Source organism: Proteus sp. G3927, assembly GCF_963894685.1.
In the GTDB taxonomy this organism is placed as follows: Bacteria; Pseudomonadota; Gammaproteobacteria; order Enterobacterales; family Enterobacteriaceae; genus Proteus; species Proteus mirabilis.
The window spans coordinates 115,343-230,685 of record NZ_CAWQGX010000027.1; the positions used below are offsets into that span (position 1 = coordinate 115,343).

General features: G+C 38.4%; 99 protein-coding genes and 8 tRNA genes (2 of these 107 running past the window's edge). 36 read left to right on the top strand and 71 right to left on the bottom strand.

The features are described 5' to 3' along the window. The 15 genes from cheZ to cspE all read right to left on the bottom strand — a co-directional run. A protein-coding gene (gene cheZ / locus AACV00_RS10020) for a protein phosphatase CheZ (protein ID WP_004250768.1) crosses the window boundary here: on the bottom strand, positions 1 to 415 show its 5' portion. Its footprint begins 242 nt before the window's first position; only the first 415 of its 657 coding nucleotides appear in the window; the start codon lies at positions 413 to 415; the stop codon falls past the left edge of the window. Positions 416 to 424: 9 nt separating this feature from the next. Beyond that, a complete protein-coding gene (gene cheY, locus AACV00_RS10025; protein ID WP_004243551.1) occupies positions 425 to 814 on the bottom strand; it encodes a chemotaxis response regulator CheY in 390 nt (129 codons plus the stop codon). Between the two features lie 59 nt (positions 815 to 873). Further along, positions 874 to 1,926, bottom strand: a complete 1,053-nt coding sequence (locus AACV00_RS10030; RefSeq protein ID WP_004243552.1) for a protein-glutamate methylesterase/protein-glutamine glutaminase — start codon at positions 1,924 to 1,926, stop codon at positions 874 to 876. After that, on the bottom strand, positions 1,919 to 2,809 hold the full coding sequence (cheR, locus tag AACV00_RS10035; protein WP_004243555.1) for a protein-glutamate O-methyltransferase CheR: 891 nt from the start codon (positions 2,807 to 2,809) through the stop codon (positions 1,919 to 1,921). The genes AACV00_RS10030 and cheR overlap by 8 nt, the downstream gene beginning before the upstream one ends. Before the next feature lie 6 nt (positions 2,810 to 2,815). After that, the gene (locus AACV00_RS10040; RefSeq protein WP_004248349.1) at positions 2,816 to 4,462 is read right to left on the bottom strand and encodes a methyl-accepting chemotaxis protein; all 1,647 of its coding nucleotides are present in this window, start codon (positions 4,460 to 4,462) and stop codon (positions 2,816 to 2,818) included. Positions 4,463 to 4,521: 59 nt separating this feature from the next. Next, positions 4,522 to 6,228 (bottom strand): methyl-accepting chemotaxis protein, encoded by a 1,707-nt coding sequence (locus AACV00_RS10045; protein ID WP_004243557.1) that lies wholly within the window; start codon positions 6,226 to 6,228, stop codon positions 4,522 to 4,524. A 347-nt stretch (positions 6,229 to 6,575) separates the two neighbouring features. Beyond that, positions 6,576 to 7,076: a chemotaxis protein CheW gene (gene cheW, locus AACV00_RS10050; RefSeq protein WP_004243558.1), complete on the bottom strand. Its 501-nt coding sequence runs from the start codon at positions 7,074 to 7,076 to the stop codon at positions 6,576 to 6,578. 21 nt (positions 7,077 to 7,097) lie between these two features. Beyond that, positions 7,098 to 9,317 (bottom strand): chemotaxis protein CheA, encoded by a 2,220-nt coding sequence (gene cheA, locus AACV00_RS10055; protein WP_004248350.1) that lies wholly within the window; start codon positions 9,315 to 9,317, stop codon positions 7,098 to 7,100. 35 nt (positions 9,318 to 9,352) lie between these two features. Next, the gene (motB, locus tag AACV00_RS10060) at positions 9,353 to 10,402 is read right to left on the bottom strand and encodes a flagellar motor protein MotB (protein WP_004243565.1); all 1,050 of its coding nucleotides are present in this window, start codon (positions 10,400 to 10,402) and stop codon (positions 9,353 to 9,355) included. Positions 10,403 to 10,404: 2 nt separating this feature from the next. Beyond that, a complete protein-coding gene (gene motA, locus AACV00_RS10065; RefSeq protein ID WP_004243566.1) occupies positions 10,405 to 11,298 on the bottom strand; it encodes a flagellar motor stator protein MotA in 894 nt (297 codons plus the stop codon). Positions 11,299 to 11,432: 134 nt separating this feature from the next. Continuing rightward, positions 11,433 to 12,014: a flagellar transcriptional regulator FlhC gene (flhC, locus tag AACV00_RS10070; RefSeq protein WP_004243567.1), complete on the bottom strand. Its 582-nt coding sequence runs from the start codon at positions 12,012 to 12,014 to the stop codon at positions 11,433 to 11,435. A 2-nt stretch (positions 12,015 to 12,016) separates the two neighbouring features. Further along, on the bottom strand, positions 12,017 to 12,367 hold the full coding sequence (gene flhD, locus AACV00_RS10075) for a flagellar transcriptional regulator FlhD (RefSeq protein ID WP_004243568.1): 351 nt from the start codon (positions 12,365 to 12,367) through the stop codon (positions 12,017 to 12,019). Positions 12,368 to 15,680: 3,313 nt separating this feature from the next. Further along, on the bottom strand, positions 15,681 to 16,379 hold the full coding sequence (locus tag AACV00_RS10080) for an MgtC family protein (protein ID WP_004248352.1): 699 nt from the start codon (positions 16,377 to 16,379) through the stop codon (positions 15,681 to 15,683). Positions 16,380 to 16,744: 365 nt separating this feature from the next. Beyond that, positions 16,745 to 16,939, bottom strand: coding sequence for a protein DsrB (gene dsrB / locus AACV00_RS10085; RefSeq protein ID WP_004243572.1), 195 nt, complete (start codon positions 16,937 to 16,939; stop codon positions 16,745 to 16,747). A 108-nt stretch (positions 16,940 to 17,047) separates the two neighbouring features. Continuing rightward, positions 17,048 to 17,260, bottom strand: coding sequence for a transcription antiterminator/RNA stability regulator CspE (gene cspE, locus AACV00_RS10090; protein WP_004243573.1), 213 nt, complete (start codon positions 17,258 to 17,260; stop codon positions 17,048 to 17,050). A gap of 455 nt (positions 17,261 to 17,715) precedes the next feature. Here cspE and AACV00_RS10095 point away from each other — a divergent pair, with 455 nt between their 5' ends. The 8 genes from AACV00_RS10095 (at position 17,716) to AACV00_RS10130 (ending at position 22,131) form a co-directional block, all read left to right on the top strand. After that, positions 17,716 to 18,222 (top strand): YlaC family protein, encoded by a 507-nt coding sequence (locus AACV00_RS10095; RefSeq protein WP_004243574.1) that lies wholly within the window; start codon positions 17,716 to 17,718, stop codon positions 18,220 to 18,222. Between the two features lie 165 nt (positions 18,223 to 18,387). Next, positions 18,388 to 18,463, top strand: a tRNA-Asn gene (locus AACV00_RS10100). Positions 18,464 to 18,697: 234 nt separating this feature from the next. After that, positions 18,698 to 18,773: transfer RNA gene (locus AACV00_RS10105), tRNA-Asn, on the top strand. Positions 18,774 to 19,108: 335 nt separating this feature from the next. Continuing rightward, positions 19,109 to 19,184, top strand: a tRNA-Asn gene (locus AACV00_RS10110). A gap of 248 nt (positions 19,185 to 19,432) precedes the next feature. Then, a tRNA-Asn gene (locus tag AACV00_RS10115) sits at positions 19,433 to 19,508 on the top strand. A 186-nt stretch (positions 19,509 to 19,694) separates the two neighbouring features. Continuing rightward, positions 19,695 to 20,747, top strand: a complete 1,053-nt coding sequence (gene pyrC, locus AACV00_RS10120; protein WP_104459758.1) for a dihydroorotase — start codon at positions 19,695 to 19,697, stop codon at positions 20,745 to 20,747. Positions 20,748 to 20,959: 212 nt separating this feature from the next. Beyond that, complete coding sequence (bssS, locus tag AACV00_RS10125) at positions 20,960 to 21,214, top strand: biofilm formation regulator BssS (protein ID WP_004248355.1); 255 nt, start codon at positions 20,960 to 20,962, stop codon at positions 21,212 to 21,214. Between the two features lie 314 nt (positions 21,215 to 21,528). Then, positions 21,529 to 22,131 (top strand): response regulator transcription factor, encoded by a 603-nt coding sequence (locus AACV00_RS10130; RefSeq protein ID WP_004243578.1) that lies wholly within the window; start codon positions 21,529 to 21,531, stop codon positions 22,129 to 22,131. A 339-nt stretch (positions 22,132 to 22,470) separates the two neighbouring features. On the opposite strand, the gene ttrA is transcribed toward AACV00_RS10130, so the two are convergent. The 3 genes from ttrA to ttrB are packed head-to-tail and all read right to left on the bottom strand — an operon-like array spanning position 22,471 to position 27,309. After that, on the bottom strand, positions 22,471 to 25,551 hold the full coding sequence (ttrA, locus tag AACV00_RS10135) for a tetrathionate reductase subunit TtrA (protein WP_110706594.1): 3,081 nt from the start codon (positions 25,549 to 25,551) through the stop codon (positions 22,471 to 22,473). After that, the gene (gene ttrC / locus AACV00_RS10140) at positions 25,544 to 26,572 is read right to left on the bottom strand and encodes a tetrathionate reductase subunit TtrC (protein WP_004243580.1); all 1,029 of its coding nucleotides are present in this window, start codon (positions 26,570 to 26,572) and stop codon (positions 25,544 to 25,546) included. Before ttrC ends, ttrA begins: the two co-directional genes overlap by 8 nt. Next, the gene (gene ttrB / locus AACV00_RS10145; protein WP_004243581.1) at positions 26,569 to 27,309 is read right to left on the bottom strand and encodes a tetrathionate reductase subunit TtrB; all 741 of its coding nucleotides are present in this window, start codon (positions 27,307 to 27,309) and stop codon (positions 26,569 to 26,571) included. Before ttrB ends, ttrC begins: the two co-directional genes overlap by 4 nt. Before the next feature lie 163 nt (positions 27,310 to 27,472). Between ttrB and ttrS the strand changes: the two genes are divergently transcribed. The 7 genes from ttrS (at position 27,473) to AACV00_RS10180 (ending at position 36,423) form a co-directional block, all read left to right on the top strand. Continuing rightward, positions 27,473 to 29,236, top strand: a complete 1,764-nt coding sequence (ttrS, locus tag AACV00_RS10150; RefSeq protein WP_017628017.1) for a tetrathionate respiration histidine kinase TtrS — start codon at positions 27,473 to 27,475, stop codon at positions 29,234 to 29,236. A gap of 10 nt (positions 29,237 to 29,246) precedes the next feature. Continuing rightward, a complete protein-coding gene (gene ttrR, locus AACV00_RS10155) occupies positions 29,247 to 29,849 on the top strand; it encodes a tetrathionate respiration response regulator TtrR (RefSeq protein WP_012368070.1) in 603 nt (200 codons plus the stop codon). A 74-nt stretch (positions 29,850 to 29,923) separates the two neighbouring features. Further along, on the top strand, positions 29,924 to 30,865 hold the full coding sequence (locus AACV00_RS10160) for a Kdo(2)-lipid IV(A) acyltransferase (protein WP_004243585.1): 942 nt from the start codon (positions 29,924 to 29,926) through the stop codon (positions 30,863 to 30,865). A 284-nt stretch (positions 30,866 to 31,149) separates the two neighbouring features. Beyond that, positions 31,150 to 32,358: a multidrug efflux MFS transporter MdtG gene (gene mdtG, locus AACV00_RS10165; protein ID WP_004243586.1), complete on the top strand. Its 1,209-nt coding sequence runs from the start codon at positions 31,150 to 31,152 to the stop codon at positions 32,356 to 32,358. A 420-nt stretch (positions 32,359 to 32,778) separates the two neighbouring features. After that, positions 32,779 to 34,314, top strand: a complete 1,536-nt coding sequence (locus AACV00_RS10170; protein ID WP_004250754.1) for a peptide MFS transporter — start codon at positions 32,779 to 32,781, stop codon at positions 34,312 to 34,314. 806 nt (positions 34,315 to 35,120) lie between these two features. Continuing rightward, a complete protein-coding gene (locus AACV00_RS10175; protein ID WP_036895248.1) occupies positions 35,121 to 35,900 on the top strand; it encodes a PhzF family phenazine biosynthesis protein in 780 nt (259 codons plus the stop codon). A gap of 100 nt (positions 35,901 to 36,000) precedes the next feature. After that, a complete protein-coding gene (locus tag AACV00_RS10180) occupies positions 36,001 to 36,423 on the top strand; it encodes an acyl-CoA thioesterase (RefSeq protein WP_004243592.1) in 423 nt (140 codons plus the stop codon). 229 nt (positions 36,424 to 36,652) lie between these two features. Here the strand turns inward: AACV00_RS10180 and AACV00_RS10185 are convergent, their stop codons facing one another. The 4 genes from AACV00_RS10185 to AACV00_RS10200 all read right to left on the bottom strand — a co-directional run bounded on the left by AACV00_RS10185 (position 36,653) and on the right by AACV00_RS10200 (position 39,657). Beyond that, on the bottom strand, positions 36,653 to 36,970 hold the full coding sequence (locus AACV00_RS10185; RefSeq protein WP_064505728.1) for a hypothetical protein: 318 nt from the start codon (positions 36,968 to 36,970) through the stop codon (positions 36,653 to 36,655). Positions 36,971 to 37,123: 153 nt separating this feature from the next. Next, positions 37,124 to 37,762 (bottom strand): CatB-related O-acetyltransferase, encoded by a 639-nt coding sequence (locus AACV00_RS10190; RefSeq protein WP_063108403.1) that lies wholly within the window; start codon positions 37,760 to 37,762, stop codon positions 37,124 to 37,126. A gap of 268 nt (positions 37,763 to 38,030) precedes the next feature. Further along, the gene (locus AACV00_RS10195; RefSeq protein ID WP_012368075.1) at positions 38,031 to 39,122 is read right to left on the bottom strand and encodes an NADH:flavin oxidoreductase/NADH oxidase; all 1,092 of its coding nucleotides are present in this window, start codon (positions 39,120 to 39,122) and stop codon (positions 38,031 to 38,033) included. 268 nt (positions 39,123 to 39,390) lie between these two features. Then, the gene (locus AACV00_RS10200; RefSeq protein WP_012368076.1) at positions 39,391 to 39,657 is read right to left on the bottom strand and encodes a DUF2798 domain-containing protein; all 267 of its coding nucleotides are present in this window, start codon (positions 39,655 to 39,657) and stop codon (positions 39,391 to 39,393) included. Positions 39,658 to 40,639: 982 nt separating this feature from the next. On the opposite strand from AACV00_RS10200, the gene AACV00_RS10205 reads away from it, so the two are divergent. Then, positions 40,640 to 41,305: a response regulator gene (locus AACV00_RS10205; protein WP_020945900.1), complete on the top strand. Its 666-nt coding sequence runs from the start codon at positions 40,640 to 40,642 to the stop codon at positions 41,303 to 41,305. Further along, positions 41,306 to 42,709, top strand: coding sequence for an ATP-binding protein (locus AACV00_RS10210; RefSeq protein ID WP_020945901.1), 1,404 nt, complete (start codon positions 41,306 to 41,308; stop codon positions 42,707 to 42,709). 57 nt (positions 42,710 to 42,766) lie between these two features. On the opposite strand, the gene AACV00_RS10215 is transcribed toward AACV00_RS10210, so the two are convergent. After that, positions 42,767 to 43,096 carry an AzlD domain-containing protein gene (locus AACV00_RS10215; RefSeq protein WP_004250741.1) on the bottom strand — a complete coding sequence of 110 codons (330 nt, stop codon included), beginning with the start codon at positions 43,094 to 43,096 and terminating at the stop codon, positions 42,767 to 42,769. Further along, complete coding sequence (locus AACV00_RS10220) at positions 43,093 to 43,755, bottom strand: AzlC family ABC transporter permease (protein ID WP_012368078.1); 663 nt, start codon at positions 43,753 to 43,755, stop codon at positions 43,093 to 43,095. Before AACV00_RS10220 ends, AACV00_RS10215 begins: the two co-directional genes overlap by 4 nt. An 85-nt stretch (positions 43,756 to 43,840) precedes the next feature. Here AACV00_RS10220 and AACV00_RS10225 point away from each other — a divergent pair, with 85 nt between their 5' ends. Further along, positions 43,841 to 44,401, top strand: coding sequence for a helix-turn-helix domain-containing protein (locus tag AACV00_RS10225; protein ID WP_004250737.1), 561 nt, complete (start codon positions 43,841 to 43,843; stop codon positions 44,399 to 44,401). A gap of 62 nt (positions 44,402 to 44,463) precedes the next feature. Here AACV00_RS10225 and AACV00_RS10230 read toward each other — a convergent pair whose 3' ends face one another. Continuing rightward, positions 44,464 to 45,321: a D-amino-acid transaminase gene (locus AACV00_RS10230; RefSeq protein ID WP_036971140.1), complete on the bottom strand. Its 858-nt coding sequence runs from the start codon at positions 45,319 to 45,321 to the stop codon at positions 44,464 to 44,466. Between the two features lie 186 nt (positions 45,322 to 45,507). On the opposite strand from AACV00_RS10230, the gene AACV00_RS10235 reads away from it, so the two are divergent. The 5 genes from AACV00_RS10235 (at position 45,508) to AACV00_RS10255 (ending at position 52,256) form a co-directional block, all read left to right on the top strand. Further along, positions 45,508 to 46,086, top strand: a complete 579-nt coding sequence (locus AACV00_RS10235) for an HdeD family acid-resistance protein (protein ID WP_004243604.1) — start codon at positions 45,508 to 45,510, stop codon at positions 46,084 to 46,086. A 712-nt stretch (positions 46,087 to 46,798) separates the two neighbouring features. Next, a complete protein-coding gene (locus tag AACV00_RS10240; protein WP_004250735.1) occupies positions 46,799 to 48,055 on the top strand; it encodes a mechanosensitive ion channel family protein in 1,257 nt (418 codons plus the stop codon). Between the two features lie 353 nt (positions 48,056 to 48,408). Then, positions 48,409 to 50,847 (top strand): DMSO/selenate family reductase complex A subunit, encoded by a 2,439-nt coding sequence (locus tag AACV00_RS10245; protein ID WP_161680435.1) that lies wholly within the window; start codon positions 48,409 to 48,411, stop codon positions 50,845 to 50,847. An 11-nt stretch (positions 50,848 to 50,858) separates the two neighbouring features. Next, positions 50,859 to 51,476, top strand: coding sequence for a DMSO/selenate family reductase complex B subunit (locus AACV00_RS10250; RefSeq protein ID WP_004243609.1), 618 nt, complete (start codon positions 50,859 to 50,861; stop codon positions 51,474 to 51,476). A gap of 3 nt (positions 51,477 to 51,479) precedes the next feature. Beyond that, entirely contained in the window at positions 51,480 to 52,256 is a 777-nt protein-coding gene (locus AACV00_RS10255; protein WP_004243611.1) for a dimethyl sulfoxide reductase anchor subunit family protein, read from the top strand. A 115-nt stretch (positions 52,257 to 52,371) separates the two neighbouring features. On the opposite strand, the gene AACV00_RS10260 is transcribed toward AACV00_RS10255, so the two are convergent. After that, positions 52,372 to 52,914, bottom strand: coding sequence for a DUF924 family protein (locus AACV00_RS10260; RefSeq protein ID WP_004250729.1), 543 nt, complete (start codon positions 52,912 to 52,914; stop codon positions 52,372 to 52,374). Positions 52,915 to 53,482: 568 nt separating this feature from the next. Between AACV00_RS10260 and AACV00_RS10265 the strand changes: the two genes are divergently transcribed. Beyond that, entirely contained in the window at positions 53,483 to 53,662 is a 180-nt protein-coding gene (locus tag AACV00_RS10265) for a GhoT/OrtT family toxin (RefSeq protein WP_017628013.1), read from the top strand. Between the two features lie 192 nt (positions 53,663 to 53,854). Here the strand turns inward: AACV00_RS10265 and AACV00_RS10270 are convergent, their stop codons facing one another. The 17 genes from AACV00_RS10270 to AACV00_RS10350 all read right to left on the bottom strand — a co-directional run bounded on the left by AACV00_RS10270 (position 53,855) and on the right by AACV00_RS10350 (position 67,354). Then, on the bottom strand, positions 53,855 to 55,114 hold the full coding sequence (locus tag AACV00_RS10270; RefSeq protein ID WP_237584969.1) for a hypothetical protein: 1,260 nt from the start codon (positions 55,112 to 55,114) through the stop codon (positions 53,855 to 53,857). 5 nt (positions 55,115 to 55,119) lie between these two features. After that, entirely contained in the window at positions 55,120 to 55,776 is a 657-nt protein-coding gene (locus AACV00_RS10275) for a DUF2612 domain-containing protein (RefSeq protein ID WP_004243615.1), read from the bottom strand. Next, positions 55,773 to 56,960 carry a baseplate J/gp47 family protein gene (locus AACV00_RS10280; RefSeq protein WP_017628010.1) on the bottom strand — a complete coding sequence of 396 codons (1,188 nt, stop codon included), beginning with the start codon at positions 56,958 to 56,960 and terminating at the stop codon, positions 55,773 to 55,775. Before AACV00_RS10280 ends, AACV00_RS10275 begins: the two co-directional genes overlap by 4 nt. Beyond that, complete coding sequence (locus AACV00_RS10285) at positions 56,953 to 57,297, bottom strand: hypothetical protein (protein WP_004243617.1); 345 nt, start codon at positions 57,295 to 57,297, stop codon at positions 56,953 to 56,955. The genes AACV00_RS10280 and AACV00_RS10285 overlap by 8 nt, the downstream gene beginning before the upstream one ends. Beyond that, positions 57,294 to 57,986, bottom strand: coding sequence for a Gp138 family membrane-puncturing spike protein (locus tag AACV00_RS10290; RefSeq protein ID WP_036918584.1), 693 nt, complete (start codon positions 57,984 to 57,986; stop codon positions 57,294 to 57,296). Before AACV00_RS10290 ends, AACV00_RS10285 begins: the two co-directional genes overlap by 4 nt. A 2-nt stretch (positions 57,987 to 57,988) precedes the next feature. Beyond that, complete coding sequence (locus tag AACV00_RS10295; protein WP_004243622.1) at positions 57,989 to 58,801, bottom strand: baseplate hub protein; 813 nt, start codon at positions 58,799 to 58,801, stop codon at positions 57,989 to 57,991. Then, complete coding sequence (locus AACV00_RS10300; RefSeq protein ID WP_036918587.1) at positions 58,770 to 59,090, bottom strand: phage baseplate plug family protein; 321 nt, start codon at positions 59,088 to 59,090, stop codon at positions 58,770 to 58,772. The genes AACV00_RS10295 and AACV00_RS10300 overlap by 32 nt, the downstream gene beginning before the upstream one ends. 12 nt (positions 59,091 to 59,102) lie before the next feature. Further along, positions 59,103 to 59,591 carry a phage baseplate protein gene (locus AACV00_RS10305; RefSeq protein ID WP_004243624.1) on the bottom strand — a complete coding sequence of 163 codons (489 nt, stop codon included), beginning with the start codon at positions 59,589 to 59,591 and terminating at the stop codon, positions 59,103 to 59,105. Positions 59,592 to 59,593: 2 nt separating this feature from the next. After that, positions 59,594 to 61,897 (bottom strand): hypothetical protein, encoded by a 2,304-nt coding sequence (locus AACV00_RS10310; protein ID WP_036918590.1) that lies wholly within the window; start codon positions 61,895 to 61,897, stop codon positions 59,594 to 59,596. 82 nt (positions 61,898 to 61,979) lie between these two features. Then, complete coding sequence (locus AACV00_RS10315; RefSeq protein WP_004243627.1) at positions 61,980 to 62,438, bottom strand: hypothetical protein; 459 nt, start codon at positions 62,436 to 62,438, stop codon at positions 61,980 to 61,982. A 59-nt stretch (positions 62,439 to 62,497) separates the two neighbouring features. After that, on the bottom strand, positions 62,498 to 62,950 hold the full coding sequence (locus tag AACV00_RS10320; RefSeq protein ID WP_004243628.1) for a phage tail fiber protein: 453 nt from the start codon (positions 62,948 to 62,950) through the stop codon (positions 62,498 to 62,500). Between the two features lie 10 nt (positions 62,951 to 62,960). Next, positions 62,961 to 64,448 (bottom strand): DUF3383 domain-containing protein, encoded by a 1,488-nt coding sequence (locus tag AACV00_RS10325; RefSeq protein ID WP_161680433.1) that lies wholly within the window; start codon positions 64,446 to 64,448, stop codon positions 62,961 to 62,963. Between the two features lie 8 nt (positions 64,449 to 64,456). After that, positions 64,457 to 64,969 carry a phage gateway protein gene (locus AACV00_RS10330; protein ID WP_004248364.1) on the bottom strand — a complete coding sequence of 171 codons (513 nt, stop codon included), beginning with the start codon at positions 64,967 to 64,969 and terminating at the stop codon, positions 64,457 to 64,459. Between the two features lie 36 nt (positions 64,970 to 65,005). Next, the gene (locus tag AACV00_RS10335; protein WP_036918597.1) at positions 65,006 to 65,455 is read right to left on the bottom strand and encodes a lysis system i-spanin subunit Rz; all 450 of its coding nucleotides are present in this window, start codon (positions 65,453 to 65,455) and stop codon (positions 65,006 to 65,008) included. Beyond that, the gene (locus AACV00_RS10340; protein ID WP_017628006.1) at positions 65,452 to 65,856 is read right to left on the bottom strand and encodes a hypothetical protein; all 405 of its coding nucleotides are present in this window, start codon (positions 65,854 to 65,856) and stop codon (positions 65,452 to 65,454) included. Before AACV00_RS10340 ends, AACV00_RS10335 begins: the two co-directional genes overlap by 4 nt. Positions 65,857 to 65,858: 2 nt before the next feature. Continuing rightward, positions 65,859 to 66,158: a phage holin, lambda family gene (locus AACV00_RS10345; protein ID WP_004248367.1), complete on the bottom strand. Its 300-nt coding sequence runs from the start codon at positions 66,156 to 66,158 to the stop codon at positions 65,859 to 65,861. A 380-nt stretch (positions 66,159 to 66,538) separates the two neighbouring features. Then, positions 66,539 to 67,354 carry an antitermination protein Q gene (locus AACV00_RS10350; RefSeq protein WP_036918599.1) on the bottom strand — a complete coding sequence of 272 codons (816 nt, stop codon included), beginning with the start codon at positions 67,352 to 67,354 and terminating at the stop codon, positions 66,539 to 66,541. Positions 67,355 to 67,603: 249 nt separating this feature from the next. Here AACV00_RS10350 and AACV00_RS10355 point away from each other — a divergent pair, with 249 nt between their 5' ends. Next, a complete protein-coding gene (locus AACV00_RS10355; protein ID WP_036918602.1) occupies positions 67,604 to 68,341 on the top strand; it encodes a LexA family transcriptional regulator in 738 nt (245 codons plus the stop codon). Positions 68,342 to 68,440: 99 nt separating this feature from the next. On the opposite strand, the gene trpS is transcribed toward AACV00_RS10355, so the two are convergent. From trpS to AACV00_RS10380, 5 genes are all read right to left on the bottom strand, one after another. Next, complete coding sequence (gene trpS, locus AACV00_RS10360) at positions 68,441 to 69,460, bottom strand: tryptophan--tRNA ligase (protein ID WP_012368094.1); 1,020 nt, start codon at positions 69,458 to 69,460, stop codon at positions 68,441 to 68,443. A gap of 316 nt (positions 69,461 to 69,776) precedes the next feature. Beyond that, positions 69,777 to 69,852 (bottom strand) — tRNA-Thr (locus AACV00_RS10365). A 6-nt stretch (positions 69,853 to 69,858) separates the two neighbouring features. After that, a tRNA-Ser gene (locus AACV00_RS10370) sits at positions 69,859 to 69,946 on the bottom strand. A gap of 249 nt (positions 69,947 to 70,195) precedes the next feature. Then, positions 70,196 to 70,271: transfer RNA gene (locus AACV00_RS10375), tRNA-Thr, on the bottom strand. Between the two features lie 6 nt (positions 70,272 to 70,277). After that, positions 70,278 to 70,365 (bottom strand) — tRNA-Ser (locus AACV00_RS10380). A 204-nt stretch (positions 70,366 to 70,569) separates the two neighbouring features. Between AACV00_RS10380 and rcsD the strand changes: the two genes are divergently transcribed. Both rcsD and rcsB read left to right on the top strand, forming a co-directional pair. Beyond that, entirely contained in the window at positions 70,570 to 73,263 is a 2,694-nt protein-coding gene (gene rcsD, locus AACV00_RS10385; RefSeq protein WP_004243645.1) for a phosphotransferase RcsD, read from the top strand. Positions 73,264 to 73,280: 17 nt separating this feature from the next. Beyond that, positions 73,281 to 73,937, top strand: a complete 657-nt coding sequence (gene rcsB / locus AACV00_RS10390) for a response regulator transcription factor RcsB (protein WP_004243646.1) — start codon at positions 73,281 to 73,283, stop codon at positions 73,935 to 73,937. 247 nt (positions 73,938 to 74,184) lie between these two features. Here rcsB and rcsC read toward each other — a convergent pair whose 3' ends face one another. Next, positions 74,185 to 77,013, bottom strand: a complete 2,829-nt coding sequence (gene rcsC / locus AACV00_RS10395; RefSeq protein ID WP_017628005.1) for a two-component system sensor histidine kinase RcsC — start codon at positions 77,011 to 77,013, stop codon at positions 74,185 to 74,187. A gap of 200 nt (positions 77,014 to 77,213) precedes the next feature. Then, positions 77,214 to 79,844 (bottom strand): DNA topoisomerase (ATP-hydrolyzing) subunit A, encoded by a 2,631-nt coding sequence (gene gyrA / locus AACV00_RS10400; RefSeq protein WP_070487166.1) that lies wholly within the window; start codon positions 79,842 to 79,844, stop codon positions 77,214 to 77,216. Between the two features lie 184 nt (positions 79,845 to 80,028). On the opposite strand from gyrA, the gene ubiG reads away from it, so the two are divergent. The 6 genes from ubiG to tyrP all read left to right on the top strand — a co-directional run bounded on the left by ubiG (position 80,029) and on the right by tyrP (position 86,607). Then, a complete protein-coding gene (ubiG, locus tag AACV00_RS10405) occupies positions 80,029 to 80,766 on the top strand; it encodes a bifunctional 2-polyprenyl-6-hydroxyphenol methylase/3-demethylubiquinol 3-O-methyltransferase UbiG (protein WP_004243650.1) in 738 nt (245 codons plus the stop codon). A gap of 361 nt (positions 80,767 to 81,127) precedes the next feature. Continuing rightward, entirely contained in the window at positions 81,128 to 83,419 is a 2,292-nt protein-coding gene (gene nrdA / locus AACV00_RS10410) for a class 1a ribonucleoside-diphosphate reductase subunit alpha (RefSeq protein ID WP_004243653.1), read from the top strand. Positions 83,420 to 83,430: 11 nt separating this feature from the next. Beyond that, on the top strand, positions 83,431 to 84,561 hold the full coding sequence (nrdB, locus tag AACV00_RS10415; protein WP_004248376.1) for a class Ia ribonucleoside-diphosphate reductase subunit beta: 1,131 nt from the start codon (positions 83,431 to 83,433) through the stop codon (positions 84,559 to 84,561). 24 nt (positions 84,562 to 84,585) lie between these two features. Next, on the top strand, positions 84,586 to 84,864 hold the full coding sequence (yfaE, locus tag AACV00_RS10420) for a class I ribonucleotide reductase maintenance protein YfaE (protein ID WP_004248377.1): 279 nt from the start codon (positions 84,586 to 84,588) through the stop codon (positions 84,862 to 84,864). Positions 84,865 to 84,971: 107 nt separating this feature from the next. Further along, positions 84,972 to 85,205 carry a YgdI/YgdR family lipoprotein gene (locus AACV00_RS10425; protein ID WP_004243656.1) on the top strand — a complete coding sequence of 78 codons (234 nt, stop codon included), beginning with the start codon at positions 84,972 to 84,974 and terminating at the stop codon, positions 85,203 to 85,205. A 190-nt stretch (positions 85,206 to 85,395) separates the two neighbouring features. Next, positions 85,396 to 86,607: a tyrosine transporter TyrP gene (tyrP, locus tag AACV00_RS10430; protein WP_036918615.1), complete on the top strand. Its 1,212-nt coding sequence runs from the start codon at positions 85,396 to 85,398 to the stop codon at positions 86,605 to 86,607. Between the two features lie 104 nt (positions 86,608 to 86,711). On the opposite strand, the gene AACV00_RS10435 is transcribed toward tyrP, so the two are convergent. Beyond that, on the bottom strand, positions 86,712 to 87,254 hold the full coding sequence (locus AACV00_RS10435; protein ID WP_004248380.1) for a YfaZ family outer membrane protein: 543 nt from the start codon (positions 87,252 to 87,254) through the stop codon (positions 86,712 to 86,714). Positions 87,255 to 87,536: 282 nt separating this feature from the next. Between AACV00_RS10435 and AACV00_RS10440 the strand changes: the two genes are divergently transcribed. After that, complete coding sequence (locus AACV00_RS10440) at positions 87,537 to 88,991, top strand: catalase (protein ID WP_004248382.1); 1,455 nt, start codon at positions 87,537 to 87,539, stop codon at positions 88,989 to 88,991. A gap of 95 nt (positions 88,992 to 89,086) precedes the next feature. Here the strand turns inward: AACV00_RS10440 and menE are convergent, their stop codons facing one another. The 6 genes from menE to AACV00_RS10470 all read right to left on the bottom strand — a co-directional run bounded on the left by menE (position 89,087) and on the right by AACV00_RS10470 (position 96,446). Continuing rightward, positions 89,087 to 90,511 (bottom strand): o-succinylbenzoate--CoA ligase, encoded by a 1,425-nt coding sequence (menE, locus tag AACV00_RS10445; RefSeq protein ID WP_143475562.1) that lies wholly within the window; start codon positions 90,509 to 90,511, stop codon positions 89,087 to 89,089. After that, positions 90,499 to 91,470, bottom strand: a complete 972-nt coding sequence (gene menC / locus AACV00_RS10450) for an o-succinylbenzoate synthase (protein WP_004243667.1) — start codon at positions 91,468 to 91,470, stop codon at positions 90,499 to 90,501. Before menC ends, menE begins: the two co-directional genes overlap by 13 nt. Beyond that, entirely contained in the window at positions 91,470 to 92,327 is an 858-nt protein-coding gene (menB, locus tag AACV00_RS10455; protein WP_004243669.1) for a 1,4-dihydroxy-2-naphthoyl-CoA synthase, read from the bottom strand. The genes menC and menB overlap by 1 nt, the downstream gene beginning before the upstream one ends. A 12-nt stretch (positions 92,328 to 92,339) precedes the next feature. After that, complete coding sequence (gene menH, locus AACV00_RS10460; RefSeq protein WP_049199307.1) at positions 92,340 to 93,107, bottom strand: 2-succinyl-6-hydroxy-2,4-cyclohexadiene-1-carboxylate synthase; 768 nt, start codon at positions 93,105 to 93,107, stop codon at positions 92,340 to 92,342. Further along, complete coding sequence (menD, locus tag AACV00_RS10465; protein WP_108716893.1) at positions 93,091 to 94,776, bottom strand: 2-succinyl-5-enolpyruvyl-6-hydroxy-3-cyclohexene-1-carboxylic-acid synthase; 1,686 nt, start codon at positions 94,774 to 94,776, stop codon at positions 93,091 to 93,093. Before menD ends, menH begins: the two co-directional genes overlap by 17 nt. 341 nt (positions 94,777 to 95,117) lie before the next feature. After that, positions 95,118 to 96,446, bottom strand: coding sequence for an isochorismate synthase (locus AACV00_RS10470; RefSeq protein WP_004243673.1), 1,329 nt, complete (start codon positions 96,444 to 96,446; stop codon positions 95,118 to 95,120). A gap of 211 nt (positions 96,447 to 96,657) precedes the next feature. On the opposite strand from AACV00_RS10470, the gene AACV00_RS10475 reads away from it, so the two are divergent. Next, the gene (locus AACV00_RS10475) at positions 96,658 to 97,869 is read left to right on the top strand and encodes an alpha-xenorhabdolysin family binary toxin subunit A (RefSeq protein ID WP_004243675.1); all 1,212 of its coding nucleotides are present in this window, start codon (positions 96,658 to 96,660) and stop codon (positions 97,867 to 97,869) included. 14 nt (positions 97,870 to 97,883) lie between these two features. Further along, positions 97,884 to 98,891, top strand: a complete 1,008-nt coding sequence (locus AACV00_RS10480; RefSeq protein ID WP_004243678.1) for an alpha-xenorhabdolysin family binary toxin subunit B — start codon at positions 97,884 to 97,886, stop codon at positions 98,889 to 98,891. Between the two features lie 363 nt (positions 98,892 to 99,254). On the opposite strand, the gene nuoN is transcribed toward AACV00_RS10480, so the two are convergent. The 14 genes from nuoN to hexA form a co-directional block, all read right to left on the bottom strand. Further along, the gene (gene nuoN / locus AACV00_RS10485) at positions 99,255 to 100,724 is read right to left on the bottom strand and encodes an NADH-quinone oxidoreductase subunit NuoN (protein ID WP_004243680.1); all 1,470 of its coding nucleotides are present in this window, start codon (positions 100,722 to 100,724) and stop codon (positions 99,255 to 99,257) included. A 6-nt stretch (positions 100,725 to 100,730) separates the two neighbouring features. Continuing rightward, positions 100,731 to 102,260 (bottom strand): NADH-quinone oxidoreductase subunit M, encoded by a 1,530-nt coding sequence (gene nuoM, locus AACV00_RS10490; RefSeq protein WP_004243685.1) that lies wholly within the window; start codon positions 102,258 to 102,260, stop codon positions 100,731 to 100,733. A 19-nt stretch (positions 102,261 to 102,279) separates the two neighbouring features. After that, positions 102,280 to 104,115: an NADH-quinone oxidoreductase subunit L gene (gene nuoL, locus AACV00_RS10495; RefSeq protein ID WP_004248388.1), complete on the bottom strand. Its 1,836-nt coding sequence runs from the start codon at positions 104,113 to 104,115 to the stop codon at positions 102,280 to 102,282. Continuing rightward, a complete protein-coding gene (gene nuoK, locus AACV00_RS10500; RefSeq protein ID WP_004243687.1) occupies positions 104,112 to 104,414 on the bottom strand; it encodes an NADH-quinone oxidoreductase subunit NuoK in 303 nt (100 codons plus the stop codon). Before nuoK ends, nuoL begins: the two co-directional genes overlap by 4 nt. Next, on the bottom strand, positions 104,411 to 104,944 hold the full coding sequence (gene nuoJ / locus AACV00_RS10505) for an NADH-quinone oxidoreductase subunit J (RefSeq protein WP_004243688.1): 534 nt from the start codon (positions 104,942 to 104,944) through the stop codon (positions 104,411 to 104,413). The genes nuoK and nuoJ overlap by 4 nt, the downstream gene beginning before the upstream one ends. Positions 104,945 to 104,956: 12 nt before the next feature. After that, positions 104,957 to 105,499, bottom strand: coding sequence for an NADH-quinone oxidoreductase subunit NuoI (nuoI, locus tag AACV00_RS10510; RefSeq protein WP_004243689.1), 543 nt, complete (start codon positions 105,497 to 105,499; stop codon positions 104,957 to 104,959). A gap of 14 nt (positions 105,500 to 105,513) precedes the next feature. Next, on the bottom strand, positions 105,514 to 106,491 hold the full coding sequence (nuoH, locus tag AACV00_RS10515) for an NADH-quinone oxidoreductase subunit NuoH (protein WP_004243690.1): 978 nt from the start codon (positions 106,489 to 106,491) through the stop codon (positions 105,514 to 105,516). Then, on the bottom strand, positions 106,491 to 109,214 hold the full coding sequence (nuoG, locus tag AACV00_RS10520) for an NADH-quinone oxidoreductase subunit NuoG (RefSeq protein ID WP_175270702.1): 2,724 nt from the start codon (positions 109,212 to 109,214) through the stop codon (positions 106,491 to 106,493). Before nuoG ends, nuoH begins: the two co-directional genes overlap by 1 nt. A gap of 62 nt (positions 109,215 to 109,276) precedes the next feature. After that, positions 109,277 to 110,641, bottom strand: a complete 1,365-nt coding sequence (nuoF, locus tag AACV00_RS10525) for an NADH-quinone oxidoreductase subunit NuoF (protein ID WP_004243692.1) — start codon at positions 110,639 to 110,641, stop codon at positions 109,277 to 109,279. Further along, complete coding sequence (nuoE, locus tag AACV00_RS10530; RefSeq protein ID WP_004243693.1) at positions 110,638 to 111,183, bottom strand: NADH-quinone oxidoreductase subunit NuoE; 546 nt, start codon at positions 111,181 to 111,183, stop codon at positions 110,638 to 110,640. Before nuoE ends, nuoF begins: the two co-directional genes overlap by 4 nt. 2 nt (positions 111,184 to 111,185) lie before the next feature. Continuing rightward, positions 111,186 to 112,982: an NADH-quinone oxidoreductase subunit C/D gene (gene nuoC, locus AACV00_RS10535; protein WP_004243696.1), complete on the bottom strand. Its 1,797-nt coding sequence runs from the start codon at positions 112,980 to 112,982 to the stop codon at positions 111,186 to 111,188. 76 nt (positions 112,983 to 113,058) lie between these two features. Continuing rightward, complete coding sequence (locus AACV00_RS10540; protein WP_004243697.1) at positions 113,059 to 113,733, bottom strand: NuoB/complex I 20 kDa subunit family protein; 675 nt, start codon at positions 113,731 to 113,733, stop codon at positions 113,059 to 113,061. A 17-nt stretch (positions 113,734 to 113,750) separates the two neighbouring features. Next, positions 113,751 to 114,203 carry an NADH-quinone oxidoreductase subunit A gene (locus tag AACV00_RS10545; RefSeq protein WP_004243698.1) on the bottom strand — a complete coding sequence of 151 codons (453 nt, stop codon included), beginning with the start codon at positions 114,201 to 114,203 and terminating at the stop codon, positions 113,751 to 113,753. A 795-nt stretch (positions 114,204 to 114,998) separates the two neighbouring features. Then, positions 114,999 to 115,343 carry the end of a transcriptional regulator HexA gene (gene hexA, locus AACV00_RS10550; RefSeq protein ID WP_004243703.1) on the bottom strand. The gene runs 573 nt beyond the window's last position, so 345 of the gene's 918 nt are visible here — the last part of the coding sequence; its start codon lies beyond the right edge, outside the window; the stop codon is at positions 114,999 to 115,001.

A 115,343-nucleotide genomic window follows, 5' to 3' on the forward strand; every position in this document is an offset into this window, starting at 1 on the left:
CCATCATAATTTCAAGTAATTGGCTATTTGTAAAAGCCGCACTTTCAGGGATATCCCGCAAATAATTGCGGGTATCCGTTACAAGAGAGCGTACATCTTTGAGATCTTCTGGATGCTCAAACCATTGATCCCAGCGTTCAGTTAACTTAGTTGCATGACTACTTAACTCATCCTGTTTTGGTTGCGCAGCTTCCACACAATTTAATGTACGCTCAGCTGCCTGAGCGGTCATTTGAGCAACATAGTCCAATCTTTCCCTTGCATCAGGAATGGCTTCTGCTGCTTCTGCTATTGCTTTATCCAATCCTAATTCTCGCAAACTGTCGCGTAACATACGCGTCAATTGTCCGATCCGACTGATAATATCTGACGTTATTTCGACATTATCTTTCGGCATAATTGGATCCCCACTCATTGCGACTCCTTAGATGCCCAGTTTTTCAAAAATTTTATTGAGTTTTTCTTCAAGAATGGCTGCAGTAAAAGGTTTAACAACATATCCACTTGCTCCTGATTGCGCAGCAGCAATAATATTTTCTTTTTTCGCTTCGGCGGTCACCATCAGAACGGGAAGCGTTGCAAGCCCTGCGTCACTACGAATATTCTTCAGCAACTCTAACCCATCCATATTGGGCATATTCCAATCGGTGATAACAAAATCATATGCCGAACTCTGTAACTTGGCTAACGCGTCAGCACCATCTTCTGCTTCTTCTACGTTCATAAATCCTAACTCCTTTAGTAAATTACGAACGATGCGGCGCATTGTTGAAAAATCATCAACCACTAAAAATCTCAGATCCTTACTTGCCATTGAAAACTCCTTCAAAATATATTGGCAAATTACTGTGTTGCTGTTTAAACTGAACTTAATCAGATACGCAATGATTGTGTTGTGCTGATTTTCATCAGCACGGCTTTACTCATTGAGCTTATACTTTTTACCTCATCTACGGCTCCCAATTCGACCGCGGAACGAGGCATCCCAAAGACGACGCAACTTGCTTCATCTTGTGCAAATGTGTAGCTACCTGCACGACGCATTGCTAATAAACCTGTAGCACCATCACTGCCCATCCCTGTTAAAATGACACCAATAGCATTACGTCCCGCATATTTAGCAACCGAATTAAATAGCACATCAACAGAAGGTCGATGCCGATTTACCGCAGGATCTTTATTTATATGGATCTGGTAATTAGCACCATTACGACGAAGCTCCATATGATAATCACCCGGTGCGATGTAGGCGTGTCCAGGTAAAACCCGTTCTCCATCTTCAGCTTCTTTCACACTGATTTGGCATAAACGGTTTAACCGCTCTGCAAATGAATGAGTAAACCCCGCCGGCATATGTTGGGTTATTAATACTGCAGGGCTGGTAATAGGTAATGGCTCTAAAAAATGACGAATGGCCTCCGTGCCCCCTGTTGAAGCACCAACAGCGATTAACTTTTCACTCGAAATCATGGGAGTAAATGATAACGACTTAGACGGTAATGTTTTCGTTTCATGACGACTAATTCTTGCCTGAGCCGCTGCTCGGATTTTTTCTGCAATAAGTTCACTGTAGGCCAACATTCCTTCACGTAGACCTAACTGAGGTTTAGTGACAAAATCAACCGCCCCCAGTTCTAATGCTTTTAATGTCACTTCTGAACCTTTGGCTGTGAGTGATGAAACCATCACCACTGGCATAGGGCGTAAGCGCATTAATTTTTCCAAAAAATCAATACCATCCATGCGTGGCATTTCAACATCTAACGTCAATACCTGTGGATTAAACTTTTTTATTAAGTCACGAGCGACTATCGGATCTGGCGCACAATCAACGACCTCCATATCATGGTGACTATTAATTATTTCTCGCATGATCTGGCGCATTAACGCCGAATCATCAACACAGAGTACCGTTATTTTATTCATAACCTCTCCTTGCTGGTGTCAGCCCGTAAACCGTATGCCCCTGCAAGTAAAAATCCTTGCTTAGTTGGCTCACATTTTCAGAATGCCCTACAAACAGCATTCCATCGGGTTTAAGCAATGGTATAAATCGATGAAGTAAGCTTTGCTGTGTCGTTTTATCAAAATAAATCATGACATTACGACAAAAAATCGCATCAAATGGCCCTTCTAATTTCCACTGCTTGTCGAGTAAATTCAAATACTGAAAAGTGACCATTTCACTTACTTGTGGTCTAATTTTCACGTATCCGGCAAAATCACCAACACCTTTGAGAAAATATTTTTTCAAATATTCTTCGTTTAACGTTTTTAACTCTTCCAGTCGATAAACACCTTTACGGGCTTTTTCCAACACATTAGTGTCGATATCGCTGGCAATAATTTTTGTTTTATAGGGGTTATCCCCAAAAACATCGCGCAAAGTCATCGCTATTGAATAAGGCTCTTCTCCAGTAGATGCGGCAGCACACCATACTCGGTAAACTCCTCCTGCCCTGTTTTTGGCGTGTTTAGCCAAAATAGGAAAGTGATGTGCTTCCCTAAAAAATGCAGTTAAGTTTGTGGTTAACGCATTAATAAACTCTTGCCATTCAGGGTTGCATACATCACTTTTTAGAAACGCAAGATAGTCACCAAAGTTATTCATCCGTAATTCACGTAACCTCCTCGTGAGACGGTTATAAACCATTTCCCGTTTGTTGTTAGTCAGCACAATACCTGCTTTTTGATAAATCAATTGGCAGATTGATTGAAACTGATCATCGGACAACATAAACCGTTCAGAAAAAAAATCTAACGGTTGAGCAGCGATATCTGGCAATTCTTCAGTAACATTACGTTTCATTATTTTTTAATGGGTCTTTTTAAAAAATGATTTTTTATCTGCTTTCTTCAACCCATTACCTTCTAAGGAGTGAGAAGATCCGTCTTCATCCGTGTCAGGCAATTCGAATGCCGATACAGCATTAACCAGGTTGTTAGCCTGATCTTCTAATGCTGTGGCAGCAGATGCTGATTGCTCCACCAAAGCAGCGTTTTGTTGTGTCACCTGATCCATCTGACTAACAGCATCAGCAACTTGGTGAATACCTCTACTTTGTTCGTCTGAAGCCGAGGCAATTTCGGCCATTAACTCAGTGACTTTATTTACAGATGTGACAAGCTCCTCCATCGTTTGCCCCGCATCATTTACTAATCGAGATCCCTGAGAGACTCGAGACACAGACTCGTCAATAAGTGTTTTAATTTCTTTAGCCGCTTCAGCACTACGCTGAGCAAGATTACGCACCTCTCCTGCAACAACTGAGAAACCGCGTCCTTGTTCACCCGCTCGCGCCGCTTCTACCGCAGCATTAAGCGCTAAGATATTGGTTTGAAAGGCAATACCATCAATGACACTAATAATAGCGCCTATCTTTTGAGAACTTTGAGTAATAGCATCCATCATTTCGACCACACTGTGAGTAATTTCACCGCCTCGTAGTGCAGTTTCAGATGCAGATTCCGCCAACTTACTCGCTTGTAATGCGTTATCCGCATTTTGTTTAACTGTCGCCGTTAATTGCTCCATACTCGCAGCCGTCTCTTCCAAAGAAGCAGCTTGTTGTTCTGTGCGCGAGGATAAATCGGTATTACCTTTGGAAATTTCTTGAATACCCGAATACATCGCCTGACTGTTATCACGAACAATACGAATAGAGCGCGCCAACTCGCCACGCATCTCACGTAACCGTCTAAAAATGTCACCTATTTCGTCATCAGTAAAAACCAGAATTTCACGATTTAATTTGCCTGTTGCGACATCATTAAAGTAACGGCTTAAACTTGCGAAAGGTTTAATAATATTAAAACTTAACCAGCGATGAGAGGCGATTGACACCACAATTACCATGGTGATTGCGCCAATAAACATTAAAATAGCGATAGTATAAAAATGATGTCCTTGTTCTATCGAATCAGCCACTTCGTGTTGAACGTAATTCATATAGGTATTAAATGAATTTTCCATTGCAGTTTGATAGCGTTCCGTTGGTTGATCTAAAAACCCTTGAAAATCGCCTTTTTTTAACATGCCATGTAATTCAATTAGTGCACTATAAAGAACGTGATAATCATTTTTTACGGTATTAAAAATCTCTTTTTCTTCTTGTGGAATAACCTCTTGATTAATATCTGTAAGGAAATTTTGAAAATGAGTATTTGCTGTTTCCAAACGTGATAATGCGATTGATTCAATAGATTGGATATAATCTGTTGACTGTTCAGTTTTCATTCCTATCGCAACGCGATTTATTGCATTACGTGCTTGTACTAAAGATACCCAACTTAATCCTAATTCATCTCGCTTAGCAGTATCTAAATCAATTCTAGTGATCTGATTGTTGTTTAAATGAATAATTCCCAGTGAGATCCCACTGGAAATAACTTGCATCACACAAAACATCATCAGTAATAAATAGAGACTGGTGGATATCTTTAATTTACGAAACCTAAACATGCCTTCACCTCGTTATAAGCGGTAGCAAATCACTACCGCTTGTCAGCCACTTGTTGTTGTTAGAAAGTTTCCCAGTTAGCGGGATCTTCAACACTGCTGCTCTTTTTCTTTTCTGAGGTTCCTGGTTTTATAAGTGGAGCAGCGGCTTGTACTACAGGGAGTGCATCCAATTCCTTTTTCTCTAATGCTTTTTCTTCCTGACCCGGTAATTTGAAGATGGAAACTAAGCGGGTTAATGCAACTGCTTGATCTTCAAGACCCGCAGCAGCGGCGGCAGATTGTTCTACTAAAGAGGCATTTTGCTGAGTAACACGATCCATTTCAGAAACCGCAAGACCCACTTGTGAAATTCCTCGACTTTGTTCATCCGATGCCGAGGCAATTTCCCCCATAATATCGGTAACACGTGTCACAGATTCGACAATACGAGTCATGGTTTCCCCTGCACTTTCAACTAATACCGATCCGGTTTCAGTGCGACTAACAGAGTCTTCAATCAACGTTTTTATTTCTTTAGCAGCTTCTGCACTTCTCTGTGCAAGATTACGGACTTCGCCGGCAACTACCGCAAATCCGCGACCATGCTCACCGGCTCTCGCAGCTTCAACAGCCGCATTCAACGCCAAAATATTGGTTTGAAATGCGATACCATCAATCACTGCTGTAATATCGGTGATTTTTTGAGAACTTCCGGCTATGTCGTGCATCGTTTGCACCACATTAGCCACAACTTTTCCACCTTGGCGGGCAATATCTGAGGCATCATTGGCAAGGTTACTTGCTTGGCGTGCGTTATCAGCATTTTGTTTTACTGTCGCCGTTAACTGCTCCATACTCGCAGCAGTCTCTTCTAATGAAGCAACTTGCTCCTCAGTACGTGAGGATAAATCATTATTACCTGCGGCAATTTCACTGGTGCTGTTATAGATATTCTCAGTACTTTGATAAACACCACGAACAGTATGTATAAGCTCTTGTTGCATGTGCTTTAAGCCACTTGCTAATAAGCTCATTTCATTACGTCCATGCACCTCGATATCGGGACGTAGATCCCCTTCAGAAAATGCTTTAATATTTAATAACAATGAATTAAGTGGTCGAATTAATGCATTGCGTAGTGCAAACCAACAAATGATGAGTGCTGTAACAACAATAATGGCTAATATCACCATCGTGATAATAGAACGCTGATGAGAAGCTTCTAATGCACTATTTAATTGATTATTAAACTTCTCATTACGCATAACATAAGCAAGATACTCTTTATAAAAACCATCTTGATAAGAAGTCGTTGGTTGTTCGAAAAAATCTTTTAAGTTTTTATCTTGCAGTAAAATTTCTAACTGATTTAATGCAGAAAAATACTCAATAAAACGCCCTTTTAAATTGCGTATTTCTTCTTCTGAATGAATTTGATAAGCATTTATATGCTGTTCAAACTCTTTAAATTTATCATCGGCCCGAGACATATTTTTACGTGCCAGACCAGTTAAATATTCTACAGACAACGAGCTATCAACATTCAGATCTTTATCCTGTAACAGATAGCTTATAGCTGCACGATTGATATTGTTACGCGCTTGCAATAAGTTTGCCCAGCTTTCATCTAAACGTTCACGCTGTTTTTGTATTGTGAGAGTTTTATCCAGATCTTGTCTTGTTTCACTGAGATTTGAGTAAAAAACACCCCCGGAGATAAACTGCAAAACACCAAACAACAGAAGAATGGATAACAACCCAGTCACTATTTTCATTCGGCTAAACATGAGTTTCCCTTTTTATAATAGATGGTATGACCAAGTTATCGGCAGACTTAAGAGAAACTTTATAGGTTTTATCCTATATAGATACTATTTTCTATTTACAATAAATAAATTAAATATCAATAAGTTATATTTTAAATTCTCATTTTAAAAACCTGCTAGGCATAATGCACATTCATTTTTTAGTTAATACATTTAAAAAAAATAACTTAACTAAAATTAAAAGTACTCTTTCTGATTTAATTTCACTTAATTAATATTAAAGCCCCAAGAAATAACAAATAATTGAAAAAACTATTCCGGCAAGATAGCCGGAACAGTATTAAAGAATAAGATTAATAGGCTAAACTTTATTTAGCCATAATTGTTGCGCTATCAACTAATTCCATTTCTTCGCTATTGAGTAATTTTTCAATATCAACCAGAATTAACATTCTTTCATCTAAAGTACCCAATCCTGTTAAATATTCTGTTGACATTGTTACCGCAAATTCAGGAGCAGGACAGATTTGTTCAGGTTTTAAGGTTAATACATCAGAAACACCATCAACAACAATGCCGACAATACGGTTGAGTAAATTAACCACGATCACCACTGTGTTGTCATTATAGGTAACATTTTCTTGTGAAAACTTAATTCGTAGATCAACGATAGGTACAATAACCCCCCGTAAATTGGTCACACCTTTAATAAAACTAGGTGCATTCGCAATACGAGTGACTTGGTCATAGCCCCGAATTTCTTGTACTTTTAGAATATCAATGCCATATTCTTCGTTGCCCAACGTAAAAATTAGAAATCCTTGTCCAACAGTTTCACCGGATAATTTCTCGAAATGTTCCGCAGCCATAATCTTATTTTATCCTCACTATTAAATAACTGTATGCGCAGTTGTATTCTTTTTCTTTTCTGTCATTTGAGAATGACTTAAACGTTGTAATTCTGGAACATCAAGAATTAAAGCAACACTACCATCGCCCATGATTGTGGCAGCAGAAATACCCGGTACTTTTCGGTAATTGCTTTCTATATTTTTAACAACCACTTGATGTTGACCAACTAACTTATCGACCAATAAAGCATAACGGCGCCCTGCACTTTGTACGATAACCGCAATCGCTTGAGTAATATCGGTTTGCGCACCTTCAATATTAAAAGTACGGTGTAATTCAATAAGCGGTAAATATTCACCTCTTACTTGCAATAATTTTTCATCTCCTGCTAAAGGATAAATATCTTCCTCTTCAGGTTGTAATGAGCTAACCACTGTTCCTAATGGTAAAATAAATACTTCATCATTCACTTTTACTGACATGCCATCTAAAATGGCCAATGTGAGTGGCAGCAAGATGCGAATGCGTGTGCCTTTTCCAACTTCAAAACTAATTTGAATTTGCCCACCCATTTCTTGGATATTTCGTTTTACAACATCCATACCCACACCACGTCCAGAAACATCGGTGACAACCTCAGCGGTAGAGAAACCTGGCGCAAATATCAACATCGCAACTTCTTCATTGCTCATATTTTCAGAAACAGCTAAGCCCGATGATATCGCCTTTTTCAAAATACGCTCACGATTTAATCCAGCACCATCATCTGTCACTTCAATACAAATATTGCCACCTTGATGCTCTGCTGAAAGCGTTAATTGACCCGCCTCTGGTTTGCCCGCGGCAATGCGATCGGCAGGCATTTCAATACCATGATCAAGACTATTACGGACTAAGTGAGTTAAAGGATCGATGATTTTCTCAATTAAACTTTTATCAAGTTCAGTTGAACTACCAATCATATTTAACTCAACTTTTTTATGCATTTTGCCAGCTAAATCACGAACGACCCGCGGAAAACGACTAAAAACATATTCCATCGGCATCATACGGATAGACATCACTGACTCTTGCAGATCACGAGAGTTACGCTGTAGCTGTGCAATACAACTGAGTAGATCACTATGAATAGATGGCTCAAGCGTGTCACTATGTTGCGCTAACATAGACTGAGTGATCACCAATTCCCCGACCAAGTTAATCAGTTGGTCCACCTTTTCAACCGCAACGCGAATACTGGTTGATTCCGTTTTGGCCTGAGCAACAACAGGTTTTCGCGCAGGCGCTGGTGTCGCAGTTGGTGGCAAGGTTGTGGCAACTTTAGTCACTTCATCTGCTTGACTATTTTTATTCAACTCAGCAACGTTTTTTTCTATCGTAGCTGGCTGCTCTGTTTGAGCAGCAGGCTGGATACTTTCTGTCACAGATGAGGGTGAGTGTTCGGCTTGCTCTTGCGTTTTATCTGTAGACTTTACCTTTTCCTCAGTAGCAGCAACGTTAGCAAAGGAAATCTGTTCTGGTTCAATCACAAAACATAATACCGCACTGATATCTTCTTGAGTTGCTGTGGTTTTTAATACCGCTTCCAACCCATGGTGCTGTTTTTCAACCTGACTGACTTCACCCAGATGCTTTAATTCATCTAGCATTAAATCAATATCGGTTTCTTTTAAATCAGATAAAATAATATGATGCTGATAAAGACCGTCAGTATTTGGTGTATTAGCCGTTGCTAGTGGTTGATTTTCTTTACTAAGCTCATCGTCAGTATGATGTACTGCAGAAACAGGAGTGATGTTCTCCGTTGGGGCATTACTTTCAGCTAAAGATACTGAGTCATTCCCCTCACCTAATTGAGTTGATTGTTCCTCTTTGACTTCTAGAGCTAACTGACGCAACTTCTCACAAATATAGTTAAATGTTTCCTCGTCTGGCTCTTGTGAGTTTTTATGTGCATCCAATTGCTGTTGCATAATATCTTTCGCTTCCAGAAACAGGTTAATAATGTCATCGGTAAGTACCATTTCATGGCGTCTTGCACTATCGAGCAAGTTTTCCAGCACATGAGTGGTCTGCTGAAGTTTAACGAAGCCAAATGTTGCGGCCCCTCCTTTTATGGAGTGCGCACTACGAAAAATAGCATTTAACTGCTCTTGATCTGGATTTTGCGGATCAAGTAACAGTAAATGCTGTTCCATATCAGCTAACAACTCATCTGCTTCATCAAAAAATGTTTGATAAAACTCGGTAATATCCATCGTTACTCATTCACCTTTACGCGATTACATACAAACTAAGGAGTTGTTTCCTGTTTTGTCGTAATATTTGTCGATTGTGATGGCAAACTTTCCCCAGAAACTCCTGTTTCAACATTTTCCTTTTTTGATTCGGGAAGCTTAGATGTAGAAGAAGACACAGACGAATTCGTCTGTGTATTTTCTCCGTTTTCTTGTGGGGTTTCTTGCCCTGAAAGCAGAGGTTTAATTTCTGATGCCTCTTTTATTGCTGGTGCAACCCGCTCATTTTCATGTACGATTTTCTTTTCTTCCTGCTTAGTTAAAACTAATATACTGATCCTTCTATTCGCCGGAGCAAAACCATCCTCTTTTACTAAGTGAACAGTTGATGCCATACCTACAACCCGTAGTACTTTCCATTCTGCAAGCCCTGCACCAATAAGTTCTCGACGAGATGCATTGGCTCGATCCGTTGATAACTCCCAGTTACTGTATTTGAGTGCACCACTCGCATAAGGAATATCATCGGTATGACCTGATAAACTGATTTTATAAGGCGAGTCATTTAGTATTGGCGCTATCGCAGTTAAAATATCTTTCATATAAGGTTCAACAGTGGCACTACCAACTTTAAACATTGGCCGGCTTTCTTTATCTATAATTTGGATACGTAAGCCTTCGTCCATCATGTCGATTAATAAATGAGGTTTTAAATCTTTTAAGCGAGGATCTTGTAAAATAACTTGCTCTAAATTCTCTTTCAGTTTACGGAATTGCTGTTTTTCATTGAGCTGTTTATCTTCGACACCTTTTGGCAGTACATCACCTTCGTTATACACAGGATCACGTCCTCCCCCTGGTATCGGGTTTGTCACGTCTCCACTAACGCGGCCTTTTTCAATGGCAACTTTTAGAGGTGTGCGAAAATATTCAGCAACACGAGTTAACTCTTGAGGACTAGCGATAGAAAGTAACCACATCACCAGAAAGAAAGCCATCATGGCAGTCATAAAGTCAGCGTAAGCTATCTTCCACGCACCATGTTGTGCGTTGTGCTGTTTTTTCCCTCGCTTTTTAACTCTGATTATCTGTGAATTACTTTTCATAATTACTCTTCTTTCATTGCATCAGGATTTGCCTGCATCGGTGTCCGTACCTGACGTACATGTTCTTCCAATTCAATAAATGAAGGTCTGTCTGCCAGAAAGAGGGTCTTACGACCAAACTCAACCGCTATCTGTGGTGCATATCCATTCATGCTAGATAACAGGGTGGTCTTAATGCACTCCATCATTTTCATTTGTTGACTAGAGCGTTGTCTGATACGAGAAGCTAATGGTGAAACAAAGCCATAAGCTAATAAAATACCTAAGAAAGTACCTACCATTGCGTGACCAATAAGTGCCCCCATTTCCCCAGCAGGTCTATCGGCAGCACCTAGCGCATTAACCACCCCCATAACCGCGGCCACAATACCAAATGCGGGTAATGAATCGCCCATCGTAGAGAGCCCCGCCGCAGGTACTTCACTTTCTTCTTCAAAAGTGGCAATTTCTTCGTCCATTAGTGCTTCAATTTCATAAGGATTCATATTCCCCGTCACCATCAAACGCATATAATCAGTAATAAAACTGAGCATATAAACGTCTTTCATAATGCGAGGATATTGGGAAAAAATGTCACTTTGTTGTGGATTTTCAATATCTCTCTCTAATGCCAACATGCCGTTTTGGCGCGCTTTAGACAGCAAACGAAACATTAATGCCATTAGATCCATATACATCGCTTTATTGTAGTTAGTGTTACGAAGTAATTTCGGTAGGATTTTTACCGTTGATACGATCGCACGACCATTATTACCTACAACAAAAGCACCGATACCGGCACCAAAAATAATTAAAAATTCAGCGGGTTGATATAATGCGCCTAGATGTCCACCTACGAGGGTAAACCCTCCGAGGACAGCACAAATCACCACGATATATCCTAAGAGTACTAACACGCGATATCCCTTTAGCTAATTTCGTTATAGAGAGAATGGCGAACATAACCGCAAGGAGATAGGAGGGGAAGAGGAAACAACTCAGGTTATAGAGTCTTTAATCTATAACCTGATATTTAACTTTCAATCTCGAATCACATTGCAAACTGTTCAAGACCATCCAACAGTTGTAAGTTAATATCGGCAGGATTGGCGGAAAGTTTACGTTTTTTTATTGCCCGAGATGGAGGCTGACAAAGACTACAAACATAATTACTTGCAGGCTGATGTGCGTGTGTAATAAATGAACCATTACATTTGGTACATACAGAAAGTTGTAACATACCACTTTCAACAAAACGAACTAATGTCCATGCTCGTGTTAGTGCTAAAATAGGTTCTTGATCTTTAACGGGTGGACATTGTTCTAAATATAAACGATAGGCTTTTACAACAGCTTCAACACCTACGCTCCCCCCGCTTTTTAATAAAAAGCGGTAAGCATTATAAAACATTGAAGAATGGATATTTTGTTCCCATGTCATAAACCAATCTGTTGAAAAAGGTAGCATACCTTTAGGAGGAGGGCTTCCTCTTAATTCTTTGTATAATTTAATTAAACGCCCTCGACTTAATTGCGTTTCGCTTTCAAGCATTTGTAAGCGAGCACCTAAGGTGATTAATTCCATTGCTAGGCGAATATCTTTCGCCTCTCGGACGATACTTTTCTCACTCATTGTTATGCCCGTTTCTTTGTAGCAGAGGTATCATGTTCCGATAGTTGACGGAACAAGTTAGAAGAAAGAAGGATACCAGTATGAATTTGTTGCAAATCATCCACTCTGGATTCTTTAGTGAGTTGTTCTATTGTTTCGCTGTCTTCAAACCGGAAATTACAGATTAGTTGGTTTGTTTCAGCCAACTTAACCAATTGAGGCAATGTTAGCTCTTTTAGTGCATCAGCCATAGAATCGCTGATACCCAGTCTAAACATTGCGGAAGCCTTTTCTTGGTTAATTAACCTCTGCGCCAAAAGCAAATACGATAAATTTATGTCATAAATATGCTTAAGCAATTCAACCGTACTCATCTCTTTACATCCCGTCCGATTATATTGAACAAAGAGGATCTTGTTTAAAGTAAGATCCCGAGGAAATTAATATAAATGTATATTGAATTTCCAGGCCCCATTTTATGAATATGACTCGTAGTAACACTACCTTGTATTACTTGATTACGATCATTTCAAAAAGTAGCGAGAAAAACATTTAAATTAAAAAGGATTTTAAATGCTCGCCAATATATCATGTTAAGAATAATCCTAACGAGATAACTTTACTCCTTAATGATTAAGTTATTCAACGGATAAAGTAGTCTAATTTAAATACTATGTGAGTTACATCACAAAAAGATAATCATTATTATGGAATTAGTTCATTAACTATTCAAGTAATATTAGTAATAAAACTTGCTGAGAATTAATAAGCGAATCTACCCAAATTAAAATATTAATGATAATTTTTTATTTTATACGATCTATTAAACTTATAAACCTAAAAATACAGCATAAAAAATTGACAAATCTAAAATTGAAGTTTTTTTCGATCACAGTAACATATATTGCCATAGCTCCTCCTCATCTTTGTCTGAACAAAGCACTTGTGTTTAATAAATATTTCTATAGATATAGTTTTTTTAGTCATTTACCGAAAACACCATAAATGATCACTTTTTATTTACAATTGGTATAAAAAACAACCAATCATAATTAATTTGAGTTATCTAATTTTATAAATTAATTAAATAAAAAAAATTACACTTAAAATTCATAAAGATAAAACATAACACTCTTACATTAGCAGGATAAGTTATACAAAATTAAATTCCTAGTTATGCATCTTACCTTATAAATTATTGAATATTTATTTCTATCACATAAAAGTTTTATTAATAAATAATTAAAAATTACTAATCAATAACTAAAAGTGCAAAATAATAAAGCTATATAACTCTTTATGCGTGTTTTACCGAACAAAGATTAATCAATATAAAAAAACATGACAATACAGGTAAGATTTATTTATGGTTTTTACGTAACAATCAAATCACTTACCAACTTTTTTTAGAAAAATAAATATAAATCCATAGGAGAAAAAACCTCATTTAAAAATATAAAGTAGCAATAATAACTTTATTTACCCAATTAAATTCGATAAAAAAAATATATAATATTTGACTTATACTTAATATAAACAAAAATAATTTATTTTTTATATTTCAGCCATTACATTTATATAAAAAAATAAAAACACATATAAATAAAAAAAACAGGCTATTATTTAAATAACATAGTATCAATAAGTAAAAAAAACAGATTGATTTTATTAAAATAATAAATAATTAATTTATTATAAATAATCAGTGTGATTTTTTTATTTCTTATCCGTTATTCTGATAAAAATAGACTACAAATGAAATAACTATTTCATTTTCAGCAAAAAAGTTTTACCGATCTCTTCTTTCAAAATGATTGAGACATAGAAAATTTAGAATGGAAATTCCAACTTACTCATTTGCAATTTGATCAATCCCTATCCTGCTTTAACGCTCACCACCTAAATATTAACATTTGTATAAATCATTTATCCAATGTCAATATTAACAACTATTTTTGATCAAAATAACCGCTTATCGCATACTCAATCATCATCATTAATAAACTGTAAAATAGCAAATGTTACTTTTTTTATATATGACAGATAAGATAGCTTAATTTACGACCAAAAATAATACGTTTTTTATTTTTATTTGTCTTTTTTTTAAGCATGTTTTCCGATGGTTTGAGAAGAGTAGCCTTAGCCATTTCTTAGCGCTAATCAGCTAATATCAATGCTTAACAAAAGAGAAGATGGGTTCTTCTAAGAAAGGTATTGATAAAAAGACTGCTTTTTTAAACAAAAAAGCAAACTTATTTTTATCATTTTTATTTATTGTGATATTGATTATCATCAACATTACTCAAATAAAGAGTAGAATTAGTGGGAAATAACTTTTTGACAGACAACACACAATAAGCAGATTGATATAACAAATTTATTCAAAATAGTTATTTATCACTATTTTTTATCATAAAAACAAATAACCTCAGTTACGCAACTCATTACTCAACGATCTCATTTTTATGTAACAAATAAGATAAAAATATTGTTAGCCATCTTTCTGTCACCATCAACTATAATTATTTACGTAACAACGCCCAATAACATGAGCAATAGTTTAGAAGTCGATTAGCCTTTTATCGACCATGTTCTTTTTGATTCTCGCTAACCTTTAGTATTTTCTTTTCCCCGTACTTTTACTTAATCTTTTTAATCATTTTTGTATCATGATATAATACGAAAAATAAGCCTCTAATTATTTCCAATAGAAATTACAATGGTGCATTTATTTCGTTATTCGATGATTTTTTTCTTCTATAAGTCAGACTCATCTTCTTGATAAAGATATAAATAATGTAATATTGAAATAGATATTTTATACAATAAATAGATTAGTATGTTTTTTCAACCAGTATAATAAGACTACTTATTGGTAGCATTTCCCCTACAGCTTGTTTACAAAAAAGAATTTATATCCTAATGATATGTATCAACAATCAACACTTCCCCCTATTCATCAGCTTTACTGTAGCCCCCTGCGGTGTCATCTACACAACTTTTCTCCTCCCCTGACTTGCTTTAAGTGCACTTTTATCAAAAATATTTCTCAAAAAGCAGTAGGTTAACGATCGTCAAATAAAGAATAATGATAAATAATTCATCGAATATATTGAAATTGTTTGAGAATATCATCGAGTGATATGTACGACACCAAAGTTTTCAATAGAGGCATGTAAGTAAATGCATCTTGTCTTAAGCCCTTTAGTAACGATTTTGTGTGCTAGGACAATTAATAGACTCATCAAATGGGTTTTTAGTAGGAAAGCCTACCCGCCTTAACATAATTTTAAAATGCGTTTTTTGATTTAAAATAAGTTTTCATTGATAAATGGTTTTTTATTATAGATAACTTTATTCTTTCATCTAAACAAAGATTGATGATACATGTTATCGATCTTATTCAGCCATAAACATAGTTTCACAATGAATAATTACACATATGAAATAGGTTATCTTTAACCACCAGTATTAATACTTAGTTAATTTTCTATTATTTATAATGCTAAACTGTATTAAATAGCGTTTAAAATAAGCTAAATTCCCTCGTTTTCAGTTATTGTTTTATATTCTACTTTTGTTGATATTATCCCCACTATTCTTATAAAACACATTAACAAGCTCTATTGCTGTGGGGATAACCTCTATTTATACTCACAAAGTATTATATTTTATATCCATAAAGTATTAAGCAGGATGCTCAGAAGCAATTTTCCAATTAATTGCACTGACACTTTTTTCTAAACTTATCCTGCAAACAATGGCTTCTATCTCTTTTTGCTCAGCTGGGGTAGCCAACACTTCAGCACAAACTTCTAATTGACTAGGCATTGGTGTATCTGCGCTACTTAATGATTGCAATCTCACGTGTAAACCGTTTATGGCTTGCAAAATAAGTGTTCTTACCAAAACTTCATCGTGGGTATCACAAACAATACGAATAGAATAGCGTTGTTCAATATCTGTCGCTTGATATTGCGGTTGGGCATTTATTCGTTGAGCCGCTTCCCGTAATAGAATATTGGCACAAAGAATAAGCAATGTCGCTACGGTAGCAAGTGGATAGAGTCCAAGTCCACATAACACACCAATGCCCGCAGAGCACCAAAGTGTCGCCGCGGTATTAAGACCTCGAATATTCATTCCTTCGCGCATAATCACCCCTGCGCCTAAAAAACCAATACCAGAAACCACTTGTGCAGCAATCCGTCCTGGGCTATCGGGTGAAGTTTCAATGGAGCTTAAGATAAATACCGCAGCACCGGTCGCCACTAAAGCATTGGTGCGAAGTCCTGCCATTCTTTGACGCCATTGTCTTTCGGCACCAATCAAAGCACCAAGACACATTGCAACAACCAAATTTAAGATATAAGGAGTCATAGCCATTTTAATTTCCTCCATAAACAATGGCTAAAAAAAACACGCCGTTATACGGCTAATGAAGTAATACAACAACGGATCTTTGACTACAGCACTCTAGGAGGAGGAAATAAGGAGAAAAAAACATAGCACATAAAATCACCTCTTAGTAATAAGAGCATCTCAAGGTTAGTGCGATTCTATGTAAAACGAGGTTCAAGAAGTGCACTGCCCACCGGTAGGTAAGCAGTTTTAGCGGAGAAAAAGGCTTACCAATTTATTTTTTGTATTAATTTACTACTTTGCGTATCCATCTGTTTTCTCTTCGTCAAAATTTGGCTGGTAGTATAAATAGACCATTGCACAATGTAAATGAACGCTTCCTAAACCAATCATTTTTGTTGTACTGGTCGAACAAAAGTGCCTTCACCACCTTCTTTTTCATTAAAAAACCAAATACCATTCGGATATTCAGGCAGTGAAACCAAGTACATAATGCCTTCATTAAATTCTTCAATCAGTAAAATGGTTCCTTGACGATCTTCACAGCCGTCCGTTTTTACTACAACATGATCATTAACGTTCATTTTTACTCCTGATAAAAATTCTCATTATCTTCTTTTTATTTTACCCATAAAGAAAAAGCCTGCCACCAGAAGGTGACAGGCTTGAAGAAAATTTTTAAAAGGCTTTTATTACAGAGCTGTTACGTTAGCAGCTGCTGGACCTTTTGCACCGTTTTCAATTGTGAATTCTACGTTCTGACCTTCAGCCAGAGTTTTGAAACCGTTACCTTGAATGGCAGAAAAGTGAACGAATACGTCTTTGCTTCCGTCTGCTGGAGTAATAAAACCAAAGCCTTTAGACTCGTTGAACCACTTAACTTGACCTTTCATTTTGTCAGACATGTGACTTTCCTATATATCAATAAAACGTTGCCTTCTCGGCATCTACTGGCCTGAACTACCTATAACTTATGGGCACACATGAAGAAAACGGTCAAAAAGCGATGCTGTTTAAAACTCATTAACTTAGAATGTCAATCATAAATCAGGTCTGTATTTAGGCCTTACTCATTAACGCATGAGACAGGGTTAATAGCAATAGTTTTATGCATTGAAAGATTAAAAAAATGCAAATTGCACATAAAAAATACAAATTCGCCTCTATTTTTGTCACTGTGTATAAAATTTATTTGATATTTTATAGCAATTATTAACAGCAAGTAGGAATAGTCTTAAGAGACTAACAATAACAGTTAAGCGTCGAATTTAAAAAAACTGTTCTATCTGCTGATCCTGTCTCCATGATAATCTATTCTTAAGAAACAAATTTGCAACATTCATCTTTTAAGGTATTTACAATGAATGTATTAAAAGACATTTTAGAGCGTGATTTAGCACGTATTAATGCCGCAGAAAAGCGTGATGGCAAACCACACTTTAATAGCCAATTTTTAAAAAATCATATTTGGCTTTGCGTCAGTATGGTGTTGTCATATTTATTACTGGCCGCTTTGCTTATTTACTCTCCTTACTTTGGGGTCATTTCGCTGACTCTTTTCACTTTGATGTTTATTGTGATGGCAGGAATACTGCTATTTGATATCAAACCTATTTATAAGTTTGATGATATCGGCGTTCTTGACCTTAGAGTTTGCTATAACGGCGAATGGTATACTTTTGAAAAATTATCTGATGAAGCGATTAATGAGATACGCCAGCACCCGGCTATCCCAGCGCAAATAAAAGAAGACATCAATGACATTATACGCACAAAACAAGAGATACACTTTTATGACGTGTATTTAATCGCATTCGATCCCATCACCAAACCGATTTCGTCAGAAAAATTATCACCCCAAGTCTAATACTATGAGAAATTCTCCGTGTTATTGCACACAACACGGAGAACCTTAACCATTTTTTAGCCACATTGTCCATAAACCAATCAAACAGTTAATTAATCTATTTTTTAACGTTGACACCCTGATATATCATCGCTATTATGCGCCTCGTTCTCAAGAGAACACAATTCCTCCATAGTTCAGTCGGTAGAACGGCGGACTGTTAATCCGTATGTCACTGGTTCGAGTCCAGTTGGAGGAGCCAAATTTAAAAGAGCCCGCTTTATGCGGGCTTTTTGCTTTTCTAAATAAACTAGTCCCTACTAGCCTTTCATGCTCATCAGCGATATCTATATATAACTATTTATTTTTTATACTTTTTTATCAAAAAAACAACAAAACGGTGCACTCTTGAGCAAACAAACATTTTTTTTGTTTTTTTGCTTTACAAGGGAAAAGAGGATAGCTATTATTCGCCTCGTTCTCACGAGAACACGCTTCCTCCATAGTTCAGTCGGTAGAACGGCGGACTGTTAATCCGTATGTCACTGGTTCGAGTCCAGTTGGAGGAGCCAAATTTAGAAAAGCCCGCTTTATGCGGGCTTTTTACTTTTTTAATGCCCATTATTTCTTTTCTTATTTATCACTTTTATTCATTGTCTAATTTTAAGACACTGCTGCAAAATGATCTTTAAGTGACTCTTTTCTTACTTATGATATGGCAGAATGTGGCTTTTTAGGGCGGTAAGAATATCAACACAGTATATATACTGTGCCCAAATAGGTATAATTTTAGATAAAACACATAAATCAGTTATTTTTTAACCACTTAAGCTATTATTTTATTTTTTTTACTTTACAACTGCCCTCTCTCTCGCTATTATTCACCTCGTTCTCAAGGGAACACAATTCCTCCATAGTTCAGTCGGTAGAACGGCGGACTGTTAATCCGTATGTCACTGGTTCGAGTCCAGTTGGAGGAGCCAAATTTAGAGAAGCCCGCTTTATGCGGGCTTTTTGCTTTTTAGCCAATAGCATCCCACACTTAGCATGCTGAAAAATAAATTTTTCTCTGTTTCATCCTATAAATCCCAGCATCTTTTTCATTATCTTGTTCATTATTCGCTGATAATTGATGCAACTTGCTGTTTATCTATCCATTTAAACAAATATCTACGATTGACCTTTGACATCTCAATTTTACCACTATATGATACACGCCACTTAATGATGTTCCTCCATAGTTCAGTCGGTAGAACGGCGGACTGTTAATCCGTATGTCACTGGTTCGAGTCCAGTTGGAGGAGCCATTTCTATTAGCATTACCCTCGTAACTATTTGATTTTATTCTCTGTTTTCCCTCACACACAATAAAAAATAGCATTAAAAAGGTAGCTATTTAATCGTTTTCGTATTACTATTCATTTCCGGCTTGACTATCCAGTCCAATCCAATCGTTGATCTTTCGATTTTCCTAAGACACACGGAGCCGGTATATGACCACTGCACAACCTATCACCCTCACTATTCGCCGTCCTGATGATTGGCATGTTCACTTTCGTGATGATGACATGCTAAAAACCGTTGTTCCTTATACCAGTCGTTATTTTGGCAGAGCTATCGTAATGCCAAATCTTGTTCCCCCGATCACCACCATTGAAGCCGCCCGTCGTTATCGTGATCGCATAAAAGCAGCTATTCCTAGTGGCGATAAATTCGAACCATTAATGACCTGCTATTTAACGGATAGCACTCTGCCATCAGAAGTTGAACAAGGTTTTCTACAAGGCGTATTTACTGCTTGTAAACTTTATCCCGCCAATGCGACGACAAATTCTAGCCATGGTGTTTCCGATATCAATAAAATCTATCCTATTCTTAGTGTAATGGAAAAAATAGGTATGCCATTGCTTATTCATGGGGAAGTTACTGCATCAGATATCGATATTTTTGATAGAGAAGCTCGTTTTATTGATAACGTGATGGCTCCCGTTCGCAAACAATTTCCTGCCTTAAAAATTGTTTTTGAACATATCACCACCAAAGAAGCGGCACAGTATGTCTTAGAGGGAAATGAATTTCTTGGTGCAACTATTACACCACAACACTTAATGTTTAACCGTAATCATATGCTTGTCGGTGGTGTGAAACCGCATTTGTACTGTTTACCTATCCTTAAGCGTAATATACACCAAGAGGCATTAAGACAAGCCGTTGCATCAGGCCATTCGCGTTTCTTCTTAGGTACTGACTCCGCACCTCATTTACAACATCGTAAAGAATCATCTTGTGGATGCGCTGGCGTGTTTAACGCCCCCACCGCTTTAGCGGCTTATGCTAGCGTATTTAAAGAGCTCAATGCCCTTTCTCACTTTGAAGCCTTCTGTTCACTCAATGGCCCACGTTTTTATGGTTTACCGGTTAATGAAGGCACTATTACCTTAACGGAAAAATCCGTTACTGCACCTGCAAAAATTATGAGTGGTGATGAAGCATTAATCCCCTTCTTAGCAAATGAAGATATTCATTGGGATATTAGTGTCGATTAATCAATTAGTGACTTGATATCTTCTCTTTATGCACCATATAACCCCTTATCTGGGATAGTTATGGTGCATATTTTTTGCTATTCCTCGTTGTACTTTTCCATTTTTCATCAAAATTTAGCTTTTTTATTGCGCCAAATTTCGTATACTGGAAAGTAACCACTTAGTGGGGGCTTCTCTCTTAGTCAAAACCGGTTGTATGATTAGGAGGTATTATGAGTAGAAAAAATGAAGTTATTCAAACACATCCTGTTGTAGGCTGGGATATTAGCACTGTAGATATCTATGATGCGATGATGCTACGTTTACATTATCTTCCTGAAAACGAACACCATCCAGACAATGCAGTGGTTGATAAAACACTTTGGCTTACTACTGATGTAGCAAAACAGTTGATTTATATTCTTCAAGCAGGTATTGATAAAATTGAATCATCTGAAGATTTTGTATCAGACAACACCAAGCATTGATAAAAAGATAAGTTCGAGAAAAGCATTAAGACACCAAGCAGGAGTACTTTCGTACTCCTGTCTCGTTTTTATTGTTATAATCACCTTTCATTTTTATTTCGTTTATCTCTATTATCTATCCCTAACATTTTAATTTTTCATACTGTTTTTTTTAATTAGTTATTATTATAAATTAATTTATATTTAATTAAGTTATTATAATTTTCTTTTTATTCGATATATCTTTCACAAAATGATATATAACCCGAATTGACATAAAACTATGTTATCTTTATTTTAATAACTTGAAAATAGATATCACAAGGAAGTTATTAGTGAAAATATTAATTATTGATGAGTGTTACTTTACTCGTAATGGTATTCGGCATTTCTTCTTAAAAAAAAATGTAAGGCATGAAATTATTGATATGTCTTCTATTGAAGAAGCTAATCATTATATTAATAACTCTATGCCTGATATTATTTTTATTGATCTCACTAAATATTGTCGTGAAGTGGCACATTGTCAGCACTTACAATATTTCTTTTCACTGACTCAAGAGTGTCGTTTATACCTCTATATTGATGCCAACTATCCAGACAAAGATAGACCTATCGCCTTGACAAATAACTGTTTTATCCTTGCTAAACGAGTACTACCTTGGGTATTAGAGAGAACATCAACATTAACTTCTCGTTGCCAAGTTTTTTTCCCCACTTATAAACATTCTCTTTGCTCAATATTTAGCATACAAGAACAAAAAATCATAAATTACTGGATGGGAGAGTTGCCTAACTATCAAATTGCCAAAAAATTAAAAATTAGCAATAGCACCGTTTATTCGCATAAAAGACATATTACTGAAAAAATAAATGTAAAAAATAGAATTGAACTCTTCTTTATATATAATATATTAAAATATATCTATGAGAAATAAATACAAACTTATCGTTTAATGATTGATATATTTTATGGAATGAAATTATGAAGCTAATAGTTTAATTAATTGGAGGAATAACAAATTCCTATTACTTAACATTGAACTCTATAATAGGATTATAAATATGGGTGAATATATCAAAAATTAAAAATATTTAATCACCTAAGAGCAATGTTTTATAACATAAAAAATCTTCTTCATATTCAATATGACACTAAACATATTAATAAGCACAATATGTCATAGAATGACTCACTTCACTCTTACAGCTATCCTAGAGTGAAGTGAGCACCAATAGAGTCATCAACAACAAAAAGACACTATTGCTACATACTATTAGGCGATACGCTCAATCTTTGCCGGTAATCCTTGACGTACAGAGGCACCAGAAACCCAATCTAACCAAGTATTCGTTATTTCTCGTGTTGGATCAGCAAAGCCTAAGTCGTTTAAGTTAATACCACTACCTATTGCTTTATCCATAGCTAATGGTTGCCCATCTAAATAGTGTTGACGTGAGCCTAGCTCTTTATGCCCATAACCATGTTCAATCGCTAACACTCCAGGCATAACCCCCTCTAATAAACTAATTTCAGCCTCAACCTCTCCACCAGGGGTCACTATGCGCACTTTATCACCATGCTTGATCCCCCATTTTTTACCATCTAGCGGATTAATCGCGACTAAATTGCTTGGTTTTACCATTCTTAAACGTTGGATCATGCCCGTTGAGCTACTTACCACATGAGATTTAAAGGACATCAGTTTTAATGGCCATTGCTCTTGTGGAAAATGTTGATGTATATCGCTACCGTCAGATAAACGCGGTGGATAATAAGTTGGGCAACCACTATATCGCTCACCGGTAATAGCATGATGATTCTTCGCTACATTTTCATTCCAGATCTGTAATGGTTTCTTCCATTGCGGGCCTGTCGCATCACCATTCCATGCTTTATCATAAGGGGCAAAACGCCCACCACGAGTATAAATATTCGCCACCCTTAGGACTTCTTCTTCTTTTAAAGTGGCAGTAATAGCAGGAAGAATACGATCGACACCACTTAATAAAATATCTTCATGGCTGGCAGGTGCTACAGGCTGTTCGCCCATAAAGGCAATATTAGCCGCTACACGCAGATAATAATCTTCAGCACTATTAATTGCGTGGAAATGCCCATCTTTATCTTCTAGCGCATTTTCACCAAAGCCGGGTAAGTCTAATGCTTTAGCAACCGCAATGCAGAAAGTTTCCATTGATATAGGTTGACCATCGGCTGTTTTCGCCACACGAGGCTCTACAATCGGCCAACGTGCCGTACTGGCTTTGACTTGTACACCAGACCACGGCGCACTAAATCCCCAACTTTCAAAGTTATGCGTATCAGGCACAATATAGTCCGCCAGTGCAGTGGTCTCATTCATAAAAGCATCGATACCAATAATCAATGGTAGATGCTGTGGATCTTTAAGACGCGCTTCCATAACTTGGCGAATACCTGCAATACCGTATAGCGGGTTCGTCATATTGGTTATCCATGCTTTTAATGAATAAGGATAACCCGCTAATGCCGATCCCAGTTGCTCTGTTAATTGCCCTGCGGCAAACGGATACCACGGTGCTTTAGCAGGATAAGGAGACTCCCCTTTCGCGATCCGTTCACGATATTCATCAGATTGTTCATAGGCCGCTTTACTGCGCGATAGCACCATTCCTTTAGGCTTAATTTTGCCTTTAAAGCTATCCATGTTGTAACGAGGGCCATCTATCGCACCATTAAATTTACCCCCACCGACAGATACTCCCCCTTTCAGGTTTAGATTTCCAATTAAAGCGTTTAGCATGATGACACTCCACGCCGTATAGAAACCATTTCCCCCCATCATGCCACCATGTGAGATAACCGCAGCTTTTCGTCCGTAGTCAGTAAATTCACGCGCTAAGGCAATAATAGTGCTTTCAGGTACTTTACAACGTTCACTATACTCCGCCAATGACATGCGGTTTGCTGCCTCAGTTAATAATTGGAAACTTGATTTTACTGTAACCTCAATACCTGTTTTTAATGTCACTTTTTGAGTAACAAAAAGCTGTGCTCTGTCTACTTGCGTCGCTGCTGTAAGCTGTCCATTAAGGGCTATAACCATATTTTGCGCTTCGCCATCGGCAATATCCTCAAGATGCGCGGCGGTTAACATCTGCCCTGACAGTGGATGATTTTCATCACTAATGACTAAATGTGTCGCATTAGTCCAGCTTCGCTCTCCAACATTATTCATCGACACTTCACTGGGCACCGATAAATACTCAGCATTATAGCGTTTGTTTTCAATGATCCAGCGGATCATACCCATCACTAAAGCAGCATCTGTTCCCGGTTGTACGGGTACCCAATGACCATGATCATTCGCTAACGTGGTGGTTAATGGCAAAGCAGGTGCCACAACTACATAGTTAAACGAACCACGAATACGCGCATTCGCTAATTGGCGACCTTGGCGTTTAAATGGATTACCTGATTGCGCAGGTGAAGTACCTAAAAATAGTGCAAATTCAACATGATCCCAATCAGGCTTCACATGAGCATTTTTATCCAGATCATTCATTAATGCACCGGAGCCGGCACGATACGCTAATCCACAATAAGAGCCATGAGCCCCAAAATTTTTACTACCAAAGGCATTTTGTGCAAAGCGACGAATAAAACTATCTCGGCCATCATCCCCAGCATTAGTAACTAATAACTGATTTGCTTTAGGTCCTAGAGCTGGCTGTTTAGGATCAATGGGTGTTGCTAAATCGCGGATAGCACGTAAGCCATCAACATGCCCTTCACCAAATAAATCGCCCCCCTCAACCACTTCTTTGATCAGTTGCTCAAAGCTAATTCGCTGCCATTTCCCCTCACCTCGTTTACCCACTCGTTTCATGGGTTCAAGAATACGAGTAGGACTATCGAGGCTTTCCATCATCGTCGCACCACGAGCACAAGCCGTAGAGCGGTTAGCTAAACCACTTTCGCCCCCCATTTTTTCAAAGGCTTCTTTTATTGGCATGTTATAACCAAAATGGATATCCTGAGATAATGGGTGATAAGGATTTCCTGCAATACGTAATACTTGATTATTGTTACGATCGACTCTCGCACGCACACCGCACTGAGTCCAACAACCAAAGCACTGAGTCATACAAACAGCTTGATTGGTATTAGGTTGCCAATTCGCTTTCGCCGTGATTTTACCTTCTGGTAATAAAGAGTTACCGTTGATCCTATCCAAAGTAACCTTACCAGATGTCCCATCAACGAGACCGTCGACAGCACGCTTAGCAACATCGCGATAACTGGCAGCAAATGCGGCAATACCACCGATAACCAATCCACCTTTAAGCCATTGACGTCTTGTAAACTTAGCCATGCTGTACTCTCCTGACAACCCAACGAATACTTTCTCTGAATATAATGGTTAACGCTATCCAAAGCCCAAATGTTCCAACAATCGCTAATAATCCATCATTACCCAGCGGGAACTGATAAGGATTGGTAATAATGTTATATTTGGGAATATATTGGCTTCCCATTAACATTAGCCAACGTAATACCCACGCCAATCCCATTGAAATAAAAGCCATTACGGTAATAAATGCCACTGAGCGTGCCTGTTTTGCCATTAATCCGCCCATAGCAACAGACACTATCCATAAGGCAATAACCCCTATCGCACTCCACCAGCCTAAACTTCCTATTGCCAATTGTTGCCTAATGGCTTGTCCTGAAATAGTATCCCCCGCAATCCAAAAACCTGTACATACAGCAAGTAACATTAAAGATCCGATAAACCACATAGCCAGTTCACGCTGATACACAGGCTCTCGTCGCGTACCTAATGCTAATAGCGTAGGCAATACTTGCATGGCACTAAAAAACAGTAATATCGGCAGCCAGTAGGTATAAAGCACCGGTCTTGCTTTTAAAATAGAAGCTTCACGGCCGGTATAGAGCAATAAACCTATCGAGGTTAAGGCGCAGGCTAAAGCAACCCAACGCGTTAACTTATATTCACGTTTCCACACTAAACGCACGACCATGGCAATAAAGTACAAAATACTAAATGCAGAGAAGAGTGGCAGTAATAGTGATCCCCATGCCATCCACGACCAAGGAGTTGGATAAGCATAAAAATGCCAAACACGTGCGGTTTGATGGAGATCAGCGGTTAATGCTAAAGGGGCGGTGATCCCCGCCGTAACAGCAATAAAAACCGCAACAGCTTCTAAACGAGGATTACCTGTACGCCCTTTCCAACATTGCCAGCATGCATAAAGTGTTGCGCAACACGCAATGCCGATAAAAAAGAAATATTGCACTGCCCAAGGTAACCAAAAGTATTCTTGGGGGATCGCTATCACTTCTTGAATTTGCGAAACGGATGAAATCATGAGTGAACCTCCTGCCATAATGCGGGTTGCCCTTGTCCAACTAATGGCTGCACAAATGCATCATCTAAACCAAGATAAAAAACTTGTGGCAAGGTGCCACTTTCTGGTTTAAGTACTTTTAATTCATGTTCATGCTCGCGGATCATTTTACTTATTGTGCTGTGTGGATCTTTCATATCACCGATAATACGAGCGCCCCCCACACAAGATTCAACACAGGCAGGTAATAACCCAACTTCTAGGCGATGAGCACAAAAAGTACATTTATCGGCTGTCTGAGTGGAATGGTTGATAAAACGGGCATCATAAGGACATGCTTGCACACAATAAGCACAGCCTACACAACGTTCATTATCAATCACGACGATCCCGTCTTTGCGTTGAAATGTTGCTTGAACAGGACAAACAGGTACACACGGAGGCTCGTCACAATGGTTACATAATCTAGGGAGTAAGACGTTCGTTATTCCCTCTTGCCCCTTGATAGCAACTTGATATTGGTTTACTGTCGTCCTAAATTGTCCTTGTGGCGTTTGGTTTTCAATCGTACAGCTCACTGTACAAGATTGACACCCAACACAACGACGCAGATCGATCAGCATGCCATAACGTTTATCCTCTGAGCCTTCACGGCGCTCTGGGGATAGTTTAATGCCAGCTTGAGAGAGAGGAACCAGTGAAGCACCTGCGGTAAGGACCCCTAATTGTTGTAAGAATTTTCGTTTACCAAGATCCATATTTGTCTCCAGTATCACTCAGTAAATACCTGCCACATTGAGCGAAGGGAATAGAAAATAAGTATTTATGGCATTGTAAAAATTACTGAGTCCTCCACCTATTGTGGTTTACCACATACTCGGTGCGAACTTGATCCAAAACAATATTTAACATTAGATAGTTATGACGATAAAACAGACAATTGGGATAAAAAAAATCGCTAGTTTGAGCTTATTACTGCTCTTTTTTCTACTCTCTTCTTCTGCGGTTGCCAAAGAGTGGACTATTGGTGTGTTAGCGTTGCGAGGCGACGCCTCAACACAAAGACATTGGCAACCGCTTATCGATACCTTAGATCAACAAATACCCACAGATAGCTTTCTGCTGTTACCACTTAACTTGTCAGAAATGAAGCAAGCAGTGGCAGACAAGAGAGTAGATTTTCTATTGACGAATCCAGCGCAATTTGTCCAGCTTGATAGTGCATACCCGCTACGTTGGTTACTCTCTTTACGCTCGGGTTATGAGCCTGATAACACAACAAGAAATGTGATTGGTAGCCTTATTTTGGTGCGCAAAGACAGCGCAATCACATCGATTCATGAATTAGTCGGAAAGCGTGTTGGCGCCATTGCACCAGATGCCTTTGGTGGATATCTGTTAGGTTACAAAGCACTGCGTGAAGAAGGAATTGATCCTGAACAGGATTTTACATTACGTTTTAGTGGTTTTCCGGCTGATGCGTTACTTTACTTATTACGTGATGGCGATATTAATGCAGCGATCATCCCAGTTTGTTTATTAGAAAATATGGATAACGAAGGTCTTATTAATAAAGAAGATTATCGTCCATTATTAAATTATTCTACCAATACTTCTTGTTTAACCAGTACTCCGCTCTATCCTAATTGGTCATTTGCTGCATTAGATACTGTTCCTGACACATTAGTGGATAAAGTGACACGAACATTACTCAATGATGAAAGCGACGCCATGAAATGGGGGGCTCCCGCTTCTCATTCTCAAGTGGAAAATTTACTCCGAGAAGTCAACCAACACCCAAGGCAGCGACAACTTTGGCAAGATGCGAAAATTTGGGCTATCCAGCACCGTTTTATTATTGGATTATCATTGGGTGCCATTATCTTACTGGTTTTCAACCAAATCTGGATTAGTTATTTGGTCAGAAGACGTAGCCATCAATTAGAACAAGCGCATATCCATTTAAGAGAGCAAAAAGAGGCATTAGAACAAGCTCAGCGTTTAAATATTTTAGGTGAAATGGCGTCAGGCTTTGCTCATGAGCTTAATCAACCTCTTTCTGCGATCAAAAGTTATGCCCAAGGTAGTGCGATCCGTCTAGAAAAAGAGAACAAAAATCATCCATTACTCCCCGCGTTACGACAGATAGACCAGCAAGCCCAACGTGGCGCAGATATTATTCGCAATCTACGTTTATGGGTAGGTAAGCAATCAGCAAATAGTGATACAGTGCCACTGTCAGAACAAAATATTGCCCAATGTATTGAACATATTTGGCGGTTATTACGTATTGATGAAAAATATCCACAAGTGACTCTGATCACTAAGATTGATAAACATGATACCCTATACTTACCTGAAACATTATTAGAGCAAATATTATCTAATTTGATCACCAATAGCCTACAGGCGGGTACTAAAGTGCTACAGATAAGCACCCATAAAGCGCCTGATAGGTTGTTAATTGTGATCAAAGATGATGCGGGAGGAATGAGCCATAGCCAGCTTGAACAACCTTTCTCCCCTTTTCAAACCACCAAAACAGAAGGTCTTGGTTTAGGTTTGGTGATTTGCCAACGCTTATTAAATTCACAAGGTGCTGATATTCACATAGAAAATCAAAAAGATAAGCAAAATAATGTTGGATTAAAAATCACCCTTATTTTCCCCAATAACAATAATTAGAGGAAGAAAAATGCCAACAATTCATCTGGTTGATGACGATCTCGCCGTCACCGATGCTTGCCAATTTCTATTAGAAAGCTTAGGTTATGCGGCGCAGGTTTGGAATGACAGCGAATATTTTCTCCATAATATTGACCTTTATCAGCAAGGGGTTGTGCTGTTAGACATGAGAATGCCTAAAGCAGATGGTAGACAAGTACATCAATATTTAATTGAAAAACACAGTACGCTAGCAGTGATTTTCTTAACGGGTCATGGTGATATTCCGATGGCGGTTGAAGAAATAAAAAAAGGTGCCATTGATTTTTTACAAAAACCCATTGATAGCAATGCATTACTCTCTGCACTGAAATCCGCCTTTACTGAAACTGCAACACGCTTTACGGCTGATGATATCCGTCGCCGTTATGCCTCACTGACACCAAGAGAAAAAGATATTGCATATTATGTTATTCAAGGCCTAATGAATCGAGAAATTGCTGAAACTGCCTGTGTTTCTATCAGAACAGTTGAGGTACATCGAGCAAAAGTGATGGATAAAATGGCCGTTAAAAATATCGCAGAATTAGTTACCGCATTACAAGGAATTGATATTGTAGCGCCAAATTTATGACAAAATTTCTGATCTGCGGTAAAAAGTGTCACAATATAGAATATTCATTGGAAAAATAGTAAATAGATAGGCTTATGATAAAGTCACCTCCATTTAAAACATCATTTTTACAGCCCAAATATTGGCTGACATGGTTGGGGATAGGATTACTCTATCTTCTCGTTCTGCTCCCTTATCCCGTTATCTACTGGTTGGGTACACGGCTAGGTCGTTTATCTAAAGTCTTTTTAAAAAAACGTGTACAAATAGCAGAACGTAATCTTGAGCTATGTTTTCCTGACATGCCTAAAAATGAACGTGAAGCGTTAGTGAATAAAAACTTCGAATCCGTAGGTATGGGGCTATTTGAAACAGGAATGGCTTGGTTTTGGCCTGATTGGCGTGTGAAACGTTGGTTTAAAATCAGTGGTAGAGAAAATATTCAAAAAGTACAAGAAACTGGCCAAGGTATTATTGTCGTTGGTATACACTTTTTAACTCTAGAGTTAGGTGCACGTATATTTGGCATGCTAAACCCCGGTATTGGTGTGTATCGCCCTAATGACAATCCAGTTATGGACTGGTTACAAACTTGGGGTCGTTTGCGTTCTAACAAATTTATGTTAGATAGAAAAGATGTCAAAGGTATGATCCGCAATTTAAAAGCTGGAGAGATCCTCTGGTATGCCCCTGACCACGATTACGGCCCACGAAAGAGTGTCTTTGCCCCACTTTTTGCCGTAGATAAAGCAGCGACAACAACAGGAACCTATATTCTAGTCAAAACCAGTCATCCGGCTCTGATCCCGTTTACACCAAAGCGCTTACCTGAAGCAAAAGGTTATGAACTGATTATTTCACCTGCCGTAGCTGATTTTCCCATCGATAGTGAAGAAAACACCGCTATCGCAATGAATAAAGTGGTCGAACAAGAAATTTTACGTGCTCCTGATCAATATATGTGGTTACACCGTCGTTTTAAAACCCGCCCACCTGGAGAAGCTTCTTTATATAATGAGATAAAGAAAGTACACTAGTCCCCATCAGTGACTGTTTTAATAAAAAAACAGTCACTGACAAACAGATTGACTCTCTTAACCAAGATTAAAATACAAGACTAAAATAATAAAATTAGCCATACTCACTACTATTATTTCCTGCAAATAAACACATTATAAAGCACTACCTATCGTTGTTATTTTGTATTATGGCGATATTCTTATTTAAGAATAGATAACCAACATTGAGATAAAAAAGGCAACGCAAACACCATTATTCTCACTTTATGTGCTTCGTTTACATTCTTAGATAAAGGAGTGACATGAACCTAAAGCCCCGCAACAATTCTTGGAAACGAAATCTCTACATTGTCTGGTTTGGTTGTTTTTTAACGGGTGCCGGCTTTAGCTTGATTATGCCTTTTCTACCATTGTATGTAGAAGAGCTTGGCATAAAAGATCATGAGTCCTTAAACCTATGGACTGGTGTTGCTTTTAGTATTACTTTTCTCTTTTCTGCCATAGCGGCACCTTTTTGGGGAAAATTGTCAGATAGAAAAGGACGCAAATTAATGCTATTACGTTCTGCCTTAGGTATGGCGATCGTCATGGTACTCATTGGTTTTGCTCAAAATATTTGGCAACTGTTAATTTTACGCGCTTTATTAGGGGTATTAGGGGGTTTTGTGCCTAATGCTAATGCTCTTATCGCCACACAAGTGCCCGTTAAAAAAAGTGGTTGGGCATTAGGAACTCTTTCTACGGGTGCGGTAAGTGGCGCATTAATTGGGCCATTAATTGGTGGAATACTTGCCGATCTCTACGGTTTACGTCCGGTTTTCTTTATTACAGCCGCGGTTTTATTTATCTGTTTTATAGTGACCCTATTTTTTGTTAGCGAAAATTTTACCCCTGTTTCTAAAAAAGATGCATTATCCACCCAGCAAGTTTTTTCATCACTCAAAAATAAAAGATTAGTCATTTGCCTGTTTTTCACCACCATGATTATCCAAGTGGCAACAGGCTCTGTTACGCCTATTTTAACACTTTATATCCGTGATCTAGCCGGCTCTATCAGTAATCTTGCCTTTATTAGTGGTGTGATTGCATCTGTTCCCGGTATTGCCGCTTTAATTAGTGCCCCTCGTTTTGGTAAATTAGGTGATCGCATAGGCCCTGATAAGGTGCTTATTTTCACATTGGGTTTATCTATTTTTATGCTTATTCCGATGGCACTCGTCAGTAATTATTGGGAACTAGGCGCATTACGTTTTTTATTGGGTGCAGTAAACGCTGCCATGTTACCTGCGGTACAAACGCTTATTTTATACAATATTACGCCTGCAATTGCTGGTCGAATTTTCAGCTATAATCAAGCCTTACGAGATGTAGGAAATGTTACTGGACCGTTAATGGGCGCGTTTGTTGCGGCCAATTATGGATTTAGAGCTGTTTTTTATTTCACCGCTGCGGTGGTATTTTTTAATCTTATTTACTCATGGATAAGCTTTCGTACCCCGCAAAGAAAATAGTCAAAAAATCCACCAATAGATTTAGTTAATAGTTTTTTTTCAATAAAAAATTACACTTTCTCTCTTAAAGGTCTAATTGTTAATTTTTTTATTTTATTTTTCATAATTTATTGTTTAATAAGAAAAATATTTACACACCATGTTTACACCTCTTTACTTTTTCTTGTCCTTTTTTTTCAAAAAATTGCAAGGTTAACTATTGCAAAATGAGATTTTTATCGACTTTTGCACTAAAAAATGGTTTATAAAGTATTAAATATGCTTTTAGTCACTGAAGTTCACTAAAAGTGTGTTAAAAATATATTAATTAAATGTAGTGGCAATTGATAACAGAATGAAATAATTCTGTATTGCCTCCTACTGATATTTTGTTCTTTTTACTTGCAAACGACCTGCAAAGGTTTTTTTTGGGAATTTAAGATGCAATCTACTCACTCAAAATCAAGCCGAACCTTTTTTGGCCATCCATACCCTTTAAGCTCTCTGTTCTTCACAGAAATGTGGGAGAGATTTTCTTTCTACGGTATTCGCCCATTATTAATCCTATTTATGGCTGCAACCGTTTATGAAGGTGGTATGGATATTCCTCGAGAGCAGGCATCTGCTATTGTGGGAATTTTTGCTGGTGGTGTTTATTTAACATCATTGCCAGGAGGTTGGCTGGCTGATAATTGGTTGGGACAACGTCTTGCGGTTTGGTATGGCTCTATCTTTATTGCATTAGGGCACCTTTCTATCGCACTTTCAGCGTTTTGGTCTCAGAACCTATTTTTTATCGGCTTATTGCTTATCGTATTAGGTACAGGCCTATTTAAAACCTGTGTCACTGTTATGGTGGGAACCCTGTATAAAAAAGATGATACACGCCGCGATGGTGGTTTCTCCTTGTTTTATATGGGGATCAATATGGGCTCATTTATCGCACCACTGATCACCGGCTTCTTAGTCCGTGATTATGGCTGGCATTGGGGCTTTGGTATTGGTGGTATTGGTATGCTAGTTGCACTACTGATCTTCCGCTTTTATGCCGTACCGACAATGCGTCGCTTTGATAAAGAAGTTGGCTTAGATTCAAGTTGGGATCGCCCTACTGTTGTGCGTCGTAATGTCGGACAATGGGTATTAGCACTTGCTGTGATATTAATTGCCATTGTTGGTTTAATTATTTCAGGCACTATTCCATTTAATCCGGTTATTGTTGCCAATTTTATGGTTTATGTGATCTCCGGCAGTGTTATCGCCTACTTTATCTATTTATTCCTATTTGCAGGATTAAGTAGTAGTGACCGCTCTCGCCTGTTTGTTTGCTTCCTATTATTAGTTTCAGCGGCACTGTTTTGGTCTGCATTCGAACAAAAACCAACCTCATTTAACTTATTTGCTAACGACTATACTGATCTAAATTTTATGGGCTTTGAGATCCCTGCGGTTTGGTTCCAGTCAGTCAATGCGCTATTTATTATTATTCTTGCCCCTGTATTTAGCTGGTTATGGCCAATGCTAGCACGCAACAATATGAATTTAAGTAGCATGAGCAAATTTGTGATTGGTATTTTATTCGCTGCAGGTGGCTTTACCGTCATGATGTACGCCTCTGAAAGCGTGCTTGCAACAGGTAGCGGTGTTTCACCATTATGGTTAATTTCCAGTATTTTATTGCTGACCCTAGGTGAATTATGTTTAAGCCCTATAGGACTTGCGACGATGACCATTTTAGCGCCAGCAAGAATGCGTGGACAGGTTATGGGCTTATGGTTCTGTGCGAGTGCATTAGGTAACTTAGCCGCAGGTTTAATGGGTGGAAATATTCGTCCTGATAAACTTGATGTTATGCCTGATTTCTTCTCTCACGTCTCTATAGCATTGGTTATTTGTGCCGTTGTTCTTGCAGCATTAATTATTCCTGTGCGTAAACTGTTACAAAGTGCAGATGATAAAGAGAATGCGCAAGCATAATGAGTTTTAGGTAACATTTTTTACCCTATAACTCAACTACGCTCCTCAAATTAGACACTTCTACTCTAATTTGGGGAGTTTTTTTATAAAAATAAAATATAAATGCAAAGTTCTATATAGAGATACACCACAGATATTAGAAATAAAGAAAAGAGGTCTCACAGACTATATCCTGAAAGTGACAATAAAAAATGATATCATAGAAGCGAAATTTACGAGATAATGCTTCAATATAAAATTTTCGTTCTGCTTAAAATGGAGTCTTTTAATTAAATAAATTAAAAATTTTAACTTTTAAAGACTATTCAATAAGATAGGACAAGCCATATGCTAAACACAAAAGAAAAAAACATATTGAGAAATATAGAAAAAAGTGTTTTATGTAGGAATATAAAATTTAATATAAAGTGTAATTTACAAACCACTTTCTTTACAATAGTTTTCTCTCTTTTCTTTGTTTTTAGTAAAAGTATAACTCTTACACTGCAAAGTAAAATATCAATTAGCTTATTAATCGTTTTATTTGTATATTTATTTGGTTCATGGCATTCATTCCGAAATATAAAGCTAGCAACAAAATTAACAATTATATATATAAAAATAAAATTAAAAAAATTCGTTAATAATCTTAGCTCTTCATGAAAATTAAATTAACCCTGTACAGATAAAACTTTTCTCATCGAGTTGAACTAACGTTTACTAAGAGTTTGCTACCTCCTACTTCTTATTTTTACTTCCAGCCACTTTTTATCACTCTTTTGCTCTGCTAAATTGTTTCTTCTCCCTCTTTCCGATTAAGGTACTTTATGAACACGCTTCCCATTTATTATGTTAACGCTTTTACTTCAACACCTTTTTCCGGAAATCCGGCTGCGGTTATTTTGTTAGATAAATGGCTACCCGATGACACACTACTTAAATTAGCTAATGAGATTGGTTTACCTGAAACGGCTTTTTTAGTTGCCAATCATATTCGCTGGTTTACGCCTAAAGTAGAAGTTCCCCTATGTGGACATGCGACTTTAGCCACGGCTTTTGTATTAAAAACGATTAACAAAGCACCTGCGACAAGCTTTAAATTCCATTCTTTGTCTGGAGAGCTCACGGTATCTTGTCACTCTTCAAGTTTTACTCTCGATTTTCCTCAAGTACCTGCATCATTAAATCCAACTATAAAACCATCATTAGAAACGGCACTAAACATAGATATTGAAGAAGTTTGGCAATCTCACGACAGATATACCTGCTTTGTGGCTGATCCTAACAAGGTTATTGATTATCAACCTGACTTTAATGCTATAACACAACTACCACTTCCCGGTGTAATATTGACGGCGAAAGGTCATGCGCCTTTTGATTTTATTTCACGCTTTTTTGCACCACGTAAAGGAGTTAATGAAGATCCAGTAACTGGCACTTCACATTGTGTATTAGCTCCAATTTGGGCAAAAAAATTAAACAAAGATAAATTAAATGCCAGACAAGTTTCCGCGAGGGGAGGCAATATACAGTGTGAACTCAAACAAGAGCGCTTATTGCTTACTGGTGATGCTGTACTATTTTTAACCGGTGAAATAACCTTTTAAAATTAAAGAGGAATATCATCTATTCCTCTCCTTTGCTTTCATTTTTCTCTATTTTATACTTTAGGATCATCCCTACTGTATAGAAAGATAAGGTTTTATTATGTCCACAACGGATTTATCTCTAGAGTTGCAAGATAAAATTAAACACTCAATCACCCGCGTCTCTAAAGTTATTTTTCCAACCACGACCAATCATCACTCCACACTCTTTGGCGGAACGGCATTAGCATGGATGGATGAAGTCTCTTTTATTACCGCTACGCGCTTTTGCCGTAAACGTTTAGTGACAGTTTCTACAGAGAAAATTAATTTTAATCACCCTATTCCCTCTGGCACCATTATTGAATTAGTTGGTGAGGTAATACGTGTCGGGCGTACCAGTCTAACGGTAAATGTTTCTATTTTTCTCGAAGATATGTATGCCGAAGGACGAGAAGAAGTGATCCACGGCCAATTTAATTTTGTTGCCGTTGATGAGCATGGTAAGCCAACCCCTTTATTCGATAAACCATCGCTTTTATAACCGCTAATCTGTCGTTTTATTCTTCAAATTAAAAACGACAGATTTTATTATGCTGTGGGTTAATTAATATCGTCCGATTTTATTTGATCAGATAAATCTTTGTGGATACTTTTCAATCACATGAAAATATCAAATAAAATCAATGGGTAAATTGATTACTCACATGTAAAGCAAGAGTTATCCACAGTTAATGTGGATAACAGGAAAGACGTTGCAACAACTTTAGCCGTTAAATAACACAAATTTTTATCACTTCAAATTCAATTTGGCATACAGTCAACTTTGCCCCCGTGATTGCACTTTCAGCCATCACTATCTCTGTTGATGATTGATAACGGCGACACACCTCTAGAGCTAATTCAATACTTGGCTCAATTAATAAAATAGCACCGATATTTTCAACCGTCGTCGGAAAATCACTCGCTGAGGAGATGGTATAGAGTAAAGATTGCTGGTCTTGGGCAATTTGTTGCGCTTTATCTGTTGCGGCTTGATTAACTCTTTGTTGTTTAGCGGAGTCACCGCCACCAGAATGCAGGTAGATCATCGCTTCCTCATAAAAATATCAATAATAATTAATTTTTGCTATGTAAAAAAACCATCAATATCTGTCGATATAAAGGCCGTTTATATGTAATTAGATAACACAATGATAATCAACAAAAAGCCTTTAATAACAATATTATTAAAGGCTTTAGTTCTATTTCATATCTTGGTTATATTGCGTATGAGCAGTTAACAGCTTATCAATTGAAGCTTGGCATAAATAAGGTTTTAATGCGGCAAACTTTTTCTCTGACCAACTATAAATATTTAAAGATAAAAGTTGCTCTATCACTTTTGGTTCAAAGCGGTATTTAACATGCTTAGCCGGTATTCCACCAACGATACTATAAGGAGCAACATCTTTTGTCACTACACTATTTGCTGCGATAATAGCCCCTTCACCAATAGTAACGCCAGGCATAATCATTGCCCGCATACCTATCCATACACCATCGTGAATATAAGTATCACCTTTACCAATATAGGCTTCTTTAATATTGTCTAAAAATGGATAAAGAGAAAACCAATCCATACGATGAGTATGATTGCCCCCCATCAAAATAACCGCTTCAGCACCAATACAAACATAGTCACCGATATATAATTTATCGATTTCCCATAAGGGTTCCCACTGAAGGCTAATTTCATCGCCATAAAGGTAACGCACTACAGATGCTTCAAAGCCATTATCCCAACAATCACTGTAATAGCTATGTTGACCTTTAATAATAATATTCTTATTTTTTACTGTTTCGTGTAAATATTCGACACGTGACCAATGTTTCGTGTTCATACTATGACTCGCTATAAATTAATGAGCCATCAAAGAATGCTGTATTCTTTGATGATGTGTCCGCATTCCAAAACACATCATGACTAAGCAATCCGTGGTTGTAACAATAACGGATTTTGAACCTTATCCATTCCTTACACTCCTTCACCATTATTATGAATATCTATAATAATGTGACATAGAAAAACCACAAAGTTGCAACTTGTTAACTATTTTTCCAGCAACTCTGTGGTTTTAAAAATACATTATCTTCTAGCTATCAACTATGCTATTTAAAAAAATCTTTACTACCATGTGGCGCACAACGCAAATATTGCGGAGCGACTTTAATGGTCTGCTTTAACTTTTCAGCCGCATGCCAAGGCCAACGAGGATCATAAAGTATTCCTCTGCCTAATGCGATAAAATCAGCTTGTTCAGTCAGTAAAATAGCTTCTGCTTGCTCTGGCTCTGTAATTAACCCAACCGCAATCACGGGTAATTGTGTTTCATTATAGATGGCTTGAGCAAAAGGAACCTGATAATTAGGTCCTAGCTTGATGGCTTGTTTGTCTGATAAGCCACCGGAAGAAACATGAATATAGTGGCAACCGAGATCTTCAAGATGTTGAGTTAATGCGATAGAACTTTCCAGATCCCATCCTCCCTCAACCCAATCAGTCGCCGATATTCTTACTCCCACACACATTTTGTCAGAGACTGCTTTTTTGACTGCAGTAAAAACATCAATTAACAAGCGACTACGATTATTAAAATCACCGCCATACTGATCGGTGCGATGGTTTGATAATGGTGATAAGAATTCATGCAGTAAATAACCATGAGCACCATGTATCTCAATAACATCAATGCCTGCTGACTCAGCTCTTTTAGCTGCTTCAACAAATGCGTTTTTTATCTTTTCAATCTCATCAATTGTTAATGCTTGAGGCTGATGATATTGACCAAAAGCAATACTAGAAGGTGCTACTTTTTGCCAGCCATTCTCATCATCAGGAGCCAATGATTTTCCACCTTCCCATGGCAACGATGTTGATGCTTTTCGCCCCGCATGAGCCAACTGTATACCTATTTTAGCATTAGTATGCTGTTTTATATCGCTAATAAGCTGTTTTAATGCGCGACCATGTTCCTCAGACCATAATCCGAGATCTTTATAGCTAATTCTACCTCGAGGCTCTACCGCCGTCGCTTCTATAATCACTAAAGCGGCACCTGATAATGCTAATTGCCCATAGTGCATTGTATGCCAAGATGTGGGTATTCCATCTTGCGCAGAATATTGGCACATTGGTGCAACAATAATACGGTTGTCTAATTGATGAGGTCCTAATTTATTAGGCGTAAATAACAAACTCATGCAAAGCCTCCTGCTATATAAGCAATGAGACAAAAATCATTTTTATCTTATGGTTACGATTAAAAATAATTATTTGCCCTCTATCTGGTTTTAAATGAACCATCACTATAACTTAATAAGGCTAACGCATTAAATGACATAACGCGATAACCTATCTCACAGAGTACTAAGAAAAAAAGACTTCAATGGCTGATCCTAATACAACATCTAATAAAATAGCGGTATTAGATGCCATATTAGGTTATAACGCATTATAGGATATGAAATATTAATGTGGTTTTACTAATAAGAGTGATAGCTTTCTTGCAAAGGGTAAAACGAATAAAACGGTTGGAAACGCAATCATCCAAGATACCCCCCATGAAGAGAACCAAGGTGCAAACATAAGGCTATTTAAGCCCATTGTTTTTGCTGTACTAATAAAAGAAACAATGCCACACATCACAAAAGATAGGAAAAACGGAACCAGAAAAATCATGGCTCTTGGTGGCAATTTAGGTATACCCAAAATATTATTTTTATCTTGAAAAAACATAGAAAAGACCCCAATAAAAACGTGTACTACGGCATATAACCGCCAATACAACAGGCGAATACCCATAAAGGTAAAAAAATTAAGTTATATGCGTTGATTAACGTAAACGCTTACGAGTCTTGTAGACTAGACCGATGCTAGTATATAAATGAAAGTATTTTTGTCAAGTAAACTATTATCATTATCATTTGATAAAAACAATAGAATTCATGAATAACTTAAGTGAATCTTTATCTTTCAACAGAACTACACCAAGGGTATAACATTATTACTCATATTTTGAGTTAATTTTTACCCAATACATTTTATCGGTGAAATGCTCCCTGAGGAGGGGAGCATTTCTGACACAGAACGATTTAATTAATATTAAAAGTGATCATCTAATTGCATATTAATTCCTTTTAATAACAGTGTTTATTCCAATTAAATTGCATAATTTTATTTAGAATATTGAAATGTATAGGGTAAATAAATTAATTAACTCTGATACAACATGCTTATCTTACTATATTGTTTTTTATCTAATAGTAAGAAAAGATCGCCTCTTATCTCATATTCAATATGATAAAATTATATTTTCTATATTATCCATTTTTATGCAAAATATTTATTATCTGTTTATTTATAATTAATACCTTTATTTTCTATTATTAATAGAATTAATATTATCAATTTACGTTAACGCATTACTTTCTATGAGTTAACTCTTTGGTTATATTGAAATTTAAAACAATACAGTTCAGCAATAAATGTCATCATCATCATAAAAGCAAGTATTTATTTATCACCTCTACAAAAGATTCATGTAGAAAGTGATTATTTTATTACTTAAACACCTTACTTTCAGTAAAAATACATATTTAATAATATATTATCTAATATTAAGAGTTGATTAATCACACTTAGCTTTATCTTTTATTATATTGCTCAAACTTTATTTGCCTTTTATACTTTCTTAAAGCATATTTTTATAGGTGTTATTATGAATATTTTATTAGTTGAAGACGATCTGCAATTGGGAAAGGCGCTCTGTCGTGGTCTAGAAATTGCCGGTTTTCAGCCCTGCTGGGTAAGATTGCTTACGGATGCACGTGTTCAATTAAACCAAAAAGCCTTTGATTTAATGTTGCTTGATCTAGGTCTTCCTGATGGTGATGGTCAAGATGAACTTATCGCACTAAGAAAAAGTGGTGAAAAAATACCCATTATTATTTTGACGGCTCGTACTCAAATAGATAACCTAGTACAAACATTAGATTCAGGTGCTGACGATTTCTTACCAAAACCTTTTGCTATGCCTGAATTAATTTCTCGTGTAAAAGCCGTAAGTCGCCGTATGGCCGGTTTCTCTTCACAGATTTGGTCTATCGGTGATTTACAGCTTAATCCCTCGAATCATCAAGTCACTTTAAATGGTGAACTATTGTTATTATCAGGTAAAGAGTACCAGCTATTATATGAGCTGATGCGCAATACAGATAATGTAGTACGTAAATCTGATTTAGAACAACGCTTATTTGGCTTAGATGACAAAATTGAAAGTAACTCACTTGAAGTTCATATGCACAACTTACGCCGTAAAATAGGCAAAGAGCGTATTATTACGGTTCGCGGTATCGGTTATCTCTTAAAAAAAGAAGTGAACTAAATGAAGATCCGCTCTTTCTTTATTTATACTATCTTTCTACAAACGATATCTATCGTGATGCTATGGGGCGTTTGGTTAGCTTGGATAGAATTTGATTATCTTGCTGACTTTGAAACTATCTACAATAAGCAACAAGAAATTATTGCTGAAGGATTTGCCAATACACTCGAAACGGTTTCCTCTCAACCCGAGACAGTAAAACAGATAGCTCACCATTTACAAAACATGTATATCGATACCATGCTTAATGGTGAGGATGATGATTTACACTATTTACCTTGGTTTATTGTCTTAAATAAAGATAATGATCTGATTTATACCAATAGACCGGAACTTTCTCTGCCTAAACGGGTACTGTCGCTTGCCTCTGAAAAAATCTCTGTGGCTGGGGAGAAATGGTATTTATCTTATAGTTGGGGAAAACAACATAAAATTAAAGTTTTTATTGGTGAATCCGTCGAAGATAGAGGACATGTCATTGGTAACCCTATTTCCGGTACTTTTGTGCCCTTCCTATTTATTTTAGCAACGGTGATCTTGGCTATCTTAATTACTGCTTATTTTAGTTTGCGCCCTTTAAGACAAGCCGCAGAGCTGATTTCTAATCGAAAACCTCGTAATTTAACGCCAATTAATGTCGGACAACAATTTAAAGAGATCCGCCCTATCTTTAAAGAGCTTAACCAATTAATGGCAAGAATAGATGCGGCTAATATTAGAGAAAAACAATTTATGGCTGATGCGGCTCATGAGCTAAGAACCCCGATTGCAGCAGTGATTGCCCAATTGCACATTCTCTCTTTAGTCGATGAAAAGCAGGAGCGAGAAGAAATTATTGAAGATATGAAACAATCTCTGGATAGAGCCGCCGCACTTTCCCACCAGCTTATTGATTTAGCAAGATTAGAGTGTGACGATTTCCCTATAAAAATAGAATCCTTTGATGTTTATAATATTATTGGTAATGCTATTGCTCAGCGCGTGCCCTATGCCTTAACAAAAAATATTGAGCTATCTTTAAATGAAGGTATGTCACTTAAAATAGAAACAGATAAACAAGCACTACTGTCTATTTTTAATAACTTATTGGATAATGCAATCAAATATTGCCCCAATAATAGTCAAGTCGAAGTGACTATTGAACATAAAGATAACCATCATCTCAATATTATTCTGCGTGATAATGGACCAGGAATTGCACCAGAGTATATTAGCTCACTATTTTCCCGTTTTTATCGTGTTCCGGGATCACAAGGGACGGGCAGTGGTTTAGGCTTATCTATTGCACAAAATCTCGCTGAAAAAATTCAAGCAACCATTTCCATTACTGAAGGGCTACACAATAAAGGTATTGGTTTTATTATTACCTTACCGTTAAAAATTAAACCACTAGATAATGAGTAAATATAATTATAGGAGGCCTTTGCCTCCTATAATTTTAGTTAAAACTATTAGTTATGCTTATCCCCACAAAGTGGCTATCCAACGTAGCATCGCGGTAATAATAGCAGCACTTAATACCACCAAAATAAAAGGTTTCTTTTTCCAGGTTAAAACGCCTGCAACACCCACACCAATAATCTTGGCAATATCAGCGAGTTGGTCACCATCAAAAAAAGTAGATGTCATTGCAACCGAAAATAAGATCACGATTGCTGAAAGTGAAAACATTTCTTTGACCCGCTCAGACATCCCCGTTTTATTATTTAATAAGATACCGGAGATGCGCATGGCATAAGTTCCTACGGCTAAAATAGCGATACCTGCGATAAGTGAAGTTGTTGAGATCATATTTTTCTCACCACAAATAAAACGCCTAACAAGGATAATAAAACCGGTATTCCCGCAGGGAGAAACAGTGTCGTTGCTAAGGCAATCACACTACCAATAATAGCGGCTTTTCGTGTTAATTTATTTTTCAATGCCGGTAAACTTAATGCCAAAATAATCGCTGGGAACATCGCATCTAAACCAAGCATTTTTATATCAACAATAAAAGAGCCTAAATAAACACCTAGCATAGTACCTAACGGCCACATCAGTAAAATGCCTAATCCACAAGCCCAAAATGCTAATCTATTTTGCTCAGCAGTCGATTGAGATAACCCAAAAACCACACTTTCATCATTTAATACATGAAAGCCTAATAGTGATTTAATCCCTTTTCCGGGTAACTCTTTCACCGCCATACTAAAAGGGATGTGCCTTGCATTGACCATTAAGCCAGCGAGTGCCGCATAGATGGCGCTTCCTCCCATCGCAACCACTCCGATAAATAGAAATTCAGAAGCCCCAGCCAAAACAAAAATCGATAACGAAAGGGGTACCCAAAAATCGAAACCTTGAGTATGTGCTAAAGCACCATAAGATATTCCAACGATCCCATCCGCTAATGAAACAAGCAGAATATCTCTAAGTACGTTATTATCTAGACGACTGTTAATATGCATAAAAAAACGTATTATTTATTGAACGATTTGTTCATTATGTTGAACGATGTATTTTTTTGCAAGCTGATTTTTGAAGGAAACTATGATGTCATCACCTTCGGCACCCATTGAAATTATTTCTCAATCCATTGCTAGAGAAAGAAAAAAAGCAGGTCTTTCACTTGCAGAAATCGCAAGGCGAGCGGGGATCGCAAAGTCAACGTTATCCCAATTAGAAGCGGGACAAGGTAATCCAAGTATCGAAACTTTATGGGCTATTTGCGTCGCACTCAATATTCCGTTTTCACAACTGATTTCCTCACCTAAACCAGAAGTTAAAGTGATCCGCAAAGGTGATGGATTTAAAATTAGTGCAGAAAAGGCCTATTACCATGCCTTTTTATTGTCATCTTGCCCCAATGGCGCGAAGCGCGATATTTATACGGTTATTGCTCAACCGGGTAAAGATAGAGTGTCAGATCCTCATAGTAAAAATGTCACAGAACATATTCTTATAATTAGCGGTCGTGCCATTGTCGGTACTTTAGATAATCAACAAGAGTTATCTCCCGGTGACTATATTTGTTACCCTGGTGACGTTACTCATGTGCTACGTGCATTAGAGCCAGATACTACCGCTGTCATGATCATTGAACATCACAATTAGTGACAATGGTATTATCGCACTGATTTTTCGGATAAAGTCAAAATCAGTGCGATAAAAATTTACTATGGTTTAACACCGGCTTTCTCAAGATAAATCTCTCTTAAGCGTTGTGATAACGCCCCTACCTTACCTTGATTTATTTTTTCATTATCAATGGAGATCACCGGCCAAATTAAGGTCGTCGCTGAACTAATAAAAGCCTCTTTGGCTTGTTTCGCTTCTTCGAGTGTAAATAAACGCTCAATGATGGTGAGTTTTTGCTCTTTGGCTAACTGAATAATCGCTTGTCGCGTGATCCCCGGTAAAATATCTTGGCTTAATGGGCGAGTGATAATTTCATCTTGCTGATTAACAATAAAGAAATTGCTTGAACTTCCTTCGGTGATATAACCCTCTTTGATAAAAATAGCATCATCAGCACCTTGCTGATGCGCATGATGTTTAGCTAAACATGCAGCAAGTAATGCCACCGTTTTAATATCACAGCGTTGCCAACGAATATCCTCAACACTTACGACAGAAATTCCTTTGCTTGCATTAGGATGATTTACCACCGTTGAGTGTTGAACAAATAGCACCAATGTAGGAGCGACTGATGAAGACGGGAAATCAAAAAAACGTGATGAATCGGCGCCACGAGTGACTTGTAAATAGATAAGTCCTTCATGCAGATGGTTCTTATCTATCAATTGCTCGTGGATCTCTTTTAATTGCTCTTTGGTTAATGAAAAAGGCATTGATAATGCTTTGCACGAGCGCTGTAAACGTTGAAAATGCCCTTCAAAATCAATTAATTGTCCGTTAATAACGGCGGTAACTTCATAAACGGCATCAGCAAATAAGAAACCTCGATCAAAAACAGAGATATTAGCTTGTTCTTTAGGTACAAATTGGTTATTTAAATACACAATCTCAGACATTTTACCTCCGTGATAAATTGTATTAACCTTGATAACTTTTCACCACACTACTCTTTCACATTACTATTTCAAATGCTACTGACTTTCTAATACAAATCTTTAATGGCCTTTTTCTTTAAAGAATTCCTGTTATATAGCTAAAAATTGCTATAATTTGCGATAAGGATTACAAATTAAGAGGTTGTTATGTTAGACATTAATAAAAATAATTTATCTCAGCTAACAGAGAAACTCGTTAAAAAGCAGTGTACTTTAATGAGTATCATTGCCATGCTGGGATTACTTGCGGGTATTATCTGTATTATTAACCCTTTTTCTTCAGGGGTCGTGGTCAGTGTTTTCCTCGGTGTGGTGTTTTTTGCTTGTGCAATAACCAGCATAATGGCGGCCTTTAATAGCCGGATCTCTTCTGGTTGGTCGATGTTAATTACTTTACTTGCTGGTTTTATCTATCTATTTTTAGGTTATATTTTTATTACCGATCCTTTAAATGGCATGTTAAGCCTTGCATTTATTATCGGTTATTTATTTATCTTTGCAGGAATACTCCGCTTAGTACTCGGCTTTAAGCAAATTAAAGATAGCTTTTATGGCTGGTTTAATATTTTAGTGGGCTTTTTAGATCTTGTTTTAGCCTATTTCTTACTAGCTTTTGGCCCTGAAACTTCTATAACACTGGTGATGGCATTGATTGGCATACAACTTATTTTAAGTTCTATAACTATTCTATCAATAGCCAGTGCAATCAAGCGGATGACTCGTTAATTGCGTCTTAGTTTATAAGCTGTAGTTGAATGTTAGAGCCACTTAATGTGGCTCTAAAAGTAGCGGTGTATATATTTTATCCCAATTCGACAAAGCCAACCGAGACTACTTGTCAAATGCCCTTCCTTTTACTTCCTCATTTCTCTACTGCAATAGTTAGTTTAAAAAGACAATATCGCGAAAGGCGCAATAGAAAAAGTCAACTAAGCGCTATAAGCAGAAAAATAATTTTAAAACAATAAGATAGATATAAATTCAAACGTTCTTAAGCTATGGTTACCAACAAAAAATGCTTTCAATATAAAAAATAATTTAAAATTTAAAATATTTTTGTATAAAGCTATTGACTGTTATGAAAATGTGATTAGAATCAGTATCAGAAAATATTTGTGACGAGAATCACATTTTATTAATAGGATACTTAATATGAAATCAATGACTTCTTTTATTACTCATCTGCACCAAGTTGTTGTTAAATTATCTTCAACTCGTTTATTGTAATTCTTTGTATTAAAAAGAATAACTAGTGCATAAAGCCAGAAAATGCACTCTATATCGCAAGAGGCACTATCTGGCTTTTATTTTCTATCTCTTTGATTTTTTCTTATCTTACTCTTCGCGCATCTTTAGTAACAAAAATTTCACTTGTTTGAACTAAAATCCCTCTTCTTGTACCCTAGTATTAAATCACCTTTTATGATGAGGATAGTTTATGCAGCAGCAACTGCTTACATGGATACGTCAGTTTAATGAAGAGTACGCTCAAATCACTTCTCTGTTACTTGTTTTATTGATCATTTTTGTTGTTGCTCTTGTTCTCCACTTTATTTTGCACAAACTTGTGCTCCCTAAGCTTTCAAAAGCTATCAGTAAATACGATCAAAAGTGGCAACTCTCTTTTGAAATTAATAAGTTATTCAGTCGATTTGCCTTTCTTATCCAAGGTGTAGTCATTAATATCCAAGCCTTATTATGGATGGGACCCGGTAAGACACAGGAGATATTAACCACTACAGCTCAAGCATGGTGTTTACTTTTCGGTTTATTGATGATTTTCTCAATTATGGATCTCTGTTTGCAGATCATGAGAAATTCCCCTTCTTTTGGCCGATTACCCCTTAGAGGTATTTTCCAAAGTTTAAAATTAGTCGCCAGCGTGCTGATTGGTATCATGATTGTTTCATTACTGATCGGTAAATCACCGCTTATTTTATTAAGTGGTTTAGGTGCCATGACTGCGGTGTTGATGTTGGTATTTAAAGATCCAATTATGGGACTTGTTGCCGGTATTCAACTCTCCGCCAATAATATGATTAGCTTGGGTGATTGGTTAGAAATGCCTAAATATGGTGCTGATGGTGCCGTAGTGGATATTAGCCTCACCACAGTAAAAGTACGTAATTGGGATAATACCGTTACGACCATTCCTACTTATTCTTTAATTTCTGATTCGTTTAAAAACTGGCAAGCGATGACACAATCAGGTGGGCGTCGAATTAAGCGCAGTTTATCTCTTGATATCAATAGTATTTACTTTTTAGATCAAGAGAATATTGATAAATTAGAAAAGGCACAGCTTCTTGAACCTTATATAAAAAGCAAAGTAGGTGAAATCTCCAGCTATAACGCTAGCCTTTGTCATGAGCATCAAATGCCACTTAATCAACGTGGTATGACGAATGTCGGTACATTTCGCGCTTACGTGGAAGCTTATCTAAAAAATCATCCGAAGATCCATAAACAGATGACCATTATGGTAAGACAGCTTGCTCCAACCTCTGAAGGGCTACCTATCGAAATTTATGCCTTTACCAATACAACCGTGTGGGTAGAGTATGAAGCTATTCAGTCAGATATTTTTGATCATATATTCGCTATTCTTCCTCAGTTTGGTTTACGAATACACCAATCACCAACAGGTAGCGATGTTAGAGCATTAAAATTCCCTACCAATATCGACACACCATAGCCCTAGCGTTCATTATTTAAAAGGGAGATTAATTCTCCCTTTTTTCTATTAAATAAATTAACAAATATTTATAATTATCGACTTTGTTATCATATTAACAATCTTGTTTTAGCCTATTTTTTTAAAATCGATATGTTATTTTTTATATATCGAATCACTGTTTCCACCTATATATTTGATATTTTATTTACCACTAAAGTGGTATTAACCGCAAAATGTAACCAATTGTTTAATAATTATTTTTTTAGATAACCTTATTAACATTTTTTATATTGATATAAATCATTATAGGTATAGGTGTAATAACTTAACATAGATATACAACTTTATTTGTTGTGAAAAATGTTAGGGTAATGTCAATGTCAAAAATTAAAAATAATGTTTCTATCACTGAAATGAGCCGGCGTGGCTTCATTCAGTCTGCAGCTGTTCTTTCTGGCGCTGCTGCTGTAGCTGGAACGGTATCATTACCTTTCTCTGCTAATGCTCAAACACCCCAGGGTATTCGTCCTGATGAGACGTCTGAAACCATCAAATACAGTGCATGCTTAGTGAACTGTGGTAGTCGTTGCCCATTAAAAGTTCATGTTAAAGATGGCGTGATCCGCCGTATTTCCAATGAAACCATGTTTGATGACTCAACCTTTGGTCTTCATCAGATCCGTCCTTGCTTACGTGGACGTTCCGTTCGTTGGAAAACTTATAATCCAGACCGTTTAAAATACCCCATGAAACGTGTCGGTAAACGTGGTGAAGGTAAATTCGAGCGTATCTCTTGGGATGAAGCGACTTCGATTATCGCTGATAAGCTAAAATATACTATCGATACCTATGGTAATGAGGCTATTTATTACCAATATGGTACTGGATCTACCGGGGCGAATTTACATGGTAGAACAGCCTGTAAACGTCTATTAAGTACAGTCGGTGGCTTCTTAAGTGACTACGGTACTTACTCTTATTCACAATTAACCGGCATCGTCCCTTATGTGTATGGTGATATGCTGGAATCTCTGTTAACAGAAATCGAAAACTCAGATTTGGTTGTGATGTTTGGTCATAATCTTGCTGAAACTCGTATGTCTGGCGGTGGTCAGTTCTATGAAACACTGAATGCGTTAGATAAGAGTAAAAGTAAAGTAATTATTATCGACCCGCGTCGTACTGATAGTGTCACAACATTAGGTGCAGAGTGGATCCCTATCTATCCGGGTACTGATGCTGCATTAGTGGCTGCGTTAGGTTATGTGATGATCCAAGAGGGTATCACTGATGAGGCATTTTTACGTGAATATTGCATCGGTTGGGATAAACAAACTCTGCCAGCCTCAGCACCTGAAAATGGCTCTTACAAAGACTATATTCTCGGTAATGGTCCTGATGGAATTGCTAAAACCCCTGAGTGGGCAAGTCAATTAACCGGAATTTCCGTTGCACGTATTATTCAATTAGCACGTGAAATTGGTAATGCCAGAGCGGCGTGGATCTCCCAAGGCTGGGGTATTCAGCGTACCAGTAATGGTGAACAAGCTTGCCGTGCAATTATGATGTTGCCATTAATGTCTGGTCATATTGGTCGTCCTGGTACTAATACCGGATGTTGGGGCGGTAGCATTGAATACCCTGTCGCAAGTTTTGCCATACCAAATCCAGTAAAAACCCAGATCCCAACATTTATGTGGTCTGAAGCGGTTGCTCGTGGTGAAGAGTTAACCAGTAAAAATGCCGGTGTCAGAAATAAAGATAAGCTGGATACGGGCATTAAATTTATGTGGTGTTACTCCAGTAATGTGATTGGTAACCAGCATGCTGATCTCAATAAAACACATGAATTACTGCAAGATGAATCAAAATGTGAATTTATTTTAGTGTGGGATAACCACATGACACCATCAGCAAAATATGCCGATATTTTACTGCCTGATGTCACTACTGTGGAAACTAACGATCTTATCAATAACTCTTATGCAAGTGGTGCGTATCATTATATGGTGCGTTTACAAAATGCCATTGAGCCGTTATGGGAAAATCGTCCTAACTATGATGTATTGGCAGATATCGCTGAAAAATTAGGTGTTAAAGAGAAATTTACTGAAGGTAGAACCTACCAAGAGTGGATTGAGTATTGCTATAACCAAGTAAAAGAAAATAACCCAGCGCTTCCTTCTTTTGCTGAAACTAACGATATGGGGATTGTGGATAGAAAACTTCCTCCTCGTAGCGCTTATGTGGCATTAGAAGCATTTCGCCAAGATCCTATCGCCAACCCACTAAAAACAGCATCAGGTAAAATTGAAATCTATTCTGAGAAATTAATGCAAGACACTGAAGGTTGGATCTTACCAGAAGGTGATCGTATTCCTGCAATTCCAGAATATTGTAAAAATAAAGAAGGTGTTGAAAACGTTACCTTAAAAGAGAAGTTCCCACTGCAAATGACGGGCTTCCACGATAAAGGTCACGTCCACTCTACCTATTTTAACGTCGCAATGTTACGTGAAGCTATTCCTCATCAATTTTGGTTAAACCCCGTTGATGCGGCACAGCGTGGATTAAAATCTGGCGATATTGCTGAGATTTATAACGAACGTGGTCGCTTGCATATTCGTGTCAAAGTGACAGATCGTGTATTACCTGGTGTGATTGCAGTACCACAAGGTGCATGGCGTTCACTTGATACAACAGGTGTAGATACCGGTGGATGTATTAATACATTAACAAGCTGGCACCCATCGCCGTTTGCTAAAGGAAATCCACAACATACTAACCTTGTTGAAGTGAAACGTGCATAAGGAGTTAACTCATGAAGCAATATGGTTTTTATTTTGACTCCACTAAATGCACTGGCTGTAAAACCTGTCAAGTCAGTTGCAAGGACGAAAAAGATTTAGATTTAGGCCCTAAATTCCGTCGTGTTTATGAATATGGCGGTGGTAGCTGGGCAAAACAAGACGGTATCTGGACACAAAATATTTATAGTTATTATTTATCAATTTCTTGTAACCACTGCTCTAACCCTACTTGCGTGGCAGGTTGCCCTACTGGCGCGATGCATAAACGTGAAGAAGACGGTTTAGTGGTTGTTAATCAAGATGTTTGTGTTGGATGCCGTTATTGTGAATTACGTTGCCCTTATGGCGCACCACAGTTTGATGAAAAGAAAAAATTGATGTCAAAATGTGATGGTTGCTATGAGCGTGTCGCCCAAGGTATGAAACCGGTCTGTGTTGAATCTTGTCCACAACGTGCACTGGATTTTGATGATATTGAAGTGATCAGAGCGAAACATGGTACAGAGTGTGGTATCGCACCAATGCCAGATCCAAGCTTAACTAACCCAAATATCGTGATAAAAGCACATAAAGATGCAAAACCTTCTGGTGATAAAACCGGCTCAGTTCAAAATGCGGCGGAGGTATAAACCATGCATGAACTTCCTCTTGTCTTTTTTACTGTTTTAGGCTCTAGCGCAGCAGGTCTGTTTCTGATCGCTTATATCAGTAAAAAGTTAGGTCAAATTGATGAACAACAACTGCGTAATGCCAATATTCTTGCTCTGATATTAATGCTTGTGGGCTTAGGTATTGGTGGATTACACGTAGGTCAGCCACTACGCTTTTTCAATATGTTATTAGGCGTAGGCCGTTCTCCAATGAGTAACGAAGCTTTTCTAAGTGGTGTATTTACTGGTTTTGCTTTTGCAACAGTGGCACTCACTATTATGAAAAAATGGCGGGGATTACGTGAAATTTGTAATCTATTTACCGTTATTTTTGGTTTAGCTTTTGTTTGGTCAATTCCGCAAGTTTACCATATTCCAACAATTGCTAACTGGAACACAGATTACACCACGTTACAGTTTTGGATGACGCTATTAATTGGCGGTGGAGTACTTGCAATGGTCAGTGGTGCAAGACGTTTAGGGGCATTGTCCTTTATTATCGGTGCCATAATTACCTTTGCCGCACGCTCCGGTTATGTCAGTTTCCTAAGCTTTAATGGCCCAGAATTGAGTGCTGAGCAATCACTGTTTTGGGGTTTCCAATTAGCAGTATTAGCATTAGGTATTGTGGTTGTCGGGTTTAGCGCATTAAAAGCGCAAACCTCAAAAGTGACCTTAGCAACTTGTGCCGCAGCGGTCGTAATTGCTGAATTATCCGGTCGCATTGCCTTTTATAACTTATGGCATATAACCATGTAATATTGGTTTTCTGTGCGATGACGCTTTATCATTATTGATTTATCATCATAAGCATAGTCATCGGCAAGAAACGAAAAACAAAATGCATATCTTTTTAGATATGCATTTTTTCTTTTTAGAATGAGGAGCCGGGTTGTTGTAAAAACGCTAACTCTTCTGCTGTGGAAGTACGCCCTAAAATTTCATTACGATGAGGATAACGACCATATTTATCGATAATCTCTTTATGGCGTAATTCATATTGATACGTGTCGTCATCATTTAATTGTGAAAACAACGCAATGGCATCTTGATGGATTTTTTGTGATTCTGAGTGCATAAATGGCATGATCAGAAATTTGCGTTTTACCGGTGTCAGGGTGAGATATTCGGGTAATCGAATGGCTTCTTGAGCAAGAATTAACGCCATATTATCTTGGGCGAAAGCCTTTGGTGTATCACGCCAAATATTACGTGAAAACTGGTCTAGAATAATAATTTCCCCTAACCGCCCTTCAATGCTCTCGCGCCAAGAGGCAAGCTCTGCACGACTTGCGCTAATACATAGCTCACCAAATCTATCCTTAATTTCTTTATCAAAAGCGCTATCCTTTTGAAACCACTGTTTTGGGGTACATTCTTCAAACCAAAAGGTTAATACGGGTTGGTAAGGAACCATAGCGATAACCACCTTATATAAATTGATAAGAAATATCATCTCTAAAGTATACTGATTTTTAACCTATGAATAGTATGAAAAAGGTTACAGGGATCGAGCTTCTTTAAAAAAACAAAAAAATAAATCCTCTTTAAAGGCAACAAGAGGATTTTAATCACGTCCTAGTTAACACTTAGCTCCTTTAAGTGTTACCCATCCATGAGCAAGTTATACTCTAAACAATGTTGTTAATGATATATGTAACTTAGTAATCAATATAATAAGGATGTTGTTACTATAACCCCCTTTGGGATCGTTAATAGAATAGATAAAAGCCTAAAAGGGATAAAGCTTAAAAAATAGTGTTAGGGTATTAAAAAGACTTACAGTAGCAAAGGCTACGGTAAAACAAGAAAAGTTGTTATAAGCTTGTTGGATGTTACTTAAGTAAAATATGCGATCAATAATGAAATAAATGCTAAAAAAACACCAATTGCTAATGACATTTGTTGAAAATTTTTTCTTCTTAGTCTGTTTCTTTAACAAAATTAGCGTACAATTACTGCAATTTTTTTACTGAAGATCGACTATGTCTGTTATTGCAACTATTGGAATAGGCTACCTAATTGGGGCTGTACTCTCTTTTATTATCACCTTCTTTTTAACCAAAGATCCCAGCTTAGCTATGCGCCTGCTGAGTGCTTTTCTTATCGCAATAACATGGCCATTGAGTTTCCCAATGGCCATTATATTTTCTATTTTTGGTTAGTTATTTAAATTTAAAAAATATTTATCTATAATGAGTGCATATGTTATTTAATTACCATCTAAAAAGATAATAATTTATCACTCATATATAATTACTTATAGATTAATATTAAAGCTTTATTAAATCACTAAGCTTTAATTTTTATTTTACTAATATAGAAATATATTAATATAAAAGAAATAATAAAATCGATTAACTAATAACACAAACTCTTACTATTCCCGTATTCCCTTTACCAAAAGCGCGATGTATTTTTTTACCATTATTAGATGTTTTGAATGCACACCAATTATTATCAGAGTGACCACACCACATTGGAATATCATCTATAGGAGGCATAGTAAATGAACTCCATTGATTACCACCAAGATCAACCCATACTATTTTACCTCGAATATCTTCATTTATATTAACACCCTCACCACTTAGCCAATTACCATTATATAGTTCTTTCCAACCTGTTACTTTTTGTTTCGAGTATCGACTATCACTTTCCGCTTTAGTATAGCTACTCCCAATAACTGCATAATTCCCTTTGGGTTGATAATTCCCTTTGGGTTGATAATTCCCCTTAGGCTGATATTTACCATCTGACTCTGATTTAGAATAACTATAACCTGTCGCTAAATAATTGCCTTTAGGTTGATATTTATTATCAGATTCCGTTTTCGTATAGGATGCACCCACTAATGCATAATTCCCTTTGGGTTGATAATTCCCTTTTGGCTGAAAAGCATCAGTGGCAGCTTTTTGGCTAATAACATGAGCCGTTGAGGTTCCGGTCGCTTGAGAAATATTACCTTTATCAAATTTTTTATTAAGCTCATTTTTTAAATTGGTATTGGTAGCATAATCTCCCGATGCTTGATAATTGCCTTTAGGTTGATATTTCCCATCAGACTCCGCTTTGGTATAGCTATCGCCTTTATTCGCATAATTTCCCGCAGGAGCATAATTGCCTTTGGGTTGATATTTAGTATCAGATTCCGCTTTTGCATAGCTATAACCTTCCACTTGATATTTACCCACCGGCTGAAAACGCTTATCAGCCTCGGCTTTGTTATAAGCGCCCACTTCATTCGCAGTGATATCAGCTTTTAACTCAGCCCATGCATTACCGGCAATAGGCTCAATATTATTATTCTCAATTTTAGACTGCCATACCTTATTGTTATGATAAACCACACTACGAATAGCATAGGGTTTGCCCGCTTCTGACCATTTAGCAAAACCTTGTAATTGCATTTCACCAATAGACTCGGTGATATCGTGAAATAGGCTATTCATTTTTTCACGTTCAATATCTTTTGCAGCCGGATCAGTGACTTGGTCACGCTCATAATCATAACCGTAACCTTGAGTATAAGATACTGAGCCATCTGTTTGGATCTCAACAGGCACAACTGTTTTATCCCCTTGCGTGGCAAAGGGGATTTTAAATATTTTAGTCATAGGATTTATTCTCCGAAATTACTCTTTAAGAAATTTTTACGATATGAACCATAACCAAATGCTTTTTTAGTTATGATGCGATATTTGACGCCTACGCCAGAAGGACGTGGCATTAAATCGAAGTTTTCTAATAATAAACGTAAGCGTTCATCGGGATTAAAATTAAAAACGTAATACATATACGTCATATCAAAGGGATCAAGTACAAATACTTTACTTTCACCTCGCCAGAAAAAACGTTTTAAAAATTGATTAATATTGGTGACCGTCGGACTTTGGGTGAGATTGAAATAACGCATTCTTATCAACATTCTTTTTTGATCTAACGTCAGTGATAAGGTGTAATCGGTATTGCGTCGAAAATTTGCGTTAAAATTAGCTTTCTTTTTACCAAAGCCAAAACCTATTTTTGTTTTCTCACTTGGGGAAATATCAATGCCTAAAGGCACATCTAAAATACGCGCCCAGACTGCTAACCCAAAGTCGTTGGCGGTATCAATATTAAATATATCGCGATACCAATTTTGCCAAAATAACACGGTGGATTGGTGAAAATAGTCTGCCTTAAAATGAGCCAGTGATTTTAATTTATCGGCATTTTCATATTGCCAAAGTATCGCTTGTAAAAGATCGGAATGATAATCAAACTGTTGAATATTCATACCATCACCACTTGTATCGCCCCTTTAGGTAAGCGGGCAATTTGATTAATGGCAATGGGAATTAATGCTACATGCCAATTTTTTCCATCTGTTGATAACTCAACTTTTGTGACAAATAAATGTGGCTCCACAGCATTGACGGCAGCGGAGATCTCAAAAGGAGAGACATCTCGCCCTACCACCAGCCCATTATCCCCCTCTATCTCTCCATGACTCCATTTTTCTAGTGCATCAGGAATAATGGTTTGTGCATCAAAAGAGGATTTTTTAACGGTAACTTTGCAAAAAATCGTCACTTCTTTTGGTCGTGAAAATTTAATCGGATATTCTTGACCACTTGCTGGCTCTAAGAGATTTATTTCAATATCACCATTAAACGCCGCACCTATTGTTTTCGTTCTTAATAAAACATTGGCAATTTCATGGCTGTCTCCCCCTTCAACACAGACATAAATGCTATGTGGCAATAAGGAAATACCATCGATAGTTAATGTTTTATCAGTGAAGTTTTCTCGAAAAGAGAGAGAGTTAACCCCTGCTAATTCATAGAGGGACGATGTAATTGCTTGGGCAACACTGATGGTATTTTTAGCGAGAGTCTGTTTACGCCGACGCCTGGCTTTAATATCAGATTCTGCATAACGGCCAATAATAGCGTGCGTGGTATTATTGACTTTTTCCCAGCCTAATACCGAACTTGCCACTTTATTTAATTGCCCAATACCACAAGTGATAGGCCCGTACTCTTTAGCGCGCATATCCCCAGTTATTTTTCCAGTGTCTGCGATAATAAGAGAGGTTAATGTTTCAAATACTGCGCCATTTATCGTTAGGGCTTGTGAACCTTTAGGGATAATGGTGCCGGGCACTCCCATAAATTCCACATTACTTAAATAGGAGTGTGTGGCATTAATACGCTCTCCTCCCATTAACGCCCATATTGCATCAAGAAAAATACCCCCAGCAATATCGGGATTAATTTGATTAGCAAGTTCGGCATTATTACGCACAATGGCATCGCGATTTTCAATTTCCATTGTTGCCAAAACCCCTTGGGGCGTTTCTGGCGATAAATTGATTGATTGCCCAAAGACAGTGCGAAATTCGTCTTCTACCTCCTTTCGTAGCGCTGCCGTATCAGGAACAATAACGCCTTTATTATTAATATATCGATAATCAGCCATGTAATGTAAATCCTCCATATATTGTGCGTATATCCGCCTGATATTTCAGTACGCCATTATCTAAAAAGGCATTAAAATGGCTGATAGCCACAACTTCCTCGATTTCAGCCAGACGTTGTCGAAAGGCCATTTCAAATAAAGGAATATCAACTTGACGGCTAAATGTTGCTGACCAATAAGGAATACCTTTATCTTTTTTATGCAACATCTCTCCACGAACCGCTTTAATAAAATGCTGACAAAGGTTTTTTACTGCTTCATCGTTATCACAAATTTGCAGATCACCTTTAGCATCAATCACCAGATCATTATGCTGGTTTATAGCAAATGTCCTCATATTGGACTCCCTGTGTTATCTTTGCCTGCTTGTACGCCACTATGGCGATGGGTTGAACCGATATCTTTCCCGTTGTGACGCATCACGCCCCCTTGAGAATCACTATTTCCATTTACCGCATAATTACCATTCACTGTGACATTGCCGGTAAATATCGTTTCTCGGGCATTGATTTCATACTTGGGGGTTTCTAGTACAACTTTATCGTTATGAAGAGAAAAGCAGACAGAACCATCCATTGACTGAATAACCAAAGCATCAATATTTTTTCCGTCGATCACCCAACCTTTTAAGGTGTCAGGAAAAAACATCGCATCACTAAAGGTATGTAATCGGGTGGTATTAGGTCTATCCTCTAGACCACCGCGTTGAAAAATAAGGCTAATATCACGATCATTAGCTTTTAACCAACCAAAATCTCCCGCTTTAATCGGTGCTCTAATAAAAAAACCTCCGCCACCAAAGCGAAATACGGGAATATTTGCAACGGGTGCTCGTGAAATAGTTTGTTTATCCGTGGTTAACATCATCACCAGTGGTTTGATCACGGCTCGATTGCTTTTTTCATCATAATCAATGACTGTTGCGGGCAACATATCATCCGTATTCATCATCAAATGGCGAAATGCGGACGAGAAAGCCCCTGCCAGTGAACCAACACTCGCAATATCGTTATTGGGTTTACTCATAATTAAGCTCGTTTACAAATTGCGGTATAGTTGAAATCAGCCTCATGTGAGGCAACACTAAACGCCAATTGCTCAATGATGTAATCACCATTTAATGAAGGGTTTAATTTACTCTCAAGGCGAAGCATTCCACCAAGCTCAGAGGTGCTATCAATTAAGTAACTTACGGTTAACCCACTTTCTGTCGCTTTGGGAATGCCAATCATGCCTGAATTCATATTTAAAATACGCAAACGGCTTTTTAGTGCTTTGTCGTCATCTTTTACAAATAACGTATCATCATCAATAAAGGCTTTAACGTCCCCAGCTTCCTGTAAACGTTCTATTTGATGCAATGCTGAGCCACAATAATACCAATTAGCAATATTCTTATCGGTAGCTTGAAAATCTAGTTTCACCCCACAATCATCAGCAATAGCCAAGGCTATTTCACTCAGCCTGCGCATTGTGCCGCCACTGGAAGAAATAATTTTTCCCGCGCTTTGATGACTGGTTTTTGCCGATAAAGTTAACGTCACATCAGGAGGTGAATCTATTTCAGCACTGACAATATCGCCAATAAATAAAGAGAGTAATCCGGTATTAACTCGGCCGACCTCCAAATAGAGTCGTCGCGTTTGCTTATTGTTATTATAGGGACTGGTTTCTGTCAGCAGATAATCTCTTGTTTGTGCATTTAGCCCTGAGATAGTGACATTACATTCATTTTGTAATGGATTGGCATACTTTGTTCCACTGGCTGAAATACGTAATCCCTCATACCATTGAAGCCGTTCTCCGACTTCAATTCCGAGCCTTATTCGTCGAAGATCCATCTTCCTCACTCCAATACACTAATGATTGCGTCTTGGTAAATTCCTCATACCAAGGTAATGCATCATGCTCTGTTAAAAACATTAAATTAATTCCCTGATTTAAATAGCGATAAGGAATTATCGGTGTATTAGCAACAAGGCGCATTCCTGTAATAAGTATTTCGCCTTCTCGCTCGATATCACAAAACATGGTTTGATTAGCCACTTTAAGCTTTAATTGCCAATTCACACCGGCTATTGCTACAGAAAATCGTTGATTAGGAATGGCTTGTAATGGTATTTCTTGCATTTTTTCTACCTCCTAGCCCTCTTTTTTTCCTATTGGCATGGATTTTTTACTTTTCACATTTCCTCGATTAATCGTTGAGGATTGCTTAGGTTTTTTAGTCGATTTAGCTGATTTTTTATTGTATTCAGGCTCAATGCTTTTCCATTCAATAAACTTGAGTTTTAACTCAATAGCGTCTACTTTTGACGGATCTTCATCATGGCTAAGACTTTCTAATAGCATTGGTTGATAGGTACTAACACGTGTTTGAATACCCACTAACGTATTTTCGTCATATAACTGTTTTATAGTGGCATAAGCATTGGCAATATCGCCCGTTAACAATAAGCTGATACTGATACTGATAGGGTTGATCACCACATGGTCACTGCGGCTTTCCCCATTTTCTACCGTAAATGTAATCGCTTGGTGGCTATCGTCTATGGTGACTTGAGTTGGGTTAACACTATCAAACAATGTGGTAAAAGAGGCTAAATCAAAAATTCTAACTTCCGTTATCATAATTACACCCTCCAGCCACTAGAGTGATTCTGCGATATATTTTTAGCTTCTTGCTCTGTATAAGATTTCTTGATTTCTTTAACCACCTCCGCACCATTTGTGGCTTGAGTTTCAATTTTGATTTCACCAATTTGCACATTACTTTCGTTTTTAATGCTTGATTGATTACTGATCATTTGACTGGTCATCGGGTTTAAACTGTTATTTGACGATATTGCTAATCCGTTATTTAACGATTTAACCTCCTGCATAGGACTATAATATCGTGTCGCTGTTTGAGATTGTGGCAAGATATAGTCAAGCTCCCCCTCATTTGTTAATCGCCGCTCTACCTTTTGCACCACACGAATTTCTTTTTCTTCGTCGTCCATACCGAAAAAGCTTTTGGCTGATTGCCATATATCTTGTATTAGGTTGATTTTTTCATCGACAAAATCCAATATCTTTTCAACACAGCCCCACATCCATTCAAATAGGCTCACCACTGAATCAGAAACAAAAATAAAGATATCAATAATGGATTGCCCCCAAGCAATAAGATTATTAATCCCTATTTCTAGAGTCTGTATAAATTGATTAAATGAGTTAGATATTAGATCCCATGCAGCAATAACAAAATCAGCAACAACAGTGACAGCCTCTTTTAAATATTCAAAGAATGATTGCCATGCCTGCCATATCGTCATGATCACACTTTTTAATACTGGGTATTTTTCTAATATACGGCCGATCATGGAATCGTTACCGTTAATAAAATTCATAATATCGTCATAGACGAGTTTAAAGGCGACACCTAATAAACCAATCACCGTTGCAATAGCAATAATAGGTAATGCCATGGCAAGTGTCGATGCGGCAGCAGAGATCATGACGGGTAAATAATAAATAGCAACAGCGGCGCCGATGGCGGAGAAAAAGCTAATCACAATATCTTTATTTTTCACACAAAAATCGACTAATTTATCAAACCATTCCATACCTTTTGCCAGCGTAGGAATAATCATATCTAAAAAGTTATTTTTGAATTGTGCCGCTAATTGACTAAATTTATGTATTGTGGCATTGAGTTGGATCGCACTTTCAATACTGTCGTCGTTGATACCTGAGAATTGTTTTTGTACCCCCATCGTACGCTCTAGCTCTTGACGACCTTTCATCATTAATTCGATGGTTTTATCATCAACAACACCTAATTTTTCCAGCTCTTTTTGGGCATCATCAAAACTCATATTTTTAACGTTATCAGCGACCTGTAAAAGCTGCTCTATGGGATCTTGCGTATCGTCAAACGCAGTTGCCATAGCGGCTAAATCCGCTTGAGCAGCTTCTTTCGTGCCACCAATTGCAGCCATCGCACCTGAAAAAGCGTCAATATCAATCGCCGCAACCCCCATTTTTTTACTGAGTTTATCTAATGATTCGATTTCTTGAGAACGTTCAAGTGACGCAGAAAATACCTTTTGTAACGTCCCCATAATATCCGTTGCACCTATGGCGTTTAGGATAAAATCTTTCATTTTATCGACGGTTTGCTGATAACTTTTCCCGGTTTCATCAACACTACTGCTTAATCGACGTTGAGCTTGAGCTTCTTCTATTGCCGCTTTAATACCTTGGGTTTGCATGGTGCTGATAAATTGATCGTAATCGGCACCTAGATTTTTAATCACCTCATCAATAACTAATTTATTTTCTTTATTTTTCTTTTCTGCCTCAGTTAATAAAGTTAATTCATTATTTAATGAAGCAAGCTGATCTTCCATTGCCTGATATTCAGCATTTAAATTCGCAAGATGACTTGCATCACTATCCACATCATTGCTAAGCAAATTTCTCGTGTAATTTAATACTGACATCGCATTTTTTAGAGCGTCAATGCTTGACGTAATTGAATGGATCTTCTCTTGTGTTTCACCACTATTTATTTCAATATTTATGGGCTCATCAAGCGATAAACTCGTCAGCCCCGTTAAGATATTTTGCAAAAAAGTATCAAATTCTTGAGTACTACTAAGTGCCGTTTTAACGATTTGTTGTATCGAATTTTCAACAGTTTCAGAGGCTTGAATAATTTCTTGGTTGTCCACCGAAAGGTTTATTTCAGGCTCCAGTGATAATTCGTTAAAACTGGCGGCTATTTCTTGAACAAAGGCAAAAAAGCGACTAATACCTGCTGATGCGCCCTGCTCTATTTTCTTCATTTCCTCAAGAATTTCGTTGGTCGATTTCCTGATATTATTTAATGCGTTATCAGATACCTCCGCGTCTAACGTCAGTACCTGACTAAATACGGGTAATAGCGACATTATCTCTCCTTGGACGCCGCTAGCGCCTCGTTATAACGATTGGTAATCGCAATTTCCCACAGATCAAAAGCTTCCTCTAAATCTATGGTTGTTTTGAGTTCTGTGAAAGAGGCGAAGCCGGCTGAGATGATGACGGCAAAGAAGCCATCAGCGTTTTTATAATCGACGGGAGAGAACCGCTGAGCTTGCCTAATAGGTATTGAAGGAAATTTTGGCTCCCGCCGTTGCCGAAAAAACTGGTGTTGTACTTTAACATTTCTAATTCAAGACGAATTAACGCTTCCCCATCAGGGACGTGATTATCAATTAATGTACTGGTTTTTAAATAAATTTCTTGGCCTTCTTTTTCTACAGCAACATACGCCATCATCTTTAACATGGCCTCTTTACTGACTTCATAATCACCGATTTTAGGGGCATTTGATAATGGGTATTTAGCCAAGATCTCTCGTCCAATTGTGGCGGGTAACCGGCTAATAATAAAGGTATGCTGTTGACGATCACTATCAATCACCGTGATCTCTTTTGGTTTAATCAACATATAAAAACTCCATAAAAAAAGGCGACCGAAGTCGCCATGATAAAAAGTAAGATTAATAATTAACGCGCTCTAACACGGTCAAAATCTTGGAAAATAAAAGTGTACTGCTTAGATTTAAGACGCCCTACCCCTGCGACTGAATTACCTCGGCAACCGCCAGTAATACGTCCATTACGTGCCGTGGTAATAGAGCCATCTCCATAAGAAGCGACTAAAGTAATCACATCACTGGCAGGACGTCGTCCCCGTCTTGCTGTATTAGCATCAAACAAAATAGCTAGATTTTCGTCTTCTTCACTTCCCGCTAACACATTAATGGTGACCGTTTGAGGTGTTGGTGAAGACCAACTGACCAAATTACCATTAATATCTACCGCTGTTTGTGTAATATTAACTGTCGGTAAATCTAAAGGATCACCTTCATCAGAAAAGGTGGTGATCGGAATACCCGCTGGAAATGTTTTACTTGCTTGAATAATAAGGCTTAAGCCTGTTGCTGAAATATCGTTCATTGTTTGTTCCTTAAACTAAATTATGTGAGCCTTCAACTTTACGAACCCAATCGCCTTTACCGTAAATCAATACATATTTCATGGTGTATTCCGGTAAATTGCCTGGCCCTGTTTGTTCAACGATTTCAGCGTTGTACCAATAACCTTTGTTTTGTACATCGTGCCACGCTAAATCATCACCTGCCGCATCTGTAATTGCGATTTTTTGTACTTCTGTTAATGCTTTACCCGTTTGAATAGTGCCGTTATTTAATGCCTTTGTTACTGCCCCAGCAATGATCATCATCGCTCTTGCTTCACCATCTTTATTCGCAGGAATACCGCGCGTTGACAGTAGTAAACTAAGCCACTGCTGTGCAATATACGCTTTTAGCCATTGCTCATTGGCATGTACGCTCATATCTACTGGATTAGCACCATTACCACATAAAAAACCACGTTGATAGAAACTGATCTCAGAGCCAGATACCGCCGTTTCACCATAATAGTTCACGCGCAATTTATCTAAGAGATCGGCCACCATATCTGTGGTAACTTGCGATGGGAATGTAATACCAAATTGTCGATACATGTAATTTGTGGTGGCATTAGTACGCTCAAAATCTGTTGCTGCCATAATCGCCATAGGCAACGCTTGCACAAAAAAGTTTTCCTCGGTTTTTAAATTCAACCCTGTCGATGCGGTATTCATTAATGCCTTGCTGTACATTTCAGCTTGTTGATCTGGCACCGATAAATAAAGTTGGTATTTGACATTTTCACCTGCTACGTATTCAGCCAGTTCCACACTTTGCTCAATAGATAGTTCGGTTAAAAATGTTGCACTACCAAATGAGTCAGAAATAGCTTCTGCAGCCATAAATGCTTCAAGGGCAGTCTGTGATGCATTACCCTCAGAAGTTTGTCCCTGACTTAACCCTAAGGCATCAGCAAGAGGTGAGTTGTTGACGCTAATCTGCGCTTTTTCTTGCACACCGCCGCTGATTAAGAAAGCACTATCCATAGCATTAAAAGTCACATAACAACTGGCAAATTGTGGCTCACTTTCAGCATTGAGTTTTGCTTGAATTAAAGAGGCAATATCACTATAGGACGTCACGTCTTGAAGAGAGAGCTTGCTGATTTTTTTAGTCACATCGCCAATCACCAGCGTTAACTCACCCTCTTCAATCAGCTTTAATTTATCCAGTGTGGCAACCGGTCCACCAAAGAGTGTTGGCGCTCGTCCCATTGGCTCATAAGAGGCAATTTGTAGCTCTTTAGGCTTGCTGACGGGAGCCGGACTCACATAACTAAAATATTGGCGGGCAAATTGCGCTTCTGGAGAATCAGCTCCCAGAAACGCATCAACTTGACCAGAAGTAAATTCGAGTACTTTCCCTGCTGGAATTTTAGGGTTTGTTGAAAAAATACGTGCGGTCAGTTTACGCATTGGTGCAGTAGAGGCACCAATCACCGCACTCGCAATATCAACATAGCGTGTTTGTTTAATAGACATATTTATCCTTAAATACGAGATAGATTAGATATAAGTAAATGTGTAGCTGCAGTGTTTAGAGATAATGAGCTGGGAAAAGTGACATTAAAATCAAATGAAGGATTATGTTCATAGCTATTTCCTTCATTAATTATTGGCGCACGCCTAATTTCTGTCGCACGTTGTATTCCTATTCCTTTTTTTCTCATTGATTCAATAAAAGGCAGCGAATGAATGATCATTCGCGTTGTTCTAATTAAATCACCTGCAGTAAAATCAGATTGTTTTTTAGTAAAGCTCTGAACTTGATAAGTTAACTCAACAAGTTGTTGTTCAGTGTGATTGGCATTATTACCTTGAACATCATAACTTCTTTTCTGCCAACCTTGGCTCACCTCCTTAATAGGAAAAAACATAATAATATTATTATCAGTGATTTCTTCCGGTTGATATCCTGTAATAACTTCAGCATTGATATCTGTTTTTATTAATTGTTTTATTAATTGCTCTCGAATAGCTTTATTAATATCATTATCATTCATTTCATCTCCTTTATTTTACACTCCTTTTTAATCACTTTAATTAATACACTCTTGGCGAATATAACCTTGTAGACCTAAGATGATGGACTCTGACTGAGCAATTCTTTCTCTGAGTATCCAATAATTTCGGATAGCGGCGTCAGTAGGTCTGGCGCGGGTTGCATCATCCACGCGGGGGGTGGAATTGGCGTCGTTTGTTGCACAACTGGCTCTGATGTACACCCGCTCAGGATCACGCTCAGCATAACTACGCAACCGGTTAATTTCGCTCTTGGCACTGGCTAACTCCTGTAAACGTTGAGTATCCATTTGATATAATTGCTTTATTCTTAATTGATAGTTTTTGTTTTCTACAATCTGTTGCGTCAGTGTTTCATTAATTTTCACATATTTTTGTTTTAATATTTTATTTCTATCAATAACCCAAAAAAGTCCAGCAATTAAACATAACATAATGATTATTATGATTTTTGTAAGATAGTTCATAATAACAACCAAGCATCTTCAAATACTTTTTTGGCATAGGGTTGATAACCCAGTTCAATATTAATAATGGCTATAGATAAAGATATACAAACTTTTTTTATTTGGGTATCAATAGGTTTATTACTTTCAATCCCTATTTCTTTTGATACGCGCTCAATATAACCCAATGTATTATTCTCATTAGGTGGTGCATAGCGATAAATAATAGATTTAATTGTATTTAAACCATATTTATTTTGATAGGTTTGAATTAATTTATAAATTGCTCTGATGCCATATTCTGGTGAAATAAATTGACAAAAATCTTTATCTGTTTGCGTGCTTGCTAATCCTTGCCATTTTGCACCATGGCGTATATTACCTGGGTTATTATTACGTTCACCCCGCGCTATTTTAGCCATTTTTAACTCCTATTTTTCCTGATAAGAAGTTTGCTTACAGGTTCAATGCCTACATAACCAATAAAGACACTGGCTAAGTAAGCAAATTGATGATTAATACTAAATAAAAGGAGAATATCTTTGATAAACCAAGCAAACATTGCACACATCAGTCCATCTAAAAAAGTTTTTTTCCATCCTCCTGCGTTATATAAACTTCGAAGAATAGCCATTCCCCCAGCGAGTAAGGCTGATATACCTTGCTCTTTCATTGAATAAAGAACAATGCATATTTGTTCCCATAGATCTGGATTTTCTTTCATTATTTCTTATGGCTTACCTCCAATCAGAGGAAATGTCATTAATAATATATTCATTCTTCATATCTAATTTTAATCACAAGGCTAATATGAATATATTGACGGTTTTATTTATCTAATAAATTAGATAAAAGCGTAGTATAAAAAATGCCATAACATAAACCTATTGGCAGTGAGATCGATTAACTCGCCAAGCTTATATAATGGTCAGTGTGATAGTGATAAATATTGAAAACAAAAAAGCCCCACTTCAAAAGTGAGGCTTCTTAGATTTTGCTGAGAGCTTGTTAGATACAAATCTCTCACTGTGGAGTTATAGTATGCTTATTTTTCCTTTAAGTCAACAATATTTTTTCATAAAAATAAATAAAAATAGAAAATTATTATTTTACAGTAACTTCTTGTAGAAATTTATCTGATAAAGACTCTTCTTTAAAGCATTCCGCCACTAAAAAATCAAATAGCGGTTTATAATGACTATAAGCAGCCGTTTTTGAAATACTCACCACATGTTGCAATTGTTGTAAGACTTCGCTGAATTTAAGGCGAGGATAACCGCGTCCAGCACATTGGCGACAAGGTTTAAATACGGCAACTCCTTGTAATTCAGTCTGTTTTTTATCAACAATTTTTCCACGTCCATGGCAACGGCATGCTAAACGAATTTCCGCTTTACCTTTGCATGTAGGGCAAATAACGCGTGTTACTTCCCTTACCTCTCGAAAAGAAGGTTTATTTGATGAGGTTGTTTTTAGATGAGGTTTGGCATTTTGAGTAACCTGCAGGGTTGTTTTTCGACCATGGCATTTGGTGGTAAAAACTTCAACTTCGATAAAGCCATCATCACAATCAGGACATGCTCTCTTGCTGGCTGCACTTCTGGCATAATCCTGAAAAGCATATTCAGCGATAATATGTAAAACTTTAGCTTTATCATGTTCAGCTAACTTATCAATCATCTTATATTGGTTAACTTGAGTTAATGCACATTGATACAGGCTTTCTATCGCTTCTTCGGGACGGTTAATGTGGTGCTTAGCTAAAAATAGCTCTATTCCCATTCGCCCTTTACGGGTCGCTAAGCTTATTGAAGCCATTACATCCGTAATGGATAATGAATCAACAGCTTTAGGCGTCCTAACATCACTTAATACAACACTTTTTGGAGAAAAATACTTAGGTAAGTCAGCTAATCTCATACAATATTCCCTTTGATTTACTGTCACGACTTATTTGCTTATCCATATCCCACAACAAGTTAGGGGCACTTACATGCCTGCTTAAATCACCATTAGCGTATTGATGCACTCAATGCTATTTTATACTCAACCTATCCGTTATGGTTAATTTAGTTAACAAATCATGTTTAACATACTTTTATTAACTGTTAGTTAATGCTAGTATGTAACTAAAGTCACGTCAAGCAAGATAGAAAAGGAAATTAACTAGTGGTTAAAAATGACTATAAGTTAGCATTCACAAAAAGACTACAAGAAGCCTGCTTAGACTCCGGGATTGCGGGTAGAGGGTTAGGTAAAAGAATTACAGAGGCATTGGCTAAACAAGGAATAAAAGTCAGTGCGCCCGCTGTCTGGAAATGGTTAAATGGTGAATCCGTTCCTGACTCAACGAATATTTTAGCCTTAAGTCAGTGGCTAGATGTTCGAGCTGAATGGTTAGAATATGGCAGAGGCGCCAAGAAAAATGATGGCATTTCAGTTAATGAAATAATACCTGTTAATGATTGGGATAATAGTACTCCTATAGAGCGAGATGAAGTGGAGATCCCATTTTATTCAACAATTGAATTGGCCGCAGGTTTTGGCAGTTGTACCACTGATAATCAAAAGGTGGAATTATTGAGATTCTCTCGTTCTACATTTAATCAATATGGTGTACAGCCAAGTGATGCTGTTGCTTTTAAAGTGCATGGCGACAGTATGTCACCGGTTATTCCTGACAGCTCTATTGTAACCATCAGTACAGGACATACTAAGATTATTGATGGTGGTATTTACGCTATTCAGCAAGGTGACTTGTTAAGAGTTAAAATCTTGCACCGCTTACCCAATAATAAAATCATTATTCGTAGCTATAATACGATTGATTATCCTGATGAAGAATCAACCTTAGAAGAAGTAAAAATCTTAGGGCGTGTTTTTAATTGGTCGGTGATGGGCTGGTGATCGCTTTAGGAAAAGTGAATGAAAAAGTGAATAGTGCTAACACTAGGCTTACTGATATTCACCGTTAAGCCTAATGTTAGCTTTTTTAAATACAATAGCTCACAAGATCAATAATCCTAGACCGCGTTTTACTTCATCAAGCTTTTGTTGAGTCACTTCTTTCGCTTTATCGCTCCCTTCTTTGATCACTTGTAATAAATAAGCTTTATCATTAATAAGTTGCGCTCTTTTTTCACGTATTGGTTGCAGAAGCTCTTGTAAGATATCATTAAGCATAGCTTTGCATTTCATATCACCAAGTCCTCCTCTTTGGTAATGAGCCTTCATTGCTGTCACCATGGCTTTATCTTGGCAAAAAGCATCTAAATAGGTGAACACCACATTACCTTCAATATGACCTGGTGATGCAACATCAATATGTTGCGGATCGGTATACATCGAATAAACCGCTTTTTTAATTTCATCTGCTGTGGATGATAAATTAATCGTATTACCTAAGGATTTAGACATTTTCCCACTACCATCTGTACCGGGTAAACGACCGACTTGCCCTACTACGACCTTACAACTTGTCAATACGGGTTGTCCTATTAAGCTATTTATTTTGGTGACGATTTCATTGGTTTGCTCAATCATAGGTAATTGATCTTCGCCTGCGGGCACAATATCTGCACTAAATGCAGTAATATCCGCCGCTTGACTGACAGGATAGGTTAAAAATCCCGCCGGCAATGAACGAGAAAGATTTTTTTGCAAAATCTCATGTTTTACTGTTGGATTACGCTCTAAGCGAGATACTGTGACAATATTTAAATACAGCATAGTCAGTTCTGATAAAGCCGGTAGTGCGGATTGTAAGCATAATGTGGAAAGTTTCGGATCAATACCAACAGCTAAATAATCAGCCACCACATCAAAAAGAAATTTACTGACCTTTTCAGGTGTTGAGCCATTATCGGTTAACCCTTGCATATCAGCCATTAAGATATATTGTGTCGCTTTCTTCTGAAATTCGACACGTTGCTGAAGAGAGCCAATATAATGACCAAGATGTAAAGGTCCAGTGATCCGATCCCCTGTTAAAACTATCGATTTATTTTCAGTGAGATATTTGTTCATTGCATTTCCTTAGTTGGGATAAATACCGCCAGAGAAATGCCATAAACAACATCACCGCGCTCTGGCGGCAATAGTGTTATTTATATAAATAAAAGATAAATAGGACTAGGTGCCGCTTAAATAAAGCGCCACCAATTTTGAATTGATCTTAATGAGCGAGGTCTTGTATTCACAATCTTTCCTTATTAACTTATTTAGTTGTATAGCAATTTTATCTATAAGTCAATCAAGGAAAATTATCCTAAGATCATCATTATCCCAACAAGTGGAGATAAGAAAAAACCCGTTACCTCTTACGAGATAACGGGTTCTTATATGGTGCCGGCTACCGGAGTCGAACTGGTGACCTACTGATTACAAGTCAGTTGCTCTACCAACTGAGCTAAGCCGGCGAATTCTGGCGGAAGGATAGAGATTCGAACTCTAGGATGGTTTCCCATCGGCGGTTTTCAAGACCGCTGCCTTCAGCCACTCGGCCATCCTTCCATGGCGCGCAATTATGCCTATCTCTGAGCTTGCTGTCCAGTCCTGATGATAAAAAAAATGTTTTTTTTATTTGTTTGCTTAAACTTCAGTCGAATTTTGCCTAAAAAACGATAACTTATTAATTTAGTGGTTAAATTTTGTGAGTTTTTGCTTTGTGATGATGGTGCTTTACAGATAAAAGCGATGAATAAAGGCGAGAAAAAGATAAGAAAAAACCCGCTATCTCTTACGAGATAACGGGCTCTTATATGGTGCCGGCTACCGGAGTCGAACTGGTGACCTACTGATTACAAGTCAGTTGCTCTACCAACTGAGCTAAGCCGGCGAATTCTGGCGGAAGGATAGAGATTCGAACTCTAGGATGGTTTCCCATCGGCGGTTTTCAAGACCGCTGCCTTCAGCCACTCGGCCATCCTTCCATAGCGCGAAATTATGCCTATCTCTGAGCTTGCTGTCTAGCATTCAGCGTAAAAAAAATGACTTTTTTTGTTTATTTGCTCAAACTTCACCCGAATATCCCTTTTAAAGTAATAACCTGTTAATATAATGACTTAATACTGATGGTTGTTTAGCCAATTTTTTCTTTTTTTATTGACTTCATTTCTTAAAGGCTCGCAAACTGAATGCGTACACTGACCCAATTAAAGCCAAATACATTAACTCGCTTATATGCTCTGTTTCTTCTGTTTATGGCCATATCCCTTTTTCTATATGCTTATAGCTATTTTGATACTTGGCTAGAAAGTAAAAAAAATGCCATTAATAACACGACTAATAAGTTTGCTTCTCAAGTTGAAGATTACCGCTATCACGCTAACCAACTATTCCAGTTATCAAACAAAATTAATGATCCAACCCTCTTTCTGCCTTTAAAAATCAATCCGGTCAAACTACGCTCTGATGTTTATTGGCTTGAAGGACGCGATCAGACCGTTGACGCTATTGTTTTTGGTAAATCGAATGAACAAACCTTTCAGTTAGCCGGTTATTTTGCAAACGCGTTAGAAATTATTTGGGGGGTACGTAATAACTATAGCTCTCTCTATTATCTTAATGGTAAAGGCAATGATCTTATCCTTATTACTACCCACTCAATACTAAAACCAGAATTGCGCTATAAAGAAAGCTATTTAACACTAACGGCTGAAAACAAACGTTCTGAGCTATTAATGCAATCAACGGCATTAGATGAAAAAGAGAGCCTTTCTCCCATTAGGAAAATGCCGACAGAAAACATTTATTACTATACCTATCGCACCATGTTTAATGTGCCAGGGCAACTGACCAGTGTTATTGCCTTTGATTTACCCATAAATAATTTTCTACCTGCTGAGCTATCACCTCAATATTTAAGATTATTACCCACAGGACAGCAGAGTGTTTATGATAAAAACAATATTGAGGTATCAACGGATGGGACTTCACTCATCTTCTCACAGCCCATCGCAGGAATACCCTACTCTTTATCTTATGAGTATCCACTAAAATCGATTTTCAATGAGATTGTGTATAAAAATATCTGGTTACTTATCAGCCTACTCATTTTTATCTCGATTTCAGTGTTTGGCCATATCTATATTCGTAATAAATATGTATTCCCTTATATTTCGATGACGCGTAATCTTCGCATCAAAGAAGAGATGACTAACGATATCATTTCTAATCTTCCTATTGGTCTATTGGTGTATAATTTTTCATCTAACCATAAGATTATTAGTAATAGCCACGCAGAGAAACTATTACCTCATATCGATTTATCTAAGATCCGCCAGATGGCGATTGAACATAATGGTTTAATCCAAACGGCCATTGATAACGAAATTTATGAGATCCGCACCAGTAGCAACAGCAATATCGATAATACTGCTCTATTCATTTTTCTGAATAAAGACAACGAAGCATTAATCAATAAGAAATTGCAGCTAGCACAACAAGAATATGAAAAAAACACGATTGCACGCCGCAAGATCTTATCCAATATGTCATTGGAACTCATACGACCAATTAAAGATATTAATGAGATGGTATATCAATTTAAAGATCTACTTCCTAACGATACTCACCAACAATTACTGAGTCTGCTATTAGAAAAAACGAATTATATTTCTGAGTGGATAGAAAACATTACGCTAATTAATAAGTTAGAAAATCAAGAATGGAAAATACATCAAGATGAATTTGAACTTTCAACGCTAGTTGAATCTATTCTAATAACCGCATCACCATTTATGATAAGAAAGGGATTAACACTTTATTTCCATAATAATATTAAACCTAGTTTACTTTTATTTAATGATGGCCCAGCATTAAGTAAGATTATTTTATCATTGATTAATTATGCCATTAGTACGACTAATTATGGAAAAATAACCGTCAATCTAAATTTAGAAAAAAATAATGATAAAGAAGAAATAGTAATTGATATTATTGATAGTGGCAGTGGGTTAACAGCTCAAGATCTGGCTAATATTAAATATCCATTTTTAGGTCAAGCTATGGGTGATAAATATTATTCCAACTCGGGTATTATTTTTTATTTATGTCATTTGTTGTGTAACAAAATACAAGGCACTTTGACCATTACAAGCCAAGAAAGTATTGGCTCTCATTTCCGTATCGTACTTCCATACCAGCATATAGATACAGAAGAGCGCTCTTTTGACATATTATTAGAGGGTATAACTGCAAAACTCGCCATAAAAAACCCTGAAATAGAAAAAATAATCTGCCAACAGCTTGATAAATATGGCGCTACATACTTTGATAAAAATAAAGAGAATCTTTACTCAGAATACGATATCATACTTAGAGACACTCCGGATAATAATCCTGAATCAGCAACAGTATTATTAGTTAGCTCTATTACCGGATTTGAAAAAATAGCAAGAAATTTAATAAAGTGTAACTATAACTTCGGTGATCCATTAATTGAGGCTATTACTTATTTGATTGAAGAAAATGAACAACTTTCTCTCGAAACAACTCAAACGAGTATTCGTAATGAGAATAATAACCTTGATCATCACGAAGTAATTCTTAATAATTATAGGAAGAAGTTGAATGATAGTGATTATAAGGAACTATTTATCAATACTGTTCCCATTGATGTTGAAAAACTACACTTAGAAGCAACTAATAAAGACTTTCATTCTCTAGCTCAGACAGCTCATCGTCTGAAAGGGGTTTTTGCTATGTTAGATTTAGAATATCTCAGAGAGAACTGCGAATATTTAGAAGATGACATAAAAAATCATAATGAATTAGAGATAAAAGAACGTATCAATCAACTGGATAAATGGATCCGACAGTTGCTGTAGCAAGGTAACAATTAAACATGAATAACCTTAATATTATTATTGCCGATGATCATCCAATTGTTTTATTCGGCATTCGTAAATCTTTAGAACAAATTGAATGGGTTAATGTTGTTGGTGAATTTGAAGATTCCACTTCACTTATCAATAACTTATCTAAATTAAATGCAGATGCTCTTATCACCGACCTATCTATGCCTGGTGATAAATATGGTGATGGTATTACGTTGATAAAGTACATCAAAAGACATTATCCTAATTTGTCTATTATTGTACTCACTATGAACAATAACCCAGCTATCTTAAGTGCTGTTCTTGACCTTGAAATCGAAGGTATTGTATTAAAACAAGGTGCGCCTGCTGATCTACCTAAAGCACTTGCAGCATTGCAAAAAGGCAAGAAATTTATGCCTGAAAGCGTGGCTAAACTGTTAGAAAAAGTGAATGCCAATGGTTATGGTGATAAACGCTTATCTCCCAAAGAAAGTGAAGTGTTGCGCTTATTTGCCGAAGGTTTCCTTGTCACTGAGATTGCTAAAAAACTTAATCGTAGTATCAAGACTATCAGTAGTCAGAAAAAATCAGCCATGATGAAGCTCGGTGTCGACAATGATATCGCTCTGCTTAACTACCTATCATCAGTCACTATTGATAAGGAAATTAACGGAGAAAGCTAACCCGTTAACTTTTCTTCTCTATGCTGTATAGATAAAATCAGGAAGCTCATACCCATTGTGGGAGCTTCTCTGCTTTTTTATTACTTTTTATCCGCCATCACATCGTTGGCAACAAAAAAATGTTTTCCCCTCTTCCCCTATCATCCTGAGCCGGCAACCTATCAACAATATTTATCACTGTAATATCGAAATTTTTCAATCAGATCTACCATGAAAAAATATCGCTTTTCCGAGATTAACCGTTGGATTATGCCACATAGGTGAGTAATACGTCTTTTAATACAGTAAGAGAGACTGGCTTGGAAACACAATCATTCATTCCCGCATCAATACAACGTTGTTTTTCTTCGGCAATCGCATTTGCTGTAACACCAATAATAGGAATAGTGCGACTCAATTCACGCACTGTTGTCGCTAATTGATAACCATTCATATTTGGCATATTGACATCGGTTAAAATAATATCGACATGATTTTCTTGCATAAAGGCTAAAGCATCACAGCCATCTTCTGCCGTTGCGGTATTAAAACCAATTTTTTTCAGTTGATCGGTCAACAATAAACGATTGATAGGGTGATCATCAACAATGAGCACTGTCAATAATTGTAGATCGTGATCCGTCATTAACGCATTATTCTCTGAGTCATCAGACTCTAATTTTGTTTGTGGTAATTGTAGGATAATCTTAATTAATTCATTTAATTTATATGTACTGCATAACCAATTATTCTCAGAGATTTTCTTTGCAGGCTCAAAATAGTGTTCATAAATACGGATAAATTGGCAAGACTTATCTAAACATTCATCATGATCGGTGATAATAAAATCATTCTCAGAGACCTGAGTCACTTCCGTGAATAATTGACAATGTAAGCCCACATAACTTAAATATCGTTCAACAAAGCTTTCTAGATACAGATTTTTAATACTGATAAAGCAGCGAATAGTACTCTCTTTATAGAGATTATATTTGGTTTGTCCATCACTCGAATTTAGTGCGCCATATAAAGGGATCCGCACAGTAAAACGACTACCTACATTTTCTTGAGAAACAACACTGATATCACCATCCATCAAGTTAATCAGTTTTTCACAAATCGCTAATCCTAATCCTGTACCTTCTGAAGCACTTTCTGTATTTTGCGAGACCTGAAAGAAGGGTTCAAAAAGCTGATGAAGCATTTTTTCATTTATCCCTCTGCCGGTATCATGAATATCGAAATAGAGATAATATTCATCTCGATACAGGTGCAAAGTAATACATCCTGTCGTAGTAAATTTAATACTATTATTTAGTAGATTAGAGATAACTTGCTGGACACGAACCGGATCGTTATTAACGATTTTAGGTACATCCGGCTCAATAAAGCAGTAAATAGCTAAATCTTTTTTAGCAATTAACGGCAAATAGTTAGAGATAACAAAAGAGACAACTTGGCGACAATTGAATGGCTTAACGTCAATTTTTAATTGTTTCGATTCTATCTTCGAGAAATCAAGGATATCGCTGATAATTTTGAGTAGCAGCGATGAAGAGTTATCCATTGTTTTTAATAATCTGGCAGTCTCTTCATTTTGCGTCAATGATTGTAATAATTCTAAGTTACCAATAATGCCATACAGTGGTGTACGCAGCTCATGGCTGACTGTCGCTAAGAACATTGATTTAGCTTGGTTTGCTTGTTCTGCGGCCGTTGCCATATTTTGTAGAGAGCGTTCCATTTTAACACGAGCGCTGATATCCACTAATACGCAAATCGCCACATCTTCATTCTGATAACGTGAATTCACAAAACTAATTTGCAAATGATTATGATTATTAGTGACCACATCCACTATATTGCTACTTTTTTCAGCAATAATAGAGAGAATATTTTGTTTATCACTATGACTTAATAAGCGAAAATAATTATGGGCGAGCTCATTACTTAAAATAATCATGCCATCACGTATTCTTAAGATACTTATTCCTACTGGGGCTGACGCGACAATTTTATGATTAAACTGCTCATGCTCCTCTAAGCGTGAAGCATTATTTTCTGCAGGTGAAAATATTTTTCGCTCAAAAATCCAAACGAAAATAAAGATAACAATCGCCGAAATGATATTTAAAATAATGGCATTAAAAATAGTAAACTTAAATTCATTTAAAATTTGTTTTAATGGTAGTGAATAAACCACACTAAAAGAAGAAGGAAGTAGCTTACGTTTTGCAACTAAATCACTAAAATCATCATCAAAGCCAAAGTAAGGAGCACTAACATCCGGTACATCCCTTACACTGCGATAATTATTCTCTTCAGGATAACTTAAGACTGGATTATTTTTATTGTTTAAAAGATGAATAGAGATAACGCGATCTTTCGTAGGTGAAAAATACTCCAATCGGATCGCCCTTTCGATACCAATGAGTGCAATAAATTTCCCTGACGCATAAACTGGCGACATGACATAGAGGATACCGCTATCCCCCTTGGCATCAGGTACTATCCAGTATTGATTACTCTCTTTCCCTTGAGCTCGTTGATTAATGTAATTACGTGTATTTTCATAAACCATTTTTTTCAACAGTTCAGTATCAATAGGTGATGCACGCAATGGGAAATTAATCATACACATACTATGAGAGCCAACCATAAATACTTGGTTGATACCTTGTAAAGCAGGGGTATTATCTTTCCAGTAATACAGAATACTATTAAATGATCGAAAATAATTGTTTGTTTGCCCTTTGAATAATTCACAATCGGCACTTTCACTTAATTTATGAAGTGAAAAAGGCCCTTCATAAAAAAAAGAATTATTCATCTTAGGGTTTAAATTGAGTTGCTCTTGATGCCGCTCTGCTAAATATTGCAAATCGCGGATAGTACTCGAGGTTTGGCGAAAGAAGCCCAATAAATCGGTATAGTTATTACTATATTCTTGTCGGATATCTGATTTAGTATCATTAAAGATGTTGATGAGATAAAACATGGTTAATAATGCGCCCATTGCCCACAACATGATACCCAGTGCACGAAAAAGGTAGCGGGAAATTTTTAATGACGTTTTAAATGACGAAAGATATCGCAAATAACCACCCTAATCGGTAATACAGATAATCAACTTTCTCATTCTAACAGAAGTTACTCTAGGTCTGAATGAGATGATCTTTATCATCAGGATAATTTTTTCTGATGACTGATAAAATTTATTGGCTAATAAATGCTTATAATATAAAAAAGCAGGCATTCCGCCTGCTTTTTTTGCTTTAAGTTACTGAAAAATAGCTATTATTCTTCACTATCCGCATCATCTGTTGGTTCAGACTCTGGAACATCAGAGATATTGTCGCTGATCATTTCATCAACTTCATCATCATCTAATGCATCATCTTCATCTTCAACACGTTGTAAGCCAACGACTAGCTCGTCTTCTGTAGTACGGATCAAGGTAACACCTTGTGTATTACGTCCCACAATGCTGACTTCTGATACTCGGGTACGCACTAACGTTCCGGCATTGGTGATCATCATAATCTGGTCAGTTTCTTCAACTTGAATAGCGCCTACCACTTTACCATTACGCTCACTCACTTTAATCGAGATAACGCCTTGTGTTGCACGGTTTTTGGTTGGGTATTCACTTTGAACGGTACGTTTACCATAACCATTTTCAGTCACTGTTAAGATATCACCTTCGCCACGAGGAATGATCAGTGAAACCACTTTATCATCATCAACCAGTTTCATACCACGAACACCTGTCGCAGTACGACCCATTGGGCGAACACACTCTTCTGCGAAACGAACCACTTTACCATCTGCTGAGAACAGCATAGCTTCATTACTACCGTCGGTTAAATCAACACCGATAAGCTCATCGCCATCATTTAAATTAACCGCGATAATACCGGCACTACGAGGACGACTGAAGTCTTGTAATGGTGTCTTTTTAACCGTACCGCTCGCCGTTGCCATAAAGACAAATTTACCTTCTTCATACTCTCTTACTGGAAGAATAGCGGTGATCCGCTCATCTTGCTCTAGAGGTAATAAATTGATAATTGGGCGACCACGAGCACCGCGGCTCGCTTCTGGTAACTGATAAACTTTCATCCAGTACAGGCGACCACGACTTGAGAAACACAAAATAGTATCGTGTGTATTAGCCACCAGTAGGCGATCGATAAAGTCTTCTTCTTTGATCCTTGCGGCTGACTTACCTTTTCCTCCACGACGTTGCGCTTCATAATCAGTCAATGGCTGATATTTAACGTAACCTTGGTGAGATAGTGTCACAACCACATTTTCTTCATTAATCAGATCTTCGATATTAATATCAGCGGTATTTTCAGTGATTTCAGTACGACGAGGATCGTTATATTGTGTTTTGATTGCTGTTAGCTCTTCACGAATAACGTCCATTAAACGCTCAGGGCTTCTCAAAATATGCAATAACTCAGCAATTTGTAGCAGTAATTCACGATATTCATCTAGCAGTTTTTCATGCTCAAGTCCAGTTAGTTTCTGCAAACGCAGATCTAAAATGGCTTGTGCTTGTTGTTCTGTTAGATAGTATTTACCGTCATGCACACCAAATTGTGGCTCTAACCACTCAGGGCGAGCAACATTGCTATCACCAGCACGCTCTAACATCGCAGACACGCTACCGAGATCCCAAGGTTGGGCAATTAATGCTGCTTTCGCTTCTGCTGGGGTTGGTGCTTGACGAATTAATTCAATCACAGGATCGATATTGGCCAAAGCGACCGCAAGTGCTTCTAAGATATGAGCACGATCACGCGCTTTACGTAATTCAAAAATGGTACGACGAGTCACCACTTCACGACGATGGCGAATAAAGGCTGCGATAATTTCTTTTAGGTTCAATAATTTTGGTTGGCCTTGATGAAGCGCAACCATATTAATACCAAAAGAGACTTGCATTTGAGTTTGTGAAAAGAGGTGATTTAATACTACTTCACCGACTGCATCACGTTTGATCTCAACAACAATACGCATACCGTCTTTATCAGACTCGTCACGTAATCCGCTGATACCTTCAATACGTTTATCTTTTACAAGCTCCGCAATTTTTTCAATTAAACGGGCTTTATTCACCTGATAAGGAATTTCTGTCACGATAATGGTTTCGCGACCTGTTTTCTCATCAGTTTCAATATCAGCCTGAGCACGGATATAAATCTTTCCACGCCCTGTACGATAAGCATCTAATATTCCTCTGCGACCATTAATAATCGCAGCAGTCGGAAAATCAGGCCCAGTAATATATTCCATTAATTCTTCTATGGTGATGTCTTCATTATCAACATAGGCAAGACAACCGTCGATAACTTCACCGAGGTTATGCGGAGGGATATTCGTTGCCATCCCAACGGCAATACCTGAAGAGCCATTAACTAACAAGTTTGGAATACGGGTTGGCATAACAGCCGGTATATTTTCTGTTCCATCATAGTTAGGAACAAAGTCGACCGTCTCTTTTTCCAAATCCGCCAGCAGTTCATGGGCGATCTTCGCCATACGAACTTCGGTATAACGCATAGCCGCCGCGGAGTCACCATCAACTGACCCGAAGTTACCCTGACCGTCAACCAACATGTAGCGCATAGAAAAAGGCTGTGCTAAACGAACAATCGTTTCATAGACAGCACTGTCACCGTGCGGGTGATATTTACCGATTACATCCCCAACAACACGGGCTGATTTTTTATAAGGTTTATTCCAATCGTTTCCCAGTACATTCATCGCAAATAGCACTCGGCGGTGTACTGGCTTCAGTCCGTCTCGAACATCGGGTAATGCGCGTCCTACAATAACGGACATCGCATAATCCAAATATGAGCTTTTCAGCTCTTCTTCGATATTAACTGGTGTGATTTCTCTGGCAATGTCGCTCATGGAGCCACTGTCCCTCATACTACGGATTCAAAGGTGTAGAACTATACCACAAATCGCCAATTTTAGGAAAACTGAAACAATGAAATTAATCACTCTTTCGCGATTCTCTTCGATTTAGCTTCGATTTCGCTCTCTAACATTGGTAGAATCATCGGTAATATGAAAATAGGAGTAATACTTTCTGATGAATGATAAAACAACCTCTTTGCATGCTAACGTAGATCAGCATGAAATCGACAAATTTGAGAGTGTCGCATCAAGATGGTGGGATCTTGAAGGTGAATTTAAACCCCTACATCGCATCAATCCACTAAGACTTAATTATATCCAAGAACGTGCTGATGGCTTATTTGGTAAAAAAGTACTTGATGTTGGGTGTGGTGGCGGTATTTTATCTGAAAGTATGGCCCGTGTTGGTGCAGAAGTCACCGGACTCGATATGGGTAAAGAGCCATTAGAGGTCGCACGTCTACACTCACTGGAAACCGGTATCCCTGTCACCTATATACAAGATACGGTTGAAAACCATGCCGCAGAATATCCACAACGCTATGATGTGGTCACTTGTATGGAGATGTTAGAACACGTTCCAGACCCCTCCTCCATTGTAAGATCATGTGCCAAACTGGTGAAACCAGGTGGACATGTATTCTTTTCTACCATCAACCGTAATAAAAAAGCGTGGTTTATGCTGGTGGTAGGCGCGGAGTATATTCTGAATATGGTTCCTAAAGGCACCCATGATGCGAATAAATTTATTCGTCCCTCAGAATTATTAAGCTGGGTCGATGAAACCAATTTACGTAGCAAAAATATGATTGGGTTACATTACAATCCTATTACAGACAAATTCCGATTAGCGCCAAATGTTGATGTTAATTACATGGTGCACACTCAAGCGACCGATAATTCGGATTTGTGAAATAGAGAGATTGATTTGGTTTAATAAAACATCAAACGATCACATTTTTAAAAATTGACTTTGCCTCTTTTTAGCGTCGTTTTAAGTTTCTGACTGCCTGTATTTATGCAGGGTACAGGCAGTTGTTAAAAAAATTATCCCCTATTTATCCACAGAAACATTCAGATTTGTACACTTGATCAATCCCTCAATTACCATTATCTTGTTATCACCATTTGAACAAACCCCTATATATTGTGTTTCCTTAAATTTCACACCACAAGACTCCTTGGCAATGTTTGTCATCGGGAGCGCTTTTTTGCGGTATAAAATTTCAGGTTGCCCATTTATAGGTCATTAAAGCCAGAAAGGTGCATCGCTCATGAATCACAGCCTGCTCGTCACAAAACGTGATGGTCATAAAGAACGCATTGACTTAGACAAAATTCACCGTGTTATTACTTGGGCCGCTGAAGGTCTAGAAAATGTCTCTGTTTCTCAAGTTGAGTTACGTTCTCAGATTCAGTTTTATGATGGTATCAAAACTGCCGATATCCATGAAACACTGGTTAAAGCTGCTGCAGACTTAATATCTGGTGAAACACCTGATTATCAGTATCTTGCTGCTCGTCTTGCTGTCTTTAATTTACGTAAAAAAGCCTATGGTCAATTTGAGCCACCGGCATTGTATGATCACGTTAAACATTTAGTTGAACTCGGTAAATATGACCGTCATCTTCTCGAAGATTACACCAAAGAAGAGTTCGAACAGATGGATAAGTTTATTGTTCATCAACGTGATATGAATTTCTCTTATGCAGCAGTGAAACAGCTAGAAGGTAAATATTTTGTTCAAAACCGTATTACTGGTGATATTTACGAAAGTGCACAATTTCTCTATGTGTTAGTTGCCGCTTGCCTATTTTCGCGTTATCCAAAAGAGACGCGTATGGATTATATTGAGCGCTTTTATAACGCGGTATCCACATTTAAAATTTCACTCCCAACACCTATTATGGCGGGTGTAAGAACTCCGACACGTCAATTTAGCTCCTGTGTTCTAATTGAGTGTGATGATAGCCTTGATTCTATCAATGCGACCTCAAGTGCTATTGTTAAATATGTATCTCAACGTGCAGGTATTGGAATTAATGCCGGTCGTATTCGTGCATTAGGTAGTGCTATTCGTAATGGTGAAGCATTCCACACCGGTTGTATCCCATTCTATAAGCACTTCCAAACGGCGGTAAAATCTTGTTCACAAGGTGGGGTACGTGGTGGTGCAGCAACGCTATTTTATCCTTTATGGCATTTAGAAGTTGAAAGCCTACTGGTATTAAAAAATAACCGTGGTGTTGAAGATAACCGTGTACGCCATCTCGATTATGGTGTGCAGTTAAACAAATTAATGTATGAACGTTTAATCAAAGGTCAGGATATTACATTATTTAGCCCGTCTGATGTGCCGGGTCTCTATGATGCATTCTTTGCTGATCAAGACGAATTTGAACGTTTATATGTACAATATGAGAAAGATAAGAGTATCCGCCAAAAACAAGTTAAAGCGGTTGAATTATTCTCACTCATGATGCAAGAGCGTGCCTCTACAGGTCGTATCTATATTCAAAACGTTGACCACTGTAATACACACAGTCCGTTTGATCCGGCGATTGCACCTATCCGTCAATCAAACTTATGTTTAGAAATAGCACTACCAACCAAACCATTAAATGATATTAAAGATCCAAATGGTGAAATTGCCCTGTGTACACTTTCGGCCTTTAATCTTGGGGCGATTGAAAATCTAGACGATTTAGAAGAGCTAGCACGTTTAGCCGTTCGCGCGTTAGATGCTTTGTTAGATTACCAAGATTATCCAATTTTAGCAGCTAAACAAGGTGCTATGGGTCGTCGTACACTGGGTATTGGTGTGATCAACTTTGCTTATTATCTGGCTAAACACGGTGTTCGCTACTCAGATGGTAGTGCAAACAACTTAACACACCGTGCCTTTGAAGCTATTCAATACTATTTATTAAAAGCATCAAATGAATTAGCAAAAGAGCAAGGGGCATGCCCATGGTTTAATGAAACCACCTATGCAGAAGGTATCTTACCTATTGATACTTATAAAAAATCATTAGATGTACTGACTAATGAACCTCTGCATTATGACTGGGAAAGCTTACGCAAAGAGATCAAACAATACGGTTTACGTAACTCAACGCTCTCTGCATTGATGCCATCAGAAACATCATCACAAATATCAAATGCAACCAATGGTATCGAACCACCTCGTGGTTATATCAGTATTAAAGCTTCTAAAGATGGCATCTTACGTCAAGTGGTTCCAGAATATGAGCGCCTAAAAGGGGCTTATGAATTACTGTGGCAAATGCCAAGTATCGAAGGTTATTTGCAGTTAGTCGGTATTATGCAAAAGTTTGTCGACCAAGCGATTTCTGCCAACACTAACTACGATCCTACTCGTTTCCCTAGTGGTAAGGTTCCTATGAACCAGCTGCTAAAAGATTTGCTGCTCGCCTATAAATATGGTGTGAAAACACTCTATTATCACAATACCCGTGATGGTGCAGAAGATGTACAAGGTGATCTGGAAGAAGTCGTTGAAACGGCAGATTCAGATTGTGAAGGCGGCGCGTGTAAAATTTAATTGAGGAAGCTATGTCTTATACCACTTTTTCACAAGTTAGAAATGATCAGCTTCAGGAGCCCATGTTTTTTGGGCAACCTGTTAACGTAGCGCGTTATGATCAGCAAAAGTACCCTATTTTTGAAAAACTAATTGAAAAGCAACTCTCTTTCTTCTGGCGTCCAGAAGAAGTTGATGTTTCTCGTGATCGTATTGACTACAATGCGCTTCCCGATCACGAAAAACACATTTTTATTAGTAATTTAAAATATCAAACTCTGCTTGATTCGATCCAAGGTAGAAGCCCTAACGTGGCATTTTTACCTTTAATTTCGATTCCAGAATTAGAAACTTGGGTAGAAACATGGTCGTTCTCTGAAACCATCCATTCACGCTCTTATACCCATATTATTCGTAATATCGTCAACGATCCGTCGGTCGTTTTTGATGATATTGTTGAAAATGAAGAGATTTTAAAACGTGCTCGTGATATCTCATCTTATTATGATGAGTTAATCAATTTAACTAACCTTTACCATATGTTTGGTGAAGGTACGCACCAAATAAAAGGTAAAACTGTTGAAGTTACTTTACGTAAGCTTAAAAAACAGCTTTACCTATGCTTAATGAGTGTTAATGCTTTAGAAGCGATTCGTTTCTATGTCAGCTTTGCCTGTTCATTTGCCTTTGCAGAGCGCGAACTGATGGAAGGTAACGCTAAAATCATTAAATTGATTGCCCGTGATGAAGCATTACACTTAACTGGCACACAGCATATGCTCAATTTACTGCGTTCAGGTCAAGATGATCCTGAAATGGCCGAAATTGCCGCAGAATGCGAACAAGAATGTTATGACCTATTTGTTGAAGCAGCAGAGCAAGAAAAAGAGTGGGCAGAATACCTATTCTCAGAAGGCTCTATGATCGGTTTAAATAAAGAGATCCTTTGCCAATATGTTGAATATATTACTAATATTCGTATGCAGGCAGTAGGACTTAAATTGCCGTTTAAAGCACGTTCAAACCCTATTCCATGGATTAATGCTTGGTTAGTATCTGATAATGTGCAAGTTGCACCACAAGAAGTTGAAGTAAGCTCATATCTAGTAGGTCAAATCGACTCACAAGTAGATACTGATGATTTAAGTAACTTCGAACTGTAAAACAGAGAACTAGCGCTATACATTATGGCATCTCATAAAGTGACCCTGCACCAGCAGGGTCTATCAACCGCATTAGAATTTAGCTCTGAAACGCATCCTTCCTTGTTGGATACGTTAGAGCGCAGCAAAATTCAAATCGAATATCAATGCCGAGAAGGTTATTGTGGCTCTTGCCGATTACGCTTAGTAAAAGGCAAAGTATGTTATCGCAATGAACCATTGGCATTTATTCAAGCTGATGAAATTTTACCTTGTAGCTGTCACCCTGTGAGTGATATCGAAATCGAGATCTGCACAAAGTAAAACCATTGACTATAATGATCACTGTTTTCTTATATTGTTCTTTTTCTAACACAAATGTGTATTTTTAACTAAAGTTAAATAACAGAGTTATAAAAAGGATCGTTACTATGAAACTAAAAACTATTTTACCGATTTGTGCCGCCTCTTTCTCTTTACTGCTATTAGCAGGTTGTTCATCTCCACAAAAAATTGAAACCGTCGATGGGCAAACCATTTTGACCACAGATAAACCTCAAGAAGATGAGTCTACCGGATTAATTATTTATAAAGATGCTGAAACCGGTGCAATCAAACAAATTAATCGTGATCAAATAAGAAGAATGGTTGAGCTTGATGATTAATTAATCTTTTTTTGTCATTCAACAATCAAAGACATGTTAAATAGCGCCAACATTTTGTTGGCGTTTTTTTATATCCCCTCTATTTTGTAAACAAAACATTACACCTATCGTAATTAAAATTTGACAGAAATTTACCATTCTTATACCCTACTTTTAACTAGGTAAAATAGTTTGGAAAAACGAGGACTTTGTGAAAAATCGCACTATAGGCAGTGTATTTATTGTTGCAGGAACAACAATTGGTGCAGGAATGTTGGCAATGCCACTTGCTGCTGTGGGTATTGGCTTTAGTACCATGGTATTATTGCTGGTGGGCTTATGGCTATTAATGAGTTACACCGCGCTTTTATTAGTAGAAGTCTATCAATACAACGATCCCCATACAGGCCTTGGCTCTATTGCGAAACGTTATCTGGGTATTGGAGGACAAGTCGTTACAGGTTTAGCTTTGCTACTTCTTATGTATGCTTTAACAACGGCTTATATCAGTGGTGCGGGTGAACTATTAGCTTCGACTTTATCTTCTTGGATTGGTCATAAGATAACCATCACACAAGGTATCATTATCTTTACAGTTATTGGTGGTGCGGTAGTCGGTATTGGTACCACTTCTGTGGATATGATTAACCGCTTACTCTTTACAGCAAAAGTTATTTTCTTAATTTTTATGCTGGTAGTCATGTTACCCCATGTGGAAAAAGTCAACTTAACCTCTATGCCTATCGCTCAGGGACTCGTTTTTTCTGCGATCCCGGTTATTTTTACCTCTTTTGGTTTCCACGGTAGTGTACCCAGTATTGTCAGTTACATGGATGGCAATATCAAAAAACTACGCCTCATATTTATCGTAGGTAGCGCAATCCCTCTTATTGCTTATATTTTATGGCAATTAGCAACATTAGGAGCTATTCCCACCACCACCTTTATGGGGATTTTAGCCCAAGAATCTGGCTTAAATGGCCTACTCACCGCCATCCGTGATGTGGTTGCTACACCGCGAGTCAATATTGCTGTCAACCTTTTCGCAGCCCTTGCACTCGCCACCTCTTTTTTAGGCGTAGCATTAGGGTTATTTGATTATCTAGCTGATTTATTTAAACGCAGTAATCGCGCATCTGGTCGTTTTCAGTCTGGTTTATTAACCTTTGTTCCCCCGCTATTCTGTGCGTTATTTTTCCCTAACTTTGTGCAAGCCTTAGCCTATGCCGCAATTGCTTTATCTATTCTCGCACTATTATTACCAGCACTTCTGGTATGGAAAGTAAGACAGCAAAAGCAGACTACAGAGCATTATAAAGTTAAAGGCGGTAAGCCAGCCTTAGCCATCGTATTTATCTGCGGGTTAGTAGTGATTGGTATTCAAATTGCGATTACCTTTAATATATTGCCACAAGTGGGTTAATCACCATTAGCTGATAAAAATCAAATAAAAAGCAGGTGTTAATTGTAACACCTGCTAAAAATAAATAACTAAACGGGAAAAACCTAATGTTTCCGTTATTGATATTAGAAACTTAAACCAGCTCCTACATAGAAACCATCAGCAAGTTTATTGTTACTGTGATTATGCGCGTTTTCAATTTCAATCACCCGATAACCCGCATTAACATGAAGTGGTTTAAATACCGTGTATTTAGCACCAACATCAGCTTCATAATAGGATTTACTTCCTGATGTTAATCCTTCCGGCGAAGCGTAAGCTTCACCATAAACACTCAGTGAAGGTAAAACACGCCAATTAAGTCCAACACCACCAGCTAATGCCGCGCCGTCATCACCATTTTTGGGAGAGAGGTAAAGTGCTTTACCACCAACGCTTGCTGAGAATGGGCCAAGAGGTAACGCAAATTTTGCACCTAAACTACCTAATTGACCATCGTGATCACTACGTGCCCAGTTACCGTTAAAAGAAAGTCCAGAATCGGCATCTCCTAAACCTGCTTGTACATCAGTATAATGTTTACCCGCTTGCACATTCATCGATATGGCATTGGCATTAGCAGAAATAAGTAATGCGCTCATTGCTCCTAATAATAAAAACTTTTTCATTATGATTACCCCAGCAAATAATTTTCCCAACTTATAATTATACAGCAAATTTATTAAACAATTTTACTGAGAATTGAAAGTCAATGTTTAGATTTTTCAATCTATGTAAATAAGTTACATCTATCAATACTATCGGTCCAATGGGTTTTATTAATAATTTTAATCTTGCTAAAGTGGAATTACAGTAAAAATTAACCATAATAAATATAAGGCTGTTCGCTTCGTTTTATTCACCCATGCTATTTTTTAATGTTCACTATTCCACAAATTGGAGAAGATGTGATGGAAAAGAAAAAGCTCACAACGGCGGCTGGTGCACCAGTTGTAGATAATAATAATGTAATAACAGCAGGACCTCGTGGTCCAATGTTACTACAAGATGTCTGGTTTTTAGAAAAACTCGCCCATTTTGATCGTGAAGTTATTCCTGAAAGACGTATGCACGCAAAAGGCTCTGGTGCCTTTGGTACATTTACGGTCACTCACGATATTACGAAATATACTCGAGCTAAAATTTTCTCTGAAGTGGGTAAAAAAACAGAAATGTTTGCTCGTTTTTCAACAGTAGCGGGTGAACGTGGTGCAGCTGATGCTGAGCGCGATATTCGTGGATTTGCCTTAAAATTTTATACAGAAGAAGGTAACTGGGATATGGTGGGTAATAATACTCCTGTATTCTATCTACGTGATCCCCTTAAATTCCCTGATCTTAACCATATCGTAAAACGTGACCCTCGCACTAATATGCGTAATATGGCTTATAAATGGGATTTCTTTTCTCATTTACCAGAATCTCTACACCAATTAACTATCGATATGAGCGATCGTGGTTTACCTTTAAGCTATCGCTTTGTGCATGGTTTTGGTAGCCACACTTATAGCTTTATCAATAAAGATAATGAACGTTTCTGGGTTAAATTCCATTTCCGTTGCCAACAAGGCATCAAAAACTTAATGGATGATGAAGCGGAAGCTCTAGTAGGTAAAGATAGAGAAAGCTCTCAGCGTGATCTTTTTGAAGCCATTGAACGTGGTGATTATCCGCGTTGGAAGTTACAAATTCAGATCATGCCAGAAAAAGAGGCATCAACTGTGCCTTATAACCCATTTGATTTAACCAAAGTTTGGCCACATGCTGATTATCCACTCATGGATGTCGGTTACTTTGAGTTAAACCGTAATCCAGATAACTACTTCTCTGATGTTGAACAAGCTGCATTTAGCCCTGCGAATATTGTTCCAGGTATTAGCTTCTCACCAGATAAGATGTTACAAGGTCGTCTATTCTCTTATGGTGATGCGCATCGTTACCGTTTAGGCGTTAACCATCATCAAATCCCTGTTAATGCCCCAAAATGCCCATTCCATAATTATCATCGTGATGGTGCTATGCGTGTTGATGGTAATAGTGGTAATGGTATTACTTATGAGCCAAATAGTGGTGGTGTGTTCCAAGAGCAACCTGACTTTAAAGAGCCACCACTTTCTATTGAAGGTGCAGCCGATCACTGGAACCATCGTGAAGATGAAGATTATTTCAGCCAACCTCGTGCACTGTATGAGCTATTAAGCGATGACGAGCATCAACGTATGTTTGCGCGTATTGCGGGCGAATTATCACAAGCAAGTAAAGAAACACAACAACGCCAAATCGACTTATTTACCAAAGTTCATCCTGAATATGGCGCTGGTGTTGAAAAAGCGATTAAAGTGTTAGAAGGGAAAGACGCTAAATAACCTGATAACAAGAAGCCCTGTGAGCAACTCGGCAAAATAATAAGGCGCCTGTAGTTTGGGCGCCTTTCTTAAAGTCGTTCGATAAAATCGCAATATCAATTTACTTGTTGCCCTTTCACCCACTGTTGCACTTGTTTACGAGAGATTTTGATCCCTCCATTCTTTAGCTGTTCTGGTAATAGTAAACAAGCGATGGGACGTTGAAAGCCTGCTAAACGCGTATGATACCATTGTGGTAATTGATTAATTGTCTCAATATCAGTATCAACAACAGCAACGGGACGTTGACCAAATTCAATATCGTCAATCGGGACAATAAATGTTTGGCGAACATTAGGGTGACTATTTAGCACCTTTTCAATATCTTCTGGCTGTATACCTTCACCCGCACTAAAAAACAGATTATCTAATCGCCCTAAAATGCACCATTCCTCTTCTTTAAAACAACCTCTATCCCGTGTTGCATACCAAGCATCCTGAGTCTGTGATAACGGCTTTAATTGACCATCAAACCAATATCCTAATGCAACACTATCAGATTTGATCTGGATTTCATTATCCACTAATCTGACCGCTTTACCCTTTAATGGCGTACCAACTCCCGCTTTACCATCTGCGCGTTTTGCACAAACAGTAGAGGCCATTTCAGTCATGCCATAACCACACCAACACTGAATACCTTTACTTTCCGCACATTGGGTTAATTCAGTTGGGATCATCGCTCCCCCTAATAAAACCGCTTTTAATGTGATGGGCTGCGAACTATCCTGTTGTGTATTTTGTAATAAACGCCAAAGTTGCGTTGGCACTAAAGAAGCATGAGTACAGCCTTGCAAAGCAGCAATAAAGGGGTGCATATTACGCACTACCAAGGTAGCGCCTCGTAATAACCAACGCCAAAGAATTCCTTGCCCAGATACATGAAAGAGAGGTAAAGACAATAACCAACTGTCGCTTTTTTCAAAGGGTATCAATTCAAGAACACCTTCTGCACTACAAAGATGAGCTTGAAAAGTATGTACTGCGGCTTTAGGTAAACCTGATGATCCAGAGGTTAAGATCAGTGTTGCCATACGAGAAGATGCCCATGCAACACCTGCCATGTTATTTTTATCTTGATGTGATTTATTATTGAATTCGACACCTGAAAGATCGAGTAACCTCGCATCTAACTCAAGTGTTGATCCACTTAAATCAGCATAAAAATCGATGTTTAAATGGGGTAATAAATCATCAAGTAGAGACTTAGGGAGCTGAGGATCTAACGGTAATACTTTTGCACCGCATTGAAAAACAGCAAGTAGCGTAAAAACAACATGGATATGATTTTTACCACGTAGCAACACGGTACTTTTAGTATTAACACCCTGTTTCGCTAAATGGTTCGCCAATTGATTAATATGACAACTTAATTGTTGCCATGTTATAGGTGAATCACCGAATATGATGGCCGTTTCATTTGGGTTAAGCTGCGCCCAGTGATGCCACGGCCATTGTGTAAAATTAACTACTGTTGCCATACTGTCTTAAGCTGTTCAAGCGTGATAAGCGGAATATCTACATCTGGCCAACAACGAATAAGTTGTTGTTTGATAAGATCAACGGTATCTAAACCGGGAATAGAATCTGGCGTTAACCACTGAGCCACTCTTGCCAGTTGTGTCAATCCAAAGCTACTTTCAATACTCGAGCTAATAATCGCCTCTAGACCTAAAGCATGTGCTTGTTCAACGATAGATTGGCAACGAGCAAGACTTCCTACTAGCGTAGGCTTGATAACAATCGCTGTAACACCCTCTTGAGCTTTCACTTCAAAACCTTCATCACGCACAGTCTCATCCCAAGCAATATTGATACCTGTTGCTTGTGAAAAGGCGAGTGACTCTTCTGGGGTTTTGCATGGCTCTTCTAAAAATGCAATACGGTCGCGCCATTGTGGGTTCACGTACTTGGCAAAACCTTCTGCTTTAGCTGGCGTCCAACTGCGATTGGCATCAAGCCTTAGTTTTAAGTCGGGGATCGCCTCTAGTAATAAGTTGACGACAATACCATCTCGTACAGCTTCATACAGACCGACCTTAACTTTAGCAACTTTCTCCCCGCTCATTTCATTAAGACTTAAAATTAAGTCATCAGGATCACCGTTGCATAAAGGTGCGGCACGATAATTGGCTTCTTCTGGTAAAGTGCCTTCAAGCTCTGCTAATGCGCAACTAATACCAAAAGCGACACTTGGCAATTCACTGTCAGTAGGATTTTCACCTAGACACCAAGCTGCTAGCCAAGATTGTGCGGCATCTTGTGCTTGTTCTAACGTTTCATGGCTAAACTCAGGAAGAGGTGAAATTTCACCCCAACCTTGTTTGCCATTTTGCTCTAAACAGACAAGAAAACCATCACGCGTTTTTAATCTTTGGTAGCGCAGAACAACACCTGCCTCCATTGGCAGGCTGAATGAATAGAGTTTGGCGTTTCGCATTATGGGTTACGTTTAAATTTAGTGAAATCAGGATGACGTTTTTCATTAAAAGCATTACGTCCTTCTTGACCTTCATCTGTCATATAAAACAGCATGGTTGCATTACCAGCCAATTCTTGCAGACCCGCTTGACCATCACAGTCAGCATTTAATGCTGCTTTCAAGCAACGTAGTGCCATTGGGCTATTTTCTAGCATTTCACGACACCAACGTACCGTTTCTTTTTCAAGAGAAGCATAAGGAACAACGGTATTTACCAATCCCATATCTAATGCTTCTTGCGCATTATATTGGCGGCATAAGAACCAGATTTCGCGAGCTTTCTTCTGCCCGACAATACGTGCCATATAAGAAGCACCCCATCCACCATCAAATGAGCCTACTTTAGGACCAGTTTGACCAAAAATGGCATTGTCTGCAGCAATGGTTAAATCACACATCATATGTAAGACATGACCACCACCAATGGAGTAGCCAGCCACCATAGCAACAACAGGTTTAGGACAAGTACGAATTTGGCGTTGGAAATCTAATACGTTTAAGTGGTGAGTGCCACTTTCATCACGGTATCCACCGTAGTCACCACGGATCTTTTGGTCACCACCGGCACAAAACGCTTTTTCGCCAGCACCAGTAAGAATAATAGTACCAATTGAGTCATCGTAACGTGCATCGGCTAATGCTTGGATCATCTCTTTCACAGTCAAAGGACGGAAAGCATTACGCACTTGCGGGCGGTTAATCGTAATTTTGGCAATGCCATCGACAGATTTGTGGTAGAGGATATCTTCAAAACCTTCAGAACAATCCTGCCATTCAATCGGTGCATATAGCTTTTCTTCGCTCGGGTAAAGCATAATTAGGTTCCTTTAACCAAAGAGGGATAATACATGGTTTATCACCGCAGCATAAGCATCAGGCTGTGCCTGATGGGCATTATGACCAGCTTGCGGGATAGTCGTTAATGGCAGCGAATATTGCTGCGCTATTGATTGAAATTTTTTATCTTGCTCACCACACAACCAAATAAAGGGTAAGGTGAGTTGTTGTAATTCTGCAACTAACCAAGGCTGATGGCCTAAAGAGAGTGTTTCTAAACTTTCCGCAATACAAAAACCTGCATTACTACTGCGTTTTTCAACTAATAACTGACGCGTTTCATCGCTTAAATCAGCAAAGACAGGCTGTTGATACCATTGCGTTAATACATCATTAATAGGTTCATTGCGAAAACGCGCGGCCCAACGTTTATCATGTGCAATACGGTTTTGTCTTTCTATTGCATCATATAAACCTGGGTTTCCCCCTTCAACAATCAATCCCATTAATCCCGATGTTTCACCAAAACATGCGTGATACATCGCAATTCTGCCACCTAAAGAGTAACCAATCAGCCAGTAATGATTAATATCGTATTCTTTTAAAGTGTCATGGAGTAATGCACTCATCTCGACAAAATTATTTACCCCAATAGAGGCAGAGTTACCATGACGGGGCAAATCAATCACGAGTGAGGGATATTCATGGCAAGCCTTAATGACGGTCTCCCACTCATGACTGTCTCCTAATAGTCCATGCAACCAAACTAACCATGGCCCTTCGTTATGCGTGTTATATTGCCTACAAGCTAAAGTCATAAGCGGTTACCTGTTTTACCAACTGATTTAAGGTTTCAGCACCCTCAGTTTCATTGACAATCAATTCAATTAATGTTGTTTTGGCTTCCCCCTGCCAACATGCAGTCACTGTAGTAAACAGATCATCCCAACAGTTTGGTGCAACATAATCTAAACCAAACATGGCAGCAGCATGTTTAAAATTTAAAGCATGGGGCATGCAGTAAAAACGCTCCCGCTCTGCCATAGGCGTCGGTAACATAGAGAATATCTGCCCACCATTGTTATTGACGATAATCACCACATTTGGGGCATAGACTTGTTGATGTAGTGCCAAACTATTTAAATCATATAATGCCGATAAATCACCCAAGATAGTTAACGTCGGTTTTTGAGTGGCTCGATGAACACCTGCTGAGGTTGAAAGCAATCCATCAATGCCACTAGCACCACGATTACTCATAACAGGATAGCCCTGTGGCAATTGTGCAAAAGCATCAATTAAGCGCACAATTAAACTATTGCCAACAAAAAGCTGCCCATTGTGAGGAAGTAGATGATCTAACTGATGAGCAACTTGTGCTTCACCAAAATAGTCTGTTACTTCAGTAACATGTTGATAAGTTTGTGTAGCAATATGACTTAATGACAACGCCCAAGGTAAATTATCAATAGCAGGATGTGCCGTTAACCATTGACTCGGGGATAAGGTAAACTTCTCCCCTTGATGATGCCCCGGATCTAAACGTCCCGGAATAGCATCAATCACCCAATACATTTGCGGTGAGCAATTCGCTTGCCATTGTAATAAGCGTTTGCCTGTTAAACTGGAGCCAAATTGGATCACTATTTCTGCTTGGTTTAATTCAGCCTTCACTTGTGGATTATTTAGCCATAAGTCAGCACAAGGTAGTGGTTGTCCTGTTTGTGATAACACATCACCTAACAGAGGCCATCCCAATTGTGAGGCCCATTTGGCAACGGCAATCCCCTCTTTCGCACTGATACGTCCAGCAATAACTACCCCTTTTTTCTGACGTAGTCGATCCCATTGAGGGTGTGTAGTCACAGAGGGAGAAAGCGTTTCTTGTAACCAAGGTTTATCACTTTGCCACCACTTTCCTAATGCTTGTGTCCATGGTGTGTCATGCTCTATATCATCACCATATAATGGCTCTGCAAAAGGGCAGTTTACATGCAAATCACCATGCACAAGATTATTCATGGCATTATCTAATGTAGAAACCAGCCAACGAGCAGGAATATCTGCTGTAGGGCGTGGTAAAGAGAGTGTTTCTGAGGGATGGCTGGCAAAAATACCTTGTTGGCGTATAGCCTGATTGGCGCCACAATTAATTAGTTCAGGCGGTCTATCTGCCGTGAGAAAGATCACCCGTTCACCAGTAAGTCCCGCTTCAATTAAAGCGGGGTATAAGTTTGCCACTGCGGTACCTGAGGTGACAATCACAGCAACAGGCTGTTGGGTGGCTTTCGCCAAACCTAATGCTAAGTGACCTAAACCACGCTCATCGAAATGCGTATGACAAATAAGTTTATGATTGGCGGCTGCCGCAAGCGTTAAAGGCGTTGAACGTGATCCGGGTGCGATACAGATATGACGTAAACCATGACGAGTCAAAGTTTCCAGTATAACTTTAGCCCATTGGCGATTAAACGAACTATTAGACATTGATCATCCCAATAACGAAAACCTGCAATGACTATTATAATATCTGTTCCTAAATACTTTTCCTTAGCCTAGTTCAATGAACAGAAGTTTTCGTTAAATAAATCGTGAAAAAGAACTCTGATAAGAGTGTATTATTTAAGCTAAAGTACTTATCTTTTTAGGCTTAATTTTTATCGTTAACAAAAAGATAGCAATAACACTAGCTAGCACAAGAATAACATTAATTTATTAACAAGATGCAGTGACGAGTTGAAAGTAGCACTAAATGGCATCCTAATCAGTACTACTTATCAACACCCAGCTTATATATTATGAGAGCCACTGGATAAACTGCAAAGAATTCAACACTCTTTTTCTAATAAAGTGCGTAAACCTGCTGCTTTATTTTCAATTTCAGCCCACTCTTGCAAAGGATCAGATCCCGCAACCACCCCTGCGCCCGCATAAAGCGTTAATGCATCATCATGCAATTCACCGCAACGCAGGCTAACCGCAAATTCGGCATGGGGCAAAGACAAATAGCCCGCAGAGCCAGCATACCAACGGCGTTCAAAAGGTTCATGTTGACGAATAAAAGTGCGCGCAATAGAGCGCGGTAAGCCACAAACAGCCGCGGTAGGTTGTAAACGCTGTAAACAATCCACATCATCAGCATGGATAAGTTTACCGTGGATATAGCGACGCAGATGTTGCACTTTACGTAAGCGGATCACATCTGCTGACGACACATCAATCCCTTCTATCCCACCTTGTAATCGCTGACAAATATCATCAACTACCACCAGATTTTCATGTTGATTTTTTTTATCGTTCATTAGCCAATCAGCAAATGCTCTGGCCTGTTGTTCATTATCAGAACTTGCCACAGTGCCCGCTAACGCTTCGGTATAAAGCACAAATTCATCGCGTTTATACAATCTTTCTGGTGATGAGCCCATAAAAGCATCAGTAGGTGAAAAAGCCAGCATATAATGATAACAGTGATGATTAACATCTCGACTTGCTTTCATAAATTGAATAGCTTTTAACGGATTATCTAAGCTTAAGCAGGTTGCCCGTGCAGGTACTACTTTTTCAAATACACCTTGATTGATTTCCTCTAAAGCAATATTAAGATAGTCAGTCCATTGCTGTTGCGTTAACGAGTGCTCTACAGATGTTACTTTGACAGATAAAGGTGCAATATTCAGTGCATTTTTAAGTGAGCGAATAAAAGCAAGCGCACTTTGCTTATCTTCTTCTGCCAATAAATTAATATGGATCGACAGTTGTTGCTGACGTCTTATTTCGATGCGAGGTAAAAAAAGGTAAGCATCATCACCTTTTTCTTTATCAATACGCCCTGGAATAATGGTATCCCACGCGTTTAATCCCCAAATACGCACATCATCAGCATGCAATGAATGCCGATGTGTTGCTAAAAATCGATGAGCATCACGGATATGATTAAAGCACTTAACTTGTCCACAAGCGGCTACTTCTTCGCTTTCATCACGATGTTGCCAATAAAATTGCGGGTAATACGTTTGTGCTGCTAGCCATGAAAGTAAGGAAAATGACACCTCTGATGGCAAGATAACTTTCAAATGTAAAAGATCATCTTGTGCTGTCAGATTTATATTTTTAACTTTTTCGTACAGTGTCGAAAACACAGGATTAACCTTTTCCACTCTAAATACCTACTACTAATGAAAAGAAAGATTATACGTCTCTATAAGAATTATCAAAGTGCTGATTAATTATAACCTTTGTCATTTATCAAACTTTTGTTGTTTTCATGTTACAAAGGAGAAGCATTGACCAGATAATCGCAAATGGAAAACAGATCACTTCTAAATTATGCCTTAATCATAACAAATAATTATACATAAGAGAGGTTATATGGATACAACCACCCTTGATCATATAGATAAAGTGATTGAACAATACCAACTTCCCGAAGTCACTCTTAGCTTAATTCTAGGTAAAAATATCGATCATGGACGTAGTGCGGGTATTTTTACACCTTATGATCTTAATAAAATCAAATCTTATATTGATAAAGTATTAAAATTACCTTATCAAAAAGACACTATTATTGAATTATTAGGCTACGAAGATATTAACATTTCCCAAATATCAGCTGAAACTATTCAAACCCTCTTCTTAAATATGAGAACACATGCCTTTGAATGGCAAAAAATTGAATACTCAGTAAAACAGCAAGCTATTGATTTAGAGATCACCGGTAGAGAAATCACGAGTACAGGTGAGCAACTATTGGCATTTATTAATAAAATGCCAATTATAAAAAAAATAAATAGGAAAATTGAAGATATCACACCAGAAGAACTCAGTTCAATAAAATATTCAACACAAGATAAAAAAGTGTCTAAGCAACTTGTTGCCATTTTAGAAAGCATGAAAAATGATATTAATGAGCAATATAATAATACCTTAAAAATAAAAAACATGATTTATGATTTTAGAATAGAAATTGTGGGAGGTGAAAATAGTAAAGGTAATATATGTCATTCAATTTATTATGATATCATTAATAAAAAGAAATATATTAATGATTTTTTTGATAATAGTGATGATTCACTAAATGAACAGCGGATTTTATTAGAAAATGAAATTGAAATATTAAAAAAAGAGTATCAACACTTCGTGAAACTCGCCTTTACGGGGTTAGCATTCGGTATTATTGGTGTGATCATTACTGGAGGGATCTTTGGTTCAAAAGCTGAAAAAATCCGTAAAAAAAGAAATGAAACAATAGAGAAACTACATAATATCAATAAAGGAATAAAACAACAATCAACTATTTCTGAGTGTTTACAACGTTTTCAAGTCGATTTAGACGAAATAGAACAATATATTGAAGATGCTGATATGTCTGTGGAGCATCTTCTTTATATGTGGCAAACAATTTTAACTGAAATTAATGCTTCATTAATTAATTTTAAAAAAATTGATAATGCAATGGAGTTAATTAGATTTAGTATTTATTTAGAAAAAATCATTGCACCTTGGTATATGGTGGTCGGTTACTCAAAGGAAATGATGGCGGTATTTGATGAAGCTTTATCCTCTTTTTATTCATCTAAATAACAAAAGGAAATGTTATGAATAGCGTAACTTCACAATTACAGGAATTTGATTGCAATCAATTTTTCCATACTATTAAATCAATTAGAAAAATAACTTCTGAACTATTTGAACATGATAATATCTTAAATCATAATCTTATTACCATATCAATAAACAATAATAAAATTTATGATGAAATAATTATTTTCTCTATTCTACTAAAAAGCCGGCTAAACCAGAAATTGTTAACAGGGATATTTAAAAATATTAATGAAATTAATCATGCAATGGCTGATAGAGAGTTGACACAGCAATTATCAGAAAAACTGCTCCAAGAGAAAATGTTTATTGAGCAGTTATTTAAAGATGAATTAACTGAATCTATAGAAATTATAGAAAAGCACATCAGTTTTATTAATGATAAAAAACAGCTCTTAACAACCACCACTATTATTAGTGAAATAGATAAATTAATTAGAAATAAAGAAGAAATATCTATTGAAATCAATGAGAAAATTGCCAAACAAAAGTTATCGATTAATGAAATTAAAGAACAACTCGATATAATTACTAAAAGTGAAGATATTATTTATAATAAAAATATCCTCGATTTTTTTACCTCTCACCTGCCAAGTAAACAGACAATTTCTAAACTGCAGTTGGCTTCTTCAGAAAAAGATATTCTCTCTGTTTTTATCGATCTGCTAAAGCAATTTTTTACCCATCTGGAGAAAGGGTTTTCTTACCAAAAACTGGTAGAGACACGTCATACTCTTATTGATAACTATTTGATACAGATAAAAAATCTAACCAAACTAGAACAGAAAAAACAAGCTCTCTTATTTACCCTAAGTCGTTATTATGCAGTCACAGAAATTAATCAATATATTGATATGTTAAATCAACAATTATCGCTATTAGAGCAGTATTGGCATACATTAATAGAGCAACTGATACAATTAAAACGCAATCTTTCCGAGGCCAAAACCGTGCTCTCACCTCATCTTGTATTCCTTAATCACTTTTCACACCATTATCAATAATATTTTCACTAGCCAGACTTCATAACCCCCTTAAAACAGGGGGTATGATTGGTATAGTAGATATAGAGCCGTTCAATATAATCTGGTGCATTCACTCGGTATAAGCAACAACATCATAAATAAATTCAAAGTCCATAATGGTATCGACTTTATGAATAAGGTCATCTTCAGGAACAAGTTTATCAAGGGGAATTGTTGCGAACAAAAATTGCTGGGGGAAGGTATTCTTTTAACATATCGGTTAGCTCACTATTTGTACTAACCTGATAGATCAAACTTCTAACTAAAAACGAGGACTTTTCCGTAGTTTGAAGAGCCTGATAAAATATCAGGCTCTTTATCATAACAACGGGCAGATAAAAATTAATTTATCGCAGGTGCAATGATTGCAAAACGTGTCAGCTCAATCAATGGTTGTGGCCATACACCTAATACAATCACGATAATGGCGCAAACTAAAGTAATTAATGTTGCCATATTTTGTGATGTGGTCGTAACCGCTGGTGCATTATCGTTATCTGGTTTACGTAAGAAAACGATAGCTGCAGCACGTAGATAGTAGAATAAACCTATCGCACTACCTAACACTACCATGCCTGTTAACCACCACAAACTTGAATCAATACCAGCAAGAATAACATACAGTTTACCAATAAAGCCTAATGTTATTGGTACCCCTGCCAGTGATAGCATCATTAATGACATCACGATGGCAGCAACAGGACGACGCCAGAAAAGCCCACGATAATCTTCAAGAGACTCTAATTCACCTTTATTGTACGGGCTAGAAGCCACAGCAATCGCACCAAATGCACCTAAACTTGCAAAGAGATAACCTGCTAAATAAATCTCAGCGGTTTCTTGTGCCAGTATAGGGCTATATTGCAAGACAATTAATGCAACCAGTAAATAACCAAGGTGAGAGACAGAAGAGTAACCGAGTAAACGTTTTACGTTCTTCTGAGTCAGCGCCATGATATTACCAAACAGGATAGAGGCAATAGCCATAAAGCCTAAGATCATGCGTAATGTTTCGCTATCCGCCGCCGGTGCTTCAAGGAATAAGCGCATCACTACCGCAAATATACCAATCTTGCTCGCTGTCGCTAAAAATGCACCTGTTGGTGCTGGTGCACCTTGGTATACATCCGGTGTCCATAATTGGAATGGGAATAAAGAGAGCTTAAAACCAATTCCCACTAACATCATGCCTAACCCAGCAAGTACTAATGGTTTATGGATATTGCTATCACTTAAACTTTGCCCCATCGCCGTAAAGGAGAGATTTCCTGCTTCAGCATAAAGTAGTGCCATACCAAATAACAAGAAAGAAGAGGCCGCCGCAGAAAGCAGCATATATTTAATGCTCGCTTCCAGTGAAGGACGTTGTTGGAAAGCATAACCAATCAGACCAAATAACGGCAATGTTAGTAACTCAATACCAATAAACATTGACGCCAAGTGGTGCGCAGAAGAGAGTAAAATACCGCCAATGACAGCAATCGCCACCAGCATATAAAACTCTTCTTTATTATCTTGATAACCTTCCAACCAAGGATAAGCAAAAGCAACCGTGCCTAAACCAGCAATAATAGTTAATGCCGTGAAAAAGCTGGAATAACCATCTACATGGTAGAGGGTGGTCACATCAACTACGCCTAATGCATTAACGTAGTAAAGTGATCCGAGAGCGATGATAAAACCAGTTGCTGTCAAGGTGGCAATAGTAAAGTGATCGCGTCGCCACGCAATGGACAGCATCACAACCACCACCGTCAAGATGACGACTAACAGCGGTAGCATTGCGATCAATTGTTCAGGAGTTATTGTCATGGCGAATTACAGCCTTACTGTTGAAAGAGAAGCGGAATACCAAGTCTGGAGATTTTCCATTGCTGATATCGAGGTATCTAATACTGGTTGTGGGAAGAAGCCCAAAATAACCAATAAAACCACCAAGATAAACAGGATCAAAAATTCTCTCAGATTTAACCCTTTATAGGTTCTTTCTGCTGTTTTCGGTGAACCATAGTAAGCCTGTTGCATCATCCACAAAGCGTAGACAGAAGCAAAAACTAACCCAAAGACCGAAATAATAGTGATCAGCTTAAAGTGGCCATAAGTACCAAATAGGATCATAAACTCACCAACAAAGTTACCTGTTCCTGGCATACCTAAAGAGGCAACCGCAAAAAACAGTGAAAATGCTGGTAAGAAACGGATGCTTTTCCACAATCCACCCATTTGATTCATATCACGCGTACCTAAACGCTCATACAGCATGCCACACATGATAAACAGACCGGCAGCAGACAAACCATTGGTGATCATTTGAATAATCGCACCTTGGTAAGCCAAAACAGAGCCAGCATAAATCGCAATCACGATAAAGCCCATGTGAGAAATACTACTGTAAGCGGCCAGACGTTTAATATCCGTTTGACGGAATGCTAACAGTGCAGCGTAGAATACGGTGATTAAGCCTAGCCACATCGCAACAGGTGCCAGTAATGCAGACGCTTCTGGGAATAACGGTAAGTTAAAACGTAATAAACCGTAAGCGGCTGTTTTTAGCAAAATACCTGATAAGTCAACAGAGCCCGCCGTTGGTGCTTCTGCATGTGCATCAGCTAGCCAGCCATGAACGGGGACAATTGGCATTTTTACTGCGAATGCAGCAAAGAAGCCAAGCATCAGAATAAATTGCAGTTCACTACCTAATAAGGTGTGCGCTTGTAGTAAGGTGTCATAATTAAACGTCCAAATACCTGTTTTGCTGTAAAAAGCGACAGCTAAACCGATAATGGCCAGCAACATTAACAGGCCACTCGCCTGTGTATAAATAAAGAACTTAGTTGCTGCACTAACATGTTTTTCATCGCTACTTCCTTTATGTCCCCAAAGAGAGATAAGGAAATACATTGGGATCAACATCATTTCCCAAAAGAAGAAGAATAAGAACAAGTCAGTCGCTAAGAATACCCCCATAACACCTGCTAAGATCCACAGCAGGTTGAAATGGAAAGCCCCTTGAGATGGTTGATTTTCGCTCCATGAAGAGAGCACCGCTAAAATACCTAAAATAGCAGTTAATACCACCATCAATAATGACATGCCATCAAGTGCAAACTGAATATTAATCCCCAAAGCAGGGATCCACGGTACAAAGTAAAACTCTGTCCAGCGAGGTGCACCATCAACACTAATCAGTTGATAGTCACCTTGCAACCACAGTTGCACAGAAATAACGAGTGTTAATCCCATCGTCAGCAACGCAACCCAGCGAGGAACTTGCGAGCCGATTCGTTCAGCCTGCCAACTTAGCAGGCCACCGATGAAGGGAATAAGTATTAGCCAGGGTAATAACATGGCGCAATGTGTCCCTTAATTAAACCAGAAGCAGCAGAGCGATAACCAGCACTGCACCTAAACCGAGAGAAGCCGCATACCAACGCGCTAATCCGTTTTCACTGAAACTCAAGCCTTTATTGGCGCCTTTAAAGAGACAACCAAAGAGATTAAAGAATTGGTTAACAGGATCATTTTGGATAAGCCATGCCGCACCTTTATAAGGTTTGACAAACAGCACCTCATACAGTGCATCAAATCCCCATGCGTGGAACCACCATGTTGAGAAGAAACGCCCTGTTTTGGTATTTGCCACCTGAGAAACAAGTTGACGCTGTTTCAGGTATAACCATGCTGCAATGGCAACGCCTACAATCGCTACCACACCAGAAAGGATTTCTAATACATACTTACCTTCATGAGTAACGGTGCTTTCTGGGAAAACATCGCCTAACGGTTGGGTAATTAACGCCCCAATAAAGGTTGATAACAACGCTAATACCGCTAATGGGAAAGTATGAGTGAAGCCTTTAACTTGGTGTGCTTCGGTTTTGGTTTCACCATGGAATACGATGAAAATTAAACGGAAGGTATAAAGTGACGTAAAGAATGCGCCAATTAAACCTGCTAACATTAAATTGAAATGTCCGTTTGCGTACGCACCCCATAAGATTTCATCTTTACTGAAGAACCCTGCTGTTAACAGTGGTAATGCCGCTAAGGCACCTCCGCCAATTAAAAAGCATGCATAAACAAATGGGATCTTCTTACGTAACCCGCCCATCTTAAAGATATTCTGTTCATGATGGCAGGCAATAATCACTGAACCTGCAGATAAGAACAGTAATGCTTTAAAGAACGCGTGAGTCATTAAGTGGAAAATTGCGCCATCCCATGCTTGAGCCCCCAACGCCAAGAACATATAACCAATTTGGCTCATGGTTGAGTAAGCAAGAATACGCTTGATATCGGTTTGTACTAAAGCCGCAAAACCCGCTAATACTAATGTCACTGCACCGACGATACCGACTAATTCTAAGATATCAGGTGCCATTAAGAATAGCGCATTACTACGAGCAACTAAGTACACACCAGCGGTAACCATGGTGGCGGCGTGGATCAACGCAGAAACAGGTGTTGGACCGGCCATCGCATCCGCTAACCAAGTTTGTAATGGTAGTTGTGCTGATTTACCTACCGCACCCCCTAAGACCATTAACATTGCCCAGTTAATGATGCTTGATCCTGCGGTCAGTTGTTCAGGAGCCAATACCGCCATTTCGCGGAAACTTAGCGTACCTAATTGATCAAACAGGATAAACATACCGATAGCTAAGAAGACATCACCAATACGGGTAACAATAAATGCTTTCATTGCTGCCGCGCCATTAGCTGGGTTGTTATAGTAGAAACCAATTAATAAGTAACTACATAAACCAACCCCTTCCCAACCCATATACATCAGCATCATATTATCAGCCAATACTAAAACAACCATACTCGCGATAAATAAGTTGGTATAAGCAAAGAAGCGAGAATATCCTTCTTCACCACGCATATACCAAGATGCATACATATGAATAAGAAAACCAACGCCAGTGATAACACCTAGCATGGTTAATGATAGGCCATCAAGCACCAACGTAAATGGGATAGTAAAGTTCCCCGCTGACATCCAAGTCCAGAGTGTTAAGACTTCTGTTTCTTGTCCGTGAGCAAAGAAATCTATCCCCACCCAAAGTGTCACTAAAGCTGATAAACCAACAGCGCCCGTGCCAATCCATGCTGATACATTTTCAGACCAACGACCACCTGAGAATGCGAGCAGTAAAAATCCCAGCAGTGGTAGCACAAAGGTTAAATAGAGTATATTCATCCGCGCATCTCACTGACTGTATCAATATTGAGGTTTTGGCGATGACGATGAAGTTGTAATAACAATGCCAAGCCAATACTTGCCTCTGCCGCTGCCAAACTGATTGCCAGAATATACATAATCTGACCATCTGTTTGACCCCAATAGCTACCACCAACCACAAAGGCTAGCGCAGCTGAATTAATCATAATTTCGAGTCCGATCAACATAAATAACAGGTTGCGGCGAAGTACTAAGCAAGTAAAACCTAACACAAATAGTACCGCAGCCAAGATCAAACCATGTTGAAGAGGTATCATTTTGGCTCCCCTACTTTTTCGTTTTCGACGAGATCGTCATGGCTCTGATCACGACCGATGTGATAAGCAACAATTAATCCTGACAATAAGAGAACGGAGGCTAACTCAACAGCCAGAATATAAGGCCCAAATAAGCTAATACCGACTTCTTTCGCCCCAATAATCTCGCCACTAATCTCACCATGAGTGACACTACTAATTGCATAAACCAATACAATTAACAGTACCAGAGACAAAATCGCCGGCCCTATCCAAAATCTAGGCTGTAACCATTTTCTCTCTTGCTCAACGACCGATTTTCCTAAGTTAAGCATCATCACAACGAATACGAATAGCACCATAATCGCGCCGGCGTAAACGATGATCTCTAAAGCACCTGCAAAATAGGCACCTAACGAGAAGAACACCACTGAAAGGCCAATTAATGAAACAATCAGATACAGCAGTGCGTGTACCGGATTGGTATGCGTTATTACTCTCAAAGTGGCAAGGATTGAAATCAGTCCTGCAATATAAAATGCAAATTCCATGAATATCGCTCCTTACGGTAACAGGCTTTTGACATCGATAGGTTTCGCTTCATCATCTGCTTCACCTTTATCTTTGCCATTAATCGCCATACCTGTTTTACGGTAAAAGTTATATTCAGGATATTTACCAGGCCCTGAAATTAATAAATCGTCTTTTTCATAAACCAGATCTTGACGCTTAAATTCACCCATTTCGAAATCAGGGGTTAATTGTAGAGCCGTTGTTGGACATGCTTCTTCACATAAGCCACAAAAGATACAACGCGAAAAGTTGATACGGAAAAACTCAGGATACCAACGACCATCTTCATGTTCTGCTTTTTGTAATGAGATACAACCAACAGGGCACACCGCTGCGCACAAGTTACAAGCAACACAACGCTCTTCACCATCAGGATCACGGGTCAATACAATACGTCCACGATAACGCGGTGCAACATTGACAGGTTCTTCCGGGTACATCTGCGTTTCGCGTTTGGCAAAGGCGTGTAAGCCAATCATCCAAATGCTGCGTACCTGGGTGCCGAAACCAGTCACTAACTCTTTTAAAGTCATGGTTCAATCACCCCTTATTGAGCGTTGTAGAGGATCACTGCAGCAGTGACCAACAGATTGATTAAAGTTAACGGTAAGCAGATCTTCCAACCAAAAGCCATCACTTGGTCATAACGCGGACGCGGTAATGATGCACGGATCAGAATAAACATCATCATGAAGAATCCTGTTTTCAGTGCAAACCAAACGAATGACGGTAAGAAAGGACCTTGCCAACCACCGAAGAATAACGTCACTATTAAGCCAGAAACGGCAACGATACCGATATATTCACCGACAAAGAACAGACCGAATTTCATACCGGAATATTCAATGTGATAACCATCCGCCAACTCTTGCTCTGCTTCGGGTTGGTCAAAAGGATGACGGTGACAAACGGCAACGCCAGCAATCGCAAAGGTAATAAAGCCAAAGAATTGTGGGATAATGTTCCACATATGGGCTTGCGAATTGACAATATCCGTTAAGTTAAACGAACCCGCTTGTGCCACAACACCTAAAATAGAAAGTCCTAAGAAAACCTCATAACTAACTGTTTGTGCTGAAGCACGCATTGCACCTAATAACGAATATTTATTGTTACTTGACCAGCCAGCAAATAAAACGGCATACACCGCTAAACCCGCTACCATCAAGAAAAATAAAATACCGATGTTTAAATCAGCCACAACCCAGGTTGAGCTAACTGGCACAATAGCAAATGACAATAATAAGGAAGAAAAGGCAATCACTGGTGCTATGGTAAAGATAAAGCGATCAGCAAATTTTGGGATCCAGTCCTCTTTAAAGAACATTTTGATCATATCCGCAATTAACTGTGCTGAACCAGCATAACCTACACGGTTAGGCCCATAACGGTTTTGGAATAATCCCAGTAGACGACGCTCCCCCATACTCATAAAAGCACCACAAGTGACAACCACCAGCAAGATCACCACGGCTTTTAAAACAGTGAGTAAAATCTCTGTAACTTCAGGAGATAACCAGCTCATTATGCAATACCCCGCAGTTGACGAACCGATACACCCACCAGTGATGGCGAAATGCCAGCCATCCCTAACGGAAGGCCAATTTGACCTCGAGTTAAGTGAGCACTGATTTTCACAGGTAAGGTGAATTCACGACCTTCGTAAGTAAACATCGCTTGTTGACCTTGAGATAATGCTAATGCGATGGCATCAGATTCACTCACGGTTAAATAAGCGTTGTCCATACGTTGTTGGATCACTTGTGAACGTTGCGATAACTCTTCGCTACCAAACAGACGATAGTAAGGAGCTACAACCCATTGATTTTCAACTAGGTTAAAGGCTGGTGGAATATCAGTGAAATAACCTAATGTGTTATCACTACATTCGATTAAGCGTACACCCGGATCACCAAAACGTAAGCTTCCCCCGACTTCAGACTGGAACTTATTCCATGCTTGTGGTGAGTTCCAACCCGGTGCCCATGCAAATGGAATTTGCTGGCGAGGAGCCGTTGGGCTGTTGTTTCCTTCCATAGAGAAAGCAAATGGGCTATCGATATCTTTCGGTTGACGCTGTTCATGTACTGAAACATTTGCCAACATGGAAGTACGACCACTATAACGATGCGGTTCACGGGCTAATTTTTGACCACGAATACGGAATGATGCATTAGGTGCCGCATTCACAATACCGGCAAATTGCGGTAGACGCGTTGCACATAGCTCAATCACATGATCTAATTGCGTCCAGTCAAGATTACCTTCATGCCATTGTGAATCAACAGCACTTAGCCAACGCCAGCTTTCATGCATCACCACTTCTTTGTTATAGAAAGAAGGTTCAAACACTTGGAAGTAACGTTGCGCTCTGCCCTCTTGACTCACCATAGTGCCATCACTTTCAGCAAAGGAGGAAGCAGGTAACACAAGGTGTGCTTTTTCCATGATCTCAGTTTGCTGATGGTCAATCACAATTAGGTGATCCACTTTAGCAATCGCGTCATCAATGACGTCGGCGGCAAAATGGCGATACAAGTCGTTTTCCATCACAATAGCGCTATCTGCTTGACCACTACGCATCACTTTCAATGCGTCATCCAGTGGTTTCGCTTTCATCATTGCCAGCCCCATGCTATTGGCATCATCTGCCACATAAGAGAGACCAACTTCGCTCCCCTTGGCTTTTAAGGCAAAAGCGATATTAGCAGCCGCTTTGATAACTTCTTCGCTACCCGCATGACTACCACTAATAATTAACGGTTTTTTTGCTTGCGATAAGGCTTGAACAATCATGTCAATCTGTTTATTCAACGCTTCATCTAAGCCATCAACCGCAGGGGCTTCACCATTAATATGATGGGCAATGGCAAAACCTAAACGCGCTTGTTCAACCACCGGCGCACGATAACTCCAAGCGGCAACATCATCCAGACGAGTTTCATCAACATGGGTGACAAACAGTGGATATTTCGCCCGTTGACCGATATTCATGATGGCGGCAATTTGCCAATCAGCCACTTTTTGTGCAGCAGCCATCTCACGTGCTTTACCTTTTACGGCTTGACGTACTGACAGTGCCATACGAGCACCTGTCTGTGTTAAGTCTTCACCTAACACCAGTACTGCGTCATAGTCTTCAATCTCACGGAGAGGTGGAGTATAAACGCCACCTTTTTGTAAAATATCCAGCATTAAGGTCAAGCGAGCCTGCTCGGCAGCCGAAATACCACTATAGAAATTTTCAGCACCAACCACTTCACGTAAAGCAAAGTTGCTTTCAATACTGGCTCGTGGTGAGCCGATACCGACAACACGTTGCCCTTTCTTCAGCATTTCTGCAGCGGCTTGCGTTGCTTGTGCTGCACTGATTTCAAGCCAGTTACTGCCTAAACGTTTTTTAGGTTGACGAGGTCTACTCGCTAAATTGACATAACCGTAGCCAAAACGACCACGATCACAAAGGAAGTAACGGTTTACTGTACCGTTATAACGGTTTTCAATACGACGCAATTCACCATAGCGCTCACCTGGGCTGATATTGCAACCCATGCTACAACCTTGGCAAATACTTGGGGCAAACTGCATATCCCACTTACGGTTATAACGTGATGAGTGAGTTTTGTCAGTAAAGACACCCGTTGGACAAATCTCAACTAAGTTACCTGAGAATTCGCTCTCTAATGTGCCATCTTCAACCCGTCCAAAGAACACGTTGTTATGTGCACCAAAGACACCCAGATCAGTGCCATCAGCATAATCTTTGTAGTAACGAACACAGCGGTAACAAGCAATACAGCGGTTCATTTCATGAGAAATAAACGGCCCTAACTCTTGGTTTCTATGTGTACGCTTAGTAAAGCGATAGCGACGCATAGTATGACCTGTCATAACGGTCATATCTTGAAGGTGGCAGTTCCCCCCTTCTTCACAAACAGGACAATCGTGAGGATGGTTAGTCATATACCATTCAACAACGCTTTCGCGGAATTTTTTCGCTTCTTCGTCATCAATGGAGATAAACGTGCCATCAGCCGCAGGTGTCATACAAGACATTACCAAACGACCGCGGGTATCCTCAGCATTTTGATACTGCTTAACCGCACACTGGCGGCAAGCGCCAACGCTTCCCAGCGCTGGGTGCCAGCAAAAATAAGGAATATCTAAGCCTAAATTAAGACAGGCTTCTAACAGGTTATCAGCCCCGTTAACTTCATATTCTTTGCCGTCTACATGAATCGTAGCCATAGTCAGCATGCTTCCCAAAGGCCTGCATTGCAGGCGTTAAACCTAGAATGTATCGTGAAAAACTACCAGCGGCTTTTCAGCAAGTTAGGCTGAATACCACGGATAAGATTGGCATTGGTATAGTCTTCTTGAATAATGCCAGCCTCAAATTCTTCACGGAAATATTTGATTGCGCTTTGTAAAGGCTCTACTGCCCCTGGTGCGTGAGCACAGAATGTGTGCCCTGGGCTTAAAGAGCGGCAGAGGTGCTCAAGAGTCTCAATATCACCAGGACGACCTTGACCTTTTTCTATCGCGCGTAAGATTTCGACACTCCATGGCAAGCCATCACGACAAGGTGTACACCAGCCACAAGATTCACGCGCAAAGAACTCTTCCAAGTTACGGGTTAATGAAACCATGTTAATTTCATTATCTACCGCCATCGCCAACGCAGTACCTAAACGGCTACCAGCTTTGGCGATCGTGCCAAAATCCATAGGGAGATCGAGATGATCTTCTGTTAAGAAATCCGTTCCTGCACCACCGGGTTGCCAAGCTTTTAATTTCAGTCCATCACGCATCCCCCCCGCATAATCTTCTAAGATTTCACGAGCTGTAGTACCAAAAGGTAATTCCCATAAGCCTGGATATTTCACGCGACCAGAGAATCCCATTAATTTAGTACCTGCATCTGGACTTTTACCGGCGCTTAAACCGATATACCAATCTTTGCCATGCTCAATAATCGCGGGTACGTTACACAGCGTTTCAACGTTATTCACGCAGGTAGGTTTTCCCCAAGCACCGGAGGTTGCAGGGAATGGCGGTTTCGAGCGAGGGTTAGCACGACGACCTTCCAGTGAGTTGATCAGTGCTGTTTCTTCACCACAGATATAACGACCTGCTCCTGTGTGAACAAATAGCTCAAAATCGATACCAGAGCCGAAGATATTTTTGCCTAAAAAACCTGCTGCTTTGGCTTCTTCAATAGCATGACGCAGGTGCTTAGCCGCTTCAATATATTCACCACGTAGGAAAATATAACCACGATAAGCTTTCAGTGCATGCGCACCGATAATCATCCCTTCGATTAACAGATGTGGCAGTTCTTCCATTAACAGGCGGTCTTTATAGGTTCCCGGCTCCATTTCATCTGCATTACAAAGGATGTAACGGATATTCATACTTTCATCTTTTGGCATCAGGCTCCATTTCAAGCCTGTTGAGAATCCAGCACCACCACGTCCTTTTAAGCCTGCATCTTTAACTTCAGAGGTCACCTCATCAGGTGCCATGCTTTTTAATGCTTTTTCTGCCGCTTTATAACCGTTTTTTGCACGGTATTCATCCAGCCATACTGGCTGACGATCATCACGTAAGCGCCACGTTAGCGGATGCGTTTCTGCGCTACGAATAATCGGTTTTGCTCCTGAAATTGCTGTCATGGATACTGCTCCAGTAACGTTTCAATCTCTTCAGGTTTAACAAAACTGTGAGTATCGTCATCTACCATCATAGTAGGACCTTTGTCACAGTTACCTAAACAACAGGTTGGCAGTAAGGTAAAACGACCATCTGGTGTTGTTTGGCCAGGAAGGATATTGAGGTGCTTCTCAATAGCTGCCTGAATGCCTTGATAACCTGTAATATGGCAAACCACACTGTCACAAAAACGAATAATGTGACGGCCGACGGGTTGGCGGAAAATTTGACTATAAAAGGTTGCTACCCCTTCTACATCGCTAGCTGGTATACCAAGCACATCGGCAATAGCATAGATAGCACCGTCTTCAACCCAACCTCGATTTTTTTGCACTATTTTCAGCGCTTCAATCGATGCAGCACGGGGATCTTCATAGTGATGTTTTTCTTGTTCAATTTCAGCACGCTCTTCTTGCGTTAGAACAAACGTGTTTTTCTTTGAATGAGTTACATCAACGATTTCAATCTTCGCGGCATCCTCTTTATGGTTTAATTCATTTTGCATGATTAACGATCCACATCCGACATTACAAAATCGATACTTCCCAGATAGACAATCAAGTCAGAAACCAGACTACCGCGGATAACCGCTGGGATTTGTTGCAGGTGAGCAAAACTTGGCGTACGAATACGCGTACGATAGCTCATCGTGCTGCCATCACTGGTTAAATAATAGCTGTTGATCCCTTTAGTGGCTTCCACCATCTGGAATGATTCATTCGCAGGCATAACAGGACCCCATGAAACCTGTAAGAAGTGATTAATCATGGTTTCAATATGCTGTAATGTGCGCTCTTTTGGTGGCGGAGTCGTCAGTGGATGGTCGGCTTTAAATGGCCCTGCTGGCATATTTTTATAACACTGCTCGAGAATACGTAAGCTTTGACGTAATTCTTCGACTTTCAGCATGACACGATCGTAACAGTCACCATTGCTTGCTACTGGAATTTCAAACTCAAAGTTTTCATACCCTGAGTATGGACGCCATTTACGCACGTCAAACTCAACCCCTGTAGCACGAAGCCCGGCACCCGTTACCCCCCAATCTAACGCTTCTTTAGCGTTATAAGAGGCAACACCAATGGTACGGCCTTTTAAAATACTGTTTTGCAAGGCGGCTTTAACGTAAGAATCAAGACGTTTTGGCATCCAATCTAAGAATTCACGTAGTAAGCGTTCCCACCCTTTTGGTAAATCGTGGGCAACACCACCGATACGGAACCATGCCGGATGCATACGGAAACCGGTAATTGCTTCTACAATATCGTAAACTTTTTGACGATCAGTAAAGGCAAAGAATACCGGAGTCATCGCACCAACATCTTGGATAAAGGTACTGATATACAGTAAATGGCTATTAATACGAAATAGCTCAGACAGCATGACACGAATGACTTTAACGCGCTCAGGTACTTCAATACCGGCAAGCTTTTCCACCGCCAGTACATAAGGCATTTCGTTAACACAACCACCAAGGTATTCAATTCGGTCGGTATAAGGAATATAACTATGCCATGATTGACGCTCGCCCATTTTCTCTGCACCACGATGGTGATAACCAACATCAGGTACACAGTTGACGATTTCTTCGCCATCAAGTTGCAAAATAATACGGAATGCACCGTGAGAAGATGGGTGATTAGGGCCGAGGTTTAAGAACATAAAGTCCTCATTCTCAGTACCGCGTTTCATTCCCCACTCTTCTGGTTTAAAGGTCAGTGATTCCATTTCCAGATCCTCTTTCTGCTTAGTCAGCACATAAGGATCAAATTCTGTCGCACGAGCGGGATAATCTTTACGCAGTGGATGACCTTCCCAATTCGGCAACATCATAATACGGCGTAGATTAGGGTGTCCGTTAAAGACGATCCCAAACATATCCCACACTTCACGCTCATACCAATTCGAGTTCGGAAAGATAGAAGTGAGAGTCGGTAGATTAAGATCTTTTTCACTTAATGCGACTTTCAGCATGATATCTTTATTACGATCGAGTGATATCAGATGATAGAAAACGGAAAAATCAGCTGCCGGCAAGCCTTGACGATGCGTGCGTACACGCTCATCAACGCCATGCAAGTCGTACAGCATGACATATGGTTTTGGTAAAGATTTGAGGTATTGCATAACCTCAATAAGTTGTTCCCGCTTAACCCATACCACTGGCATGCCGGTACGAGTCGGCTGGAATGTAAACGCATCTGGCCCAAATTTCTGACGCAGTTCGTTAACCACCTGATCATCAATATGATCGCTGGTTTCCCACGCTGGCCGTGCGCTATTTTGCGCTATCTGATCGGTCATTTCTATTCACCACAACTTTGATCAGGGTTACTATGATCGCAACACATTGCTCTGGTTACGTCTTAGGCAAAAGCCTTTAAATTTCGTCTGGAGTACGCAGATTTTTTACTGCGATCCGCTCACCGTGTTTTCTTTCTCGTTCTGACTGCATATTGGCACGGTAAACGCCTTGGTCGCCCACCACCCAAGATAATGGGCGACGTTCTTTACCAATGGACTCTTGTAATAACATCAATGCTTGCATATAAGCTTCTGGACGAGGTGGGCATCCTGGGATATACACATCAACAGGAATGAATTTATCGACACCTTGCACTACCGAATAGATGTCATACATACCACCAGAGTTAGCGCAAGCTCCCATGGAAATAACCCACTTAGGCTCTAACATCTGATCGTATAAACGCTGAATAACGGGCGCCATCTTTGTAAAGCAGGTTCCTGCAACCACCATAAAGTCAGCTTGACGAGGGGAAGCTCGTAATACTTCAGAACCAAAACGCGCTACGTCATGGACCGCAGTAAATGACGTCACCATTTCAACGTAACAACAGGAAAGACCAAAATTATATGGCCATAAAGAGTTTTTTCTGCCCCAGTTCACAACGTCATGTAACGCATGTTCCAGTTTTCCCATATACACGCTGCGATGAACGTGAGCATCTAACGGGTCACTGACAATTTCCTGTGATTGCAGGGGATAACGGTCATTCTCACCGTTCGGATCTATGCGGGTGAGCGTATAATCCATTTTTAATGCCTCGCTTATTACTGCTGCGGATGTTTGCCGCTGGTTAATCTGACATGGCTTTTACCCGCGGTTTCACGGCGAGAGCGAACTGGTGTCCAATTTAATGCACCAATACGAACCAAATAGAATAATCCAGCTAATAAAATTGCGATAAAGACAGCTGCTTCAATAAAGCCTAACCAGCCCACTTCACGTACGGAAACGGCCCAAGCATAAAGAAACAGTGCTTCAACATCGAAAATTACGAAAAACATGGCAACTAAATAGAATTTAGCTGACATGCGCAGACGAGCGCTGCCAACGGAATCAAGGCCAGATTCATAAGGAACATGTTTAGCCCTTGCTTGTGCACGGCCGCCTAAATAGCGGGCACCCAGCAACATGAGCGAACATAACCCCAATGCGCCTATTAAGAAGACAGCAAATGCCCAATAGTGGGCGATAACTTCGGTGGTTGTAGACATACTCATTGCTTACTCATCAAAGGTGGTGTCAATTAACCAACTCTTATCCGGCGGTTTACACCACATTTATTAATACGAAAAAAAAGGTAAAACAACAGACTTGCTAATTAAATAAATGATAACAATCTATTTAAACCTTTCTTCTTTTAAGGAAAACATTGTGATAACTCACTCAGTTTTCCGTCGCTTCTTAACAAATTTAACACTCATTTTTAACACCCAATTACTGGCCAATGCTAAAACGTGTCAGTCAACCTACAAATTTTCTGCTAACACGCTTAGTCTAACCGATAATTCGATTTTACTACACCAGTATCTCAGGAAAAACCTGACTCTATATAGGCAAATGTGCCTTATTTTTTTGATCAAACTCACAAAATAGTCGAAAAAATACATAATCAGTTTAAATTTTATCCAAATTTTAACAAATTAACTTTCCAATAATGTGGAGAAGGTCAAATATCCGTTTTCATTTGACTATTTATTCCCTGAAAACCTAGACAAACCTTTTATTTGTTAACAATTTCTACAAGCGTGTAACCCATCACAACTGCATACAATTTTTTAACAAAGCGACTGAGCGGGAAAAGAGAGGTGGATCACACTGTGATATACATTAATCTCTATAAATATTAAACCAATGTGACTATTTAAAAATAAAGCATAAAAAAACGGAAACAAATGCGTTTATAGCACCTGTTTCCGTTGATTGTGATATATCACTTTATTGTTTCGTTTGACTATTTTTAACCGTTAATATGGGTTATCCAAATAATCATGATAACAATATCACTCTGCGCCTTACTCTAAATCTAAAGAATGCGCTTCTTCAACTGAAGTGACAGTATAAGGCGTTTTCTTATTTTCGATGGCATTGAATACCGTTAATACAGCTTCGTTTTGCTCATCAAAATTACGATATAACCAGTACTGAGTCTCAGGCAAACGAGGTAACCCTTCGCTTTCGCCTAATATACGTAAATCAGCATTTTGCATTTCTAATGGACGAGCTGTGATCCCCACTTCGGCATTTACAGCAGCACGAACCGCAGATAAAGAAGCCGCTTCATACGCAATACGCCATTGAATACCTGCGTCATCTAGTGTATTTGTTGCCAACTGACGGAATGGGTTAGTTTCGTCCAT

Coding starts and splice junctions, on each gene's coding strand:
- nuoF (WP_004243692.1), bottom strand. CDS start 110,641: ATGACAGCAATTTCAGGAGCAAAACCGATTATTCGTAGCGCAGAAACG.
- motB (WP_004243565.1), bottom strand. CDS start 10,402: ATGAAAAGTAATTCACAGATAATCAGAGTTAAAAAGCGAGGGAAAAAA.
- flhC (WP_004243567.1), bottom strand. CDS start 12,014: ATGAGTGAGAAAAGTATCGTCCGAGAGGCGAAAGATATTCGCCTAGCA.
- AACV00_RS10475 (WP_004243675.1), top strand. CDS start 96,658: ATGGATACAACCACCCTTGATCATATAGATAAAGTGATTGAACAATAC.
- flhD (WP_004243568.1), bottom strand. CDS start 12,367: ATGAGTACGGTTGAATTGCTTAAGCATATTTATGACATAAATTTATCG.
- AACV00_RS10230 (WP_036971140.1), bottom strand. CDS start 45,321: ATGTCTGAGATTGTGTATTTAAATAACCAATTTGTACCTAAAGAACAA.
- AACV00_RS10305 (WP_004243624.1), bottom strand. CDS start 59,591: ATGATAACGGAAGTTAGAATTTTTGATTTAGCCTCTTTTACCACATTG.
- ttrB (WP_004243581.1), bottom strand. CDS start 27,309: ATGGATCTTGGTAAACGAAAATTCTTACAACAATTAGGGGTCCTTACC.
- trpS (WP_012368094.1), bottom strand. CDS start 69,460: ATGAACAAATATCTCACTGAAAATAAATCGATAGTTTTAACAGGGGAT.
- AACV00_RS10080 (WP_004248352.1), bottom strand. CDS start 16,379: ATGGCTATGACTCCTTATATCTTAAATTTGGTTGTTGCAATGTGTCTT.
- AACV00_RS10030 (WP_004243552.1), bottom strand. CDS start 1,926: ATGAATAAAATAACGGTACTCTGTGTTGATGATTCGGCGTTAATGCGC.
- AACV00_RS10440 (WP_004248382.1), top strand. CDS start 87,537: ATGGAAAAGAAAAAGCTCACAACGGCGGCTGGTGCACCAGTTGTAGAT.
- menB (WP_004243669.1), bottom strand. CDS start 92,327: ATGCTTTACCCGAGCGAAGAAAAGCTATATGCACCGATTGAATGGCAG.
- AACV00_RS10190 (WP_063108403.1), bottom strand. CDS start 37,762: ATGAACACGAAACATTGGTCACGTGTCGAATATTTACACGAAACAGTA.
- yfaE (WP_004248377.1), top strand. CDS start 84,586: ATGGCATCTCATAAAGTGACCCTGCACCAGCAGGGTCTATCAACCGCA.
- cspE (WP_004243573.1), bottom strand. CDS start 17,260: ATGTCTGACAAAATGAAAGGTCAAGTTAAGTGGTTCAACGAGTCTAAA.
- rcsB (WP_004243646.1), top strand. CDS start 73,281: ATGAATAACCTTAATATTATTATTGCCGATGATCATCCAATTGTTTTA.
- AACV00_RS10315 (WP_004243627.1), bottom strand. CDS start 62,438: ATGTTGATTAAACCAAAAGAGATCACGGTGATTGATAGTGATCGTCAA.
- ttrS (WP_017628017.1), top strand. CDS start 27,473: ATGACGATAAAACAGACAATTGGGATAAAAAAAATCGCTAGTTTGAGC.
- AACV00_RS10245 (WP_161680435.1), top strand. CDS start 48,409: ATGTCAATGTCAAAAATTAAAAATAATGTTTCTATCACTGAAATGAGC.
- dsrB (WP_004243572.1), bottom strand. CDS start 16,939: ATGAACGTTAATGATCATGTTGTAGTAAAAACGGACGGCTGTGAAGAT.
- AACV00_RS10300 (WP_036918587.1), bottom strand. CDS start 59,090: ATGCAAGAAATACCATTACAAGCCATTCCTAATCAACGATTTTCTGTA.
- AACV00_RS10240 (WP_004250735.1), top strand. CDS start 46,799: ATGCAGCAGCAACTGCTTACATGGATACGTCAGTTTAATGAAGAGTAC.
- AACV00_RS10045 (WP_004243557.1), bottom strand. CDS start 6,228: ATGTTTAGCCGAATGAAAATAGTGACTGGGTTGTTATCCATTCTTCTG.
- AACV00_RS10280 (WP_017628010.1), bottom strand. CDS start 56,960: ATGGCTGATTATCGATATATTAATAATAAAGGCGTTATTGTTCCTGAT.
- menD (WP_108716893.1), bottom strand. CDS start 94,776: ATGTCTAATAGTTCGTTTAATCGCCAATGGGCTAAAGTTATACTGGAA.
- AACV00_RS10095 (WP_004243574.1), top strand. CDS start 17,716: ATGAATGTATTAAAAGACATTTTAGAGCGTGATTTAGCACGTATTAAT.
- AACV00_RS10180 (WP_004243592.1), top strand. CDS start 36,001: ATGTCCACAACGGATTTATCTCTAGAGTTGCAAGATAAAATTAAACAC.
- AACV00_RS10545 (WP_004243698.1), bottom strand. CDS start 114,203: ATGAGTATGTCTACAACCACCGAAGTTATCGCCCACTATTGGGCATTT.
- AACV00_RS10320 (WP_004243628.1), bottom strand. CDS start 62,950: ATGAACGATATTTCAGCAACAGGCTTAAGCCTTATTATTCAAGCAAGT.
- AACV00_RS10435 (WP_004248380.1), bottom strand. CDS start 87,254: ATGAAAAAGTTTTTATTATTAGGAGCAATGAGCGCATTACTTATTTCT.
- AACV00_RS10335 (WP_036918597.1), bottom strand. CDS start 65,455: ATGAACTATCTTACAAAAATCATAATAATCATTATGTTATGTTTAATT.
- AACV00_RS10290 (WP_036918584.1), bottom strand. CDS start 57,986: ATGAGTAAACCCAATAACGATATTGCGAGTGTTGGTTCACTGGCAGGG.
- AACV00_RS10250 (WP_004243609.1), top strand. CDS start 50,859: ATGAAGCAATATGGTTTTTATTTTGACTCCACTAAATGCACTGGCTGT.
- AACV00_RS10260 (WP_004250729.1), bottom strand. CDS start 52,914: ATGGTTCCTTACCAACCCGTATTAACCTTTTGGTTTGAAGAATGTACC.
- cheY (WP_004243551.1), bottom strand. CDS start 814: ATGGCAAGTAAGGATCTGAGATTTTTAGTGGTTGATGATTTTTCAACA.
- AACV00_RS10170 (WP_004250754.1), top strand. CDS start 32,779: ATGCAATCTACTCACTCAAAATCAAGCCGAACCTTTTTTGGCCATCCA.
- nuoN (WP_004243680.1), bottom strand. CDS start 100,724: ATGACAATAACTCCTGAACAATTGATCGCAATGCTACCGCTGTTAGTC.
- cheW (WP_004243558.1), bottom strand. CDS start 7,076: ATGGCTGCGGAACATTTCGAGAAATTATCCGGTGAAACTGTTGGACAA.
- AACV00_RS10325 (WP_161680433.1), bottom strand. CDS start 64,448: ATGTCTATTAAACAAACACGCTATGTTGATATTGCGAGTGCGGTGATT.
- AACV00_RS10270 (WP_237584969.1), bottom strand. CDS start 55,114: ATGACTAAAATATTTAAAATCCCCTTTGCCACGCAAGGGGATAAAACA.
- AACV00_RS10040 (WP_004248349.1), bottom strand. CDS start 4,462: ATGTTTAGGTTTCGTAAATTAAAGATATCCACCAGTCTCTATTTATTA.
- AACV00_RS10175 (WP_036895248.1), top strand. CDS start 35,121: ATGAACACGCTTCCCATTTATTATGTTAACGCTTTTACTTCAACACCT.
- nuoL (WP_004248388.1), bottom strand. CDS start 104,115: ATGAATATACTCTATTTAACCTTTGTGCTACCACTGCTGGGATTTTTA.
- AACV00_RS10235 (WP_004243604.1), top strand. CDS start 45,508: ATGTTAGACATTAATAAAAATAATTTATCTCAGCTAACAGAGAAACTC.
- nrdA (WP_004243653.1), top strand. CDS start 81,128: ATGAATCACAGCCTGCTCGTCACAAAACGTGATGGTCATAAAGAACGC.
- pyrC (WP_104459758.1), top strand. CDS start 19,695: ATGACCACTGCACAACCTATCACCCTCACTATTCGCCGTCCTGATGAT.
- AACV00_RS10425 (WP_004243656.1), top strand. CDS start 84,972: ATGAAACTAAAAACTATTTTACCGATTTGTGCCGCCTCTTTCTCTTTA.
- AACV00_RS10480 (WP_004243678.1), top strand. CDS start 97,884: ATGAATAGCGTAACTTCACAATTACAGGAATTTGATTGCAATCAATTT.
- nuoM (WP_004243685.1), bottom strand. CDS start 102,260: ATGTTATTACCCTGGCTAATACTTATTCCCTTCATCGGTGGCCTGCTA.
- AACV00_RS10295 (WP_004243622.1), bottom strand. CDS start 58,801: ATGGATCTTCGACGAATAAGGCTCGGAATTGAAGTCGGAGAACGGCTT.
- AACV00_RS10540 (WP_004243697.1), bottom strand. CDS start 113,733: ATGGATTATACGCTCACCCGCATAGATCCGAACGGTGAGAATGACCGT.
- AACV00_RS10160 (WP_004243585.1), top strand. CDS start 29,924: ATGATAAAGTCACCTCCATTTAAAACATCATTTTTACAGCCCAAATAT.
- ttrA (WP_110706594.1), bottom strand. CDS start 25,551: ATGGCTAAGTTTACAAGACGTCAATGGCTTAAAGGTGGATTGGTTATC.
- gyrA (WP_070487166.1), bottom strand. CDS start 79,844: ATGAGCGACATTGCCAGAGAAATCACACCAGTTAATATCGAAGAAGAG.
- cheR (WP_004243555.1), bottom strand. CDS start 2,809: ATGAAACGTAATGTTACTGAAGAATTGCCAGATATCGCTGCTCAACCG.
- AACV00_RS10185 (WP_064505728.1), bottom strand. CDS start 36,970: ATGATCTACCTGCATTCTGGTGGCGGTGACTCCGCTAAACAACAAAGA.
- AACV00_RS10345 (WP_004248367.1), bottom strand. CDS start 66,158: ATGAAAGAAAATCCAGATCTATGGGAACAAATATGCATTGTTCTTTAT.
- mdtG (WP_004243586.1), top strand. CDS start 31,150: ATGAACCTAAAGCCCCGCAACAATTCTTGGAAACGAAATCTCTACATT.
- nuoE (WP_004243693.1), bottom strand. CDS start 111,183: ATGCAAAATGAATTAAACCATAAAGAGGATGCCGCGAAGATTGAAATC.
- nuoC (WP_004243696.1), bottom strand. CDS start 112,982: ATGACCGATCAGATAGCGCAAAATAGCGCACGGCCAGCGTGGGAAACC.
- AACV00_RS10255 (WP_004243611.1), top strand. CDS start 51,480: ATGCATGAACTTCCTCTTGTCTTTTTTACTGTTTTAGGCTCTAGCGCA.
- AACV00_RS10265 (WP_017628013.1), top strand. CDS start 53,483: ATGTCTGTTATTGCAACTATTGGAATAGGCTACCTAATTGGGGCTGTA.
- nuoI (WP_004243689.1), bottom strand. CDS start 105,499: ATGACTTTAAAAGAGTTAGTGACTGGTTTCGGCACCCAGGTACGCAGC.
- bssS (WP_004248355.1), top strand. CDS start 20,960: ATGAGTAGAAAAAATGAAGTTATTCAAACACATCCTGTTGTAGGCTGG.
- AACV00_RS10205 (WP_020945900.1), top strand. CDS start 40,640: ATGAATATTTTATTAGTTGAAGACGATCTGCAATTGGGAAAGGCGCTC.
- menE (WP_143475562.1), bottom strand. CDS start 90,511: ATGGCAACAGTAGTTAATTTTACACAATGGCCGTGGCATCACTGGGCG.
- nuoG (WP_175270702.1), bottom strand. CDS start 109,214: ATGGCTACGATTCATGTAGACGGCAAAGAATATGAAGTTAACGGGGCT.
- AACV00_RS10275 (WP_004243615.1), bottom strand. CDS start 55,776: ATGAATATTCAACAGTTTGATTATCATTCCGATCTTTTACAAGCGATA.
- AACV00_RS10340 (WP_017628006.1), bottom strand. CDS start 65,856: ATGGCTAAAATAGCGCGGGGTGAACGTAATAATAACCCAGGTAATATA.
- AACV00_RS10350 (WP_036918599.1), bottom strand. CDS start 67,354: ATGAGATTAGCTGACTTACCTAAGTATTTTTCTCCAAAAAGTGTTGTA.
- AACV00_RS10195 (WP_012368075.1), bottom strand. CDS start 39,122: ATGAGTTTGTTATTTACGCCTAATAAATTAGGACCTCATCAATTAGAC.
- ttrR (WP_012368070.1), top strand. CDS start 29,247: ATGCCAACAATTCATCTGGTTGATGACGATCTCGCCGTCACCGATGCT.
- AACV00_RS10215 (WP_004250741.1), bottom strand. CDS start 43,096: ATGATCTCAACAACTTCACTTATCGCAGGTATCGCTATTTTAGCCGTA.
- menH (WP_049199307.1), bottom strand. CDS start 93,107: ATGACTTTAGCTTGTAGGCAATATAACACGCATAACGAAGGGCCATGG.
- AACV00_RS10285 (WP_004243617.1), bottom strand. CDS start 57,297: ATGAGGACATTTGCTATAAACCAGCATAATGATCTGGTGATTGATGCT.
- cheA (WP_004248350.1), bottom strand. CDS start 9,317: ATGGATATTACCGAGTTTTATCAAACATTTTTTGATGAAGCAGATGAG.
- menC (WP_004243667.1), bottom strand. CDS start 91,470: ATGCGAAACGCCAAACTCTATTCATTCAGCCTGCCAATGGAGGCAGGT.
- nuoJ (WP_004243688.1), bottom strand. CDS start 104,944: ATGGAATTTGCATTTTATATTGCAGGACTGATTTCAATCCTTGCCACT.
- nuoK (WP_004243687.1), bottom strand. CDS start 104,414: ATGATACCTCTTCAACATGGTTTGATCTTGGCTGCGGTACTATTTGTG.
- AACV00_RS10200 (WP_012368076.1), bottom strand. CDS start 39,657: ATGTTTTTTCAAGATAAAAATAATATTTTGGGTATACCTAAATTGCCA.
- AACV00_RS10210 (WP_020945901.1), top strand. CDS start 41,306: ATGAAGATCCGCTCTTTCTTTATTTATACTATCTTTCTACAAACGATA.
- AACV00_RS10330 (WP_004248364.1), bottom strand. CDS start 64,969: ATGAATGATAATGATATTAATAAAGCTATTCGAGAGCAATTAATAAAA.
- nuoH (WP_004243690.1), bottom strand. CDS start 106,491: ATGAGCTGGTTATCTCCTGAAGTTACAGAGATTTTACTCACTGTTTTA.
- AACV00_RS10220 (WP_012368078.1), bottom strand. CDS start 43,755: ATGCATATTAACAGTCGTCTAGATAATAACGTACTTAGAGATATTCTG.
- nrdB (WP_004248376.1), top strand. CDS start 83,431: ATGTCTTATACCACTTTTTCACAAGTTAGAAATGATCAGCTTCAGGAG.
- rcsD (WP_004243645.1), top strand. CDS start 70,570: ATGCGTACACTGACCCAATTAAAGCCAAATACATTAACTCGCTTATAT.
- AACV00_RS10310 (WP_036918590.1), bottom strand. CDS start 61,897: ATGTCGCTATTACCCGTATTTAGTCAGGTACTGACGTTAGACGCGGAG.
- ttrC (WP_004243580.1), bottom strand. CDS start 26,572: ATGATTTCATCCGTTTCGCAAATTCAAGAAGTGATAGCGATCCCCCAA.
- AACV00_RS10225 (WP_004250737.1), top strand. CDS start 43,841: ATGTCATCACCTTCGGCACCCATTGAAATTATTTCTCAATCCATTGCT.
- ubiG (WP_004243650.1), top strand. CDS start 80,029: ATGAATGATAAAACAACCTCTTTGCATGCTAACGTAGATCAGCATGAA.